The sequence below is a fragment of the Pseudoduganella ginsengisoli genome, from assembly GCF_009720865.1.
GTDB lineage: Bacteria > Pseudomonadota > Gammaproteobacteria > Burkholderiales > Burkholderiaceae_D > Rugamonas > Rugamonas ginsengisoli.
Window position 1 is genome coordinate 1 of the sequence record NZ_WNLA01000025.1, and the last position, 88,432, is coordinate 88,432.

General features: G+C 58.9%; 69 protein-coding genes, 4 tRNA genes and 1 pseudogene. 55 read left to right on the top strand and 19 right to left on the bottom strand.

The features are described from left to right. Positions 1-155: 155 nt before the first annotated feature. From GM668_RS25585 to tatC, 25 genes are all read left to right on the top strand, one after another. A complete protein-coding gene (locus GM668_RS25585; RefSeq protein WP_211923454.1) occupies positions 156-9,179 on the top strand; it encodes a SwmB domain-containing protein in 9,024 nt (3,007 codons plus the stop codon). Between the two features lie 328 nt (positions 9,180-9,507). Next, positions 9,508-10,311 (top strand): ABC transporter ATP-binding protein, encoded by an 804-nt coding sequence (locus tag GM668_RS25590; protein ID WP_170305832.1) that lies wholly within the window; start codon positions 9,508-9,510, stop codon positions 10,309-10,311. After that, positions 10,308-11,096 carry a lipid asymmetry maintenance ABC transporter permease subunit MlaE gene (gene mlaE, locus GM668_RS25595; protein ID WP_371868777.1) on the top strand — a complete coding sequence of 263 codons (789 nt, stop codon included), beginning with the start codon at positions 10,308-10,310 and terminating at the stop codon, positions 11,094-11,096. The genes GM668_RS25590 and mlaE overlap by 4 nt, the downstream gene beginning before the upstream one ends. Before the next feature lie 103 nt (positions 11,097-11,199). Further along, the gene (mlaD, locus tag GM668_RS25600; RefSeq protein ID WP_155441814.1) at positions 11,200-11,670 is read left to right on the top strand and encodes an outer membrane lipid asymmetry maintenance protein MlaD; all 471 of its coding nucleotides are present in this window, start codon (positions 11,200-11,202) and stop codon (positions 11,668-11,670) included. Then, positions 11,670-12,500, top strand: coding sequence for an MlaA family lipoprotein (locus tag GM668_RS25605; RefSeq protein WP_155441815.1), 831 nt, complete (start codon positions 11,670-11,672; stop codon positions 12,498-12,500). Before mlaD ends, GM668_RS25605 begins: the two co-directional genes overlap by 1 nt. Positions 12,501-12,532: 32 nt before the next feature. After that, entirely contained in the window at positions 12,533-13,192 is a 660-nt protein-coding gene (locus GM668_RS25610; RefSeq protein WP_155441816.1) for an MlaC/ttg2D family ABC transporter substrate-binding protein, read from the top strand. Positions 13,193-13,197: 5 nt separating this feature from the next. Beyond that, entirely contained in the window at positions 13,198-13,557 is a 360-nt protein-coding gene (locus GM668_RS25615) for an STAS domain-containing protein (protein ID WP_155441817.1), read from the top strand. Positions 13,558-13,737: 180 nt separating this feature from the next. Beyond that, positions 13,738-14,649 carry an ABC transporter ATP-binding protein gene (locus tag GM668_RS25620; protein WP_155441818.1) on the top strand — a complete coding sequence of 304 codons (912 nt, stop codon included), beginning with the start codon at positions 13,738-13,740 and terminating at the stop codon, positions 14,647-14,649. After that, a complete protein-coding gene (locus tag GM668_RS25625; protein ID WP_155441819.1) occupies positions 14,646-15,407 on the top strand; it encodes an ABC transporter permease in 762 nt (253 codons plus the stop codon). The genes GM668_RS25620 and GM668_RS25625 overlap by 4 nt, the downstream gene beginning before the upstream one ends. Before the next feature lie 66 nt (positions 15,408-15,473). Continuing rightward, positions 15,474-15,713, top strand: a complete 240-nt coding sequence (locus tag GM668_RS25630) for a BolA family protein (protein WP_155441820.1) — start codon at positions 15,474-15,476, stop codon at positions 15,711-15,713. Positions 15,714-15,725: 12 nt separating this feature from the next. After that, positions 15,726-16,976: a UDP-N-acetylglucosamine 1-carboxyvinyltransferase gene (gene murA / locus GM668_RS25635; RefSeq protein ID WP_170305833.1), complete on the top strand. Its 1,251-nt coding sequence runs from the start codon at positions 15,726-15,728 to the stop codon at positions 16,974-16,976. A 13-nt stretch (positions 16,977-16,989) separates the two neighbouring features. Continuing rightward, positions 16,990-17,673, top strand: a complete 684-nt coding sequence (hisG, locus tag GM668_RS25640) for an ATP phosphoribosyltransferase (RefSeq protein WP_155441821.1) — start codon at positions 16,990-16,992, stop codon at positions 17,671-17,673. A 2-nt stretch (positions 17,674-17,675) separates the two neighbouring features. Beyond that, positions 17,676-18,992 (top strand): histidinol dehydrogenase, encoded by a 1,317-nt coding sequence (gene hisD, locus GM668_RS25645; protein WP_155441822.1) that lies wholly within the window; start codon positions 17,676-17,678, stop codon positions 18,990-18,992. A 161-nt stretch (positions 18,993-19,153) separates the two neighbouring features. Continuing rightward, positions 19,154-20,107, top strand: a complete 954-nt coding sequence (locus tag GM668_RS25650; protein WP_155441872.1) for a DNA-methyltransferase — start codon at positions 19,154-19,156, stop codon at positions 20,105-20,107. Between the two features lie 12 nt (positions 20,108-20,119). Continuing rightward, positions 20,120-21,211 (top strand): histidinol-phosphate transaminase, encoded by a 1,092-nt coding sequence (gene hisC / locus GM668_RS25655; protein WP_155441823.1) that lies wholly within the window; start codon positions 20,120-20,122, stop codon positions 21,209-21,211. A gap of 18 nt (positions 21,212-21,229) precedes the next feature. After that, positions 21,230-21,820, top strand: a complete 591-nt coding sequence (hisB, locus tag GM668_RS25660) for an imidazoleglycerol-phosphate dehydratase HisB (RefSeq protein ID WP_155441824.1) — start codon at positions 21,230-21,232, stop codon at positions 21,818-21,820. Positions 21,821-21,878: 58 nt separating this feature from the next. Beyond that, complete coding sequence (gene hisH, locus GM668_RS25665) at positions 21,879-22,517, top strand: imidazole glycerol phosphate synthase subunit HisH (RefSeq protein ID WP_155441825.1); 639 nt, start codon at positions 21,879-21,881, stop codon at positions 22,515-22,517. A 22-nt stretch (positions 22,518-22,539) separates the two neighbouring features. Continuing rightward, on the top strand, positions 22,540-23,322 hold the full coding sequence (gene hisA / locus GM668_RS25670; RefSeq protein ID WP_155441826.1) for a 1-(5-phosphoribosyl)-5-[(5-phosphoribosylamino)methylideneamino]imidazole-4-carboxamide isomerase: 783 nt from the start codon (positions 22,540-22,542) through the stop codon (positions 23,320-23,322). Positions 23,323-23,325: 3 nt separating this feature from the next. Next, entirely contained in the window at positions 23,326-24,087 is a 762-nt protein-coding gene (hisF, locus tag GM668_RS25675; protein ID WP_155441827.1) for an imidazole glycerol phosphate synthase subunit HisF, read from the top strand. Between the two features lie 26 nt (positions 24,088-24,113). Beyond that, positions 24,114-24,548: a phosphoribosyl-AMP cyclohydrolase gene (gene hisI, locus GM668_RS25680; protein ID WP_155441873.1), complete on the top strand. Its 435-nt coding sequence runs from the start codon at positions 24,114-24,116 to the stop codon at positions 24,546-24,548. Beyond that, positions 24,548-24,886 (top strand): phosphoribosyl-ATP diphosphatase, encoded by a 339-nt coding sequence (locus GM668_RS25685; RefSeq protein ID WP_155441828.1) that lies wholly within the window; start codon positions 24,548-24,550, stop codon positions 24,884-24,886. Before hisI ends, GM668_RS25685 begins: the two co-directional genes overlap by 1 nt. A gap of 23 nt (positions 24,887-24,909) precedes the next feature. Beyond that, positions 24,910-25,293 carry a histidine triad nucleotide-binding protein gene (locus GM668_RS25690; protein WP_170305834.1) on the top strand — a complete coding sequence of 128 codons (384 nt, stop codon included), beginning with the start codon at positions 24,910-24,912 and terminating at the stop codon, positions 25,291-25,293. Positions 25,294-25,426: 133 nt separating this feature from the next. Then, a complete protein-coding gene (gene tatA / locus GM668_RS25695; protein WP_155441875.1) occupies positions 25,427-25,648 on the top strand; it encodes a Sec-independent protein translocase subunit TatA in 222 nt (73 codons plus the stop codon). Positions 25,649-25,666: 18 nt separating this feature from the next. After that, entirely contained in the window at positions 25,667-26,185 is a 519-nt protein-coding gene (gene tatB / locus GM668_RS25700; RefSeq protein WP_155441829.1) for a Sec-independent protein translocase protein TatB, read from the top strand. After that, on the top strand, positions 26,186-26,941 hold the full coding sequence (tatC, locus tag GM668_RS25705) for a twin-arginine translocase subunit TatC (RefSeq protein WP_155441830.1): 756 nt from the start codon (positions 26,186-26,188) through the stop codon (positions 26,939-26,941). Positions 26,942-27,062: 121 nt separating this feature from the next. On the opposite strand, the gene GM668_RS25710 is transcribed toward tatC, so the two are convergent. From GM668_RS25710 to GM668_RS25720, 3 genes are all read right to left on the bottom strand, one after another. Continuing rightward, positions 27,063-28,991, bottom strand: coding sequence for a DUF885 domain-containing protein (locus GM668_RS25710; protein ID WP_155441831.1), 1,929 nt, complete (start codon positions 28,989-28,991; stop codon positions 27,063-27,065). Between the two features lie 110 nt (positions 28,992-29,101). Continuing rightward, a complete protein-coding gene (locus tag GM668_RS25715; RefSeq protein WP_155441832.1) occupies positions 29,102-29,587 on the bottom strand; it encodes a hypothetical protein in 486 nt (161 codons plus the stop codon). Positions 29,588-29,693: 106 nt separating this feature from the next. Further along, positions 29,694-33,851, bottom strand: a complete 4,158-nt coding sequence (locus tag GM668_RS25720) for a DEAD/DEAH box helicase (RefSeq protein ID WP_155441833.1) — start codon at positions 33,849-33,851, stop codon at positions 29,694-29,696. A gap of 122 nt (positions 33,852-33,973) precedes the next feature. Between GM668_RS25720 and GM668_RS25725 the strand changes: the two genes are divergently transcribed. Beyond that, entirely contained in the window at positions 33,974-35,035 is a 1,062-nt protein-coding gene (locus GM668_RS25725; RefSeq protein ID WP_155441834.1) for an RNA-guided endonuclease InsQ/TnpB family protein, read from the top strand. A 23-nt stretch (positions 35,036-35,058) separates the two neighbouring features. On the opposite strand, the gene GM668_RS25730 is transcribed toward GM668_RS25725, so the two are convergent. Then, positions 35,059-36,999 carry a S9 family peptidase gene (locus GM668_RS25730; RefSeq protein WP_371868781.1) on the bottom strand — a complete coding sequence of 647 codons (1,941 nt, stop codon included), beginning with the start codon at positions 36,997-36,999 and terminating at the stop codon, positions 35,059-35,061. A gap of 119 nt (positions 37,000-37,118) precedes the next feature. Between GM668_RS25730 and hemE the strand changes: the two genes are divergently transcribed. Together hemE and GM668_RS25740 are read left to right on the top strand one after the other, a co-directional pair. Beyond that, positions 37,119-38,195, top strand: coding sequence for a uroporphyrinogen decarboxylase (gene hemE / locus GM668_RS25735; RefSeq protein WP_155441836.1), 1,077 nt, complete (start codon positions 37,119-37,121; stop codon positions 38,193-38,195). Between the two features lie 742 nt (positions 38,196-38,937). Then, a complete protein-coding gene (locus GM668_RS25740; protein WP_155441837.1) occupies positions 38,938-40,959 on the top strand; it encodes a primosomal protein N' in 2,022 nt (673 codons plus the stop codon). On the opposite strand, the gene GM668_RS25745 is transcribed toward GM668_RS25740, so the two are convergent. Continuing rightward, positions 40,960-41,856 (bottom strand): ArgP/LysG family DNA-binding transcriptional regulator, encoded by an 897-nt coding sequence (locus GM668_RS25745; protein WP_155441838.1) that lies wholly within the window; start codon positions 41,854-41,856, stop codon positions 40,960-40,962. A gap of 197 nt (positions 41,857-42,053) precedes the next feature. On the opposite strand from GM668_RS25745, the gene GM668_RS25750 reads away from it, so the two are divergent. Beyond that, positions 42,054-43,175 (top strand): HD-GYP domain-containing protein, encoded by a 1,122-nt coding sequence (locus GM668_RS25750; protein WP_371868779.1) that lies wholly within the window; start codon positions 42,054-42,056, stop codon positions 43,173-43,175. Here GM668_RS25750 and GM668_RS25755 read toward each other — a convergent pair. Then, positions 43,172-43,654: an SRPBCC family protein gene (locus GM668_RS25755; RefSeq protein WP_155441839.1), complete on the bottom strand. Its 483-nt coding sequence runs from the start codon at positions 43,652-43,654 to the stop codon at positions 43,172-43,174. The two genes, GM668_RS25750 and GM668_RS25755, sit on opposite strands and share 4 nt — an antisense overlap. 176 nt (positions 43,655-43,830) lie before the next feature. Between GM668_RS25755 and GM668_RS25760 the strand changes: the two genes are divergently transcribed. The 7 genes from GM668_RS25760 (at position 43,831) to GM668_RS25790 (ending at position 55,669) form a co-directional block, all read left to right on the top strand. Continuing rightward, complete coding sequence (locus GM668_RS25760; protein ID WP_155441840.1) at positions 43,831-45,903, top strand: UvrD-helicase domain-containing protein; 2,073 nt, start codon at positions 43,831-43,833, stop codon at positions 45,901-45,903. 64 nt (positions 45,904-45,967) lie between these two features. Continuing rightward, complete coding sequence (locus GM668_RS25765; RefSeq protein WP_170305835.1) at positions 45,968-47,779, top strand: adenylate/guanylate cyclase domain-containing protein; 1,812 nt, start codon at positions 45,968-45,970, stop codon at positions 47,777-47,779. Next, a complete protein-coding gene (locus GM668_RS25770) occupies positions 47,776-49,128 on the top strand; it encodes a 7TMR-DISM family protein (protein WP_155441842.1) in 1,353 nt (450 codons plus the stop codon). Before GM668_RS25765 ends, GM668_RS25770 begins: the two co-directional genes overlap by 4 nt. Positions 49,129-49,259: 131 nt before the next feature. Continuing rightward, on the top strand, positions 49,260-51,131 hold the full coding sequence (locus GM668_RS25775; RefSeq protein ID WP_170305836.1) for an adenylate/guanylate cyclase domain-containing protein: 1,872 nt from the start codon (positions 49,260-49,262) through the stop codon (positions 51,129-51,131). Then, positions 51,128-53,068 (top strand): adenylate/guanylate cyclase domain-containing protein, encoded by a 1,941-nt coding sequence (locus GM668_RS25780; RefSeq protein WP_155441844.1) that lies wholly within the window; start codon positions 51,128-51,130, stop codon positions 53,066-53,068. Before GM668_RS25775 ends, GM668_RS25780 begins: the two co-directional genes overlap by 4 nt. 4 nt (positions 53,069-53,072) lie before the next feature. Further along, positions 53,073-55,034: an adenylate/guanylate cyclase domain-containing protein gene (locus GM668_RS25785; protein WP_170305837.1), complete on the top strand. Its 1,962-nt coding sequence runs from the start codon at positions 53,073-53,075 to the stop codon at positions 55,032-55,034. Beyond that, a complete protein-coding gene (locus GM668_RS25790; protein ID WP_155441846.1) occupies positions 55,031-55,669 on the top strand; it encodes a transglutaminase-like domain-containing protein in 639 nt (212 codons plus the stop codon). Before GM668_RS25785 ends, GM668_RS25790 begins: the two co-directional genes overlap by 4 nt. On the opposite strand, the gene GM668_RS25795 is transcribed toward GM668_RS25790, so the two are convergent. After that, a complete protein-coding gene (locus GM668_RS25795) occupies positions 55,654-56,580 on the bottom strand; it encodes a LysR family transcriptional regulator (RefSeq protein ID WP_155441847.1) in 927 nt (308 codons plus the stop codon). The two genes, GM668_RS25790 and GM668_RS25795, sit on opposite strands and share 16 nt — an antisense overlap. A 70-nt stretch (positions 56,581-56,650) precedes the next feature. Between GM668_RS25795 and GM668_RS25800 the strand changes: the two genes are divergently transcribed. Both GM668_RS25800 and GM668_RS25805 read left to right on the top strand, forming a co-directional pair. Beyond that, positions 56,651-57,616: an MBL fold metallo-hydrolase gene (locus tag GM668_RS25800; RefSeq protein WP_155441848.1), complete on the top strand. Its 966-nt coding sequence runs from the start codon at positions 56,651-56,653 to the stop codon at positions 57,614-57,616. Positions 57,617-57,669: 53 nt separating this feature from the next. Then, positions 57,670-57,873, top strand: a complete 204-nt coding sequence (locus tag GM668_RS25805) for a SlyX family protein (protein ID WP_155441849.1) — start codon at positions 57,670-57,672, stop codon at positions 57,871-57,873. A 113-nt stretch (positions 57,874-57,986) separates the two neighbouring features. Here the strand turns inward: GM668_RS25805 and GM668_RS25810 are convergent, their stop codons facing one another. Beyond that, positions 57,987-59,285 (bottom strand): GMC family oxidoreductase N-terminal domain-containing protein, encoded by a 1,299-nt coding sequence (locus GM668_RS25810; RefSeq protein ID WP_155441850.1) that lies wholly within the window; start codon positions 59,283-59,285, stop codon positions 57,987-57,989. Between the two features lie 111 nt (positions 59,286-59,396). On the opposite strand from GM668_RS25810, the gene GM668_RS25815 reads away from it, so the two are divergent. Both GM668_RS25815 and GM668_RS25820 read left to right on the top strand, forming a co-directional pair. Continuing rightward, on the top strand, positions 59,397-59,975 hold the full coding sequence (locus GM668_RS25815; RefSeq protein WP_155441851.1) for an NnrU family protein: 579 nt from the start codon (positions 59,397-59,399) through the stop codon (positions 59,973-59,975). A gap of 9 nt (positions 59,976-59,984) precedes the next feature. Beyond that, positions 59,985-60,134: a hypothetical protein gene (locus tag GM668_RS25820; protein ID WP_155441852.1), complete on the top strand. Its 150-nt coding sequence runs from the start codon at positions 59,985-59,987 to the stop codon at positions 60,132-60,134. A 55-nt stretch (positions 60,135-60,189) separates the two neighbouring features. On the opposite strand, the gene GM668_RS25825 is transcribed toward GM668_RS25820, so the two are convergent. Beyond that, positions 60,190-60,981, bottom strand: coding sequence for a M48 family metalloprotease (locus GM668_RS25825; RefSeq protein WP_155441877.1), 792 nt, complete (start codon positions 60,979-60,981; stop codon positions 60,190-60,192). A gap of 152 nt (positions 60,982-61,133) precedes the next feature. Here GM668_RS25825 and GM668_RS25830 point away from each other — a divergent pair, with 152 nt between their 5' ends. After that, positions 61,134-61,709: a TMEM175 family protein gene (locus GM668_RS25830; RefSeq protein ID WP_170305838.1), complete on the top strand. Its 576-nt coding sequence runs from the start codon at positions 61,134-61,136 to the stop codon at positions 61,707-61,709. Between the two features lie 47 nt (positions 61,710-61,756). On the opposite strand, the gene GM668_RS25835 is transcribed toward GM668_RS25830, so the two are convergent. Further along, positions 61,757-63,274 carry a class I adenylate-forming enzyme family protein gene (locus GM668_RS25835; RefSeq protein ID WP_155441853.1) on the bottom strand — a complete coding sequence of 506 codons (1,518 nt, stop codon included), beginning with the start codon at positions 63,272-63,274 and terminating at the stop codon, positions 61,757-61,759. Between the two features lie 255 nt (positions 63,275-63,529). On the opposite strand from GM668_RS25835, the gene GM668_RS25840 reads away from it, so the two are divergent. The 5 genes from GM668_RS25840 to GM668_RS25860 all read left to right on the top strand — a co-directional run bounded on the left by GM668_RS25840 (position 63,530) and on the right by GM668_RS25860 (position 70,274). Next, positions 63,530-65,701, top strand: coding sequence for a M3 family metallopeptidase (locus GM668_RS25840; RefSeq protein ID WP_155441854.1), 2,172 nt, complete (start codon positions 63,530-63,532; stop codon positions 65,699-65,701). Positions 65,702-65,740: 39 nt separating this feature from the next. Beyond that, entirely contained in the window at positions 65,741-67,855 is a 2,115-nt protein-coding gene (locus GM668_RS25845; RefSeq protein ID WP_155441879.1) for a M3 family metallopeptidase, read from the top strand. A gap of 106 nt (positions 67,856-67,961) precedes the next feature. Then, positions 67,962-68,510, top strand: coding sequence for a hypothetical protein (locus tag GM668_RS25850; RefSeq protein ID WP_155441855.1), 549 nt, complete (start codon positions 67,962-67,964; stop codon positions 68,508-68,510). 30 nt (positions 68,511-68,540) lie between these two features. Next, on the top strand, positions 68,541-69,935 hold the full coding sequence (locus tag GM668_RS25855) for an MFS transporter (RefSeq protein ID WP_155441856.1): 1,395 nt from the start codon (positions 68,541-68,543) through the stop codon (positions 69,933-69,935). A gap of 66 nt (positions 69,936-70,001) precedes the next feature. After that, on the top strand, positions 70,002-70,274 hold the full coding sequence (locus GM668_RS25860) for a DUF4404 family protein (protein ID WP_155441857.1): 273 nt from the start codon (positions 70,002-70,004) through the stop codon (positions 70,272-70,274). A 70-nt stretch (positions 70,275-70,344) separates the two neighbouring features. Here GM668_RS25860 and GM668_RS25865 read toward each other — a convergent pair whose 3' ends face one another. After that, positions 70,345-70,857 (bottom strand): DUF1269 domain-containing protein, encoded by a 513-nt coding sequence (locus GM668_RS25865; protein ID WP_229499925.1) that lies wholly within the window; start codon positions 70,855-70,857, stop codon positions 70,345-70,347. A gap of 179 nt (positions 70,858-71,036) precedes the next feature. Between GM668_RS25865 and GM668_RS25870 the strand changes: the two genes are divergently transcribed. From GM668_RS25870 to ahpF, 5 genes are all read left to right on the top strand, one after another. Beyond that, on the top strand, positions 71,037-73,373 hold the full coding sequence (locus GM668_RS25870) for a YgiQ family radical SAM protein (RefSeq protein WP_155441858.1): 2,337 nt from the start codon (positions 71,037-71,039) through the stop codon (positions 73,371-73,373). Positions 73,374-73,567: 194 nt separating this feature from the next. Continuing rightward, positions 73,568-75,010, top strand: coding sequence for an RCC1 domain-containing protein (locus GM668_RS25875; protein ID WP_155441859.1), 1,443 nt, complete (start codon positions 73,568-73,570; stop codon positions 75,008-75,010). 36 nt (positions 75,011-75,046) lie between these two features. Then, positions 75,047-77,782: an EAL domain-containing protein gene (locus GM668_RS25880; RefSeq protein ID WP_155441860.1), complete on the top strand. Its 2,736-nt coding sequence runs from the start codon at positions 75,047-75,049 to the stop codon at positions 77,780-77,782. 163 nt (positions 77,783-77,945) lie between these two features. Continuing rightward, positions 77,946-78,509: an alkyl hydroperoxide reductase subunit C gene (gene ahpC, locus GM668_RS25885; protein WP_155441861.1), complete on the top strand. Its 564-nt coding sequence runs from the start codon at positions 77,946-77,948 to the stop codon at positions 78,507-78,509. A gap of 71 nt (positions 78,510-78,580) precedes the next feature. Next, positions 78,581-80,167 (top strand): alkyl hydroperoxide reductase subunit F, encoded by a 1,587-nt coding sequence (gene ahpF, locus GM668_RS25890; protein ID WP_155441862.1) that lies wholly within the window; start codon positions 78,581-78,583, stop codon positions 80,165-80,167. A gap of 1 nt (position 80,168) precedes the next feature. Here the strand turns inward: ahpF and GM668_RS25895 are convergent, their stop codons facing one another. The 8 genes from GM668_RS25895 to GM668_RS25930 all read right to left on the bottom strand — a co-directional run bounded on the left by GM668_RS25895 (position 80,169) and on the right by GM668_RS25930 (position 84,072). After that, the gene (locus GM668_RS25895) at positions 80,169-81,341 is read right to left on the bottom strand and encodes an AI-2E family transporter (protein ID WP_155441863.1); all 1,173 of its coding nucleotides are present in this window, start codon (positions 81,339-81,341) and stop codon (positions 80,169-80,171) included. After that, a complete protein-coding gene (locus GM668_RS25900) occupies positions 81,338-81,817 on the bottom strand; it encodes a cyclic nucleotide-binding domain-containing protein (RefSeq protein WP_155441864.1) in 480 nt (159 codons plus the stop codon). Before GM668_RS25900 ends, GM668_RS25895 begins: the two co-directional genes overlap by 4 nt. 90 nt (positions 81,818-81,907) lie before the next feature. Then, on the bottom strand, positions 81,908-82,531 hold the full coding sequence (locus GM668_RS25905; RefSeq protein WP_155441865.1) for an ABC transporter ATP-binding protein: 624 nt from the start codon (positions 82,529-82,531) through the stop codon (positions 81,908-81,910). After that, entirely contained in the window at positions 82,525-83,604 is a 1,080-nt protein-coding gene (locus tag GM668_RS25910) for a hypothetical protein (protein WP_155441866.1), read from the bottom strand. Before GM668_RS25910 ends, GM668_RS25905 begins: the two co-directional genes overlap by 7 nt. 61 nt (positions 83,605-83,665) lie before the next feature. Then, positions 83,666-83,742, bottom strand: a tRNA-Asp gene (locus GM668_RS25915). 36 nt (positions 83,743-83,778) lie between these two features. Continuing rightward, a tRNA-Val gene (locus GM668_RS25920) sits at positions 83,779-83,854 on the bottom strand. A 25-nt stretch (positions 83,855-83,879) separates the two neighbouring features. Continuing rightward, positions 83,880-83,956: transfer RNA gene (locus GM668_RS25925), tRNA-Asp, on the bottom strand. A 40-nt stretch (positions 83,957-83,996) separates the two neighbouring features. Continuing rightward, positions 83,997-84,072: transfer RNA gene (locus GM668_RS25930), tRNA-Val, on the bottom strand. 378 nt (positions 84,073-84,450) lie between these two features. Here GM668_RS25930 and GM668_RS31820 point away from each other — a divergent pair. From GM668_RS31820 to GM668_RS25945, 4 genes and pseudogenes are all read left to right on the top strand, one after another. Next, positions 84,451-84,675 (top strand): annotated as a pseudogene (locus GM668_RS31820) (phage tail protein); the annotation flags it as partial. A gap of 39 nt (positions 84,676-84,714) precedes the next feature. Beyond that, positions 84,715-85,248, top strand: a complete 534-nt coding sequence (locus GM668_RS31355) for a hypothetical protein (RefSeq protein ID WP_229499927.1) — start codon at positions 84,715-84,717, stop codon at positions 85,246-85,248. Between the two features lie 58 nt (positions 85,249-85,306). Then, positions 85,307-86,131, top strand: coding sequence for a phage tail protein (locus GM668_RS25940; RefSeq protein WP_155441868.1), 825 nt, complete (start codon positions 85,307-85,309; stop codon positions 86,129-86,131). A 344-nt stretch (positions 86,132-86,475) separates the two neighbouring features. Further along, on the top strand, positions 86,476-88,432 hold a 1,957-nt coding region (locus GM668_RS25945), incomplete at its 3' end, for a DUF4347 domain-containing protein (protein WP_155441869.1).

Genomic DNA, 88,432 nt, shown 5'->3' on the forward strand with positions numbered 1-88,432 from the left:
GCAGCGATGGCGGCGCCAATGCGGCGACCAATGCGCTGGCAAACCTGATTACCAAGGCGGAAGACAAGGTTGACCTGGGCTCGTCCGACACGGCGAAACAGATCGTCAAGGGCGCGGCGGAAACGGCGGGCGCCGATCAAACCAAGCTGGCGCAGGTGGACAAGCTGGCCACGGATGCCGGCAAGGCCATTGCCAACCTGAACCAGGCAATCAATGCGGCCAGCAGCAAAGACGGCGCCGATGCCAAGTCGCTGCTGACGGAAATCGCCAAGGTGCAGGTGGTGGCGGAAACGGTGGAAAAGCAGCTGGAGACGGGGGCCAAGGGGGGCGACGTGTCGGCCACGGTGGGCACGACCACGGGCTCCACGCTGAACCAGGCGATTAATGATGCGGCCGGGCAGGTGGGGAATATTATTCCGACCGCAGCACCGACGGTAGCGCCGACGGATGCACCGACCACCGCACCGACCGATGCGCCAACGGCTGCGCCGACGGTGGCCCCAACCGTCGCTCCAACTGTTGCACCCACCGTGGCGCCAACTGTTGCGCCTACGGTTGCTCCAACCATTGCCCCAACGGTGGCGCCTACGGCAGCGCCAACTGTCGCGCCGACGGTAGCCCCGACGGCCGCACCAACTGTTGCGCCGACCCAGGCGCCGACTGAAGCGCCGACGCAGGCACCAACGCAGGCACCAACGCTGGCGCCAACCGAAGCACCGACCCTGGCTCCAACTGTAGCGCCAACACAGGCCCCGACGGTAGCACCGACCGTCGCGCCAACGGAAGCACCGAAAACCCTGATCGTGTCGGTGGACGCCAATAAAGTGCTGACCTTCAGCGGCACGGCTACCGGCGAGATTGGAATAACACTACTAGGTGGAAATGTAGCCAGTTTTACGCGTGGCGGGATAACGGCAGCATTGAAGCCGGATTTGCAAAGTGTTGCAAAAATTTCTGTTGGTACAGGCCAAGTATTGACGGGTGATCGGAGTTTGTTGCTTGGAAAAATAGTTGATGGTCCCGGCACCACTGTAGTAACTGGCACCGACATTTACAGTAATTTTTCGCGTATTAAGACGGCCAGTGTAGTAGCTGTCGTTGATCGGGAATTTGATATCAGGTACGTCGCACGGGAAGCATTCAGTGCTGTCACAGAATTCAGGGTGCAGGCCAACGGCTCGTTGTTTCTGACAGCTGCCCAAGCGACCCATGCAAAGGTCACAGGAACAGGCAATTTGTATATTTCGGGAAATGACGAATCCAATATCATAGATGCGGCATTTGCAGGCAAGACCACTATCGTACCGGGGGCAGGAGCCGATCGGATCGTGCTAGGCGACGGCGCCGAGACTATCGCGCTGTCTTTTGGACGGCCAACTGAACTCTATTCTTACGACAATGCCTTTAGCTCCTTATGCCTTATGTCAGACAAGGCATTGTCGGCTGGCGACACGATTACGTTCTGGTATCAGGACCATGCCTATACCGCAACTGTGACGGGGGGGCTGAATAAGTTGCAAGATGATATAGATGCAGCCGTTTCCGGCAAGACTGTATTGGGCAAGGGAAAAATTGTTGTCGCAGGCGAAATGGATGGCATCAGGCTGATGACGACCAATCCCGGCGACCGCTTGGGATCTGCCACGTTCGCAGATAATGATGAAGATGGTGCAATACAGGCTTCTGATTCCAGCGCGCTGCAATACGATACGGTCCGGGGATTCCAGGCTGGCAAGGATAAGATATTGCTGTCATCACTTGGTGGGGCGGCGATCGCACCCACGTCGCTGACACGTTTTGCCGACGTGAGCGGTAGTGACGTACAAACACCGCAGCAATTGACAGACCGTGTGCTGCATTCTGCCAGTTTCCAGGCGTTGGCACCTAATCAGGCGGGCCTGATCACCGTGACGGATGGCGCTTATGCTGGTGTGTACTTATATATCCATCGTCCTGGCACTGGCAACTTCGATGCGTCCCGCGACTTATTCATCAAACTGGAAGCCTCCTCTCATGTTGGCGAGACCGGAGTCCTCAACGTGGCGGACTATTTTGACGTTCGTCCGGATACCAGCGCTCCACAGATCTATTGGCGCAGTGTGGGAATACAAGAGGATCAACATACGTTGAGTATTGCCGGATTCGGACTGTCTAGCGTACTTAATGCTGATGAAGATCCGCAGCAAGACATCAAGCATTTGATCGACTGGGCCAAGCTTGCCTTAAACTTCAGAAGTAATAACGGTTCTGTTACGAAGGTCCAGTTTACCTCTGCCGATGTCGAAAGTGCACACATTGTTTCGGGAGGCTCTTCGCCTGCGGATAGGTTATTGGTCGTGCTGACGCCTGCAAAAATTGTATCGCTGAAGGCAACACCGGGTTACGGCCAGCATGGAACGGCTGCGGATACTGTTTCGATCGATACCGGATTTATTCGAGACTCAGCAGGCAATGCGAGTCTGGATAGTGCGTACGAAACTATTTTTATCAATGCTGGTGCGTCAGCCTACATTGGTGACAACACTTTGCTGGCACCCAAGACGCAGGCTGATTCCTTGCTTGTGTTGGGCAGTAACATGACTGCGGCGAATGTGACCATCGATTGCGTTGATGTTGGCAGTGATATGGTGCTCAGTCGTATTCCGAAGGGGCACACCGTCACGTTATCCAATGCCGATCACATTGCGACGTTGGTTATGTCCGAGAGCGAAGGCAATATTGCCGTTGAAAGCGCAAGTATTGAAACCTTTTACGCCGGCGAGGGGAATGACCGGCTGACCTCCACATCGTCTGGCCCGGTGCGATTCTATCCGGGGGGCGGTGCAGATGTCCTCACTGGTGGGACAGGGATGAATCGCTACATTTTCAAGAGCGATGATTTCACGGCCAACGACGCTGAAAGTTTGTTGGCCATGAGCGATACCATTACCAATTGGAGTAAGGGTAAAAGCAATATCGAGTTTACCCGCGGTAACTTGTCGGTGACAGCTCATAACATGGTTGCTGTCCCAGGTAAGGCATCAGTTTCGGCACAGGGACTGGCGGGGTTCGATATCTCGGACAACACTCTGGTAAGGAAACTGCTGGCAGTCGCGGCTGCGGTAGACATGGATCGGACTGGAACGGCTGTTATATTCAACCATGGTGGTCATGCATATATTTATGTCGTGAATGGAATCCGGGCCGGGGTCGAGTCTGGTGATGGACTGGTGCGGTTGGAGAATCTTTCGGCTGCGGGGTTGCAAATCACGGCGGGTAATATCACGGGTGTGATTCCAGCGGAGCGCCCTGCGCCGGAAGTGACTATTTCGGCGCTTTCTTATGACGAGACCGGGCGTGAACTGATTGTGCGTGGCAGTGGGTTCGATACTATCCTGGGGCCAAAGGAAGCAGCTTCGACCGACATCAAGGCATATCTGGACTGGAATAAGCTGGTTTGGGATATCAATGGTGATGGCAAGCTCTCGCCCGACGTCCAGTTTGCGGTAAGCGACATCGAAAGCGTTCGAGTAGTTAGCGGAGCGCTTAGTATCATCCTGACACCAGCCAAGCATGCCGAACTGCTAGGCACTGCTGGCTATGGCAGTGCTGGTGGCGCGAGCGACCATGCCAGCCTATCTGCTGGCTTCATCCGGAACAGCGAAGGAAAAGCTGCCACGACAGATGTCTTGGCGGCCAGCATCTTGTTAACTACGGGAATGCTGAAAGCGGTTGAGGGACAGTCTGTTAAGTCTACTTCCAATGCGGACTTCGTAATGGTAAAGGGGATGGTTGGGCAAGGAGCACAGGCCACAGTTGACTTTACGGGCGTCACAAGTGAAGCGATGGCACTGGCGACGGAGGGAACTGGCACAGTCAAACTCGCTAACATTCATTACAGCATTAATCTAAGAACGCTGTCGGCAGCCAACAGTTTTATTGTCAGCAGTGATAGTTTGAGGTTTATTCAAACCGGCGATGGCAGTGATCAACTGATCAGTACTGGAGATGGTGCTGTTTTCGATGCAGGTGGTGGCCCTGACCTCCTCACTGGCGGGAGTAAACAAAACACCTTCCAGTTTGCGTCGGCAAACTTCAAGGCGGACAGTGCGCAGGCGTTATTAAAAGCCGCAGATACCATTACCAATTGGGAAAACGGCGCAGATAACAAAATCAATTTCGGAGTGAAATTAAGCATTACTTCGCATAGTGAAAATGTCCGCCCAGGTTCAGCATCGATTTCCCCGCAGGGATTGGCGACGTTCGATGTGGCTGACAGCTCGTTGGAGTCCAAACTGAATGCGGTCGTTTCGGCTGTTGGTGCGGATGCAGTTGGCACTGCGGTGGCGTTTAATCATGGGGCCGATGCGTTCTTGTTCATTGTCGGGAACGCGAATGCAGGCGTGCAGAACGGCGATGGGCTTATCCGATTAAACGGTGTAACCGCCAAGGAAGTAGTGATCAAGAATGGAGTCATTACCGACTTCAACCGGATCTCAGACATGACCGCGCCAATATCGACGATCAAATTCCTTAGCTTCCACGAGGAATCATCGTCCTTCTACCTGGGCGGAACGGGGTTTGACTCTATCTTGAGCAAAGGCGATGATGATACGACAGACATTAAATCCTACTTCGACTGGAGCAAAATCCGCTGGGATATCAATGGCGATGGCAGTGCCACTGCCGACATCGGATTTACGCAGAGTGACATCCAATCCGTACAGGTGGCGGCCGCCGACTCTCTTCGCGTGGTGCTGACGCCGGCGAAAGCCGCAGAGATTGTTGCTGCATCTGGCTATGGAAAGTTTCAGTCGCCGAATGATAAGTTGGAAGTCTCCACTGGGTTTATCCGCGATGAGGCGGGCAACCCCGCCGTCACCGATGGCGTAGCCGGCGGTAGTGTGTATGCCGATCTGCAATTGCAATTGAAGCCCGGCGCCCAACTGGCCCCGGTGACCAGGGCCGACAGTTTGTCGCTGACAGGCTATCAGGTGAATCCCGATGGCGTGGTAATTGATTGCGCTGATGTGCGCAGCAGTTTTATCAATGTCAGCAATCTGTGTACTGGCAGCACGGTCACAATAACGAACGCAGATTATTCTGCCACGTTGTACGCGGATTCATCGGATGTACAAGGCAATCTGATCGTAACCAGCGCCGGCCTGACGGATTTCCGAACGGGGGCTGGCAATGACCAACTGGTGTCCACTGCCAAGGGCAAGACAGTAACATTCAATGGTGGCGCAGGTGCGGATGTGCTGACTGGTGGTACTGGAACGAATCTTTATCTGTTTGCGGCCGGCGGCGCTGATTTCAACGCAGGTAATGCTGCGGACCTGCTGAAGGCAGCCGATACTATCACCAACTGGAAAGCGGCTGCTTCCAACGAAATACGCTTTGCTGGCATGAGCTTAGCCACTGCTGCGGCGCGCTATGACAATCCTGTTGCGGGTAAAGCGGCTATAACCGCAGGCGGACTCGCGGTCTTCCATTCTGCTGACAATACTCCGGCCCTGAAACTGGCGGCGGCTGTTGCTGCCATGGGTACTTGCCCGATCGGCACTGCCGTGGTGTTCAATGATGGTGGCAACGCGTATATCTACATTGCGGGGAATGCGATATCGGGTGTTCAGGCCGGCGATGGATTGATCAAGCTGGCTGGAGTCAGTGCCGGTGGCCTGCTGACAACTAATGGAAAAATTACTGGAATTGCGCCTTATGAAGCGGTAGAAACCCGAGTGACCATCGGCATGAGCGTTTTCCGGGAAGACTCGAAAACGCTGATGATCAGTGGTGAAGGCTTTGAAAAAATGCTGAACCGGTTTGAAGACATCAGCAAAGATTTCAAGCAATTGGTAGATTGGTCCAAATTTGTCTGGGACCTTGATCGGTTTGTCCAATCCCAAGAAATCGGTTTCGCACAAGCCGATATTGTCAGTGCGCGCCTCATCGATGGCAAGTTACAGATTGTATTGACGGATGAGAAGGTAGCGCAGCTTGTCAAGACTCCTGGTTATGGCGGTATGTTCTCTCGTTCAAATGGGGTTCGTATAGACGATGGTTTTATCAAGGTAGCTGCATCGGGTAATGTTGATTTCTTTACGCCACATGGATTCGTACAAACTCAGCACTTCGCTGACTTGGCGAATGGTGTACAGTCGGCACCTGCCTCTATGGCAGATACTTTGTTGCTTTCTGCCGCAAAGGTTGGTTCCAGCGGTGCAGACGTTGATTTCGCTGGCGCACGGTGCCTCAGGATTGAGTTGACTGAGCTTGCCGCAGGTACGACGCTAACCCTCAGCAATATTGACCGGGCATCAACGGTCTATGCCCCTACGGTCCTCGGCAATCTGAATATCAGCAGCGCGACTGCGCACACTATGGTCACTGGTGCGGGGAGTGACCATCTCGTATGGAAAGGCAGCAGTTCAGTTTGGTTTACACCTGGCGCCGGCGCCGACGTATTGACTGGTGGTAACGGTTATAACAACTATATCTTTTCTTTCGATGACTATCGCGCTAATGACGTTGCCAGTTTATTAGCTGGTGCGGACACAATTACCAACTGGAATGAAAAAGGGGCAGGCAACGCTCTAGCCATAAATTATAAGGATCTGACGATCACGGCCCATGATGGAATTCAGGTAGGAAAAGCTTCCGTTTCAAAACAAGGCTTGGCGAGCTTTGCTGATGCTGACAATACCTTAATCCTGAAACTGCAAGCAGTGGTTGTGGCTACCGATGGTGATCCGGTTGGCAGTGCTGTGATATTTAATGATGGCACTGATGCATATCTGTATGTGGTGGGCAACGAAGGGGCTGGAGTGCGGAAAGGTGATGTGCTGGTTCGCTTCAATAATGTGACGGCTACACAGTTAAGGCTTGAGAATGGTTACGTTACTGAATTGAACGCAAACTATCCTGGGCCGGTGTTGGACACTGCGACGATCGCTGGCGATACTCTGGTGCTGAAGTACAAAGCGAATTTAAGCGCCGAATATTTGCCTGGCATTGGTCAGTTTGAAATCAAAGTAGATGGCGTAACGCTTGCCGCCAATGGTTCAGCCTATACCGTCGCAGGTGTTAAAGAGAATACTGGTGCAAACAGTCTGGTACTTAAGCTTGCCACGCCTGTCAAGTTGGGACAGACCGTTACTGTCGCATATACGGATTTGACCGCCAGGGATGACCTCTATGGAATCCAGGATCCATATGGGAACGATGCAGCCAGTGCGGCTATACCGGTTACCAATATAACGTCAGCATATGTCATCGCTGGAGATACGGCGACTGCGATTGCCGGGGGCGTTTTGAATTTGAGCGACGCTTCCAATCTTGCGGGTGTCCATTCATTGGTGCTGAGTGCGGAAGGAAACCAGGTGGCGATGTCTGCGCGGCAGCATGCGGTCTTGAGTACAGTGACGGCTCCTGCTACAAAGGATACTTTCATCATCAGGGACGCTTTTGCAGGCACTGGACAGGCAGCAGTTGAGTCATATGAGCTGCGCGATGTCGCTACATTCAAGTTGGGTAGCGCCCGACAAAATGTCGCAATGGCCAGTGGCCCCAATCTACTGGATGTAGGGGCATATCAAGTTACTGGAACGCTTGCTGCCGCAGGTAATGGCAGTACCATGGTTGTCCACGATGGCGCGGACATATCGGCCGCAACGATCAGCGGTTTCAGCAAGCTGGTATTTGACCCGGCGGGCAGCGATGGTGCGATCCAGGTGACGATGACCGGCAATCAGCATAATCAGCTTATTGGTGGCGTGTCTGCGAATGCAGCGAACGTGAAGACGATCACGTTAGCCTCGTATTTTAATGGCACTGGCTTTGCACAAATTGAAAATTACAAGCTGGGCGACGGACGGAATTTCTTTGCATTGGGCGCGGCATCGCAAAATGTCACGGGTGGGCCAGGAGAAGACCACGTCTCAGTTAATGACTACACTGTAACCGGGACGCTGGATGGTGGAGACGGGATTGATTGGTTTTTTGCATATGGCGATATTTCTAAGGCAACAATTAAGAATTTCGAACACGCTACCGTGCAGGGCACGGTTCGGATGAGCATTGCCCAGAACGACGGTTTTGGGCGCCTGTGGATGGACTCTGGCGCCGAAGTCGTGTTTACTGATGCCGGTGCAGTGAAACTTAGCCTCTTGAATGATGGTGGCCAATTCCAGTTGGCGGATGGCAAGAATGAAATGATGCTTCCGAACCTGAAGGTCACAGTCATTGGGGGGAGTGGTGACGATAGTTTTGTAGGCAAAGGTGGCGCTATACGTGGAAAATATGATGGCGGTGCTGGTATGAATACACTGTCGTTATCCGGAGAAACGGACATCTCGGCCGCACAGTTCAGCAATATCAGCAAATTGGAGTTGTCCCCTGCTACCAAAGTGACTATGACGGCTTTACAGAATAATCAGCTTGTAACCGTATGGCAAACGGATGGAGCACAGAAAATTGAACTAACCGGCACAGGAGGAATTGGCCGCGCTGGCATTGAAGAATATGATTTAAAAGCGGACTTTTTTAGTAGTAACCCAATTACTTTTACTGCGGCAAACAGTGGGCAGATCGTCAGGGGTAGCGACAACGATGACACAATTACGGGCGGAATGGGCGCAGACGTCTTATATGGTGGCCGTGGCAACAACATCCTGAATGGCGGGGCTGGCGACGACACGCTGGTAACTTCCAGGCGAGGAGCAGATCAGCTAACAGGCGGTGCCGGCAGTGATACTTTTAACGTGAAAGCAAATACGTACCCCGCGAGCGTCGTTACTATCTCGGACTTCCACAGAGGGAATACGGTTGGCGTCGCTGACAAATTTGGCGATATCAAGGCTTCGCAAATCATCGCTGCCGTCGACCAGAGCAGCACAGACAGCATTACTTACGCAGAAAATGCAGTACTGCAAGTGGTTGATCATAGTGGCAACCTCGATGCTGCGGGCGTGATAAAACTGTTTGGCGCGGATCGGCCATTTGCAGCCAATTTCGCTCCCAATGCATATTTCCGCAACGTTACGCTGATTAGTGCGAACGAAACTGGTAATGCACAGGTTTGGGCTGTTAAGGTAAGTAATTACCTCTTCGCGGGTGATGTAGAGTTAATTGCAACATTGACTGGTGTGAATGACTTAGCGAAGACATCCTTTGATATGTTCAATTTCACAGCGGTCTAAATAAGCTTGTTCGGACATTGATGCCACGCCCGCCTTGGCAAGCTTAACCGGCAGAGTATCAGGTATATTCCAGCAGGCAATTGCTTGCTTTTTAGGTAACTCGAGTGCAGTGTCGCCGTTGCCCTGCGGCACTGCACTGCGCATTTCTGCAAAAAGATCGCATCTCCCGCACCGCAGCAATTCCACAAGTCTTTCAAATTGTAAATTGCTGACCCAACAGTTATCAGTGTTGTATCATCCCCTGCTTCCCTCTCCCGTACGGGGGCGCCGCCTGCAGGACTTGGCGTTTCTGCACTACAATACGGGATTCTGCAAAGTGAGCTAACACGTGCCTAACCTCGTCGAAATCCGCGATTTACACTTCTCATATGGAAAGCGTGCCATTTTGAATGGCCTCCATATGGATTTCCCGCGTGGGAAAGTGGTCGCGGTGATGGGTGGTTCGGGCAGCGGGAAAACCACGGTATTGCGCCTGATCGGCGGGCAGGTTCGCCCACAGAAAGGCAGCGTGAACGTCGACGGCCAGACCGTGCACAAGCTGAAGACCGATGACTTGTACTTGTTGCGCCGCAAAATGGGCATGCTGTTCCAGCATGGCGCCTTGTTCACGGATTTGACCGTGTATGAAAACGTGGCGTTCCCCTTGCGCGAACACACGGATTTGCCGGAAGAATTGATCCGCGACCTGGTGCTGATGAAATTGCATGCAGTGGGCCTGCGCAATGCTGCGAAATTAAAACCGGGCGAAATTTCCGGCGGTATGGCGCGCCGCGTTGCGCTGGCGCGCTCGATTGCGCTGGATCCGCAACTGATTATGTATGACGAGCCGTTTGCCGGTCTCGACCCGATCTCGATGGGCGTCACGGCCAACTTGATCCGCAACCTCAATGATGCGCTGGGCTCGACGACGATCCTCGTGTCGCACGATGTGAAGGAATCGTTCCTGATTGCTGATTACGTGTATTTCCTGTCGCAAGGCAAAATCGTGGCGCACGGTACGCCGGACGACATGATGGCGTCGTCGGACCCGTACGTAAAACAGTTCGTGCATGCGGAAAGCGATGGTCCCGTACCGTTCCACTATCCCGGCAAATCGCTGGCGGCGGACCTGGGCCTGGAGGAGCGCGCATGAAGCTGGCCGTGAATTTGCTGGAGCGCCTGGGCGCCTGGGTGCGCGATCATGTGGAAGGCGTTGGCTACAGCGCGCGGACGTTCTTTTATATGCTGGGCGTATCGCCAGGCTTGCTGCGCCGTCCCCGTTTGCTGACGGAACAGTTGCATTTCATCGGCAACTATTCGCTGTTGATCATTACGCTGTCCGGCCTGTTCGTCGGCATGGTGCTGGGCTTGCAGGGGTATTACACGCTGAATAAATATGGTGCGGAACAGTCGCTGGGCCTGCTGGTGGCGCTGGGGCTGACCCGCGAACTGGGCCCCGTGATTACCGCGCTGCTGTTTGCCGGCCGCGCCGGCACGTCGCTGACGGCGGAAATCGGCTTGATGAAGGCGGGGGAACAATTGTCGGCCATGGAAATGATGGCCGTGAACCCTGTGCAGCGCGTGCTGGCGCCCCGTTTCTGGGCGGGCGTGATTGCCGTGCCGTGCCTGGCGTCGATTTTCTCCGCGGTCGGCATCTTTGGCGGCTACCTGATCGGCGTCAAGCTGATTGGCGTCGATGAAGGCGCGTTCTGGTCGCAAATGCAAGGCGGCGTCGATATTTATAAAGACGTCTTCAACGGATTCGTAAAAAGCGTCGTGTTTGGTGTGGCCATCACGTTCATTGCACTGTACCAGGGTTATGAAGCCCGCCCGACACCGGAAGATGTGGCCGGCGCCACCACCCGTACTGTCGTGATCTCGTCGCTGATGATCTGGTGGCTGGACTTCATGCTGACGGCGTTGATGTTCAGCAAGTAAAAATTGAGCAACATGGGTGCCGGGCCTTCAGGCCGGGCATCGACAAGGCAGAAAGAGGGGTGCCGGGCCTTCAGACCGGGCATCCACATCATAGGAAACTGTTATGCAACGTAAATCTGTGGATGTGTGGGTAGGTTTGTTTGTGGTACTGGGCGTGGCAGCGTTGATGTTTTTGGCGCTGAAGGCGGGTAACATGAGCTCGCTGTCCTTTGCCAAGACTTATGAAATCACGGCGAAATTCGACAATATCGGCAGCTTGCGCACCCAAGCGCCAGTGAAAGCATCCGGTGTGGTGGTGGGCCGTGTGGCCGCTATCCGTTTTGACGACAAGAGTTACAAGGCGCTGGTGACCATGAACATGGAAACCGGCTATCAATTCCCTAAAGACAGTTCGGCCAAAATCCTCACGGCCGGCTTGCTGGGTGAGCAATACATTGGCATCGAAGCTGGCGGCGACACGGCAAACCTGGCCGCCGGCGACAAAATCGCCCGCACGCAGTCGGCTGCCGTGCTGGAAGATTTGATTAATCAATTTATTTACAGCAAAGCGGCCGAAGGAAAGGATGGCAAGTAATGAACATCTCGACTTTCTCTGTACGTAAGCTGGTGCTGGCCACGGCAGTGGCTGCTTCCCTGGCAGGCTGCGCCGGTCCTAATCCGCGCGACCCGTATGAAGGCTATAACCGCGCCATGTTCAACTTCAACGACAAGGTCGATGAAGTGGCGCTGAAGCCGGCCGCCACGGTGTATAAATCCGTGCTGCCAAACTTCGTGCAGACCGGCATCAACAACTTCTTCGGCAACCTGGCGGACGTGTGGACTGCCGCCAACAACTTCATGCAGGGCAAAGGTGAAAACGGCATGTCGGACGTGATGCGCGTGGCGCTGAACTCCACGTTCGGCTTGCTGGGCGTGGTGGATGTGGCGTCCGGCGCAGGTTTGCAAAAGCATAAGGAAGATTTCGGCCAGACGCTGGGCACGTGGGGCGTGAGTTCCGGCCCGTACCTGGTGTTGCCGCTGCTGGGCCCATCGACTGTGCGCGACACGCTGGCGCTGCCGCTGGATATCAAAGCTGATCCATGGCAATACAACGAGCGTGTCAACGTACGTAACGTCGGCACCGTTGTTCGTGTCATCGATCAGCGCGCCGGCCTGCTCGATGCGACCAACTTGCTGGAAGAAGCCGCCCTGGACCGTTATGAATTCGTCCGCGACGGCTTCCTGCAGCAGCGCGAGAGCAAAGTATTTGACGGCGAAGAGAATCCGCGCGCGAAAAAGAAAAAAAGCGCCTATGCGGATGATGAAAAACCAGCAACTGCTGAGTCTGAGAAGGTTGAAAAGGGTAAAGACCAGCCTCAGGCTATAATGTCGGAACCGGCTGCTGAAAAGAACGCCAGCCTGTGACCCGAAGCAAAACAACATAAGGTAAATCGCAGATGAAATTGATTAAGCAACTGATGGCCTGCGCGACGATGGCTTTTGCCTCTGTCTCGTTTGCTGCAACCGCTCCTTCCGCTCCTGCTTCCAATGAAGCGCCAGATGCATTGGTCAAACGTATCAGCACGGAAGTGCTGGAAACTGCCAAGACCGATAAGGAAATTCAGGCAGGCAACACCAAGCGCGTCATGGATCTGGTAGAAACCAAAATCCTGCCGTACGTGGACTTCCAGCGCATGACGTCGCTGGCAGCCGGCCGTTTCTGGCGCGAAGCCAGCCCGGAGCAGCAAAAGCAGCTGTCGACGGAATTCCGTACGCTGCTGATCTACACGTATTCCGGCGCGCTGTCGCAAGTGAAAAATGAAACCATCGAGTTCAAGCCGCTGCGCGCTGACCCGACGGACTCGGAAGTGGAAGTGCGTTCGCAAGTAAACATGACCCGTGGCGAACCGGTGCCGCTGAACTACCGCGTTGCAAAGACGCCGGCCGGCTGGAAGATTTACGACATCAACGTGCTGGGCGCTTGGCTGGTGGAAACCTACAAGAGCACCTTCGCGTCGGAAATCAGCAAAGGCGGCATCGACGGCTTGATCAAGACCTTGTCTGAAAAGAACAAGAAGCTGGCCTCCAAACCTATCAAAGCCGCTTCGGCCAAATAAGACTTATGCCGGACTCCATCGACAGTTTGTTGCCTTTGTCATCGCTGACCGTGGATAACGCCACGGCTGCGCTGGCACAGGGTGTGGCTGCGCTGCAAGCGGGCCAGACTGTGTTCGACTTGCGCAACGTGCAGTCGGTGGACTCCTCCGCCGTGTCGGTATTGCTGGCATGGCAGCGTGCTGCCCGCGCTGCGGGCGTCACGCTGGAATTGCGCAATTTGCCGCCCATGCTGCGCAGCTTGACCAAGCTGTATGGCGTGTGCGCGCTGGTTTCTTCCTCGGCTGACTGCGCCGACGTTTCTTCCCATCCTGCGGCCGACACGGCCGGTGCGGCTTCCACGCATCACCATCACCACCATCATTGACCCTGCTTGCAGCTTGTTCAGTAAGCAACAGTCGTCGCAGTAATACCCCGGATATACCCCGGATTCCCCGGCCCGGCGCAAGCCGAAATCAAAATTCCAATATAATTGACCGTTGCAGTTGCCGTAGTGCCACTGCGCCAGCATTCCACCACGGTCACAGCGCCGCACAATATTTCGTTTATGACAGCAATTCAAATCAGTAACGTCCAAAAGCGCTACAAATCGCTGCAGGCGCTGGGCGGCGTGTCCCTCACGATTGAAGAGGGCGAATTTTTTGGTTTATTGGGCCCGAACGGCGCGGGCAAAACCACGTTGATTTCCACCATCGCGGGCCTGATCCGGCCGGATGCGGGTTCCGTCACGATCCACGGCCACGACGTGGTCACGGACTTCCGTGAAGCGCGCAAGAAACTGGGCGTGGTGCCGCAAGAACTGGTATTCGACCCGTTCTTCACGGTGCGTGAAACCCTGCGCCTGCAATCGGGCTATTTTGGCTTGAAAAACAATGACAAGTGGATCGACGAGGTGATGGAAAACCTCGATTTGACCAACAAGGCCGACACCAACATGCGCGCGCTGTCCGGCGGCATGAAGCGCCGCGTGCTGGTGGCGCAGGCGCTGGTGCACAAGCCGCCTGTCATTGTGCTCGACGAACCAACGGCCGGCGTGGACGTGGAATTGCGGCAGACCCTGTGGAAGTTTATTTCGCGCCTGAACCGCGAGGGCCACACGGTGGTCTTGACCACGCACTACCTGGAAGAAGCGCAGGCCATGTGCAAGCGCGTCGCCATGCTGAAAACCGGTAAAGTCGTCGCGCTGGACACCATGTCGCAACTGATCCGCCGCATTTCCGGTTCCAGCCTCGTGCTGCACCTGAAGCAGGGCGCCTTGCCCGATGATTTGCGCCACCTGGTCACGCACCCGGAAGACGCTGCGCGCGGCAAATACAGCCTGCGCATCAATGAATACAGCGAAGTGGAAAAGATCCTCGCGCGCATCCGTGAATCGGGCGCCGTCATCGATGAAATGCAACTGCAGCAAGCCGACCTGGAAGATATCTTCCTGCAGATCATGGAAGGAAAACCAGTATGATGTCCACCGGCTTCCGTACCCTGGTGTACAAGGAAACCTTGCGTTTCTATAAAGTCGCCACGCAAACCATTGCCGCGCCGATTTTGACGGCCATGCTGTACCTGCTGATCTTTGGCCACGTGCTGGAAGGGCGCGTGCAAGTGTATCCGGGCGTGTCGTACACGGCGTTCCTGATTCCCGGCCTGGTCATGATGAGCGTGCTGCAAAACGCATTTGCTAACTCGTCGTCGTCGCTGATCCAGTCAAAAATCACGGGCAACCTCGTGTTCGTGCTGTTGACGCCGTTGTCGCACTGGGAAATGTTTTCCGCCTACGTGATTGCCGCCATGGTGCGCGGTATTGCCGTGGGCCTGGGCGTGTTCATCGTGACGGCGTGGTTCGCCCACCTGTCGTTCGTGGCGCCGCTGTGGATCGCCATCTTCGCCTTGCTGGGCGCCGCGATCCTCGGCACCATGGGCTTGATTGCCGGTATCTGGGCCGAGAAATTCGACCAGCTGGCCGCGTTCCAGAATTTCCTCATCATGCCGCTGACGTTCCTGTCCGGCGTGTTTTACTCGATTCACTCGCTGCCGCCGTTCTGGCTGACCGTGTCGCATTTGAACCCGTTCTTTTACATGATTGACGGTTTCCGCTACGGATTCTTTGGCCAGTCCGACGTCAATCCTTTGATCAGCGTGGGCATTGTCGGCGGGTTCCTGGCCGCGCTGTCCCTGCTGGCCATCCGCATGCTGTCCAGCGGATACCGGATGCGCCACTAAGGCGCCGACGGCAGGCACGCCATGGCAGAAACCTACACCAAGCACCACTTTATTGGGAACAAAACAATGACCACCACACCTGAAGCGATCCACAGCTATATTTCGGCCGGCCTCGAATGCACCCACCTGGAAGTGGAGGGCGATGGCCAACACTTCCAGGCGGTGATTGTGTCGTCCGCATTTGCCGGCAAGCGCCCGATCCAGCGCCACCAGATCGTGTACGCCGTGCTGGGTGACCGCATGCGCGAAGAAATCCACGCGCTGTCGATGAAGACGCTGACGCCAGAAGAATACGCAGCCAACTAAAAGGACCAGGACGTGGACAAACTCCTCATCAAAGGCGGCAACCGCCTGCAGGGCGACGTGACGATTTCCGGCGCCAAGAACGCTGCTTTGCCGATCCTGTGCGCGGGCTTGCTGACGTCAGGCGACGTGCAGCTGTCGAACGTGCCGCACCTGCAAGACGTGCGCACGATGCTGCGCCTGCTGGCGCAGACTGGCCTGAAAGTCGAGCAGAATGGCGACAAGGTCACGTTGAATGGTGCGAACATCACGAGCCTGGAAGCGCCGTATGAACTGGTGAAAACCATGCGTGCGTCGATCCTCGTACTGGGTCCGCTGCTGGCCCGCTTCGGCGAAGCGAAAGTTTCGCTGCCGGGCGGCTGCGCCATTGGTTCACGTCCCGTTGACCAGCACATCAAAGGCTTGCAGGCACTGGGCGCCGACATCACGATCGAAGCCGGCTACATCCACGCCAAGTGCAAAAAGCTTAAAGGCACGCGCATTGTCACCGACATGATCACGGTGACCGGTACGGAAAACCTGATGATGGCTGCCGTGCTGGCCGAAGGTGAAACCGTGCTGGAAAACGCGGCGCGCGAGCCGGAAGTGACGGACCTGGCGCACCTGCTGGTGGCGATGGGCGCGAAGATCGACGGCATCGGCACCGACCGCCTGGTGATCCAGGGCGTAGAGCAATTGCATGGCGCATCGCACGCAGTGATTTCCGACCGCATCGAAGCGGCGACCTTCCTGTGCGCTGTGGCGGCCACCGGCGGCGACATCACGATCCGCAATACCCGCACCGACATCATGGACGCGGCGCTCGACAAGCTGCGTGAAATCGGCGTGCGCCTGACCGTGGGCGACGACTGGATCCGCGCGCAAATGGATGGCCGCCCGCAGCCCGTCACGTTCCGTACTACCGAATACCCTGGTTTCCCGACCGATATGCAGGCCCAGTTCATGGCGGTGAACACCATCGCCAACGGCGCCAGCCGCGTGACCGAAACCATCTTCGAAAACCGCTTCATGCACGTCCAGGAGATGAACCGCCTGGGCGCGGCAATTGAAACCGATGGCAACACGGCCTTTATCAAAGGCGTGGAGCAGCTCGTGGGCGCCCCTGTGATGGCGACCGATTTGCGCGCTTCGGCTTCGCTGGTAATCGCAGGGCTGGCCGCCAGGGGCGAAACGCTGGTTGACCGCATCTATCACCTCGACCGCGGCTATGACCGTATGGAAGTGAAGTTGCAGGCAATCGGCGCCAACATTAGCCGTATCAAATAAAACCGAGATAATCATGAGTGGATTTAACAGCGACGCCAACAACCAGTTGATCCTCGCGCTGTCGAAAGGCCGCATTTTCGAAGACACCCTGCCGCTGCTGGAAGCGGCCGGCATTACCGTCACTGAAAATCCGGACACGTCGCGCAAGCTGATCCTGGCCACCAACGACCCCAACGTGCGCGTACTGATCGTGCGCGCCACCGACGTGCCGACCTATGTGCAGCATGGCGCGGCGGACTTCGGCGTGGCCGGCAAGGATGTGCTGATCGAGCATGGCGGTGAAGGCTTGTACCAGCCGGTGGACTTGAACATTGCGCAATGCCGCATGTCCGTCGCTGTGAAATCCGGCTTTGATTACGAAGCGGCTGTGCGCCAGGGCGCGCGACTGCGCGTGGCCACCAAGTTCACGACCACGGCGCGCGAACACTTCGCGTCCAAAGGCGTGCACGTGGATTTGATCAAGCTGTATGGTTCCATGGAACTGGCGCCGCTGGTCGGCTTGTCGGACGCCATCGTCGACCTGGTATCGACCGGCAGCACGTTGCGCGCCAATAACCTGGTTGAAGTCGAAGAAATCATGCAGATTTCGTCGCGCCTGGTGGTGAACCAGGCCGCACTGAAGTTGAAACGCGCGCGCCTGCAGCCAATCATCGAAGCGTTCGAGCGTGCCTCGAAAGCCCGTGCGAAGAAAGGCTGATCATGACCATCAACGTACGCAAACTGGATTCGGCGTCGGCGGACTTCAAGCAGACGCTCGATGCGCTGCTGGCCTTTGAAGCGGAAACCGATGACGCGATTGAATCGGCCGTCTCGAAAATCCTCGCTGACGTGAAAAAGCGCGGCAATGCCGCCGTGCTGGAATACACCAACCGTTTCGACCGCCTGCCCAATGGCGGCGCGCAATCGGTCGATACGCTGGACTTGCCGGTATCGGAATTGCAGGCCGCGCTGGACAGCCTGCCAGACACGCAGCGCGCTGCATTGCAAGTGGCCGCCGACCGCATCCGCGCGTTCCACGAGCGCCAGAAAGAAGAATTAAAAGGCTTTACCTATACCGAGGCCGATGGCACGGTTTTAGGCCAGCGCATTACGCCGCTGGACCGCGTGGGCATTTACGTCCCGGGCGGCAAGGCAGCTTATCCATCGTCCGTGCTGATGAATGCGATTCCCGCACAAGTGGCGGGAGTCGGTGAAATCGTCATGGTGGTGCCAACGCCCGATGGCGTGAAAAACCAGATGGTGCTGGCCGCGGCTGCACTGGCTGGTGTGACCCGCGTGATTACTATCGGCGGTGCGCAGGCCGTTGGCGCCCTGGCCTATGGCACGGAGACCATTGCACCGGTCGACAAGATCGTCGGCCCTGGCAATGCGTATGTCGCGGCCGCCAAGCGCCGCGTGTTCGGCACGGTGGGCATCGACATGATTGCCGGTCCGTCCGAAATTCTCGTTGTATGCGATGGCACCACGGACCCGGACTGGGTCGCAATGGACTTGTTCTCGCAAGCGGAACACGATGAACTGGCGCAAGCCATCATGCTGTGCCCGGACGCGGACTATATCGCCAAAGTCGAAGCATCGATCAACAAGCTGCTGCCAACCATGCCGCGCCAGGACGTGATCCGCACGTCGCTGACGGACCGTGGCGCGCTGGTGAAAGTGCGCGACATGGATGAAGCGTGCGCGATTGCCAACAGCATTGCGGCGGAACACCTGGAAATCTCGGCTGCAGAACCGCTGCAGTGGGCCGATAAAATCCGCCACGCAGGCGCCATGTTCCTGGGCCGCTTCTCGTCCGAATCGCTGGGCGACTATTGCTGTGGCCCGAACCACGTGCTGCCAACGTCGCGCACGGCGCGCTTCTCGTCGCCGCTGGGCGTGTATGACTTCCAGAAGCGTTCGTCCGTGATTTACGTGTCCGAAGCAGGCGCGCAGACCCTGGGCAAGGTGGCCGCTGAACTGGCGTATGGCGAAGGCTTGCAGGCGCACGCCCGCAGCGCGGAGCTGCGCCTGAAATGACGAAGCGAAAAGATCCGGTTGCCGGCGAACTGCCGCCTCAACTCACCGTCATCCCCGCGCAGGCGGGAATCCATACTGAGTCGGATTCGGATGCTCAGCATGGGTCCTCGCCTGCGCGACGGTCCGCCGATGCGGGACGACAGGAGAGCTGCGGCGATTGGCTGAACCGGGTCTTTTGCGAGGATGCGTTGGCCGGCCTGGCGCGCATTCCCGACGGTTCCGTTGACTTGATCCTCACCGATCCACCCTACAACCTGGGCAAGGATTATGGCAACGCCTCCGACCAGCAAACGGTGGAGGAATACCTGTGCTGGACCGAGCGGTGGATCGATGCCGCGCTGCCGAAGCTGAAACCCAATGGCAGCCTGTATATCTTCCTCACGTGGCGCTATTCGCCGGAAATCTTCGTCATGCTGAAAAAGCGCATGACGATGATGAATGAAATTATTTGGGACCGCCGCGTGCCGTCGATGGGCGGCAGCGTGCGCAGTTATTCTTCCGTGCACGACACGGTGGGCTTCTTCGTGGCCCGCAAGGATTACTACTTCGATCTCGATGCCGTGCGTATCCCGTACGACGCCGAGACGAAGAAGGCCCGTTCGCGTTCGATCTTCATTGGCGCGAAATGGCTGGAAGTGGGTTACAACCCGAAAGACGTGTGGAGCGTGTCCCGGCTGCACCGTGAACATTCAGAGCGGGTCGATCATCCGACCCAGAAGCCGCTGGAAATCATTGAACGCATGGTCAAGGCATCGTGCCCGCCGGGAGGCGTGGTGCTGGACTTGTTCATGGGCAGTGGCACGACGGCGCTGGCGGCACGCCGCTGCGGCAGGCACTTTGTCGGGTTTGAATTGAACCCTGATTACTGCGCCATCATCGATGCACGGCTGGCGGCGGAAGACGCGGCAGCTGTATTGGCTGCGGCTGCCGTTGCCGAAGATGACGCCGCGCCTGCAGTGAAGCCTGCGCGTGCCAAAGCTACCAAAGCTGCGAAGACCACGAAGAGCGCTACGGCTAAAGCGACCAAGGCCGCCAAGGCGACGCAGGCTGCCAAAAAGCCCGCAGCGCCCAAACGATCCCGGGTTCCCAAACCCCCCGAAGAAATATCTATCTAGGAGTGCAGCAAGATGTCCATCGACAGTCTCATCCGCAATACCATCCGTTCCGACGTTCTGGCTATTCCTGGCTACCACGTCGCCGATGCGAGCGGTTTTATCAAACTGGATGCGATGGAAAATCCTTACCCGCTGCCGGACCATCTGGCCACCGACCTGGCCCAGCGCCTGGCCAATGTGGCGCTGAACCGCTACCCCGTGGCTTCTTATGCAACGTTGAAACAGCGCATTTGCCGGCAATTGGGCGTCCCTGCCGGCTATGACGTGTTGCTGGGCAACGGTTCGGATGAACTGATCTCCATGCTGGAAATGGCGTGCGCACACCAGGACCGCCGCGCTGTCGTCGTGGCGCCCGTGCCGACCTTCGTCATGTATGCCCGTTCCGCGCAATTTGCCGGCATGGATTTCGTCGGCGTGCCCTTGAAGGCGGACTTGACGCTGGACAAGGACGCGATGCTGGCCGCCATCGAACAGCACAAACCTGCGCTGGTGTTCCTGTCGTACCCGAACAATCCGACCGGCAACTTGTTTGATGAAAACCACATGGTGGAGATCATCCGCGCGCTGGGCGACACCGGCATTGCGGTCGTGGACGAAGCGTATGAGCCGTTTGCGCAACAAAGCTTTATGCCGCGTTTACCGGAATTTGACAATCTGGTGGTGATGCGCACCGTGTCGAAACTGGGCCTGGCGGGCATCCGTCTGGGCTATATGTCCGGCGCGCCAAAATTGCTCGAACAACTGGACAAGGTCCGTCCGCCGTACAATATCAATGTTTTGACCCAGGTAGCCGCTGAATTCGCCCTCGACAACATCGAAGTGCTGAATAGCCAGGCTGCCCTGTTGCGCAACGAGCGTGCAGCGCTGTCTACCGCATTGACAGCAATTCCAGGTGTTCAAGTGTTCCCTTCCGCCGCCAATTTCATCCTGGTGCGCGTGCCGGACGCGGACGCTGCTAATGCCTATCTCCTATCCCATAAGGTATTAGTGAAAAATGTGGGTAAAATGCATGGTGTACTGGCCAATTGTCTGCGTATCACGGTCAGCACACCGGAAGAGAACGCCGCTTTCCTGGCTGCCTTCAAGGCAGCGATGGCGGCTTGACCATCGTAGAGTTTTCCAATGAACCGCACCGCAGAAATCACCCGCAACACCAGCGAGACGCAAGTCCGCGTGGCCATTAACCTCGATGGCACCGGCCAGCAAAAGCTGAACACGGGCGTACCTTTCCTGGACCACATGCTGGACCAGATCGCCCGCCATGGTTTGATCGACCTCGATATCGAAGCCACCGGCGACATCCACATCGACAATCACCACACGGTGGAAGACGTCGGCATCACGCTGGGCATGGCGTTCGCCAAGGCAGTCGGCGACAAGAAAGGCATCCGCCGCTATGGCCACGCCTATGTGCCGCTGGACGAAGCGCTGTCGCGCGTGGTGATCGACTTTTCCGGCCGTCCTGGCATCGAGTATCACATCCCCTTCACGCGCGCGATGATCGGCACGTATGACGTCGACCTGACCTTGGAATTTTTCCGCGGCTTCGTCAATCACGCCCAAGTCACCTTGCATATTGATAACCTGCGTGGCACCAATGCCCACCACCAGTGCGAAACCGTGTTCAAGGCGTTCGGCCGCGCATTGCGCATGGCCACGGAACTCGATCCGCGCGCCGCAGGCACGATTCCGTCAACCAAAGGTAGCTTGTGATCAAACTTGTTGCGCTTGACGCTTGCGCAAGCGCAGTGGTCTCTGCTTGAATGGCATTATGAAGAAAATAGTTGTAGTTGATTATGGCGTGGGCAACCTGCGCTCCGTGGCGCAAGCGTTGCGCGCCGTGGCGCCGGAGGCCGACGTGCGCATTTCCGGCGAAGTCGCAGACATCGCCGATGCCGAACGCATCGTGTTGCCGGGCCAGGGCGCCATGGCTGATTGCATGCGCGGCTTGCGCGAATCCGGCGTGCTCGACGCCGTGCTGCGCGCGGCGGAAGTCAAACCGCTGCTGGGCGTGTGCATTGGCGAGCAAATGCTGTTTGAATCGTCCGAGGAAGGCAATGCCCAAGGCTTGGGTTTGCTGCCCGGCAAAGTCGTGCGTTTCCAGCTCGACGGCTTGCTGCAGGAAGATGGTTCCCGTTACAAAGTCCCGCAAATGGGCTGGAACCAGGTACGCCAGACCAGTGCGCACGCGCTGTGGGAAGGCATATCGGACAACGCATATTTCTATTTCGTGCATAGTTACTATGTGCAGCCTGCCAATCCGGCGCATCAGGTTGGCGAGACCGTGTACGGTCAGCCTTTCTGCTGCGCGGTGGCGCGCGACAACATCTTTGCAACGCAATTCCACCCGGAAAAGAGTGCCGCAGCCGGCCTCCAGCTGTACAAGAATTTCGTTTACTGGCAACCATAACCTCCTACTTTTCAATCCCATTATGCTGCTCATTCCTGCCATCGACCTGAAAGACGGTCACTGCGTTCGCCTGAAACAAGGCGATATGGAACTTGCCACGGTATTTTCTGAAGATCCGGCCGAAATGGCCCGCCACTGGCTGATGCAAGGCGCCCGCCGCCTGCACCTGGTGGACTTGAACGGCGCGTTTGCCGGTAAGCCAAAAAATGAAGGCGCGGTGAAATCCATCCTCAAGGTGGTGCAAGAGTTCGCGCTGGAAAACGACATCGATGAAATTCCCGTCCAGCTGGGCGGCGGTATCCGCGACCTCGACACCATCGAGCGCTACCTCGACGACGGCATCAGCTACATCATCATCGGCACCGCTGCCGTGAAAAGCCCGGGCTTCCTGCACGATGCGTGCGGCGCCTTCCCAGGCCACATCATCGTGGGCCTGGACGCGAAAGACGGCAAAGTGGCGACCGATGGCTGGAGCAAAATGTCCGGCCACGAAGTGATCGACCTGGCGCAGAAATTCGAAGCGTATGGCGTGGAATCCATCATTTACACGGACATCGGCCGCGACGGCATGATGGGCGGCGTCAATATCGAAGCCACCGTGCGCCTGGCGCAAGCCGTGCGTATCCCGATTATTGCTTCGGGCGGCCTGCACAACATCTCCGACGTGGAAAAACTGTGCGAAGTGCAGGATGAAGGCATCGAAGGCGTGATTTGCGGCCGTTCCATCTATGAAGGCACGCTGGACTTGAATTCGGCCCAGTTGCGTGCTGACGAACTGACGGAAGGCAGCCTCGAGGCTGAATAACCCATGCTGGCAAAACGCATCATCCCCTGCCTGGACGTGACCGATGGCCGCGTCGTCAAAGGCGTCAACTTCACCGAGCTGCGCGACGCGGGCGACCCGGTGGAAATCGCGCGCCGCTATGACGAGCAGGGCGCCGATGAACTGACTTTTTTAGATATCACTGCGTCCAGCGATAACCGTGGCCTGATCCTCGACATCATTGAAGCCGTGGCGTCGCAAGTGTTCATTCCGCTGACGGTGGGCGGCGGTGTACGCCAGGTGGAGGACGTGCGCCGCCTGTTGAACGCGGGCGCCGACAAGGTCAGCATGAACACGTCGGCAGTCACCAATCCGCAACTGGTGTACGATGCTTCCCAGAAGCACGGTTCGCAGTGCATCGTGGTGGCGATCGACGCCAAGCAGGTCTCGCCGGGCAAGTGGGAAGTGTTTACCCACGGCGGCCGCAAGGCGACCGGCCTCGATGCCGTCGAGTGGGCGCAAAAGATGGCGCAGCTGGGCGCGGGCGAATTGCTGCTGACGTCGATGGACCGCGACGGCACCAAGTCCGGCTTCGACCTGGGCTTGACGCGCGCCGTGTCCGATGCGGTCAATATTCCCGTGATTGCCTCGGGTGGCGTGGGCGGCCTGCAAGACTTGGCCGACGGCGTCAAACTGGGCCATGCGGACGCCGTGCTGGCGGCCAGTATTTTCCATTATGGCCAGCACACGGTACAGGAAGCCAAGCGCTTCATGGCGGATCAGGGCATCCCGATGCGCCTGATCTGATGCAAATTGAAGGAAAACCTATCATGATGCCGACTCAGACTCCCAGCGTGGCGAAAGCCAAGTGGCTGAACAAGATCAAGTGGGATGAACATGGCCTGGTGCCGGTGATCGCGCAGGAAGCGGGCACCAACAACGTGCTGATGTTCGCCTGGATGAACCGTGACGCCTTGTACAAAACGGTGGAGCTGGGTGAGGCCGTGTACTGGAGCCGTTCGCGCAAGAAGCTGTGGCACAAGGGCGAAGAGTCCGGCCACACGCAAAAAGTGCTGGAAATCCGCCTCGATTGCGATGAAGACGTTGTGCTGTTGAAGATCGAGCAGGCGGGCGGCATTGCCTGCCATACGGGCCGCCATTCGTGCTTCTTCAATAAATTCGACGGCGACGCGAAAGAAGGCGACTGGCAGGCGACGGAACCGGTGTTGAAGGATCCGGAAACGATTTATGCGGAAGTGAAGAAATAATGAGCAACATCCTGGACCGGCTGGCCGAGACCATTGAATCGCGCAAGCCTGCCAACGGTGGCGACCCTGCCACGTCGTACGTCGCCAAACTGTTTTCCAAGGGCGACGATGCGATTCTCAAGAAAGTCGGCGAAGAAGCTGTGGAAACCGTGATGGCGGCGAAAGATGCGCGTCACGGTGGCGACAGCAGCAAAGTACTGTACGAATGCGCTGATCTGTGGTTCCATTCGATAGTGATGCTGGCGCAGTTCGGCCTGACCCCGCAGCAAGTGCTGGATGAACTGGCACGGCGCGAAGGCTTGTCCGGGCTGGAAGAAAAAGCCGCGCGCAAAGAATAACTGCTAATCGTCTCGGAGCTGTAGTGGATAATTGCCTGTTTTGCAAAATCGCTGAAAAGAAAATTCCCTCTTCCATCGTCTACGAAGATGAAGAGCTGATGGTCTTCAAGGACATCCGTCCCGCAGCACCGGTGCACTTGCTGGTGATCCCGAAAACCCACATCACGACCCTGTCCGACTGCACGGCAGGCCATGCGCCGCTGCTGGGCCGCATGCTGGCGCTGGCGCCGCGTTTGGCTGAAGAACATGGCTGCGCCGTGACCTTCAATGCGGATGGTGAACCATCTGGCGGCTACAAAACGCTGATCAACAGCGGTCCGGACGGCGGCCAGGAAATCTATCACCTGCATTTGCACGTGATTGGCGGCCCGCATCCTTGGCGGGTGGAAGCGCCTCGTCACGGCTGATTCCGGGCAGGCACGGGGGCCATGCGGTCCCCTTATATCTTCATGACAATATTACAAGCACATGACATGCGCGGTTCGCGTATACTGTGCTGATTAACAGTTTTGGACGCTTGCGTCCTGCAAGGAGAACATGATGGGTGGCACTAGCTGGATTCACTGGGTGATCGTTTTGGTTGTGGTCATCCTGATCTTCGGCACCAAGAAGCTGGGCAATATCGGCTCGGACCTGGGCAAAGCTGTGAAAGGTTTTAAGGATGGCGTCAAAGGTGCAGAAGACGACAAGCCTGCAGCACCGGCGCAGGTAGCGGACAAGACCACTATCGACGTGGACGCCAAAGAGAAGAACAAGCAGTAAGGCAAGCTTGCCTCGCCTATGATCGATCTCGGTCTTACCAAATTAGCCATTATTGGCGCGGTTGCGCTGGTAGTCATTGGTCCTGAAAAGCTGCCCAAAGTGGCGCGCATGGCCGGGACTTTGTACGGCCGCGCGCAGCGCTACCTGTCCGAGGTGAAGTCCGAAGTCAGCCGCGAAATCGAGATGGAAGAATTGCGCAATTTGCGCAAGGACATGCAAGAGGCGGCTGATTCCGTGAAACAGGATGTGCAAGAAGTGGAAAACTCGATTGCACAAAACTTGCGGGAAGCGGAAAGCGCCTGGCATGCCGACGATGGCGCGCCGCACGACAGTTACAGCACGTATGACCGGGCGCAAGCCAGTGCGGAACAGCATGCGCGCAAGGCCAAGGAATTCCGCCGCAAGCGCCTGGTGCGCACGTCCAACATGCCGGCCTGGTACAAGCAGCATAACGGCATCAAATCCCACGTCACTTCCGGCGCCGCGCGGGTAGCCCGCCACCGTCCCCGCAGCAAACCTCCCGCATCGTTTTTCTAAATGAGTGAACAACCACAGGTTGAAGAAACCTTCATTTCCCATTTGATCGAGCTGCGCGAACGCCTGGTCAAGGCGGCGCTGGGTCTGGTGGTGGTCGGCATCTTGCTGCTGATCTGGCCGGGACCTGCCGCCATCTATGATTTCCTCGCGCAGCCGATGCTCAATGCGCTGCCCAAGGGCTCGAAAATGATCGCGACCGGCGTCACGGCGCCGTTCCTGGTGCCGATGAAAGTCACGTTGATGGTGGCGCTGATCGTGGCGCTGCCATGGGTGCTGTACCAGGCGTGGGCCTTCATTGCCCCCGGCTTGTATGCGCATGAAAAACGCCTGATTGCACCGCTGGTGATTTCGTCGTCCGGTTTGTTTGCGGCGGGCGTGGCGTTTTGCTACTTCTTTGTGTTTGGCCGCGTGTTCAAATTCATCGCGGAATTTTCGCCCACGTCGATTGCCGTCACGCCGGATATCGAGAATTACCTCGACTTCGTGATGTCCATGTGCCTGGCCTTTGGCGCCACGTTTGAAGTGCCGATCGTTGTCGTAGTGCTGGTAAGGATGGGCATCGTATCCGTTGCCAAGCTGCGTGAAATCCGTCCGTATGTCGTGACCGGCATCTTCGTGATTTCCGCCGTCGTGACGCCACCGGATGCGGTCAGCATGTTCTCGCTGGCGATTCCCATGTGGATTTTGTTTGAAATCGGCTTGCTGGTGTCGCCAGCCTTTGTGCGGCTGACGCAGGCGCCGGAAGAAACCACCTGAAAGGCAATTAGCTATCGCCCCCTCACCGAACGATAGTACAAAAGGGGCCAGGCCCCAATTTAGTACAAAAGGGGCCAGGCCCCAATTGAAAAGTCCCTGGCACCTTTTTGCGTGAGGCAAGTTATTGCGTCATGAGTTCGCGCACCACCTTCACCGGCGCACTGCCATAGCTCAAGAACTGCTCGTTGAACTCTTTCAGCGAGAACTTGTTGCCCAGCGCCTGCTTGCGCTCTTCACGTAATTCCATGATTTCGCTATAGCCGCTGAAGTAGCTGGCCAGCTGCACGGACGTCAACGTGGCGCGGCGCCATTTTTCCGCGGCTTCGCGCTGCGTCTGGAACGCCTGGCGCGTCAGCAAATCCATGGCCTGTTCCTGCGTCATGCCCAGCACGTGTACGCTGTAATCCAGGATGGTGTTCGTCACGCTGCGCAAATTCCACTTCGAATACATCAGCCACATTTCCGGCGCATTGTCGCCATAGCCGGATTCCAGCATCATCCGCTCGCCATACACGGCCCAGCCTTCGATCATCGCGCCATTGCCAAAGATGGATTTCACGATCGACGGCGATTTGTTGGCGTACACCAGCTGCGCATAATGGCCGGGAATCGCTTCGTGGATGTTCAGGATTTGCAGGATCCAGTGGTTGTATTCACGCAGCGTGCTTTCCGCCTGTTCCGGCGTCGCATCGTCCAGCGGCGTCACGTTGTAATACGTGCGGTCCTGCGGACGGTAGGGGCCCGGCGCTTCAATGCTGGCGCCAGCCACGCCGCGCTGGTATTCAGGCGTCTCACGCACTTCCAGCGGCTTGTTCGGGTCCAGCGTCAGCAAGTTGTTCTTGATGACCCAGTCCTGCAGCACGGGAATCTGGCGGCGGATCTCCGGGAAGAAGTCGGCGCGCGCCACGTGGTTGTCGGACAGCTTGTTGATCATCATGCCGATCTTGGCAAAGCGGTCGGATGGCTTGTCGACACCGGCCAGGTATTTCGGCCACAGGTCGTCGCTGATGCGGTCCATGTTGGCAAGCAGTTGCTCACGCGCGGCCAGCGCCTTTTGATACGTCTGTTCGCCCGTGCTGCCGGCCTGGATATCGAAGCCGAACTTCGCTTCATACAGTTCTTTGCCGATGCGGAACGAGCGCCCGCCGCTGGCGGCCATGCCTTTATCCAGTTCGCCCAGCCACGACGCATAGCCTTCCACGGCAGTCTTGGCTTGCGCAATGCGCTGCTTGAACAATTCCTTTTCCATCGGCGTCAGGATCGATGCCTGCGCTTCCTTGTCCAGCGATGCCAGTACCTGCAGCACGCCCGGCGCCTGGGCGATGGCCAGTTGCGTGTGTTCGCGCGTCGGGTTATTGATGGTGGCGCGCGCTGCGTCGTAATACGCTGGGACAGCGGCAATGCGCTTCAGCAGCGTGCGCAGGCGCTGCGGCTTGGCCGCATATTCCGTGTTCAGGATGAAGTCGATCGGACTGGCGATGTTGTACAGCGCCGGGTTCCATTCATATTCCTTGAACGTGGTGATGTACCAGCGGTCCGACTTCAGCTTGTTGATCAGCAGCGCCAGGTCGGTGCGCTGTTTCGGCGACAGCTGCTTGGCGTCGATTTTTTCAAAGCGGCCCAGCCAGTCATCGATGAAGGCCAGTTGCGCGGTGCGCGACGCCGCATCGGGAATGGTCAGGTTGGCGGCCGTTTCGTATTTACCGACCGAGATTGCGGTTTCCGGGTCAACTTTCCACAGCGCGCCGAGGAATTGCGTGGATTGCGCATCCATGTTGCGGTCCTGGCGGCGTTCTGACGGGACTTGCTTGATCATTGGCGTGGCGGCAGCTGCTGCAACGGCAGCGCCTTTGGCAGCCTTACCCTTGGCGGTGGATTTGCCGCCCGATTTGCTGCTGGATTTAGCGCCAGCCTTGCCGCCGGAAGATTTGCCGCCGCTGGCGGATTTGCTGGTCTTGGCTTTGCCGGATTTGGCTGGTTCCTTCGCGTGCACCGGGGACAGCGCCAGGCCGGCCATCATTGCAGCCAGCGCGATTTTAGTTTTGATCATTGGATGTATACCTTCATCAGGAAGGCGCCGCTTGCCTCGTGGGTAGCGGCGCCACAGGTTGCAGCGTGCGAGAGTATCACTATTCCACGCCGCTGCGGACGTCCGTTACATTACGAAATCACGTTGTTACGAATCAGTTCCTGGTGGTGCGCGTTGAGTTTTTCCACGGCCGCTTTGCCGTTGCCCATGCGGGTCAGCAGGATTTCACTGGATTTCGTGAAGCGGTGGCCGATGCGGATCGAATAGGAGCGGAACAGCCAGCTCCAGAACGATTGCACGAAGGTCGCTTCATCCATGTCGCGCCATTTGACGCCTTGCACGCCTTTGGCCCATGGCAGGATGCCGGAAGACAGCCACACGCCGACGTCGTCGTAGTACAGCTGCACACTGCGGATCAGTAGGATGCGGTAACCGACCAGCAGTACGGATACCAGCATGACGATGCCGGCCGCCAGTTCGGAATAGCGGAAGGCGAGCGGCAACGCAACGCCGAACAGCAGTATGGCCAGCAGCAGCGTGTTGATGTAGGCGGTCCAGGATTTCACGGCGAGCAGGGTGCCGTGGCCGGCCGGGCGGGATGCGTTGTCTTGTTCCATAGTTGTTCTCGGTTTGTTGGCTGTACTGGTGAGTTGGCGTTGCTGGTGTGGTGCCAGGCTTGCTGCGCAAACCTGGCACCGGCGCAGATTGCCGGTACGCGTACGATCAGTAACTCATTCCTTCCTGCAGCATCGCCAGCATATCGGCCGCCGACATGCGCGCCGACGTGTCGCTGCCATCGAGCAAGCTGTCGGCCAGGTCGCGCTTGTGCTGGTGCAGATCGACGATGCCTTCTTCTATCGTATGGCGCGCCACTAGGCGGTAGATCGTCACGGGGCGCAATTGTCCCATGCGGTGCGCGCGGTCGGAAGCCTGGTCTTCGACGGCAGGGTTCCACCACGGATCCATGTGGATCACATAGTCCGCCGCCGTCAGGTTGATGCCGACGCCGCCGGCCTTCAGCGAAATCAGGAATACGTCGCCTTCACCGGCCTGGAACGCATCGACGCGCTGCTTGCGCACCGCCATCGGTGTGGAACCATCGAGGTACTGGTACGACACGCCCTGCGCTTCCAGATGGTCGCGGATCAGGCCCAGATGGTCGACGAACTGGCTGAACACCAGCACCTTGTGGCGGTTTTCCAGCAAGCCCGATAACAGGCGCGCAAACGCGGCCAGTTTGCTGCTGGCCAGCTTCAGGCCCGGCGCCACCAGATTCGGGTTGCAGCACGCGCGGCGCAGCTTCATGATCTCCGCCAGGATCTGGATGGATTTCTTCTCGGCCGGTCCTTCCACTTGCGCCAGGTTGTCCAGGGCTTCGCGCCGCAACGATTCGTACAGCGCTGCTTCTTCCTTCGACAAATCCACTTCCAGCGTAATTTCCGTACGCGACGGCAGTTCCGTCAGTACCTGGGTCTTGGTGCGGCGCAGGATGAAGGGCCCGATCAGGCGGCGCAAGCGGTTGCGCGCACCCACTTCCGCGCGGTGGTCTTGCTGCTTTTCTATTGGCCCGGCAAAGCGCAAATTGAATTGCTCAATGCTGCCCAGCAGGCCCGGATTGATAAAGCGGAACAGATTCCACAATTCGCCCAAATGGTTTTCCAGCGGCGTACCGGTCGCCACCATGCGGAAGTCGCCCCGCAGCGCCATCACGGCTTGCGAACGTTTCGTGGCGCCATTCTTGATGGCTTGCGCTTCATCGAGCACGATCGTGTGCCAGTGCACATTGGCGAAACGCTCCGCTTCCAGCTGCAGCAAGCCATAGCTGGCCACGACCAGGTCAAACGCGCCGGCGCTGGCCAGCGTTTCCGCGCGGTCCCCGGCGCCAAACAGTTTGACATTGAGTGTTGGTGCAAACCGCGCCGCTTCCGACACCCAGTTCAGGCACACGGAAGTCGGCGCGATCACCAGGGTCGGCCCTTTCGGTGCGCGCGACAAGATCAAAGCCAGCGCCTGCAAGGTCTTACCTAAGCCCATGTCATCGGCTAGGCACGCGCCAACGCCCCAGTGGGCCAGACGCGCCAGCCAGTCATAGCCTTCACGCTGGTAATCGCGCAATTCCGCCTGCAAGGTGCTCGGCACTTGCGGCACGAATTCCATGCTGGCCTGCATGCGCAGCAAATGTTCGCGCCATGCGGGATCGGCTTCCACGGCGCCCGCTTCATGCGCCAATTCTTCCAGCGCAAAAGACGCCAGCGGGTGAATGCGCACGCCGTCTCCGCTGATGGAACCGATGAGCTGCACTTCACGCAGGCGGCGGTGCAATTCTTCCGTCAGCGCGAGGAACTGGTTATCGCCCAGCGCAATAAAACGGTCTTCGCCGGCCGCCATCATTTCCAGCACGGAGCGCAAATCCAGCACCGTGTTTTCATCCACTTGCAGCTGGCCGCTGGCGGCAAACCAGTCTTTTTCACGGCGGATTTGCAAACGGAATTGCTTGCCGCTGATGCGCTGGGTGACGCGGAATTTTTCGCCTTCCGGCCATGCCACCACGATGTTTTCCTGCTGCTGCAATTCCGCCAGCAATTGCAGGCACAGTGCGGGCTGGCCCAGCAGCCATTCGCCATGGTCCTGTTCCGCCTGGGCCAAAACGGGACATTGCGCCACCAGCATGCGTTCCGCATCGCGTTCATCGGCCAGGCGGCGCCGGGCTTGCACCTGCCGCCCCTCGTGTTCCGCAATCAGGCTTTCCGCACCGCTGCCTGGTGCGTAATACGCGCCATTGGCAAGCGGCCGCACCTGGATTTGCATTTTGAGGCCCTGCTGGTATGGCAGCAGCAACACGTGCAGGCGCGCATCCGCTTCAATTTGCTCGGCATTGCCATCGCCGCCGCCAATATCCGACTGCACCGTCACCAGCGACGAGACAGCGCTAATGGCGGATAGCACCTGTTCCTGCGCATGCTGCGGCACCGTCAAGCCATCGCCGACAATGGACGCAATGCGGCGGTGTTCATCGCCGATCGACACGACGCGCAAGCGCGTCGGCGTTTCCTTCACCACCACGACACTGGCATTCACGTCGTTGACGGGCGGCTGCAACGTCAATTGCAACTGGCCGCCGCTGGAACGGATCAGCAATTCCGGCGCACCGGCCAGCAATTCCACCCGCGTATCCGGCGCATCGAGCCAATAGACGTGGGGGTGGCTTACCAGCGCCAGCGCGGCCTGTTCATGGTCGATGTCATAGCGCAGCCCCGACGAATATGCCTGGCGCGATGGGGCAATGGTGCTGCTGATGCGGATGTCTTGCGCCGTCAGGTATTCCATCGTGGCGGCGTCTTCTCGCAAGCGCTTCAACGCCAGCGGGCGTCCCTTGCCCCAGCTGCCTTTCGCGTCGCGCTTTTGTTCGCGCGGTTCGATTTCCGTGATGCCGATGGCCGGATCGAAAGCCAGCATCCACACCAGCCGTGTTTCATTGGCGGCAGCGGCAGGCGCCGCCTGCTGCAAGTTGATCAGCGCGGACAGCTGGCGCTGCCATGCTTCCTGCCGCTCGAACCACGACGCCATGTCGGTAAAGCCGCCTTTTTCACGCAATGCGGCCGCATGCGTCATCATGTCGTGGTCGCCCAGGTGGCCCAGCACGGACGCCACTTGCGCGGCAATGAATTTATAACCTGCGGCCTCCGCCTGGTGCGCCAAGGTGTGCAATTGTTCGCGCTTGCCTTCCAATGGCAGCGACAGCCAGTAATACAGCAAGGCTTGGAACATTTGCGGCTGCATGGCGGATTCCCACGCCCGCGTCAGCACGATATCGGCTTGCATGGTACCGGCGCGGATCTGGCGCAGCATGCTCAATTGGTTGTAGACGGCGCTGTCCGGGTTCGGCTGCGCGTGCACCGCCAGTTCCAGGTAGCTTTCCGCTGCCTTTGCCATGCGCGAATCGAGGCTGCGCAGCATGGCCAGCACGTACAGGTGGCCCGCCATGCCCTGGAACAGTTGCTTGCGCTTGCCGGAATCGCGGCGCAACAGTTTCAACGCATTGTCGTAGCCGGCCAGTGCCTTATCCGTATCACCCTTCAGGAAAATCACGGTGGCCGTAAACAGTTGCGCCAGCGGGTTATCGAGCCCTTCCAGGTACGTCAATGCCTGCTTCAATTCGCCGCACAGGATGGCTTGTTCCGCCATGGCCAAGCGCAGCGCATCGCTGATATATTCATTTTTAGCGATCTTGCGCTGGATGTGGCGCTCGGCAAAGCCGCGGATGGTGGGCGCCAGCGCCGGTTCGCGCTGGCAGTGCTGGATCAGCAGCATCAGCACGTCGTCCATCAGCAGCGGATGCACGAGCACCAGCATGCCCGTCTCGAACGGGCGCGTAAAGATATCGACCACCGGATGCAATTGCGCCGCTTCATAGCACACCATGCACGCTTGCAGCAGCGGCATCACTTGCTGCGGTGTTTGTCCCCGCAACAGCGCCATGCGCAAGCGCGCCACGCCCTGGCGGTAGCTGCGCGGTTCCAGCGCGCCATTCCAGCCCTGGCGCATGGGGTTCAGCGCTTCATACGCGGCGCACAAGTCCGGCAAGATGTGCGCACCAATGGCGGCGCGGATCGCGGGCCAACGCAGCTTGGTGTTGCACATATAGCCGCGCGTGGCCATCACGCTGATAAAGGCCAGCCGCTCCAGCCGCTGCAGCACTTCGTCCAGCGAAGCGGCATTGAACATGAAGCCCTTGCCATCGCGCACACCGGCTTTGTTCAGCAAATCCAGCACGGCCTGGCGGCCCGTCGCTTCGCCAATCAGCGCCAGCAGCGCGAGGATGGCTTTGTCTTCCGCACCCAGTGCATCAAATTCAGCCAGCAAATGTTGTTCACTGCTCATTAGGTCTTGCTCCGAGAAACCCCGTCCTTCAGGGCGGGGAGTGAAAGGAGCCGGCGGCGCAGCCGCCGAATATTCTTTCGGTTAAATAGGGAACAAATTCCACCCCGCTTTGTCAAAGGGGGATGAACCTGGTCTTTCGATACCGCGTGAAATCCCTGACCGGCCTGCTGAATCAGCAGGCACGGAAGGTGAATCTCGTCTGGAATTTCTGCAATGACAGGCAGAAGGATGCGTTGCGCTTCAATCGCCGCTGGCACACTGGATTTGACTTGATCAACCTGACTACCGGATGCAGCAAGGAACTTGGACTGCACTCCGGCACGATTAACGACGTCTGCCAGCAATACGCCAAGTCGCGTAAGCAATCCAACAAGCCCTACCTGCGTTACCGTGGCCGCAAATCGCTGGGCTGGGTGCCCTTGAAAGGGCGTGAACTGAAGCGCGAAGGGAATGCGTTTCGCTTCGCCGGCAATACGTTCCGCGTGTTTTACTCGCGCCCTCTGCCGGAAGGAAAAATTGTCGACGGCACCAACTTTTCCCGCGACCGTCGAGGCAATTGGTTCCTGAACATTGTGCTTGAGTTGGCGGCGCCTCCGACCAGATTGCTCGTCAGGCAGGTTGGCATTGACCTGGGGTTGCATGACCTGGCCAAACTGACCACCGGGAAGCCGATAGCTGCCCCCAACTTTTACCGCGAAGCCGAACCGGCGCTGGCCATTGCCCAGCGGGCGAATAAGAAACGGCGCGTTCAAGCTATCCATGCCAGGACGGCCAACCGCCGGCATGATTTTTTGCACAAATTGTCCACCCGCCTGGTCCGCGAGTTCGACCACATCGTGGTCGGCAACGTCAACGCGGCGGGACTCGCCAAAACCAGCATGGCGAAATCGGTACTGGACGCGGGCTGGTCGACACTTCGTACTCAACTGGCGTACAAGGCTGTTAAGCATGGCGCCATCTTTGAAGAAGTGGACGAACGATTCACCACCCAGATCTGCTCGAACTGTGAAAACCCAATCCAGATCCGATCCCCAAGGGGGGAACCGAGAGGTATCGCAGACCTTGGAATAAGGGAATGGCAGTGTAGTGATTGCGGTGCCATACATGATCGTGATCTCAATGCTGCGATAAACATTCTCCGTCGCGGACGTGCGACGCTGGTTGCAGGAATCTCCGTCCTTTAGGGCGGAGAGGACGTCAAAAGCTCTTACAGGTTGTGGATCTCGACCGGCGCAGGCAAGTCCGCATCGTGCAGGCCGAACATGCGCTGGTAGAAATACAGTTCCGCTTCCAGGGTCCGGATAATCGTGTCCGCCTTGCGGAAACCATGGCCTTCGCCCTCCAGTTCCACATAGGCGACCGGAATGCCGCGCTGCTTGAGCGCCTGCACCATGGCCACCGATTGCGACGGTGGCACGACCATGTCATCGAGGCCCTGGAAGAAAATCATCGGACAAGCCAGTTTATCCGTGTGGTGAATCGGGGAGCGCTGACTATACACGGCGTCCGCCTCGGCAGCGGGGGCAATCAGGTATTCGTTGTAGTGCGATTCGAACTTGTGCGAATCCTGGTCCAGCCCTTTCAGGTCGGACACGCCGTAATAACTGGCGCCCAGCTTGAAGACATCGTGGAACGTCAGTGCGCTTAGTGTCGTGAGGCCGCCCGCGCTGCTGCCGCGGATAATCAGCCGGTCCGGGTCTGCCATGCCTTGCTGCGCCAGGTAACGGGCGCCGGCCACGCAATCTTCCACGTCAACGATGCCCCACTGGCCTTGCAATAAGTCGCGGTAAGCGCGGCCAAAGCCCGTACTGCCGCCATAGTTCACGTCCAGCACGCCGAAACCGCGGCTGGTCCAGTATTGCGTGGCGAGTTTCAATGTATTGACGGTCATGCCGGTCGGGCCGCCGTGGCCGATCACGATGGCGGGCGGTTTTGTACCGGGCGGCGCTTGCACATCCTTGTTAGCGGGCGGGTAATAAAACGCGTGCGCCGTGCGGCCGTTGGCGCTGGGGTAGCTGATGCTTTGCGGGACCGACAGGTAGCCCGCATCCGGCGCCGTGTCGATGGATTTCACCAGCACGTCGCGTGCCCCCGTGGCCACGTCGATGCGCGCCAGTTCGAGCGGCAGTACGGGACTGCCTGCCAGCACGGCAACAAAGCCGGGACCTGCCTTCAATTCGCGGATTTCGCCATACGGTGTATCCATCGCGGTCAACTGGCCGGTCAGCACGTCAATGCGCGCCAGTTTGCTGACGCCTTGCTCGATATAGGTGGCGGTGATTTCCGAGGCGGACGTGAAGCCATACATGGCATTGCCGAACACCCAGTGCGGCGCACCGAATTCAGCCGCCATCGGGCAGACGGCGTGCGGGCCGTTCTTCGTATGCCGGTACAGGTTCCACCAGCCGCTGCGGTCCGATACAAAGTACAGCGAGCCATCGGGCGCCCATTCTGGCTGGCAAATGGCTTCGTCCTCGCCGCCCGCGACTTTGACCGGCATATCCAGTGCGCCGTCATCGCGGATCGACGCCAGCCACAGTTCCGTGCCCTGCCATGGCATGCGCGGATGGTCCCACGACAGCCACGCCAGCTGGCGGCCATCGGGCGATAAGCGGGGCGATGAATAAAAGTCATTACCCAGTACCAGCACGGTTTCCGAGCCATCAAAGCCCACGGCGCACAGCGTATTGTCCGGATGCGCATGGGAGGCCGGGTCTTGTGGATGCTGTTCGCGCACGCACACTACGCGGTTGCGGGCCGTATCGATGGCGAAATCCGCGAAGCGCTGGCGGTTCACGTGGGTGAACGGTTCGGCCGGCGCGTCGCCCACCTTGCGGTACAGGCGCTTGTCGCCATCCTGGCAAAACACGAGCGTGTCCCCGCAAACGGCATACGCACCGCCGCCATATTCATGCACGCGGGAGCGCACATTTTGCGGCAATGGCGTTAATTCAACGGTTTCCATACCCCGGCGGCGCAGCAAGGTGGAACGGCCACCTTCGGCGGGGCGGCCGGCCAGCCAATAGATATCGCCGCCGGGACCCAGCGCCAGTTGCGACAGCGGCGTGGCGCCGGCCGCTACGGTCGCGGCACTGATCGGGGAGGGCCATACGCCCGATGGGACAACGGCTGGCGCCATATTCGGCATACTCATATTCAAGCTCCGTAAAATATCTGGCGAATGATACAGATACGCCCGCGCCATGCGTAAAAAAGCAGGCAGGGGATGCGATAATAGCTTCTTTATCTGCGCAGAGCTTGCCATTCATGCCACAATTCGCCCCCCTGAAGAACGATACCTTCCTGCGCGCATTGCTGCGCCAGCCGACTGATTACACGCCTGTGTGGCTGATGCGCCAGGCAGGGCGCTACCTGCCGGAATACCGCGCCACGCGCGCCAAGGCAGGTTCGTTCATGGGCCTGGCCACCAATCCAGACCTGGCCACGGAAGTCACCCTGCAGCCCATCGACCGCTACCCGCTGGATGCGGCCATCCTGTTCTCCGACATCTTGACGGTGCCCGATGCGATGGGCCTGGGTTTGCGCTTCGTGGAAGGCGAGGGCCCGAAATTCGACCGTCCTTTGAAAACTGAAGAAGACGTGCTGGCGCTGCGCGCACCGGATTTGGCGTCGCTGGACTATGTCTTCAAGGCCGTCACGCAAATCCGCACGGAATTGAATGGCCGCGTACCGCTGATCGGTTTTTCCGGCAGTCCATGGACGCTGGCGTGCTATATGGTGGAAGGCGAAGGTTCGCGCGAATTCCACACTATCAAGAAGATGCTGTACAGCCGCCCGGACTTGATGCATCGCATCCTGGAAATCAATGCGCAATCCGTGGCGGATTACCTGAACGCGCAAATCGACGCCGGTGCGCAGGCCGTGATGGTGTTTGATTCGTGGGGCGGCGCGCTGGCGGATGGCGCCTTCCAGGCATTCTCGCTGCAATACATGCAAAAAGTTGTATCGCTGCTCAAGCGTGAAAAAGATGGCGTGAAAATCCCCGCCATCGTATTCACCAAGGGCGGCGGCCATTGGGCGGAAGAAATCGCCGCCATCGGTTCCGACGCCATCGGCCTGGACTGGACCGCCAACCTGGGCAAGGTCCGCGCACTGGTGGGCCACAAGGTCGCATTGCAAGGCAACCTCGATCCGGCCATCCTGTTTGCCAACCCGGAACAGATCCGCGCGGAAGTCGTCAAAACGCTGGATGCATTCGGTCCACACAATACCGGCCACGTTTTCAACCTGGGCCACGGCATTTCCCAGTTCACGCCGCCGGAATCCGTGTCGGCCATGGTGGACGCTGTGCACAGCCATAGCCGTACGCTGCGTAAAGGCTGAATTTTGCCGTGAAAAGGGCGCGTTTCTCACGGAAACGCGCCCTTTTTCATTGCAGGCGAAACCGACTTATACACAATTTTCTCAGCAGTGGAGTGCTTTGCCTGTGTATTTCTCTGCCGTGCGAGCGTTGTTGTAACCAATTGATTTGTAAAGGTTTATTTCACCTCCCCCAGTAGTGTCGGGCGCCTGCAGTAAACCCCTGTGGACAACTAAAGTGGTCTTATCGGCTCATTCTCCACAAAGTTATCCACAAAAACTGTGGATAATGGATAAATTAGCTTGGTAAACCGCGACTTAGTCGGATTGTTAAAGTTACTTATCAAGTAATGTTGCGGTGCATGATATTTACTTGCACATTTCTTGAGCAAATGCCATTGCGTTTGCACAAACATAGGCTTTGACGAATGTGTAGAATGCTGGGCCCCAATGTTGTGCCGCAGCAGGGGAAAAAAGCAGGGGATAAGCCTTAAAAAGTGCTTGCATTCTGTCTGAAAACCGGATCCGCACGGCTCAGTTATGCACAGTACGTGAATAACTCGCTCAACTGGCGTGGTTGCAGGCAGTCATTTTGCAAGTACTTGATTTTGCTGTGAAAAAGCGATTTTTGCCGAAGGGGTTTTCAGAGATTTCCCAAGGCGACGAACGCTTTCTGAGGAATAAGAATCTGTTTGTTCACAAAGTTATCCACAATTTCTGTGGATAGCGTCAGGTACAAGGCCGGAGCGGCACAGGCAAGGACAAGATGGCGCATTGCATCCTGAAAATCGCGCTCGATACCCCGCTCAATGCGGTATTTGACTATCGCTGGACGTGCGAGGACATTGATCGGCCTCAAGTCGGCCAATTCGCGCTGGTGTCGTTTGCCCGCCGTGAAATGATGGGCTTGATTGTGGAGATCGCCGATCACAGCGACGTGCCTGCCGATAAGCTCAAGGATGCGCTGGCCGTGCGCACGCAGTTATCCCCCGTCTCCAAACAATGGCTGGCGCTGGCCGGCTTTGCCGCCGACTATTACCAGCGCCCGCTCGGCGAAGTGGCGCTGCCCGGCGTGCCGAAGAATGTGCGCGTACCGAAGTCCGTGCCGCTCGACAATGCGTTGAAAAAGCTGGCGAAGTTGCCGGACAGCCATGATCCGACGCCGCATAATATGCCGGTATTGAATGCGCAGCAGCAGGCCGCGGCGGATTTTATAGGCCAGGCGAACGGCTACCAGCCGGTTTTGCTGTATGGCGTCACGGGCAGCGGCAAGACGGAAGTGTATTTGCAGGCGTGTGCGGAAGTGCTGGCGCGGGAAGCTGACGGCCAAATCCTCATCATGGTGCCGGAAATTAACCTGACACCCCAGCTGGAAGGCAATATCCGCGCGCGCTTCCCCGGCGTCATGCTGGCGACCTTGCACAGCAGCCTGTCCGAAGGCGAGCGCATGCTGCACTGGCTGGCGGCGCATACGGGCCGCGCCCGCATCGTGCTGGGTACGCGGCTGGCGATCCTCGCATCGCTGCCGCATTTGAAGCTGATCGTCATCGATGAAGAACACGATCCGTCATACAAGCAGCAGGAAGGCTTGCGCTATTCGGCGCGCGACCTGGCCGTGTGGCGCGCGTGGCAATTGAAAATTCCCATTGTGCTGGGTTCCGCCACGCCATCGCTGGAAACGTGGCACCACGCGCAGGCGGGGCGCTATACGTTGCTGCCGCTGCGCGAGCGGGCTGTGAAGTCGGCCGTGCTGCCGCAAGTCAAACTGATCGACATGGAGCGCGATAAACCCCGCGACGGACTGACGTCGTCGCTGGTGGCCGCGCTGAAATTGCGCATGGAGCGGGGCGAGCAGTCGCTGCTGTTCTTGAACCGGCGCGGCTACTCGCCCGTGATTTGCTGTGAATCCTGCGGCTGGGTCAGCGATTGCAAGCGCTGCACGTCGTTCATGGTGCTGCACAAGGGCGAATACAAGCTGCGCTGCCACCACTGCAGCCTAGAAATGCGCATTCCCCGCCATTGCCCGACGTGCGGCAATATCGACTTGCAGCCGGTCGGGCGCGGCACGCAGCGCGTGGAAGAGGGCTTGCAAGCCATGTTCCCGGAAGCGCGTATCTTGCGCATTGACGCTGACAGTACGCGCCGCAAGGGCAGTGCGCAGGAAGCCTTCGACACCGTGCACCGGGGAGACGTGGATATTCTCATCGGCACGCAAATGGTGGCCAAGGGACATGATTTTAAAAAGCTGACGCTGGTCGGCATCATGAACCCGGATACGGCGCTGTTTTCACAGGATTACCGCGCCAGCGAGCGCTTGTTTGCGCAGTTGATGCAGGTGGCGGGCCGCGCCGGACGGGCCGGGCAGGCGGAAGGCGGCAGCGCGGCGGAAGTGCTGATCCAGACCCGTTATATGCAGCACCCCTTGTACAGCGCCGTGGTCAGCCATGACTATGACCGCTTTGCGTCATCGCTGCTGCAAGAGCGGCAGCAGGCGGCGTTGCCGCCGTATCTGTTCCAGGCGCTGCTGCGGGCGGAAGCGCCGGAATTGGCCAATGCGCTGGCCTTCCTGGCGCAAGCGCGTGATTGCGTGGAACACCCTGGCGTCACCATCAATGACCCGATCCCGATGAGTATGACCCGCGTGCACAACGTGGACCGCGCGCAATTGCTGGTGGAATCGCCATCGCGCCCCGCGTTGCAGGCGTTCCTGCGCGAGTGGATGCACGTGCTGCGCGACATGAAGACGCGCGTCAAATGGTCGCTGGAAGTCGACCCGCTCGATATTTGATCAAGGCTGCAGCAGATAGCGCTTTGCGCTGCTAATCACCTGCTCCGACAACGCCTTGGTAAACGGCGTATCCAGTTCCCACGCATGCCATTCCAGCGGCACGTCCAGGTAGCTGCCTGGCGCCAGGTCGACCAGGCGGCCATTGTCCAGCGCGCTGGCGATGTGCATTAGCGGCAGCAAGCCATACGCGAGGCTGCCATATATGCACTCGTACAGCGCCGGTGACAGCGGCAAGGTGTGATGCGGGAACGGACCATGCACATTGACCGTGTCAGCCAGGAAGCGCGCCATTGCTGCCCGCTCCCACACGACGGCCGGCGCCAACTGTGCCGCTTCCGCGCTGAACCCGTCGCCAAACCAGTGCCCGGCAAACACGGGCGTGGCCACGCACACGTAGCGCATGGCGCCCAGCGCCGTCGTGACGGGGCCGCTAGGTGCGTGACCGTCGTATTCGCTGCGCGCCGCCACGGCGCCTGAAACACTGCCTTCCTGCACCATATGCAGCGCCTGTGCCCGCTCAGCCAGCCGCACGTCCAACTGGCAGCGGGGCGGCGATAGCAGCGGGCCCAGCGCCAGCGGGAACCACGTGGCGAGGCTGGCCGCATCCACGGCAATGGAGATTTCCGGCATGCTGACCCGGTTGCCCAGGTCGATATCCAGCGCAGCTTCCATCAGCCGTACATTGCGGTGGTGGGAAATCAGCCGCTGGCCGAGGCCGGTCGGTACGCACGGCACGCCGCGCACGATCAATAAGCGGCCGCTGGCGTCCTCCAATGCCTTGATGCGCTGCGAGACCGCTGATTGTGTAATACCCAGCGCCCCGGCTGCTTTTTCAAAACTTCCATGGGTAGCGACCGCGTCCAGGACCGCCAATGCCTTGTAATCGATATTTGCCATAAGGAACGCTTATATTTATTTTCATGTATAAGCAATACTAATACCATTTTCAATCTTGCGCTGGACAATTTGGCGAGCGGGTAGCATGTCTGTTGCTAGTCAACTTGATTTCCCCAGGGAATCATCTATGCTGAACCTATTGTTTCCTTGTGGAAACTGAATACAATGCGCGCTGCCATGTAAAACCGGAGAAGGAAGTGAAAATCCGCAAGATCAGCCCGAGCGACCTGCACGTGGGTCAGCTATTGCCGTGGGATGTGTACGGGACGGGCGGCGGCTTGCTGGCGCGCAAAGGCCATTTGATTGCCAATCGAACGCAACTGGACATGCTGGCGGAGCGCGGCGTTTATGAAGACTTGACGGAAGCGCTGGCGGAAGGACGGGAGCAGCAATCCGTTTTGCGGCTGTTGAATGGCGCGCAACTGCAACTGGAAGCCGTGTTGCAGCGCATTGCCACGGGCAATCCTGGCGATGCCCGGCGCAAGCTGGAAGAAATTGCCGGGCTGGTCACGCAAGCCGTGGCCTTGAACCCGGATATTGCCGTCGCTGCTATCCTGCACAACCAGCAAGCAATGCCGTATGGCGTGCGGCACAGCGTGGATACGGCCGTGGTGGCGCAACTGGTGGCGCTGGGGCTGAAAGAGCCGGAAGACGATATCCGCATCATGACCTTGGCGGCGCTGACGATGAACGTCGGCATGCTGGGCGAACACGACGTCATGCAAAAGCAGGCCGTGCCGCTGAGCGAGCATCAGCGCCAGTTGATCCGCAACCATCCGCAAGCGGGCATGGTGCTGCTGCGCCAGGCCGGCATCAACCATGAAGGGTGGCTGTCCTGCGTGCTGTACCACCATGAAAATGAAGATGGCACTGGTTATCCTGGGGCGCGGCGCGGGCCGTATGTGCCGGAATCCGCCAAGCTGATTGCACTGGCGGACCGCTATTGCGCCCGCATTTCACTGCGCAAATACCGCCCACCCATGGCGCCCAACGCGGCTTTGCGCGATATCTTGCTGGAAGGGAAAAGCACGCTGGACAGCTTGCCGGCAGCCGTATTGATCCGCGAACTGGGCATTTACCCGGTCGGTACGCTGGTGAAATTGCAGAATGGGGAAGTGGGCGTCGTGTCGCGCAAAGGGTTAAATGCGACAGCGCCGTGGGTCACGTCCGTGGTGGGGCTGCGCGGCGCCCCGCTCGACCCCTTCCCCCAGCGTGACACCCGCAACGACAGCCATGCCATCCGCGAAGTCTTGCTGGCGCCGCAGCCGGACGTGGAATTCCGGCTGAGCCAGGTGTGGGGGGGCGGAGCGTTGCCTTAGTTCATCATTGAGTCCAGGCGTCCCTGCTCCGCCAACTCCCGCAACACGCGAATCGTATCAATATCGTTTTCCTGGTACGCCGACTTGCGGAATTCGTCATACATCTTGTTGGCTTCATCGGCTGCCGCGTCGTGGTCATCTTCATACAGGAAGCGTACGAACAGGCGGCCTGGCTGCGGCGCCTCAATGGTCATGGTCAGGCTGGAATTGCCGATTTCATCTTGCGCATCGACCAGGTAGCGCACGCGGTGCATGGGTTCCAGCACGACGCGGTCTACGACAAACAATTCGCCAAAGCGCAGGCGGCGGTCGAAGCCGTTTTCATCGCGGTTGGAAATATCGCAATCGTCCAGCTGTGGCATGAACAGTTTTGGCGCTTCCGCGCGCAGAACGAGGCCGCGCCACAATTGTTCGTGGCTGATTTCATCCATCAGCGGGTTCAGCAGGTCGTTGACTTCTATGAGGTGTTCGAATTTCATGATGTGATTCCGGAAAGGGCTAACGACACTATATTCCCCCGCGATACCGGATTTCAATGCTTGCGCTGATACAATCTACGGCTGCAAGTCACTCCGGTCGGAGTGACGCCCTTTAATTATCGCCCGAGGCGGATTAGCGGGCTAGCCCGCTAATTTGCCTCCGCAGTCCGTAAATAATGTCGAATGCACCACAGTTTGGCCTGAACGCCCCGCAAAGCGAAGCCGTGCTTTACCTGGATGGCCCTTGCCTCGTGCTGGCTGGCGCCGGTTCTGGCAAAACCCGCGTCATTACGCAAAAAATTACGCACTTGATCGAAGACCGGGGCTATGACCCCCGCACCATTGCCGCGCTGACATTCACCAACAAGGCCGCGCATGAAATGCAGGAGCGGGTCGGCACGATGCTGAAACAGCCGCGCCAGGCCAAGTTGCTGACGATTTCCACGTTCCACTCGCTGGGCGTGAAAATTTTGCGCCAGGAAGCCAATCACCTGGGCTTGAAAGACCGCTTTTCCATCATGGACAGCGACGATTGCTACTCGCTGGTGCAGGAACTGGCCATTACGACGGATAAGCAAATCATCCGCAATATCCAGAACGCCATTTCGCTATGGAAAAACGGCCTGGTGGAACCGGACGTGGCGCTGCGCAATGCGAAAGATGAAGATGAAGCGCAGGCCGCCCGCATCTACGCCAGCTACCGCGCCACGTTGCAGGCGTACCAGGCAGTCGACTTTGACGATTTGATCCGCTTGCCGGTCGAATTGTTCCGCGACAACGATTCCGTGCGCGACCGCTGGCAGCGCCGCTTGCGCTACTTGCTGGTGGATGAATACCAGGATACCAACACGTGCCAGTATGAACTGGTGAAGCTGATGGTGACGGGCCTCGGCAAATACCCGATGTTTACAGCCGTGGGCGATGATGACCAGGCAATTTACGCGTGGCGCGGCGCCACCATTGAAAATTTGAAAAATTTGCAGGTGGATTTTCCCAACCTGAAGTTGATCAAGCTGGAACAGAATTACCGCTCCACGACGCGCATCTTGCAAGCGGCCAATGCCGTGATTGCCAACAATCCGAAATTGTTTGAAAAAGCCCTGTGGTCGGAACACGGCCTTGGCGAACCCATCACCGTGCATGCGATGGCAAACGATGAACAGGAAGCGGACCAGGTGGCGGTCATGATTTCCGCCGACCACTTTGAACGCAAGAACAAGTGGACGGATTACGCGATCCTGTACCGGGGCAACCACCAGGCCCGCATTATCGAACAGGCGCTGCGCAACCACCGCATTCCGTACACGATTTCCGGCGGACAGAGTTTCTTCGACAAGGCGGAAATCAAGGACATCATTGCCTACCTGCGTTTGCTGGCGAACCAGGATGACGACCCGGCCTTTATCCGCGCCGTGACGACGCCGCGGCGGGGCATCGGCCAGTCGACCCTGGAAGCGCTGGGTTCGTTCTCTGGGCAGTGGCAGTGCTCGCTGTTTGAAGCCGTGTTCAAAGGCGGCATCGAAGCCAAGCTGAACGACCGCCAGTTATTGCCGTTGCGTGAATTCTGCAACTTCATCAATAACCTGGAGTCGCGCGCCAGCCGTCCTGGCCCGGGCGGCAGCGGCGACAATGCCGCGCAAGTGCTCGATGACTTGATGGAAGCCATCCACTACGAATCGTATTTGTACGACACGTATGAAGAACGGGCGGCGCAAAGCAAATACCAGAACGTGATGGAATTCATCAACTGGCTGAAGGACCGGGGCCGGGGCGGCAAGGACCGCGAAGGTGAAGAAAAAAATGTGCTGGAATTGACGCAAATGGTGGCGTTGATGTCCATGCTGGAAGGCAAGGACGAAGAACCGGATGCCATCCGCATGTCGACCTTGCATGCGTCGAAAGGACTGGAATATCCGCACGTGTTCCTGGTGGGCTGTGAGGAAGGCATCTTGCCGCACAAAGGCGATCCGGACACGCCGGTGGAAGTGCTGGCGCAGCGCATCGAAGAAGAACGCCGTTTGATGTACGTGGGCATTACCCGTGCCAAGCGCACGCTGCGCATTACGTGGTGCAAGAAGCGCAAAAGGGCTGGCGAACAAGTGCATTGCGATATGTCGCGCTTCATTCCCGAGATGCAGCTCGACGTGGGCGATGCGGCGCCGAAGGAAGAAGAAATCCTGTCGCCGCGCGAACGGCTGGCGCGCATGAAAGCGTTGCTGTCTACGCCCAAACCGCAAATTAATGGTTAAAAAATGCTAAGTGCCATTAAGAAATATACAATGAGGGGTTTCCCAATAAAATTATATGTTTCCGATGGTAAGGTTTTTCCAAGTCTTGCTGGCGATGTGCCTGTGGTGTGCGGCAGCGGTACCGCACGCCCATGCGCAGCAATTGCTGGACGCCATGCTGCTGGAAGATCCATCGGGAAGCATGACGTTTGCCCAGGTATTGCAAGCGGAGCAGGCCGGGCGCTTCAAGCCCGGATCACCTAATATCGGGCTTAGCACCTCCGCTTACTGGATGCGTTTCGTCGTGCGCGCTCCCACACGCGGTCCCGCGTACCCATCCGACCCGTCGCTGTGGTTTGACACCGGCAACCGTACACTGCAGGAAGTCACGCTGTACCAGCCGGACGGCGAAGGCGGATGGCGCCAGACCGCCACCGGGGCGAACCAGCCATTTGGCCTGCGTCCGCTGCCCACCGACCACTTTGTCTTTCCCATTGCGCTGCAGGACGGCGCCGATACCGCCGTGCTATTCCTGCGCGTACGCAGCACGGCATTCATGGGCATCGTCATCCAGCCCAAAGTGTGGCAACCGCAAGCGTACCTGGACCAGATGGAATGGGAGCGCACCGGCTGGCAAGTGTATCTGGGCATGGCGGCCGCGCTGGCCAGCCTGTACTTGCTGTTGTGGCTGTATTTGCGGGAGCTGGACCATTTACTGTACGTGCTGTCGCTGCTGTCGCTGGTGTGGGCCACGTGCAGCGCGGTGGGCGGCTACGGCGCCGCCTATGCGCTGGCGTGGCCCGATGCGCCCCGTTTTGAGCAGAGCGCGTGGGTGGCTTCGCTGCTGGTGACCGGCATCTTTCCTGTGCTGTTTGTCGCGCGCTTGATCAAACTGCGGCAGCGCTTGCCGCGGCTGCATGCGGCCGTGCTGTGCCTGTCCGGCTTGAATACGCTGGCCACGAGCGCCATGCTGCTGTTGTTCTGGCTGCGCCCGGGGACGTCGGCTGCGCTGCAGCAGCAATTGTTCATGGCTGGCCTGGCGGTGTGGCAAATGCTGTTCCCCTTGCTGCTGGGCGGCGTGGCCCACGCCGCATGGCGCGGCGACCGCATGGCGCGCTTTGTCCTTGCGGCCTATGTGCCGACGATGCTGGCATCGGTATGGACGTCCGTGGAAAACGTGCGCGGCTTGCCGCCTTCGCTGTCGCTGGTGATGTGGGCGGGGGCGTTTGAAATGATGGTGATGGCGCTGGCGCTGGCAGAACGCTTCCACTTCGAACGCGTCGATACGTATGCGGCCCGCCAGTCGTTGCTGCACAGCCTGCGCGTATCGGAGCAAGAGCTGGAGCGCAAGGTGTTGCAGCGCACGCTGGAATTGAATGCGGAAGACAAGCGCACCAAGGAGCTGGTGTACAGCATCTTGCCGATGGAATTGCCTGGCAAACGGGGCAGCAGCGGCAAGGGCCAGCCGGCCCGGCACGTTTCAGCAACGATTTTATTTACGGAATTCGAAGGCTTCGACGCGCTGGCTTCCACCATGCCGGCGCACCGCATGGCAGCGGAATTGCAGGAGATGTTTGCCGCGTTTGACGCCATTGCCGATGAATGCGGTATCCGGAAAGTCAAAACCATCAACGATGTGTACCTGGCGGTGTCCGGATTGCCCAAGCCGTGCGCGGACCATGCGCAGCGCTGCGTGCGGGCCGGCATGAAAATGATTGCCTACATCGAGCAGCGCAACCGCCATCACCCGTTCAAATGGTCGCTGGTGGTCGGTATCCACTCCGGCCCGCTGGCAACCGGCATGGTGGGCAAGCGCAAGTATGCATTTGATATCTGGGGCGACACCGTCACCATTGCATCGCACATGGAAAATTCCGGCGAAGGGGCGGGCGCATGACGTTCTTCTTCACTTGCGTTCGCACCTTGCTGCTGCTGTGGCTGCTGTGCATGCCCGGCGTGTCCCATGCTGTCCGGCAGCCGCCGCCGTCCGCCGTGGATTTGCTGTTGCTGGAAGATCCGCAAGGGACCATGGGTCTGGAAGACGCGATTGCCGCGGCGGCGCGCTTCCGGCCAGGGTCGCCCAACCTGGGCGGCACCACGTCCGCCTACTGGATGCGCTTCACTGTGCGCAATACGGCTAGCCAAGCCATGACGTGGTGGTTCGATACCGGCAACCGCACGTTGCAGGAAGTGGATTTCTACCAGCCCGATAATTTCGGCGGCTGGCAACACTTGTCCACCGGATCGCGCTTCCCCTTTGCACAGCGTCCGCTGCCCACCGATACATTTGTCTTCCCGCTGACCGTCGCTGCCGGCGCCAGTACCGACGTGTATTTGCGCGTGCGCAGTACCGGTTACCTGGGCGTGACACTGTTGCCGCGCCTGTGGACCAAAGCCGCCTTCCAGCAAGCGGCGCAGGAAGACCGGCGCGCGTGGCTGACTTACCTGGGCGTGACAGCCGCGCTGGGCGCGTTTTACTTGATGCTGTGGCTGTATTTGCGTGAACGTAATTACCTCGTGTATGTGCTGACCCTGGCATCGATCGTGTGGTCGATTTCCTGCACGGGCGGCGGCTTTGGGTCCGCCTTCCAGCTGTTCTGGCCGAATTCGCCCGGGTTCGAGCAATGCGCATGGATGCTGTCGCAAATTCCCGTCACGTGGATGCCCGTGCTGTTTGCCGCCCGGCTGGTGGATTTGAAGACCCGGGCGCCCCGTATCCGCCGCGTGCTGCTGCGGTTGATGAAATCCGTCACCGTGGCCATGGCCATCATGGTGTTGCTGGCCGCCGTACAGCGCGCGGAATTGGCGCCATTGCTGCAGGGAATTTATTTGATGGGCTGGTTCCTGTGGCTGCCCGTGTATCCACTGGTCGGGTTTGTCATGGGGCGCGAGGCATGGCGCGGCGACCGCATGGCGCGCTACTTCTGCATCGCGTACACGCCATCGATTATCGTGGCCGCGTTCGTGTCGACGCAGGCGTTACGGGGTATGCCGCCCGCACTGGCGCATATGCTGTGGGCTTCCGCATTTGAATTGCTGGTGACGGCGCTGGCGCTGGCCGATTACCTGAACCATGAACACAAGGAAAAACTCAGCACGCAGGAAGCGCTGTTGAACAGCACCCGCGATTCGGAACAGGAATTGGAGCGCAAAGTGCTCCAGCGCACGCTTGAGTTAAATGCGGAACGTAAACGTACCCGAGAGCAACTACATAAATTGTTGTCCGGTGAAGGGATGCAACAGTGACGCGTGCACCGGGCCGCTAAAAGTTTACTTCCGGTAGGAAATGTGTAAATGTAGATTTCCTGACAAGCGGCAAATAGGTGGACCCAATGGCATGGTTGTCCCGGACATTGCTTGCATTATGCATGTGGGCCGTGGCAGCCTGGGCTGGCGCACAGCACGTGTCAGGCGTGATGCTGCTGGAAGACCCGTCCGGCACTATGACCTTGCCGCAAGTGCTGGACGCGGAGCGGGCCGGACGCTTCCGTGCTGGCGATACCAATGTCGGCATGACGACATCCGCGTTCTGGATGCGCTTCACCATCCCGCCATATCCCCATGCGCCCGGCGCCGCGTTCTGGTTCGACACGGGCAACCGCACGTTGCAGGAAATTGCGCTGTACCAGCCGGATGGCCACGGCGGCTGGCGCCATGCCGCTACGGGCTCGACGCAACCCTTTGCACAGCGGCCGCTGCCAACCGACCAGTTTGTTTTTCCCATCACGTTGCAGCAGGGCGCGGACACCGTGCTGTATTTGCGCGTGCGCAGTACCGCGTATATGGGCATCATTGTCCAGCCCCGCATCTGGCAGCCGCAAGCGTACATGGAGCACATGGAGTGGGAGCGCACGGGCTGGCACATTTACCTCGGCATGGCGGCATCGCTGGCGGGCTTTTACCTGATGCTGTGGCTGTATCTGCGTGAAATCGACCATTTGCTGTACGTACTGTCGCTGGCATCGATTGTGTTTGCCACGTGCAGTGCATTGGGCGGCTATGGCGCGGCCTATGCGCTGTACTGGCCTGATGCGCCGCGCTTCGAACAAAGCGCGTGGGTGGGCGCGATCCTGGCGGCGGGACTGTTTCCCGTGCTGTTCATCACGCGGCTGGCGGATTTGTGGCGGCGCTTGCCGCGCCTGAACTTGACGCTGCGCTGGCTGGTCATCTTGAACACGGTGGTGGCGTCCGCCATCCTGCTGGTGTTTTGGCTGCACCCGGGGACGTCGGCCGCGTTGCAGCAGCAATTATTCATCGTGGGCTGGCTGGTGTGGCAACCGATTTTCCCGCTGGTGCTCAGCGGCGTCGTATATGTCGCGTGGCGCGGCGACCGCATGGCGCGCTTCATCCTGGTGGCGTATCTGCCCGCTGTCATGGCGTCGGCCTGGACGTCGGTGGAAAACTTGCGGGGCATGCCGCCCACGCTGTCGCTGCTGATGTGGGGCGCGGCGTTTGAATTGCTGGTGATGGCGCTGGCGCTGGCTGACCGCTTCCACTGCGAGCGGCTCGATACGTTCGCGGCGCGGCAAGCCATGTTGAACAACTTGCGCCAGTCGGAACAGGAGCTGGAGCGCAAAGTCATGCAGCGCACCCTGGAATTGAACGCGGAACAAAAGCGTACCAAGGAACTGCTGTACAACATCTTGCCAGTGGAACTGGCGGACGAATTATCCGCCACAGGCCGCGCGCAGCCGGCGCGCCATGAATCGGCCACCGTGCTGTTCACGGACTTCGCAGGCTTTACCGCGCTGGCGTCAACGATGCCGGCCGACCGCATGATCGCGGAACTCAACGACATTTTCGCCGCGTTTGATGATATCGCGGACGAATGCGGCATCGAGAAAATCAAAACCATCGGCGACGCCTACATGGCTGCCGCGGGCTTGCCGAAACCGTGCGCGGACCATGCGCAGCGCTGTGTGCGGGCCGGCATGAAGATGATTGCCTATGTCGAACAGCGTAATCACAGCCATGCGTTCAAATGGACGCTGCGGGTCGGTATCCACTCCGGCCCTGTGGTGGCAGGCGTGGTGGGCAAGCGCAAATATGCATTCGATATCTGGGGCGATACCGTGAACATCGCATCGCGCATGGAAAGCGCGGGCGCGGGCATGAAAGTCAATGTGTCCGCCTATACCAGCGACCTGGCGGGCGATGCATTCCAGTGTGAATACCGGGGCAAAGTGGCGGCCAAGGGCAAAGGGGACATCGACATGTATTTCGTCGTTGGGGAGCGTACGGGCACATGAAACTCTGGCGCATCGTGTGGCTGGTGTGGCTGCTGTGTACAGCGGCTTGCGCGTGCGCGCAAGAACAGGCCGCCACCTTGCCCATGCCGGACATCGCGCTGCTGGAAGACCCGCAAGGCACGCTGACGGTGGCGGACGCGGTGGCCGCCGCCAGCCGCTTCCAGCCCGGCTCGCCCAACGTGGGCATGACGGCGTCCGCACACTGGATGCGTTTTACCGTGCGCAACCCTGCCAGTGCAGCCGTCACGTGGTGGTTCGATACGGGCAACCGCACGCTGCAGGAAGTGGATTTTTACCAGCCGGACGGGCGCGGCGGCTGGCTGCACTGGGCGACGGGTTCGCGTTTTCCTTTCGCGCAGCGTCCGCTGCCGGCGGATACCTTTGTCTTTCCACTGACGGTGCCGGCGGGCGCCAGTGCCGACGTTTACCTGCGCGTACGCAGCACGGGTTTCCTCGGCGTGGCGCTGATGCCGCGCCTGTGGCGCCCCAGCGCTTACTTGGAAGCGGCACAGGCGGACCGGCGCGCGTGGCTGACGTACCTGGGCATGACGGCATCGCTGGGCGCCTTCAACCTGATGCTGTGGGTGTATCTGCGCGAGCGCAATTACCTGCTGTATGTGTTGACGCTGGCATCCATCGTGTGGGCCATCAGCGCCACGGCAGGCGGCTTTGGTTCCGCATACCAGCTGTTCTGGCCGAATGCGCCGCACTTTGAACAGTGTTCGTGGATGCTGTCGCAAATCCCCGTCACGTGGCTGCCCGTGATCCTGGCGTTCAACCTGGTGGATGTGCGTGCGCGGGCGCCTAGGCTGAGCCGTGTGCTGTGGGGCGTGATGACTGCGCTGACAGGTGCCATGGCGGCGATGGTGGTATTGACGGTGCTGGATAACCCGCGGTTGGCGCCCTTGCTGCAAGGGATCTACGTGATGGGCTGGTTCCTGTGGCTGCCCGTCTATCCGCTGGTGGCGTTTGCCGTGGCGCGCGAAGCGTGGCGGGGCGACCGCATGGCGCGCTATTACTGCATCGCCTACGTGCCGTCGATCATTGTGGCCGCCGCCATTTCCACGCAGGCGCTGCGGGGCTTGCCGCCCGAGCTGGCCAATATGCTGTGGGCTTCGGCTTTTGAATTGCTGGTGATGGCGCTGGCGCTGGCCGATTACCTGAACCACGCACACAATGAAAAGATCAGCGCGCAGGAAGCATTGTTGGACAGCACCCGCCGCAATGAACAAGACCTGGAGCGCAAGGTCTTGCAGCGCACGCTGGAATTGAATGCGGAACAAAAACGCACGAAAGAATTGTTGTACAACATCTTGCCGGTGGAACTGGCCGATGAATTGTCCGCCACGGGCTGCGCGCAGCCGGCGCGGCATGAATCGGCCACGGTATTGTTCACGGATTTCGCCGGATTTACTGCGGTGGCGTCGACCATGCCCGCTGACCGCATGGTGGCGGAATTGAATGACATTTTTGCTGCGTTTGACGACATCACGGATGAATGTGGCGTGGAAAAAATCAAGACCATCGGTGATGCGTACATGGCGGCGGCAGGCTTGCCGAAACCGTGTCGCGACCATGCGCAGCGTTGCGTGCGGGCAGGCTTGAAAATGATTGCATACATCGAACAGCGCAACCGCAGCCACCCGTTCAAATGGACGCTGCGCGTGGGCATCCATTCCGGGCCGGTGGTGGCGGGTGTCGTGGGCAAGCGCAAGTATGCGTTTGATATCTGGGGCGACACCGTTAATATTGCATCGCGTATGGAAAGTTCGGGCGAGGGCATGAAGGTCAATGTGTCGGCCTATACCAGCGACCTGGCCAGCGAAGAATTTGATTGCGAATACCGGGGCAAAGTAGCGGCCAAGGGTAAAGGAGAAATCGACATGTATTTCGTGCGCGGTGCACGCTGTACGGCCGGTGTCACAGTGGATGGGTAAAGCAATGCGTGCTTTTTGGCTGGCGAGGTGGCTGGTGTGCTGGCTGTTGCTGGCGGGACCAGCTGCAGCGCAAATCGCGCTGCCGGCCGGCAGTGAGCCGGTTGACTTGACGGCGGCCACCGTGCTGCTGGAAGACCCGGGTGGGCAAATGACGGTGCAGCAGGCGGCCGCGCAGGCGGAACGTTTTATGCCCGGCAAGGCATCGCCTGGTTTCAGCGCGTCTGCGTGGTGGCTGCGCTTCCGATTGCACAGTACGCAAGCCGGGACGTGGTGGTTCGACACGGGCAACCGCACGTTGCAGGAAGCGGACTTCTACGTGCCCGACGGCCATGGCGGCTATGTGCACCAGTCCGCGGGCGCAAACCGTCCGTTTGCCCAGCGCCCGTTGCCGACAGATTATTTTGTGTTCCCGTTCACAGTGGGCGCCGGGGACACCATTGACGTGTATTTGCGCGTGCGCAGCACCGGATTCCAGGGTGTGATGCTGCGGCCGATGGTGTGGCAGCCGCACGCGTATCAGGCGCGGCAACGCTGGGAACAGACGCAATGGGTGCTGTACCTCGGCATGGCGCTGACCCTGGCTGCATTCAACTTGATGCTGTGGCTGTATCAGCGCGAAGCCGATAACTTGATTTATGTGCTGTCGCTGTTTGCCATCGTGTGGACCACCAGCAGCGCGGCGGGCGGCTATGGTTCCGCGTTCCAGATGCTGTGGCCAGAGTCGCCGCTGTTCGAGCAAAGTTCGGCTGTCATGTCGGTGTTGTTCGTGTGCGTGCTGACGCCGCTGTTTATTTCGCGCATATTGCGGCTGTGGCGTGTGATCCCCCGCGTCAGCATGGTGCTATGGACATTTGTTGTCATCAATTGCCTGACCAGCATTGTGCTGGCAGCCATGACGATGATGAAAGTGCCGAACGCCGCCGCGCAAATGCAGACGATTTACATTATTGGCGGCTTGCTGTGGCAACCGATCTTTCCTTTGCTGGGGTATGGCATTGTGCTGTGCGCGCTGCGCGGCGACCGCTTTGCCCGCTTTGTCGTGGTGGCCTATCTGCCTGCCATCGCCGCTTCCACGTACACGTCGATGCAAAACGTGCGGGGCGAACCGCCCAGCCTCGTATTCATCATGTATGGCGCGGCCTTTGAATTGCTGGTGATGGCGCTGGCGCTGGCGGACCGGTTTAATCAAGAGCGGTTGCAAAAAATGGCGGCGCAGGAAGCACTGGTGCAAACCTTGCGGCGCTCGGAACAGGAACTGGAACAGAAGGTCACGCAGCGCACGTTGGAATTGAACCGCGAACAGAACAAGACCAAGGAATTGCTGTACAACATATTGCCGGTGGAATTGGCGGAAGAATTATCGAACACGGGGCAGGCCCAGCCTGCCCGGCATGAATCGGCCACGGTGCTGTTTACAGACTTTGCCGGATTCACGGCCATGGCAGGGACCATGCCGGCGGACCGCATGATCGCGGAACTGAACGAGATTTTTGCGGCGTTCGATGATATTGCCGACGAATGTGGCGTAGAGAAGATTAAAACCATCGGTGACGCCTACATGGCGGCGGCAGGTTTGCCCAAGCCATGTTCAGACCATGCGCAGCGGTGTGTGCGGGCGGGGTTGAAGATGATTGCCTACATCGAGGAGCGCAACCGGAGGAATCCGTTCAAATGGACTTTGCGTGTGGGTATACACTCGGGACCCGTGGTGGCGGGCGTGGTTGGCAAGCGCAAGTACGCGTTTGATATCTGGGGTGACACCGTTAATATCGCGTCGCGCATGGAGAGTTCGGGCGAAGGGATGCGGGTCAATGTGTCGGCTTATACCAGTGACCTGGCCAAGGAAGAATTTGAGTGCGAGTATCGGGGCAAGGTTGCCGCGAAAGGCAAGGGTGAAATTGATATGTATTTCATAAAAGCTAAGAATAATCAGGAACCGGCAGCCAGCGGTAGTATGGCCGGATGACACCTTATCTCGCACATACCCGATGGATCGACGGCGACCACCCCGATGTGGCCGCCAAAGCTGCCGCATTGGCGCAGGGCGCGGCGTCGCTGGAACAGGTGGCGCAGCGCTGTTTTGAGTTCGTCCGCGATGGCATCCGCCATAGCGTGGATTACCACAGCAATCCCGTCACGTGCCGCGCGTCCGATGTGTTGAAGCACGGGACGGGCTATTGCTACGCGAAGAGCCACTTGCTGGCGGCGCTGCTGCGCGCCAATGGCATTCCGGCCGGGCTGTGCTATCAGCGGCTGGCCGTAGGCACGGAAGGCCCGCCGTATTGTTTGCATGGCTTGAACGCCGTATGGCTGGAACCGTATGGCTGGTACCGCATTGATGCGCGGGGCAACAAGCCCGGCGTGGATGCCCGTTTTACGCCTCCGCGCGAACAGCTGGCGTTCCCGGTGTTGGCGCCAGATGAGCGGGATTTGCCGGAGATATGGGCAGAACCGCTGCAAGTCGTGGTCGATGCGCTGACCCGGTATCCGACTGTCCAGGCGGTGCTGGAGAATTTGCCGGATGTGAATTTGATGCCGTCTATAAAGCCTGGAGCGGGGCGTGCTGGCTGGATCGACGCCGGTTATCACGTGGCAGAGTGAGTGGGGACCTTGCCACCCACCAAATCTGCCACTTTTCCCAGCTCTTCCGCCAGTACCCGCATGACTGCCTGAATCCGCACGGTATCGCGCAAATCCGGGTGCGTCAGCAGCCATAATTCCGACGCCAGCGCCGGGTCCGGCTCCGTTACGCGCCGAAGTGAGCGCGTACTATCGCCAAGAAAGCACGGCAACAGCGCCAGCCCCAAGCCATCGATACACGCCTGGCGCAGCGTGCTGAAGGTGCTGGCCCGGAAGCCGACCGTATCGAGCGGCACGATTTTTTCCAGCCAGCGCAACGTACGGTGGCGGCCCAGCGTGTCATCCAGTGCGATCCATGCATGTTCAGCCAGCGGGCGCTGCGGCTGTGCGTCCAGATAGCCGGGGGCGCCGTAGACGGCCAACGCCAGCGGACCGATACGCTTGCCGATCAAATGATCCGGCGGCTGCATGGCGGGACGGATTGCAATATCGGCGTCGCGCCGCGACAGGTTGGCCATCACGTTATCGATACCCAGTTGCAAGGTAATGTCGGGATACTCGCGGCGGCACGCGGCAATCGCGGGATTGAGCAAGACTTGCGCCACGCTGTCCGTCGTGGTGAGCCGAACCGTGCCGCTGGGGCGCAAATCGCGGCCCGCCACTTTCAACAGTGCTTGCTGAGCGGTTTCTTCGATGGCAACGCCGGCCCGGGCAATCTCTTCGCCGGCAGTGGTGGGCACATAGCGCCCGCCACTGCGTTCAAACAGCCGCACGCCCAGCTTGTCTTCCATTTGCGCCAGGCGGCGGAACACCGTGGCATGGTTGACGTTCAAGCGGCGCGCGGCGCCAGACAGTGATCCGGTCTCGACTATGGCTGCCACGCAGCGCAAGTCATTCAAGTCGGTGTGCGTTTCTGCAAGGGCGGTTTGCATAAATTTGGAATTTTCTTGCGTGAGTGCACAGCATAAGCTGTGCACATCAACTCATCAACAGGAGCCTTCCATGAAAACCAAACTGATTGCCATCACTGCCGCTTTATTGGCCACCACGGTTGCGTATGCCGGCGAACCCATTTGGGACGGCAATAAAGTGCAAATGGTCAGTGAAAAACTGGACCAGGGTGTGTATGCATATTACGCGGCAGATGCCCGTGAATTGAATGCCAAGGGCGGGGCGGCGGCTACCAGCGGCGGGTTAATTGTCGGCAGCAAAGGCGCACTGCTGATTGATACCATGTTGAACCAGCGCTTGAATAAACAAGTGCAGGAATTGAGCCGCCAATTGGGCGGCAAACAAATCCTGTACGCGGTGAATACCAGTTCTCATGGCGACCATTCGTACGGCAATATGTATTTGCCTGCGACTGTAAAAATTGTGCAGCATGCGGTCACGCGCCAATACATTGCCGGCCATTTGGAAGACGATAAAGCTTTCATGGTGAAAAACTTTGGCAGCGGCCGTGGTATTGAACATATCAAAGCCCGTTCACCGGATATTGTGGTTGCGGCAGGCAGTACGGTATCGCTGGATTTGGGTGATAAAAAAGTCGATATTATTGATTTCGGCTTTGGCCAGACCGGTGGCGATTTATGGGTATGGGAACCGCAGTCTAAAGTATTGTGGACAGGTAATCCTGTCATTGCTTCCAAACCGGCATTGCCATGGCTATTGGATGGCCGTTTGGTGGAAACCCTGGAGACATTAAAAAAGGTCTATGCCTTCCTGCCAGCGGATGCGAAAATTATTCCTGGCCACGGGGTTGCCATGCAGCGTGAAGATTTGCAGTGGCATATACAATACCTGGAAACCATCCGTAATAAGGTCCAGGCTGCAGTCAATGAAGGGCTGACCCTGGAGCAAACGGTTCAGCGCACAGCCATGCCCGAATTCGGTGGCTACGCATTGTTTGGCTGGGTGCATCCGGGCTTGAATGTGCCGGCCGCGTACCGCGATCTGAGCAAGAAATAAGGCTTAATCCCGGCGGCAAGGTATAATGGCAGCCTCACTGCCGGGAGTTTTAAATGAGTACAGAAGAACGCTTTATTGATATTGAAATCAAACTGGCCCATGCGGAAGACATGGTGGATTCGCTGAATCAGCGTATTTATGAACAGCAAAAGCAAATCGATAAATTGGAAGTCATGTTGAATGCCTTGGCACAGCATATTCGCGATAATGCGCAAAGCCAGCAAACACCGCTCAATGAGCGGCCACCGCATTACTGATTGCCACGTTGCGGCTGCTCAGCCGCTTTTTTACGCCGATTTTATGCCTTAAATTGGCGCAATCGCGCTAATAATTGGCATGAAATGGCTGAAATGGGCCGCTGGCAGAAGTTTTAGTCGAATTGACTGGAGGCGATGGCTGTGCCCAGACGTTTACCCAGACTTAATAAAGTCAGCGTCGGGGGCAAGCCCCATGGTTCAGGAATGACGGAAGCATCACACGCATATAAGCCGGGTAAGGCAGTCCTTAAGTGCTTATCCACACCATGGCCTATGCGGACGCTGCCGCCGGGATGGGCGGCGAAATGCCAGCTTTTAAAGATGCGACGTGCTCCCGCTTCTTTTAATACTTGGCGGGCTAATCCAATGCCTTCGCGGAATTTGGCTTTATCGCTGGGCTGAAGGGATTTGTTGACCCAGCGTGGGCCAATGCTGCCGCCGATTTCATCACGAATCTTTACCATAATTGATAAAATTTTTTCATGCGAAAATAGTCGGTCTATGCGACCTACCTGCAATGCAAAGGCTTGATACATGGGTTTAGGCAGTGTTAAATCTGCCAGTGAAAAACCTTGTTCATGGAAATAAGCTCCGGCAGCCATCGGTACTTCGGCACCGCCATGTATATCGTCGCAAGTACCCATCACGGCAACAACGGGATCACTGAAAAATGGCGATGTGCGGGGTGTTAATGCGGAAGCATGCAATATCCGGGGTGTACCGATGCCGCCGCCGGACAGAATAATATGGGATGCATGAATGGTGAATGGCTGACCTTCGCGTACGCATTCAACACCGGTGGCGTGCCCTTTATCTTGCAATACCCGGATGACACAGGTTTGATCGAGTAAATGGGCGCCATGGCGCACCGCTTCCTCAATCAAATCACGCGCCGTCCATTTTGCGCCAAATGGACAGCCGTAAACGCAGCGCCAGCAGCCGGTACGGCAGATTTGTGGACGGATCATTTTATTTAACTTGCGCCAGCTTAACCCGGCGGCTTGGCCCGCCTGCAATAAACGCTGCGCCATGGGGCCGATTAATTCATCCGGCAATGGCGCCATTGGCAATTCAGCCTGTAGCGCTTGTGTTTCGCGGGACAGGTCGATGCCATAACGGGCAAATAACGCTGCCGGTGGCGGTGCGGCGGTAGCGAAATTTAATGTGGAACTGCCGCCGGCAGTAATACCTTGAACCAGCAGGGATGCGTCCTGGTGGAAATAAGCGCCGCGGCCGGGAATGGCTGCCATGGCGGACATTTGCAGGAGGGTCCCGTTTACGGGCACTGCACTGCCTTGTTCCAATATGGCAACCGATAATCCCCGGCACGCCAGTTCGCGGGCAACAGAGGCGCCGCCGGGGCCGCTGCCGGCCACGATGGCGTCATAAGAAGAACGGAATGGGGTGTGCATCAAGCGATGGTAGCACCGCTATTGGGTAGTGCTGGTGTTGCGGAAGAATAAGGTTGCCTGTTAATCCACGTTAAAGTATCGTCAAAAATCCTTACTTGCGGAGATGTTCCAATGGCAATGTTGATTCTCGGCTTACTGATTTTCCTGGGCGTGCATTCAGTGCGCATTGTTGCCGATCCGTGGCGTACGCAAATGCGGGCGCGGATGGGGGAGCAGGGATGGAAAGGCGTGTATTCGCTAATTTCCCTGGCGGGGTTCGTGCTGTTGGTGTGGGGATATGGGCTGGCACGGCAATCGCCCGTCGTGCTGTGGGTGCCGCCAGCCGCTACCCGCCATATTGCGGGACTGCTGACGTTGATTGCATTTGTGTTCCTTGCTGCATCCCACGTGCCGAACAATGGGATTAAAGCCAAAGTGCATCACCCAATGTTGATTGGAGTAAAGGTTTGGGCGTTTGCGCATTTGTTGGCCAACGGTAACTTGGCCGATGTGATTTTGTTTGGATCGTTCCTGCTGTGGGCCATCATTGACTTCAAATCCGCCCGCCAGCGGGACCGGGTAGCCGGTACGGTCTATCCGCCCGGCACCGGCAAGGGTACGGCGATGGCTGTGGTTGGTGGCGTGGTGGTGTGGGCCGTGTTTGCGTTCTGGCTGCATGGCGTGTTAATTGGGGTGCGGCCGTTTGGATGAGGTGCATAGATGCAAACGAAAAATTATCAGAAATACATTGAACGTTCGCGGGCAGCGCGTGCTACGGGTGATTACGTACCTGCGGAAAGAGTGATCAAGAGGCTGGAGCAGATGCTGGCAAAGGCCAAGGTGCGCTCCAAGAAGAATGGGGCTGTGTAATTAGCTTGTCGGGCGGGCTCTCCTGTGTAGCGAGCCCGCGTTCCGGTCAGTACAGTTAGCCGTCTTTATCAATACGCGACTGAATATGCTGCGCCCGGTCCGGCGAAGACGGATGCGAACTGAACATGCTATGGCCGGGCCCTTCCAGTTTCGCCAGCTTTTGGAACAGCGTCACCAGCCCCGTCCGCGACAGCTTTTCCTTGCGCAGCATGTCGTACGACTGGTCGTCCGCATCCGTTTCCTGGGCTTGGGAAAATTGCGCTGCGATGAATTTCTGGCCCAGGTTGCCCAGTTCGGATTGGCTCAGCGTTGCTGCGGTGCCGCTGACTGCAGTGGCGGCGCCGCGCGCAGCCTGTAATGAAAAGGCTGTCTGCATGGATTTTTTGGTGTGGCCGAGTAATACGTGGCCAATTTCGTGGCCCACGACTGCGCGGATTTCATCGTCGTTCAAGGCATCCATCAAGCCGGCAAAGACGCGAATACAGCCGTTGTCCATGGCGAACGCATTGACGTCGGTGACGAGGTAGACCTTCGCATCGAGCCGTTTGCCATTGAATTGGCTTAATTTCAATGGCTTGAGTGCTGCCGCGAGGCGTTTTGCGTACTTGCTGCCCGGCGCGGCAATTTTGTTGGATTGATCCAGGGCGGCGCAGGATTTGTCGGCCAGGTCAATGACTTCGGCGTCGCTCAGCGTAGCGGCTTTGATTGCCAGGCCCGCTGAATCGGCCAGCCCGCGTAAATCGGTGGCGCCGGTCAACGGGGCGGTGAGCGCTGACAGCGCCAACACGCTGCCAGCTAGCAGGGCTGGCACGGGATTAACGGACTTTTCCTGCAAGGGTGAACGCATGGATTTCATGAATGCTCCCAAGGTGTTTTTCATCAGGGATGCGGCGTATTTCCGCATAGAAATCGTAGCGATCTTCTGTTCAGGCAACTTTGCGAAAACGCATTTGGTTGTCGCTAAGCATGATTTGACACACATTTTTAACGGGAGGTTTTGTGGGTAAAGGCAGGCTGGAAGCCTTCAGCGACGGCGTGATCGCCATCATCATCACCATCATGGTGCTGGAACTTAAAGTGCCGCACGGCGCGGACTGGGACACGCTGGCGCCGCTGGCGCCCGTGTTCCTCAGCTATGTGCTGAGTTTCATTTACGTGGGGATTTACTGGAACAACCACCACCACACCATGCACGCCATCAATAAAGTCAACGGCAGCGTATTGTGGGCGAATTTGCATTTGCTGTTCTGGCTGTCGCTGATTCCGTTTGTCACCGGCTGGATGGGCGAGAACCATTTCGGCCAAGTGCCCGTGGTGATTTATGGCGGCGTGCTGACGATGTGCGCGTTGGCGTACATGCTGTTGGTGAGCATACTGATTCGGCTGCACGGCAAGGACTCAGCGCTGGGACAGGCCGTGGGGAGTGATAAAAAAACGTGGCTGTCGATTGGATTGTATGTGGCAGGGATGGCGCTGGCGTTTGTGCATCCATGGCTGGGCGCCAGCCTGTATGTCATCGTTGCGCTGATCTGGTTTATCCCAGACCGGCGTATTGAAAAGCATTTGAACCACTGACAGGCAGTAAGCGTGGCGCGCGCCAACACGCGCGCCACGCAAGCAAGTCAGTTATCCAGCGTCTTCAATTCACGCCGCATGATCTTGCCGCTGCTGGTCTTCGGCAAGTCCGCCACGAATTGCACGCTGCGCGGCACCTTGTACGCAGCCAGGTGTTCGCGGCAATACGCCAAAATGTCGTCCGCCGAGGCCGTCGCGCCCGGTTTCAGCACCACATAGGCTTTTGCCACTTCCCCTTTGAGGTCATCCTGTTTTGGCCCCACACCCACCATGGCGACTGCCGGATGGCCGGAGACGACGCGCTCCAGCTCGGCCGGATAGACGTTGAAGCCGCCCGTGATGATCAAGTCTTTCTTGCGGTCGACAATATAAATGTAGCCCGCCTCATCCATCTTGCCCAGGTCGCCCGTGTGCAGCCAGCCATCGGGTTCAATGGTGTCGCGCGTAGCCTTTTCATTGCCGTAATAGCCCTGCATGACCATCGAGCCGCGCGCCATCAATTCGCCCACTTCACCGGGCGGCAGGGTTTTCGAGGCATCTTCGGGATCGGCAATGCGGAACGTCATGCCGGGTTCGCCCAGGCCGATGGAACCGTGGCGGTTTTCGCCATAGAACGGGTTGGTGGTGGCCACGCCGCCCAGTTCCGTCATGCCCCACACTTCCAGCATCGGGCAGCCGAACGCTTCTTCCACGGCGCGCGCTTTTGCCACCGGCATGGTCTGGCCGCCCACGGCGCAGCGCTTCAGCGATGACACATCGTACTTGTGCAAATCCGGGTAAGCCAGCAGGTACATATACATCGTGGGCACGCCGTCGAGAATCGTGGCTTTGTGCGTCTGCACGGCGTTCAGCACTTCTTCTTCATTGAATTTCTGGATGATCACCAACGTCATGCCATACATGATGGCGCCATTCAACGTTACGTTGCCATACACGTGCGAGCAGGGCAGGGCGGTGACGCCCGTGTCGTGTTCGGTGCGCACGTGCATCAGCGCCATGCCGGCGGCCGACGACAGAATGGCGCGGTGGCTCAGCATCGCGCCTTTCGGGTGGCCTGTGGTGCCGGACGTATACGCAATGGTGGACAGCGCATCCGGATCGGCCGCAACGGGCTTGAAGGGCGCTGTGTTGTCCAGCAAGGTTTCAAAACGCTGCGTGCCCGGCAATCCGGCGCCGCCAAACAGCACAATATGTTCGATCGGGCATTTTTCACGCACGGACAGCAGTGCTTCCCCCTTGTCGAACGACGCCAGCACGATGCGCGAACCGGAATCGTTGGCCACATACGCCACTTCTTCCGCCGTCAGCATCACGTTGATGGGAATGGCGACCGCACCTACCTGGTGGATTGCGTAATACGACACCACCCATTCCCATCGGTTGACGGAATACAGCGTGACTTTGTCGCCGGGCCCCACGCCCAGCGCTTGCAAGCCGGCTGCCAGCCGGCTCACCAGTTGGTCCAGTTCCGCGAACGACAGCGAGCGGTCCTTGAAAACCAGCGCCGTCTTTGTACCAAAACGTTTCGCTGCCGCTGGCAAGATGCTACCGAGGGTCCATTCCATGCGTGTCTCCTGGTTATCAAAAAATCCAGTTTACAGCATAGAAATCGCATTTTTCTGTGTCAAATCAATAATTTATGGCTTTTATTGTGGTAGTTAGTAGCAGATTATTCCAACAGGAAATGGCTTGTAACGTTAAGTATCAAAGTGCGCCGCAGCATGGAATGCAAGTGACTGCCGAAAAGTGTCCTGATATCATCGGCGGCTCTTCACACCGCTCATACAGCCGTGTGCCCTTGTCTTTTACCGAAAGATAAAATGTCCCGTCCCAATCTGCTCATCCTGGCAGCCGCTGCCGGCTTTGCCCTGACTCCCGTTGCCTTTGCCGCCCAAACCACTGCCGCTGCCGCGTCTGTTCAAAGCGCGGCGTCGCCAGCCGCGAATTTGGCAAATAATCCGTTCGCGCAACCAAGTCCGCTGCCTTTCCACTATCCGCAGTTTGACTTGATCAAGGATGAGCACTTCGCTCCTGCTTACGCCGAAGGCATGGCGCAAAACCTGAAGGAAATCGACGCGATTGCCAATAACAAGAAGCCGGCCACGTTCGACAACACCATTGTTGCCATGGAGCGCTCCGGCCAGTTGCTGGCCCGCGTATCGACCACGTTCAGCAACCTGCAGGGCGCGAATACCAACGACAAGCTGGACGAGATCGACCGCGACATGTCGCCAAAGCTGGCGGCCCATAGTGATGCGATTTATTTGAACGGCAAACTGTATGCGCGCGTGAAGTCGCTGTACGACAAGCGCGACAAGCTGGGCCTGGACGCGGAAGCTAAGCATTTGCTGGAACGCTACCACATGGACTTCGTGCGCGCCGGCGCGCAACTGTCGGCGGCTGACAAGGAAAAGCTGAAAGCGTATAACAGTGAATTGGCCACCCTGCAGACGTCGTTCTCGCAAAGCGTGCTGAAGGAAATCAATGCGTCGGCCATGATCGTCGATACCCGCGAAGAGCTGGCCGGCATGTCCGACGCCGCCATCGATGCGGCGGCTGCCGCGGCGAAGGCGCGCGGTATGGAAGGCAAGTTTGCCGTGGCGCTGATTAACACGACGGGCCAGCCGCCGCTGGCCGTGCTGACCAACCCGGCCACCCGCAAACGCTTGATGGATTTGTCGCAAGCTCGCGGCAGCCATGGCGGCGCGTTTGATTCGCGCGATATCGTACTGAAGATCGCCAAGCTGCGCGCGGAAAAAGCTGCGCTGCTGGGCTACCCGAACTATGCCGCGTATTCGCTGGCAGACCAGACCGCCAAGTCCACGGACGCCGTCAACAAACTGCTGGCGGAACTGGCCAAGCCGGCGGTGGCCAATGCGCGCAAGGAGCAGGCGGATTTGCAGGCGGTTGCCGATGCGGAAAAAGCAGGGATTCAAGTCGGTGCGGCAGACTGGGCGTTCTACACGGACAAAGTGCGCGCGCAGCGCTACAGCTTCGACGGCGCGCAGTTGAAGCCATACTTTGAACTCAACAACGTGCTGGAAAAAGGCGTGTTCTTTGCTGCGAACAAGCTGTATGGCCTGTCGTTCAAAGAACGCAAGGATTTGCCTGTCTATCATCCGGACGTCAAGGTGTACGACGTGTTCGACAAGGATGGCAAACAGCTGGCGGTCTTCCTGGCCGACATGTATGCGCGTCCGACCAAGCAGGGCGGCGCCTGGATGAATGAATACGTGTCGCAATCGAAGCTGCTGGGGACGCAGCCGGTGGTGGCGAACCATCTGAATATTCCGAAACCGCCGGCAGGCGAGCCGACGCTGCTGACCGTGGATGAAGTCAAAACCGCGTTCCACGAATTCGGCCACGCATTGCACGGCATGTTCTCCAACGTGAAGTATCCGCGCTTCTCCGGTACCAGCGTGCCGCGCGACTTCGTGGAATATCCATCACAAGTCAATGAAATGTGGATGACGAATCCGGAAGTGCTGGCGAACTACGCCCGGCATTACAAGACCGGCGAAGCCATGCCGGCCGCATTGCTGGAAAAAGTCGCCGCAGCGAAGAAATTCAACCAGGGTTTCGCCACCACGGAAAACGTGGCGTCGTCGCTGCTGGACCAGCGCTGGCACCAGTTGCCCGTGTCGCAAATCCCGACCGACGTGCTGGCGTTTGAAGCGGCTGCCTTGAAGGATGTCGGCGTTGACTATGCGCCGGTGCCGCCGCGCTACCGCACCACGTACTTCTCGCACACGTTCTCGGGCGGCTACGCTGCCGGCTATTACTCGTACCTGTGGAGTGAAAAGCTCGACGCCGATACGGTGGAATGGTTCAAGGAAAACGGCGGCTTGCAGCGCAAGAATGGCGACTGGTTCCGCGACAAGCTGCTGTCGCGCGGCGGCACCGACGATGCGCTGCAACTGTTCCGCAACTTCCGCGGCCGCGATGCGCAAATCGAACCGCTGCTGATCCGCCGCGGCTTGCTGGCCAAGTAATCCATCCTGCCGACATCCTGGGAACCACTCATGAAAACTATGAAAATCGCTGCTGCCGCTGTTGCATTGGCCTTTGCTACTTTCGCCCACGCCGGCGCCGCAGCGTTTGACGCATCGAACCCGTTCGCCCAGCCCAGCACGCTGCCATTCCAGTATCCCGCCTTCGACAAGATCGGCAACGATGCCTACGCCCCGGCTTTTGCGGAAGGCATGCGCCAGAACCTGGCGGAAATCGACACTATCGCCAACAACAAGAAGCCGCCCACGTTTGAAAATACCATCGTGGCGATGGAACGCTCCGGCCAGTTGCTGAACCGCGTATCGACCGTGTTCTACAGCCTGAACGGCGCCAATACGAATGAAACCATCCAGGCGCTGGACAAGGAACTGGCGCCGAAGCTGGCGGCCCACAACGACGCCATCCGCCTCAATGGCAAGCTGTATGCGCGCGTCAAAGCGCTGTACGACAAGCGCGACAAACTGGGCCTGGACGCGGAATCGAAATACCTGCTGGAGCGCTACCACACGGACTTCGTGCGCGCCGGCGCCAAGCTGTCGGCTGCCGACAAGGAAAAGCTGAAAGCGTACAACGCGGAACTGGCTGCACTGCAAACCACGTTCAGCGCCAATGTGCTGAAGGAAGCCAATGCGTCGGCGCTGATTGTCGACACCCGCGAAGAATTGGCCGGCATGAGCGACAAGGCTATCGATGCGGCGGCCGCGGCTGCCAAGGCGCGCGGCCTGGAAGGCAAGTTCGCCATCCCCGTCACCAACACGACGGGCCAGGCATCGCTGTCCGTGCTGACCAACCGCGCCGTACGCCAACGCTTGCTGGACGCGTCGCTGGCGCGCGGCAGCCATGGCGGGGAATTCGATAACCGCGACGTCGTGCTGAAAATGGCCAAGCTGCGCGCTGAAAAGGCTGCGCTGCTGGGCTATGCGAGCCATGCCGCGTATAACCTGGAAGACCAGACTGCGCACAGCCCGGAAGCCGTGAACAAGCTGCTGGCGGAATTTGCCCGTCCGGCCGTGGCCAATGCGAAGAAAGAAGCGGCGGAAATCCAGAAAGTCATCGATGCGGACAAGGGCGGCTTCCAGCTCGGCGCTGCCGACTGGTCGTTCTACTCGGACAAAGTGCGTGCGCAGCGCTACGCCTTTGACCAGAGCCAGTTGAAGCCGTATTTTGAATTGAACAACGTGCTGGCCAACGGGCTGTTCTTCGCTGCCGGCAAGGTCTATGGCTTGTCGTTCAAGGAGCGCAAGGATTTGCCGGTGTATCACCCGGACGTGCGCGTGTTCGACGTGTTTGATGAAAACGGCAAGCAGCTGGCGATCTTCCTGGCGGACTTTTATGCGCGCCCGACCAAGCGTGGCGGCGCATGGATGAATGCATACGTCAGCCAGTCCAAGCTGATGGGCACGCAGCCCGTGATTGCCAATCACCTCAACATTCCGAAGCCGGCCGATGGCGAGCCGACGTTGCTGACGTACGATGAATTGCGCACCTTGTTCCATGAATTCGGCCATGCGCTGCACGGCATGTTCTCGGACGTGACGTACCCGCGCTTTGCCGGCACCCGCGTGCCGCGCGACTTCGTGGAATTCCCGTCGCAAGTCAATGAAATGTGGGCCGTGTATCCCGCCGTGCTGGCCAATTATGCGAAGCATTACCAGACTGGCGAGGCAATGCCGAAAGAGTTGCTGGACAAGGTGATCGCATCGCAGAAATTCAACGAAGGCTTCCGCACGACGGAATACCTGGCGGCATCCATCGTCGACCAGCGCTGGCACCAGTTGAATGCGTCGCAAATCCCGGCCGATGTGGTGGCGTTTGAAACGGCAGCCTTGAAAGACGCGGGCGTTGATTTCGCACCAGTACCGCCGCGCTACCGCACCACGTACTTCTCGCACATCTTCGCAGGCGGCTACTCGGCCGGTTACTACGGTTACCTGTGGAGCGAGAAGCTTGATGCCGATACCGTGAACTGGTTCCAGGAAAATGGCGGCATGCTGCGCAAGAACGGCGACTGGTTCCGCAAGATGCTGCTGTCGCGCGGCGGCACGATGGATGCGATGCAGATGTACCGCAACTTCCGCGGCCGCGATGCGCAGATTGAACCGCTGCTGGAGCGCCGTGGCTTGACGGAGAAATAATTGCAGTAAAGCAGAAAGGTGCCCGGGGCCTTTCTGCAGTTAGGAAACTATTTGACTTGTCTACTGTAGGCAGGTTTATCGTGGCGGCTCCCTTCAAGGAGCTGCCATGACTGACGACGAATTCCTCTGCCAGTTCACCGCCTGCACGCTGGCGCCTGAACATTTCAACCACGTGGGCCACGTACGCCTGGGCTGGATTTTGCTGCGCAAGTTTTCCCCAGATGACGCCGTACGGCAGGCTTGTGCTGGCATCCATCGCTATGCATCCCACCTGGGCGCTGCGGATAAGTTTCACTGGACGATCACCGAAGCCCTGCTGCGCCTGTTGCTGGCGGGAGGTGCGGCGAACCGTGGACAGGACTGGCCGGCATTCCTGGCGGCGAACGCGCCATTGCTGATTGACGCCCGCGCGCGGCTGGCGCTGCATTATTCGCCGGAGCGGCTGGCCGGGGCGGCGGCCCGCACTGCCTTTGTCCAGCCAGACCGGGCGCCGGCATCGATGACGCTGCCATGGGGCGGTGGCACGCGCTATTTGAAAAACAGGCGCCTGCAGCGCACGAGGCATTCTTACGGTCGCTGGGCCGGGATGCGGCAGAAATTGAAAATATTCGCTGCTGGGCAAGAAATGGCGGATCCGTGTAGTCTTACTTGCTAAATTAACCATTTCAGCAGGAATTCCGTACGCATGACCCAACGTAGTGCCAATAACGCCGCCCCGGCAGCCCCCGATGCATTGCCGGACGGCTTGCCACCCCGCCAGCGCCTGTTTGCTTTCGTTGCTGTTGCCATTGCCGTCACGATGGCCGTGCTCGACACCGCCATCGTGAACGTAGCGTTGCCATCGATGAGCCGTGACCTGGGCAGTACGCCAGCCCAGGCTGTGTGGATCGTCAATGCCTATCAGCTTGCCATTACCATCGCCTTGCTGCCGCTGGCTTCAGTCGGCGACAGCCTCGGCTATAAAAAAGTGTACTGGTGCGGGCTGGCGCTGTTTTCCACTGCGTCCTGTGCATGCGCGTATGCGCCGACCTTGCCGGTGCTGGCGTGTGCGCGCGCTGTGCAAGGGTTGGGCGCGGCCGGGATCATGAGTGTCAACATTGCACTGGTGCGCTACATTTTCCCCAAGGCGCAACTGGGCGTGGGCATGGGCTATTCGTCGCTGGTGGTCGCGGTGTCGTCGGCGGCTGGCCCATCGGTGGCGGCCGCTATCCTGTCGCTGGCCAACTGGCAGTGGCTGTTCCTCGTGAACGTGCCACTGGGCGCGCTGGCGCTGGTGGTGGCGGCCCGCGCCTTGCCCAAGACTCCGGCATCGCGCCATCCATTTGACGTGGCAGGAGCCGCATTGAATGCGCTGACCTTTGGTTTGCTGATTGGCGGCCTCAATACGCTGAGCGAAGTACAGGGTGGCCGCCAGGCGGCTGCCATGCTGGTGCTGGCGTTATTGTTTGGCGTGGTTTTCGTGCGCCGCGAATTGCGCAGGCCGGTGCCCATGCTGCCCGTGGATTTGCTGCGCATGCCGGTGTTTGCCTTGTCGCTGGTGACGTCGATCGGCTCGTTTGCCGCGCAAACCATGGCCGGCATTGCATTGCCATTTTATTTTGAACATACGCTGGGCCAGACGGCCGTTGCCACGGGTTTGCTGATGACGCCGTGGCCCGTCATGACAGCACTGGTGGCGCCGATGGCGGGGCGCTTGTCAGACCGTTTTCCGCCGGCGCGGCTGGCGTGCGTCGGCTTGCTGGTGATGGCGCTGGGCCTGGCCAGCTTGCCCATGCTGGGCGCAGCGCCGTCGTATGTCGACCTGGGCTGGCGCCTGGGGCTGTGCGGCGTGGGCTTTGGCTTGTTCCAGTCGCCCAATAACCGTGTCATCGTAGGCAGCGCACCGCGATCGCGCAGCGGCGGCGCCAGCGGCTTGCAATCGATGGGACGGTTGCTGGGACAGTCGCTGGGCGCCGTGGCGGTGGCCGTCATTTTTGCGCTGGGATTGGCGCAGCCTACCGCATGGATTGCGTGGGCCGCTGCCGCGCTGGCATTAATGGCGTGCGGCGCCAGCAGCTTGCGTCCCGCTGCGTTGAAATGAACACATCCGTAGCTCGATGCGTGGATTCGGTGTATAAATTGGCTATGGCAATTACAGGGGACAGCAATGGATAATGATCTGAAAGCCTCGTTGAAAGCTTTGCATGCCCGGCTGGGTCAGTCCGGTCCGGTTGACGAGGAATTGCAGGATTTGCTGCGCCAGCTGGACGGTGATATCCGCCAGCTGCTGGAACAGCGCGCCGCCGAGGGCGATGAAGTGTCGCCGTATGGGCTGGCTGAACGCACGCAGGAAATTTCCGCCCGCTTTGCCGCCAAACACCCGACCCTGGAGCCGGCGCTGCGCGAACTGGGGTCCATCCTGGCCAATATGGGTATATAAAAAGCCGAGGCTCATACGAACCTCGGCTTGGGTATGAGAACCCGGGACCGGAAGTCCCGGGCGGCCAGCGTTACGGAAACGCCAGCATCGGCGGTTCGATACCGCCAAAGGCAAAGTCTGGGTGACGCTTCTGGATCATCTCTTCAATTTCAAGCACCCGGCTGGGTGGCACGTCGACGATCAATAACACCTGCCCCTGCGCGATACGGGGCGCAAACTGTTCCAGTTTCGTATTGGGGATGGCTGCCGCATTCATGCCGGATGCCCATCCGCCAAACAGCGCGCCACCCAGCGCGACCAGCAAAATAGCGGCCGTGCGGATGGTCCAGCCGTCAGGCGGGAACATGGTCAGCAAGATAGCGGTACCCAGACCCACGATGCCGCCGATTACCATGCCCAGTTGGGCGCCATGCACGATATCCGTACGCTGCAGGAAACTGCAATCGGGCATGTCAGGAGGCAATGTTTTGTCTTTGGCAAGAAACTTGATGTGACTGATTTCGATACGCGCGAGCAGCAATTCATCGAGCATGGCGCGCGCGCTGGGGATGTCTGGAAGCATGTAGTAGAGACGACGGCGCATAGTAATCTCCGAGCGGGTTATATCTTTGTTATGGTAAAAAATGTAACAAAGGCAATAGTAGTGCCTTGTATTCTCTGGACATGTCCATCTTCACAAGTTATTGAAAAATATAAGATTTTCCAATTGAAAAAGACTATCGGATGCGCGCAACGAAAGCATTTCTAGTACAATGCGCGCCTATGACCCCCACCAATTTATTTGCGACCGTTCCTAAGCGGTCTGAGCGCGCTGCATCCGCGCCTTTCCTCCCTATGTCCCGCGCCGAGATGGAACAACTCGGCTGGGACCAGTGCGACGTCATTCTCGTAACGGGCGACGCCTATATCGACCATCCGAGTTTCGGCATGGCGCTGGTCGGCCGCTTGCTGGAAGCGCAAGGCTACCGCGTCGGCATCATCAGCCAGCCAGACTGGCATTCCGTCGATCCCTTCCGCGCGCTGGGCAAACCACGCCTGTATTTCGGCATCACGGCCGGCAATATGGATTCGATGGTCAACCGTTATACGGCAGACAAGAAGCCCCGTTCGGATGACGCGTACACACCCAATGGCGAACCGAACAAGCGCCCGGACCGCGCCGTGTCCGTGTATGCACAGCGCGCCCGTGAAGCGTATCCGGGCACGCCGATCATCATCGGTTCGATCGAAGCGTCGCTGCGCCGCATTGCGCACTACGATTACTGGTCGGACAAGGTGCGTAAATCCGTGCTGACGGAATCCAAGGCTGACTTGCTAATTTTCGGCAATGCCGAGCGCGCGCTGGTTGATATGACGAAGCGCCTGGATGCCGGCGAGAGCATCAAGGACATCAAAGATTTGCGCGGCACGGCGTTCATGGTGCCGCTGGGCTGGATGCCATCCGAAGAGTGGGGTGTGCACAATTCCACCCGCGTCGATATCCCCGGCCGCATCGATCCGCATCCGGATCCGTATGCGATGGCCAAGGAAGACAAGAAAGAATGCGCATCGGAAAACGCGGCGCCCGAGCCGGAAGTCAAGCCGATCCGCATCATGACGCGCGAAGAGCGCCAGGCGATGGCCAAGGAAAAGCACAACCGCACCGTGGTGCGCCTGCCATCGTATGACGTGGTCAAGGATGACCCGGTCATGTACGCGCACGCCTCGCGCGTGTTCCACCTGGAATCCAATCCCGGCAACGCGCGCGCGCTGGTGCAGCAGCATGGCGACCGCGACGTGTGGATGAATCCGCCGCCATTGCCGCTGGCCATGGATGAAATGGATAACGTCTACGACTTGAATTACGCGCGCGCCCCGCACCCGAGCTACGGCGATGCGAATATCCCGGCGTGGGAAATGATCCGCTTCTCGGTGAACATCATGCGCGGCTGCTTTGGCGGCTGCACGTTCTGCTCGATCACGGAACACGAAGGCCGCATCATCCAGAGCCGTTCCGAGCCGTCGATCCTGCGCGAGATCGAACACATCCGCGACAAGACCAAAGGTTTTACGGGCATTATTTCCGACCTGGGCGGTCCGACCGCCAACATGTACCGCCTGACGTGCAAGAGCAAGGAAATCGAAGAAACGTGCCGCCGCCTGTCGTGCGTGTACCCGTCGATTTGCGTGAACTTGAACACCAACCACAATCCGCTGACCAAGCTGTACCGCAAGGCGCGTGCGATCCCCGGCGTGAAGAAAATCCTGATCCAGTCGGGCCTGCGCTATGACCTGGCCGTACGTTCGCCGGAATATGTGAAGGAATTGGTGACGCACCACGTTGGCGGCTTGCTGAAGATTGCGCCGGAGCACACGGAAACCAACGTGCTGTCGAAGATGATGAAGCCGGGCATTGGCGCGTATGAAGAATTCCGCGCCATGTTCGAGAAATACTCGATCGAAGCGGGCAAGAAACAGTATTTGATTCCTTACTTCATCGCGGCCCACCCGGGCACGACGGATGAAGACATGCTGAACCTGGCGCTGTGGCTGAAGAAAAACAATTTCCGCCTGGACCAGGTGCAAACGTTCATGCCGACGCCGATGGCCATGGCCAGCGCCATGTACCACTCGCGCCGCAATCCGCTGCACAAGGTCACGGAAGATTCGGAAGTCGTGGAAACGCCGCGCAACCAGAAGCAGCGTACGGCCCATAAAGCGTTCCTGCGCTACTACGACCCGAAGAACTGGCCGATTCTGCGCGATGCGCTGCGCCGCATGGGCCGTGGCGACTTGATCGGCACGGGCGAACGCCACCTGATCCCGCCCTACGTGCAGGGCGAGGAAAACTTCAAGGTATCCCAGGGCAAGCGCGCGATGCCGATGCTGGCGCCCGGCGCCGGCAAGCGCGGTGGCCAAGGTTTGCCATTGCCCGGCCGCGGCGGCAAGCCGAATGCGCTGACGGGTTCGATGACGGCGCGCGCCACGGTGGAAACCAAGTCGCGCCCGTCGATTCTTGACACCATCAAGGTCAAGAAGGCGGCTCCGGCGCCGGCCAAGCAGGGTGGCCGGCCAGCCGCAGGCGCCAAAGCAGGTCCGGCGCCGCGCGGACGGAAATAATTCGCCAGGTAGGCTGTCCGGCACGGCGGGCGCTCCCTCACGGGACGCCCGCCGTGTTGTTTTCTACCCTCAAATTTCACAAATGCATGGATAATTCATCCCAGCTCACATGAACGAGCGGGGCGGGTTGCGGCTACACTGATTGTTCAGATCGGGGACGCCCAGACCGAGCCCCGAACCCATACTGGATGACTATGAAAATATCGCTGAAATTAACCGCACTGTTGCTGGCTCCCATGCTGGCGCTGCTGGCCGCCTGTGGCGGTGGTGGCAAAGACAGTTCCTCTTCCACCACCACGCCGACCCTGCTGTCAATTACCGTGTCGCCGCCCACGCCGACCACGCAAGTCGGGGTGACCTTGCAAATGACCGCCACTGGCCATTATTCGGATGGCAAGGACAGTGCATTGACCACCGGTGTCACGTGGTCCGTAAAAGGCCCGAATATTTCCGTGTTGCCCGCCACTGGCCTGGTGACCGGCGTGGGCATCGGTACCGATACCGTGACGGCCACGATGGGTTCGCTGTCCGGCTCCACCACGGTGACGGTCAAAGGTAAATGGGATGCGGTTTCCGCCAACGGTAACCATACGCTGGCGCTGCGCGGCGATGGCGCGCTGTATGCCTGGGGCTTTAACCGCCAAGGCCAGCTGGGTGACGGCACCAATCTCGACCATGCGAGCCCGACTTTGGTGACGCCGCCGGCCAAGGTCAAATTGCCATGGAAGCAGGTGGCGCAAGGTGAATTCCATACGCTGGCTGTCGATAGCGATGGCATCTTGTGGGGCTGGGGCTTTAACCAGAATGGCCAGTTGGGTGACGGCTCGCTGGTCGACAAGACCACGCCGGTGCAGATCGGCACGATTAAGTGGTCGCAGATCGCCGCAGGCAAATCGCACAGCATGGGCATCGACAAGGATGGCGCATTATATGCCTGGGGCCGCAATGCCAATGGCCAATTGGGTGATAACACCCGCAGCGACCGCCTGGTGCCGACCAAAATTACCGTGCTGGTCACCGGTAAGGCGCTGACCTGGAGCAGCATCGCGGCGGGTGGCTCGCACTCGATGGCGCGCGCGCTGGATGGTTCGCTGTACGTATGGGGCGGCAATGCCAAGAGCCAGTTGGGCAATGGCGCCACCACCGACTTGCTGGTGCCTTTCAAGCTGTCTACCGGTACGGCAAGCTGGGCCAGCGTCGCGGCAGGCGGCACCCACTCGCTGGCCGTGCAAACCAATGGCACCTTGTGGGCCTGGGGCGACAATTCGTCTGGCCAGCTGGGTGTGGCCACCACCAATACCGCAGTGACGGCCACTGCGCCGACGCAAGTAGGCACGGCCACCACCTGGTCGAAGATCGCTGCCGGTTTGGCCCACTCGCTGGCCGTACGCACCGATGGCACGCTGTGGGGCTGGGGTGCGAACAGCAATGGCCAGGTGGGCAATGGCAGCACCGTCAATGTCGGCGCACCAGTGCAGATCGGTACGGACATCAACTGGGTGACGGTGGAAGCAGGCAATGCACATAGCGCAGCACTCCAGAAAGACAATTCCGTCTGGCTGTGGGGCCGCAACACGGAAGGCCAGCTGGGTAACGGCACGCAAGCGGACGTGACCGCGCCAGCTGTCCTGAAGTAACGGAGTGCGGCGATCTTGTTGCGCTGGCTGATCCGGATGTGTATGCTGCTGGCGGCGCTGTGCGCGCTGCCGGCGCACGCGCAGGAACAGGTCACGCTGCAATTGAAACACACGCACCAGTTCCAGTTTGCCGGGTATTACGCGGCCGTGGAAAAAGGCTATTACCGCGAAGCGGGGCTGGACGTGCAAATCCTGGAAGGCGCCGATGGCAACGAGCCGGAGCGCGCCGTCCTGGCTGGCAAAGCGCAATATGGCGTCGGCAGCAGCAGCCTGCTGCTGGCGCGCATGTCGGGCAAACCCGTCGTGGTGCTGGGCGTCGTGTTCCAGCATTCACCGTATGTGCTGATCATGGCGCAGACTGGCGCCACGCCGGACATTCACGCGATTATCGGCAAGCGCGCCATGATCGGGTCCTTGACGGATGAATTGACGCAAGCCGATGAAATCATGGCGTACCTGAAGAAGGAAGGCATCTCTGCGGCCAACCTGATCCGGGTCGAGCATACGTACAATCCGGATGATCTGGTCAAAGGCCGGGTCGATGCGATGTCCGTGTACGTGACCAATGAACCGGACTACCTGGACCGCATCGGCTTCCCCTACGATATCTACAGCCCGCGCAATGCGGGCATTGATTTTTATGGCGACAACCTGTTCACCAGCGAGCAGGAAATCAAGCAGCACCCTGAGCGCGTCAAAGCATTCCGCGCCGCCAGCATGCGCGGCTGGCAATATGCGATGAGCCATCAGGAAGAAATCGCCGACCTGATTTTGAATAAATATTCGCGCCGCAATGACCGCCAGCATTTGCTGTTTGAAGCACGCGCCATGGTGCCGCTGGTGCAGCCCGTGCTGGTGGAAATCGGCTACATGAACCCGGAACGCTGGCAGCACATTGCCGACATCTATGCGGAACTGGGCATGCTGCAAAAAGGCGTGAACTTCGACGGCTTCCTCTACAACGTCGAGAGCGGTCCCAGCCTCGTGTGGCTGTACCGCGTGCTGGGCGCCGCCAGCGTGCTGCTGATCCTGGGCGCCGCCGTGCACTTTTCCCTGCTGACGCGTGAGCGCAACCGCGCGCAGGAAGCCATCCGCAAGGGCGAAGAGCGGTTCCGCACCATGTTTGAAGCGGCGCCGCTGGGGATTGCACTGATCGATACCAACACGGGGCAGTTCATCGACATGAATCCCCGCTACCTGCAAATCGCGGGACGCACGCTCGATGAAATGAAAGCCAGCACATGGCGTAATTTAAGCCATCCGGAAGACGTGGCGGCCGAGCAGCAGCAAATTGACGCGATGGCGGCGCGCCGCCAGACGGGTTTTAAACTGGCCAAGCGCATGCTGCGGCCCGATGGTTCCATCGTGTGGGTCGATGCCTCGATCACGGCGCTGCCGGCTGCCGGCGCGCAGCAGGCGCTGCACCTGTGCATGATCGAAGACATCACGGAAAAGAAACAGACAGAAGCGCTGATCTGGCAGCAAGCCAACTTCGACACGCTGACGCAATTGCCGAACCGGCGCATGTTTCATAACCGGCTGGAGCAGGCAATTATCAAAAGCCGCCGCGATGGCAACCGCATTGCCATCCTGTTCATCGACCTCGACCACTTCAAGGAAGTCAATGATACGCTGGGCCACCACCAGGGCGACATTTTGCTGATCGATGCGGCGCGGCGCATTGGCGCCTGCGTGCGCGAATCGGATACCGTGTCGCGGCTGGGCGGCGATGAATTCACGGTTATCCTCGGCGAGCTGACGGATATCGGCCGCGTGGAAACCATTGCGCAAAACATTATCGACAGCCTGCGGGCGCCATTCCAGCTGGGGCAGGAGCAAGCTTTCATCTCCGCTTCCGTCGGTATCACGCTGTATCCGGATGACGCCAGTTCCATCGATGATTTGCTCAAGCACGCGGACCAGGCCATGTATGCGGCCAAGGATGCCGGCCGCAACCGCTTCAGCTATTTCACGCCGGCGCTGCAAGTGGCGGCGCTGAACCGCATGCGCCTGACGAATGATTTGCGTGGCGCCGTCAAGGCAGGGCAGATGGAATTGTATTTCCAGCCGATTGTGCACTTGCGCACGGGCCGCATCCACAAGGCCGAAGCGCTGGTGCGGTGGCGCCATCCGCTGCGCGGCATGGTCAGCCCGCTGGAATTCATCCCGCTGGCGGAATCGTCCGGTTTGATCCACGAAATCGGCGAATGGGTGTTCCAGGAATCGGCGCGCTGGATCCAGCGCTGGCGTACTGACATCCACCCGGAATTCCAGGTCAGCGTGAACCAGTCGCCGCTGGAATTCCAGCGCGAAGGCGGTTATGAAGGGTGGATGCGGCTGTTGACGGACCTGGGCTTGCCGGGCCAGTCCATCGTGATTGAAATCACGGAAGGTTTGCTGCTTGATGCGTCGAATGCCGTCACGAAGAAGCTGCTGCAATTGCGCGACGTCGGCATCCAGGTGGCGCTCGATGATTTCGGCACCGGTTATTCGTCGCTGTCTTACCTGAAGAAATTCGACATCGATTATCTGAAAATCGACCGCAGCTTTACCCGCAACCTGGCGCCCAATTCTTCCGACATGGCGCTGTCCGACGCCATCATCGTCATGGCCCACAAGCTGGGCCTGCGTGTGATTGCCGAAGGTGTGGAAACGCCGGAACAGTGCGATCTGCTGGCGCAAGCCGGCTGCGACTATGGCCAGGGCTACCTGTTTGCCAAACCCATGCCCGCCGCGGAATTCGACGCCCACCTGCGCGGCCAGCCATCTTGACGAACTAATCACGCATCCCCGCCGGAACGGGGATAATAGCGTCTTGGCTATGTTGATTGATAGTCAAAGTCAATTGAAATCATTGGAACAATCAATTTTTCAAATGACTTAGAAACCCGTAGACTGACGTCTCATTGATAACAAACCTCACGAGGAAACCACAATGTCGCTGATTAACACCCAGATCAAACCATTCAAGGCAACCGCTTACCACAACGGCAAATTCGTTGACCTGACCGAAGCGTCCCTGAAAGGCAAATGGTCGGTATTCGTGTTCTACCCGGCCGACTTCACTTTCGTTTGCCCAACCGAACTGGAAGACCTGGCAAACAACCACGCTGAATTCCAAAAACTGGGCGTGGACGTGTACGGTATCTCGACCGACACCCACTTCGCTCACAAGGCATGGCACGACACGTCGGACGCCATCAAGAAAGTGCAATACCCACTGATCGGCGACCCAACCGGCGCCCTGTCGCGTAACTTCGAAGTCATGATCGAAGAAGAGGGTCTGGCACTGCGCGGCACCTTCGTCATCAACCCAGAAGGCTTCATCAAAGTGATGGAAGTGCACGACAACGGCATCGGCCGCGACGCAACCGAACTGCTGCGCAAAGTCAAAGCCGCTAAATACGTTGCCGAGCACCCAGGCCAGGTTTGCCCAGCCAAGTGGACCGAAGGCGCCGCTACGCTGACCCCATCGCTGGACCTGGTTGGCAAGATCTAAGCATCAGTCAATAAACGCTGTACCACGGCGCAGGATTGATCCTGCGCCGTTTCAAGAAAAAGGAAAAAGTCATGTTGGATGCCAATCTCAAAACCCAGTTGAAAGCCTATTTGGAAAAGGTCGTGCAGCCGATTGAGATCGTTGCATCGCTCGACGATTCCGACAAAGCCCGCGAAATGCAGGCGCTGCTCAACGACATCGTTGTGTTGAGCGACAAGATCACCCTGGTTGAACACAAGGGCAGCGCCGCCGTGCGCACGCCATCGTTCGCCATTACCCGCCCCGGGACCGATATTGCCGTGACCTTTGCCGGCGTCCCGATGGGCCATGAATTCACGTCGCTGGTGCTGGCGCTGCTGCAAGTGGGCGGCCATACCATCAAGTTCGACGAAGCCGTGATCGAACAGATCCGCAACCTCGATGGCGACTATACGTTTGAGACGTTTATCTCGCTGTCGTGCCACAACTGCCCGGAAGTGGTGCAGGCATTGAACGCGATGGCGGTCATCAACCCGCGCATCAAGGTCGTCACCATTGACGGCGCGGTCTTCCCGAAAGAAGTGGAAGAACGCCAGATCATGGCCGTGCCGATGATGTTCCTGAATGGCCAGCACTTTGGCCAGGGCCGTACCAGCGTGGAAGAAATCCTCGCGAAACTCGATACCAATGCCGGCGCCCGCGCTGCTGAGGAACTGAACAAGAAAGACGTGTTCGACGTGCTGATCGTCGGCGGCGGCCCTGCCGGCGCGGCAGCGGCGATTTACGCAGCCCGCAAAGGCATCAAGACCGGCGTGCTGGCGGAACGCTTCGGCGGCCAGGTGCTCGATACCTTGGCGATTGAAAACTTCATCTCCGTGACGGAAACCGATGGTCCGAAATTCGCCGTCGCGCTGGAACAGCACGTCAAAGCGTATGAAGTCGACATCATGAATACGCAGCGCGCCAGTGCACTGAAGCCGGGCAAGCTGATTGAAGTCACCACGGCGACCGGCGCCACGTTGAAGAGCAAATCCGTGATCCTGGCGACGGGCGCGCGGTGGCGTGAAATCAACGTGCCGGGCGAGAAGGAATACCGCAACCACGGCGTGGCCTACTGCCCGCACTGCGACGGCCCGCTGTTCAAGGGCAAGCGCGTGGCCGTGATCGGCGGCGGCAATTCCGGCGTGGAAGCGGCGATCGACCTGGCCGGTATCGTGCAGCACGTGACGTTGATTGAATTCGGCGCGGAACTGCGTGCGGATGCCGTGTTGCAGCGCAAGCTGCGCAGCCTGCCGAACGTGAAAGTCATCGTGTCGGCGCAGACCACGGAAATCCTCGGCGATGGCAAGAAAGTCGTCGGCTTGACGTACACGGACCGCACCACCAATGAGCCGCATAAGGTGGACCTGGAAGGCGTGTTCGTGCAAATCGGCCTGGTGCCGAATACCGAATGGCTGAAAGGGACGGTTGCCCTGTCGCGCCACGGTGAAATCGAAGTCGATGCGCGCGGCCAGACTTCCGTGCCGGGCGTGTTTGCTGCCGGTGACGTGACGACGGTGCCGTACAAGCAAATCATCATCGCCACCGGCGAAGGGGCGAAGGCAGCGTTGTCGGCCTTCGATCACTTGATCCGTTCGGGTGATGAGGTGGAAGAAGCGGCTGTCGCAGTTGCCGCCTGACTTAAACCACTAAATCCGCACTGGCCTGTTTTTCCCTGAGCGCCCGCGCATTCCGATGCCGGGCGCGCAGGCGCGGATTGGTCAGCAACCGCCCGATGGTTTCTCCCACCACCATCACCACCCCCAACAACGGCAGCACCAGCATCAGCCCCGCCACACCGGCCACCGCGCCGCCGATAAAGATCATCAGCACCGTGATCAATGGATGCATGTGCAGGCTGCGGCCCAGCGTCAGCGGCATGAACACGAAATCATCCAATAAGCGCACGAGGATGAAGACGCCGATGGCGCTGTAAGCCACCACCGGATCGCCCGCGCCATCCGTGAACGCCACCATCACCACCATGATGCAGCCGACAATGGACCCGACATAAGGAACCCACGCCAGCAGCGCGGAAATCAAGCCCAGCACCACGGGCGACGATACGCCGATGGCCCACAAGCCCAACGCCAGTACGGCTGTATCAAGCACCGTCAGCCACGCCAGGCCCTGGAAGTAGCGGTGCGCCGTCTGGTCCACTTCATGCAGCAGGCACAAGGTGCGTTCAAAGAAGGCATTCGGTACGGCCCGCGCGAGGAATTTCTTGAACAGGTGGCCGTCGCGCAGGAAAAAGAAAGTCAAGAACGGCGCCAGCAGCAGGGCAGGGAACCAGCCGGCCACCGACACGACAAAGCCCGTCAAATGGCTTTGCACAAAGTCTTCCGTGTACGCCGTGAACTGGCTGTTGATGACCTGGCTTAAGTGAATGTCGTGCAGGATGGGGAATTGCTGTTCCAGTCCCAGCAGCAAGGTGCGCACGAAGGACAGGCCCCCTTGCAGGTAGCGGCCCAGCATGGTTTGCCATGAATCGGCGGGCGCCGAAGTCCAGCTGATACTGGCCAGCACGGCCAGCGCCACGGCCAGCAAAAAGCTGCCGCCCACCACCAGCGCCGCCATGTTGCGCCCCATGCCCATGCGCAGCAGGCGCTGCATCGGCGGCAACAGCAGGTAATACAGGATGATCGCCAGCAGGAACGGAATGGCCAGCCACAGCATGTGCTGCGTCACCAGCAACAGCACGCACGTGCTGGCGATAATGCCCGTCCACACTAACGGGCCGGCGGCTTCTTCATGGTTCACGGGCGGCAGTCTCCGCTGTGCACCGCCGGGCAGGCGGATATGGTCGATTTTCATAGCGCCTCGAATTGAGGCTTGCCAGCCATCCATTCGCGCAAGCGGTGGCCGATGTGGCGGGCCAGCGCCAACGCGATCTTGTAGCCGATTTTCGCATCGGTTTCCATCAAGCCCATGAAGTCGGCGCGGAAGAACACGGCCAGTTCGCAGTGATCGAGGGCGCGCGCCTGGGCATTGCGGGGGCCATTGTCCAGCAAGGCCAGGTCGCCAAAGAACGAACCTGGCGCGATTTCCGCGACGATTTCCACGCCATCGCTGTGCGCGCGGCTGATGATCACGCGGCCTGACATCACCAGGTACAGCGCCTGTCCTTCTTCCCCTTCATCGAAAATGATTTCATCGGCCACGTAGCGGCGCTCATGCATCAAGTCATCGACGATGTTCAATTCCACCGGCGTCAGCGAAGCAAACAGCGTGGATTCTTTCAGCCGGTGCAGGCGTGGCGACAGTTTGTGGGATTTGAACAGGCCAAACATCGGAAACGGCTCCATTGCGCAGGAAGCCCGGAAAAGTCCGGGTACGCATTCGATTGTGACCGATTATTGTCAAGTTGCAAGTGTCGGCCGTCACAGTTGTATCGTTTGTGCCAGCGGCAAGTCCGGTTCCAGATGGCTGGTCAGCACCGTGCATTGCCGCGCGCGGCGGGCGGGATCGGCCAGTTGCGTGCGCAGGTAGGCAACGGCCGCCACATCGAGGCCATTGAACGGTTCATCGATCAGCAAGACCGCCACGGGCAGCGCCAGCGCCAGCGACAGCTGCATTTTCTTGTGCTGGCCCAGCGACAAGGTCGTGACCGGCTGCTCCAGCACGCCGTGCAGGCGGAACGCGTCCAGCTGCGCATTCAATGCGGCGCCGTCGGCGCCCGGGTACAGCGCCACGTGCAAATCAAACATTTCACGCACCGTCAGCCATGGCAGCGCAGGGGTATCGCCGCCGCAATAGTGAATGTGGCGGCGGTATTCCAGCGGCTGCTGCTGGCTGTCGATGCCGGCCACGGTGATCGTACCGGTATGCGGCAACAGCGCGCCGGCAATGAGTTTCATCAGCGTGGTTTTACCAGCGCCGTTTTCACCGCGCAGCCACGTAATGCCCGCTTCCAGTTGCAAGCCGAATTGGCGGAACAACGGGCGCCCGGCGTAGGGGTGCCCGGCATACTCAAAGTTCAGGTGGTCAATGGCCAGCATCAGCATTCACTTCCTATCGCAGTCAGAATCACTATGGACAACACCACCAGCACCACACGGCCCCGTGGCGCCAGCGGCAGCGCAACGATGGCGCCGCACGCCGCCAGTGCCGCGGCTTGCCATACATGCACGGCCGTCGTGCGGCCCGCCAGCACGATATGCAGCGCCAGGACCGCCAGTGCGGGCAGCAGGCTGAATAAGCGCGCGCACATCGTCAAAGGCGCGCTGCGCAGCGGCCACGCTGCCAGCATTTCCGCCAGCAGCGCCGCCTGTTCGCGCACGGCTTTATCGCCCCGGTCCGTCAACAGCACCAGCGCCGCGCTGGCCAGGCCGCCCAGCGCAGCGGCAGGGATAGCGGGAATGGCGTGCAGCAGCCACGTTGCCGTGGCGGCCAATGCAGCGGCCAGCAGCAGGCATTGCTGGAGGCCGGCCTTGTTTTCGCCGCGCCAGAACGGCAGCCAGAATAATTTGCGCCACAGCGCCACGTACAGGGGCCGCAGTGGCGTTGGCGTGTACGAAGTGGCAACGGGGCCGGATGCGGCGCGTGGCGGCGCCGGGCGGGGCTGGCGGCGGCGTGCGGCCAGCATGGCGGCGGCCACCAGCCAGCCCAGCACCAATGTTGCGATGGTCGCGGCGATGGCTTGCGGCAGCACGGGCTTCAGTACGGCGGGCTGTTGCCAGCACCAGATGCTGCAGGAAATCGCATACATCAGCGCGACGGGACCGGCCAGCATGCCTGCCACCAGCACGTCGCCGCGCCACGCCAGTGCGGGCGGCACCGGCAGCGGCCAGCTCCATACCATGGCCGCGTGCGGATGCAGGCGCTGGCGCAGCAGCCAGGCCGGGGTGGCAATCAACAGGGTTTGTCCGGCGAGGATGGCCAGCATGGCAGGCCATGCCATCGTGACAGCCAGCATGCCGGGAAAAGCAATCACGGCGCACAGTCCCAATAGCACATTGGAAAACACTAGCACCAGCACTTCCATGGAATTTTTTAAACTGGCGAGGAATGCCAGCAAGCCGTGATGCGCCATGCGCACGCGGTAGCGGAGGTAGGGATGCCGGGGCAGCAGTGTCATGTAGCGCGGTACGGATCCGGAAAAAGAAAAAGGCCCGACGAATCGGGCCTTTCTCAGGAATTGGCGGAGTGGACGGGGCTCGAACCCGCGACCCCCGGCGTGACAGGCCGGTATTCTAACCAACTGAACTACCACTCCATTTGCGAAGTATCGCAACGTACAACATGTTTTAACTGGTGGGCGGTGAGAGGGTCGAACTCCCGACCTAATGCTTGTAAGGCATCCGCTCTACCAACTGAGCTAACCGCCCCAGGTCAAAACATTTACTACTAATCTGGCGGAGTGGACGGGGCTCGAACCCGCGACCCCCGGCGTGACAGGCCGGTATTCTAACCAACTGAACTACCACTCCATGCTTGCGCATCTTGTCTTCATTGTTCCGTGTCAGGCGGTGGTGGGCGGTGAGAGGGTCGAACTCCCGACCTAATGCTTGTAAGGCATCCGCTCTACCAACTGAGCTAACCGCCCCGCTTCTAACACTTCAACGTTTGTCATCACGTCTGAAGGAGGCCGAATTATAGACGGCGGTTTTGGAACGTGCAAGGGGTTTTTTTGACGACGTGCAAAAAGAGGCATCCGGCTGCTGTGCAAGCCGGGCGCGCCACGTGCATGGCGCCCGCCGGCTGCCCCGGCACGGTGGAATGGATAGTCCATGCGTTATTGAAGTTTAATTGCATTTTAAAACCTGAAACGGTTTTTAAAATACTGAATAAAAATGCCCGTTGAGTAATTCAATTCTGGTAGGCTGGCGAAAAATAGATATGTTTTTTAGAGGGCATCACTGAACAGCTGTATTTAATTGCAAAGGGATAGTTTATGTGGAAAGAGGTTCATACACACCGTTTGATGGCTGGTTTGATTGCTGCACTTGGCGCATCATTTTCCGCGAGCGCCTGCAATCAAGAGCCGTATATTGGTTCGATTTGCACATATTCATTTGACTGGTGTCCGCGTGGTTATGTGGTTGCTGATGGCCGGACCTTGGCTGTTAATAGTTACCAGGCCCTGTTTGCTTTGATTGGCTATCGATATGGCGGTAATAACGCAGACTTATTTGCTATTCCCGATTTGCGTGGGCGCAGCGCCGTTGGCACCGGTACCGGCGCCGGCATGAACCCCATAGCGATTGCCCAGAAAGTTGGTCAGCAGTCGGTGACGTTGTCTGTGACGCAGACGCCGCTGTACCCGCATACCCACGCTGCCATCTTCACGGGGACTGGCGGCGGTGGCGGCAGTACACAAGTCACCGTACCCGCCGTCCCCAGCACACTGGGTGTGACGGCCGTGCTGCCAGTGAGCCCGTCCGTGGGAGCGGCTGGCACCACCGTGGGTCTCGCTTCGGGCCAGACCGGTTATTTGACCGCCATGTCGGGCAAGTCTGGCGCCACGTCGATCAACTTCAGCGGCCCCTACACCACGACCTTGCCCAACCCGGCGGCAAGTTTGCCTGCCACAGTGCAAATCACCGGCAGCGCCGGATCGCCGCAAATCCAGTTCAACGTGCCTAACGGAATCACTGGCGGTACCGTCACGGTAGCCCAGGCGGGGCCGATCGGCGCGGCGGCGCCCGTGTCGACCCAGTCGCCGGGGCTGGGACAAACTGCATGTATCGCTGTCCTGGGCTTGTATCCGGACCGTCCATAAACGCATCGTCTTGCATGCAGTCATTGCGTATTGACCTGAGATATCTGGGGAGTCACGAATGAAGAAAATGATCCATGCTTGCCGCTTGCTGGCGGGCGTCGCTGCAACGCTCGGCATGCCGCTGGCGGCCAGCGCATGTAACACGGAACCTACTATTGGAACGATCTGCACGTTTGCTTTTGACTGGTGTCCAAGAGGTTACCTGCCGGCCAATGGCGCGACATTGGCCGTCAGGGAATACCAAGCCCTGTTTGCTCTGATTGGCTTTCGGTATGGCGGTAATAATGTAGACCAGTTTGCTCTCCCCGATTTGCGGGGGCGTAGCACGGTTGGGACCGGTACCGGCCCCAATCTGGTGGCTGTGAATATTGCCCAGCAAGTGGGGCAGCAGGCAGTGACGCTGAGTTTGACGCAGACGCCACTGGTACCGCATACCCATAACGCGACGTTCGTGGGAACCGGCGGTGGCAGCGGCACCCAAGTCACCGTACCCGCCGTCCCCAGCACCCTGGGTGTGACGGCCGTGCTGCCAGTGAGCCCGTCCGTGGGAGCGGCTGGCACCACCGTGGGTCTCGCTTCGGGCCAGACCGGTTATTTGACCGCCATGTCGGGCAAGTCTGGCGCCACGTCAGTCAACTTCAGCGGCCCCTACACCACGACCTTGCCCAACCCGGCGGCAAGTTTGCCTGCCACGGTGCAAATCACCGGCAGCGCCGGATCGCCGCAAATCCAGTTCAACGTGCCTAACGGAATCACTGGCGGTAGCGTCACGGTAGCCCAGGCGGGGCCGGCCGGCGCGGCGGCGCCCGTGTCGACCCAGTCGCCGGGGCTGGGCCTGACTGCATGCATTGCCGCTAATGGCTTATATCCGGACCGCCCGTGAACCGTTGACTGGCTATCTAACTATTTTTTCAATTTCGTTTTGAAAGTTTTGAAAGTGTGAGTATTGGTGATATTTAACCGCAGGTGGCAAGGCATAATCTCTATGTGTCGCTGAGATTAACTTGCCGCTTAGCGGTATTTTATTTTCTATATCGTCATTTATTTTATGGCATTTTAAACAATTTTCACCGGTTCTGCCTCAGTTCCGCCCAATCTGCCGTGATTGACATTCCCCGGTTGACCGTTGCCTTTAAATCGCATGGATACACGCACGGCCTCCTGGCCGTGGCAGTCCGCATTCCCCCGACGTGTTTTTTAAGCATTGCCTTGCAAGGATATATCTGAATGAGCAGCTTGCCTTTAACTTCTTCCACTCCTGTTCCCGTGGCGCGCACTGAAATGGTGTTTGTCATGGATGACGTGCCTGACCTGGCCGGATTGTTGCGGCAGATTTCTCCTGATAAAGAAGTGCATGTGTTGTCCAGGGCAGGCGACGGGCTGGCGCAGATGGCGGACGTGCTCGACGGACGCGACGGTATTACAGCCGTCCACCTGGTGTCGCATGGCGCGCAGGGAGAATTAAAGCTGGGCAGTACGCATTTGTCGGCGGCCAGTATCGACGCACATGCAACCGAGCTCGCACGTGTCGGCGCAGCGCTGGCGCCCGGTGCGGACTTGCTGCTGTATGGCTGCGATGCGGGCGCCGGCCAGGCTGGGGCAGACTTGGTGGCCGCGCTGGCGCACGCGACTGGTGCGGACGTGGCTGCTTCTACCGACGCTACTGGTGCTGTTGCGCTGGGTGGCGACTGGGTGTTGGAGCGGCAGGCTGGCGACATCAGCACGGCATCGCTGCTGGCGCCGCAAGGGGCTGCGCAGTGGCAAGGATTGTTATCATCCACCTTCGATTTTTCCAGCGGAACGTTGCGGGACAATAGCAATACCGATGGTAACGTCGAGCAAACGCTGAGCGGCGTGAAACTCACTGTGAACGCCGGCACTTCCCATGACGCGTACATTTGGGACGTCGCCGCCTATGGCTCCCTGACGTTAAGCAGCGGTGCAAATTATCTCAGCCTGAACAGCGGTAAGCTGCTGCTGATCGACCAGTTGGGGGCGACAGACACCGTCACGTTCACCTTTGACACACCGATGGACCTCACCAGCCTGGACCTGGGCGACGGCACTGACTCCACCGGGATGTCGCTGGTGATAGCCTCCACCAATACCTCCAGCACGACGACTGTTTCAGTGCCTGCGCAGTCGGATACGCGGGTCACCTTGAATTGGACGGGGATTACCGGGTTTACCATTACAAAGTCTGGCGGTGGCGCCATTCCACAGCTCTTGCTGGACAACATAATCGGCACGGCGTCCGTCAGCGCGCCAGCTACGACGGTGACGGCGGCGTCGCTGTCCGCTGATACTGGCACGTCGTCTTCCGATTTCATCACGAAAACCGCGGCACAAACCATTTCCGGCACACTGAGCGCCAACCTGGCCAGTGGCGAGTATGTGGAAGTGTCGTACAACGGCGGCAGTACGTGGAGCAACGCCGGCAGCTATACGACAGGGTCGTCCTCCTGGTCCACCACCACGACACTGGCCGGCACCGGCACGTTCAAGGCGCGGGTCAGCAACAGTGGCGGCAGCAGTACCGCGTACAGCCACAGCTATACATTGGATACGACGGCGCCCACCAATACCATCGCCACGGCGGCGTTGTCTGCCGACACCGGCACGTCGTCGGCGGACTTCATCACGAAGACCGCCGCGCAAACGATTTCCGGCACGCTGGCGTCGAACCTGGCTAGCGGCGAATACGTGGAAGTGTCGATCGACAATGGCAGCACGTGGAGCACGGCCACTACCAGCACGGGACAAAATACGTGGTCGCTGTCATCGGTGACACTGGCGTCCAGCAATACTCTGAAAGTGCGCGTGTCCGATACGGCGGGCAATACCGGCACGGTGTATTCGCAAGCCTATACGCTCGACACGACGGCGCCGACCGCGACCGTCTCCCACAGCGCCTCGTCGTTGAAGGCGGGCGAAACGTCCACGGTCACCATCACGTTCAGCGAAGCGGTGACAGGATTGACCACGGCCGACCTGACGGTAGCCAACGGTTCCATAGCCTCGCTCAGTTCATCCGATGGCGGCACCACGTGGACCGGTACGTACACGCCGACGTCCGGCATCGAAGACACGACCAACGTCATCACGCTGGACAATACCGGCGTGGCCGATACGGCAGGTAACGCCGGCAGCGGCACGGCCAGTTCGTCGAACTACACCATCGACA

What these genes read in the sequence shown, in the direction of transcription:
- mlaE (WP_371868777.1), top strand. Translation starts at nt 10,308, where the DNA reads ATGAAGCTGGCCGTGAATTTGCTGGAGCGCCTGGGCGCCTGGGTGCGC.
- mlaD (WP_155441814.1), top strand. Translation starts at nt 11,200, where the DNA reads ATGCAACGTAAATCTGTGGATGTGTGGGTAGGTTTGTTTGTGGTACTG.
- GM668_RS25605 (WP_155441815.1), top strand. Translation starts at nt 11,670, where the DNA reads ATGAACATCTCGACTTTCTCTGTACGTAAGCTGGTGCTGGCCACGGCA.
- GM668_RS25610 (WP_155441816.1), top strand. Translation starts at nt 12,533, where the DNA reads ATGAAATTGATTAAGCAACTGATGGCCTGCGCGACGATGGCTTTTGCC.
- GM668_RS25615 (WP_155441817.1), top strand. Translation starts at nt 13,198, where the DNA reads ATGCCGGACTCCATCGACAGTTTGTTGCCTTTGTCATCGCTGACCGTG.
- GM668_RS25620 (WP_155441818.1), top strand. Translation starts at nt 13,738, where the DNA reads ATGACAGCAATTCAAATCAGTAACGTCCAAAAGCGCTACAAATCGCTG.
- GM668_RS25625 (WP_155441819.1), top strand. Translation starts at nt 14,646, where the DNA reads ATGATGTCCACCGGCTTCCGTACCCTGGTGTACAAGGAAACCTTGCGT.
- GM668_RS25630 (WP_155441820.1), top strand. Translation starts at nt 15,474, where the DNA reads ATGACCACCACACCTGAAGCGATCCACAGCTATATTTCGGCCGGCCTC.
- hisG (WP_155441821.1), top strand. Translation starts at nt 16,990, where the DNA reads ATGAGTGGATTTAACAGCGACGCCAACAACCAGTTGATCCTCGCGCTG.
- hisD (WP_155441822.1), top strand. Translation starts at nt 17,676, where the DNA reads ATGACCATCAACGTACGCAAACTGGATTCGGCGTCGGCGGACTTCAAG.
- hisC (WP_155441823.1), top strand. Translation starts at nt 20,120, where the DNA reads ATGTCCATCGACAGTCTCATCCGCAATACCATCCGTTCCGACGTTCTG.
- hisB (WP_155441824.1), top strand. Translation starts at nt 21,230, where the DNA reads ATGAACCGCACCGCAGAAATCACCCGCAACACCAGCGAGACGCAAGTC.
- hisH (WP_155441825.1), top strand. Translation starts at nt 21,879, where the DNA reads ATGAAGAAAATAGTTGTAGTTGATTATGGCGTGGGCAACCTGCGCTCC.
- hisA (WP_155441826.1), top strand. Translation starts at nt 22,540, where the DNA reads ATGCTGCTCATTCCTGCCATCGACCTGAAAGACGGTCACTGCGTTCGC.
- hisF (WP_155441827.1), top strand. Translation starts at nt 23,326, where the DNA reads ATGCTGGCAAAACGCATCATCCCCTGCCTGGACGTGACCGATGGCCGC.
- hisI (WP_155441873.1), top strand. Translation starts at nt 24,114, where the DNA reads ATGCCGACTCAGACTCCCAGCGTGGCGAAAGCCAAGTGGCTGAACAAG.
- GM668_RS25685 (WP_155441828.1), top strand. Translation starts at nt 24,548, where the DNA reads ATGAGCAACATCCTGGACCGGCTGGCCGAGACCATTGAATCGCGCAAG.
- tatA (WP_155441875.1), top strand. Translation starts at nt 25,427, where the DNA reads ATGGGTGGCACTAGCTGGATTCACTGGGTGATCGTTTTGGTTGTGGTC.
- tatB (WP_155441829.1), top strand. Translation starts at nt 25,667, where the DNA reads ATGATCGATCTCGGTCTTACCAAATTAGCCATTATTGGCGCGGTTGCG.
- tatC (WP_155441830.1), top strand. Translation starts at nt 26,186, where the DNA reads ATGAGTGAACAACCACAGGTTGAAGAAACCTTCATTTCCCATTTGATC.
- GM668_RS25710 (WP_155441831.1), bottom strand. Translation starts at nt 28,991, where the DNA reads ATGATCAAAACTAAAATCGCGCTGGCTGCAATGATGGCCGGCCTGGCG.
- GM668_RS25715 (WP_155441832.1), bottom strand. Translation starts at nt 29,587, where the DNA reads ATGGAACAAGACAACGCATCCCGCCCGGCCGGCCACGGCACCCTGCTC.
- GM668_RS25720 (WP_155441833.1), bottom strand. Translation starts at nt 33,851, where the DNA reads ATGAGCAGTGAACAACATTTGCTGGCTGAATTTGATGCACTGGGTGCG.
- GM668_RS25725 (WP_155441834.1), top strand. Translation starts at nt 33,974, where the DNA reads ATGAACCTGGTCTTTCGATACCGCGTGAAATCCCTGACCGGCCTGCTG.
- GM668_RS25730 (WP_371868781.1), bottom strand. Translation starts at nt 36,999, where the DNA reads ATGCCGAATATGGCGCCAGCCGTTGTCCCATCGGGCGTATGGCCCTCC.
- hemE (WP_155441836.1), top strand. Translation starts at nt 37,119, where the DNA reads ATGCCACAATTCGCCCCCCTGAAGAACGATACCTTCCTGCGCGCATTG.
- GM668_RS25740 (WP_155441837.1), top strand. Translation starts at nt 38,938, where the DNA reads ATGGCGCATTGCATCCTGAAAATCGCGCTCGATACCCCGCTCAATGCG.
- GM668_RS25745 (WP_155441838.1), bottom strand. Translation starts at nt 41,856, where the DNA reads ATGGCAAATATCGATTACAAGGCATTGGCGGTCCTGGACGCGGTCGCT.
- GM668_RS25755 (WP_155441839.1), bottom strand. Translation starts at nt 43,654, where the DNA reads ATGAAATTCGAACACCTCATAGAAGTCAACGACCTGCTGAACCCGCTG.
- GM668_RS25760 (WP_155441840.1), top strand. Translation starts at nt 43,831, where the DNA reads ATGTCGAATGCACCACAGTTTGGCCTGAACGCCCCGCAAAGCGAAGCC.
- GM668_RS25765 (WP_170305835.1), top strand. Translation starts at nt 45,968, where the DNA reads ATGGTAAGGTTTTTCCAAGTCTTGCTGGCGATGTGCCTGTGGTGTGCG.
- GM668_RS25770 (WP_155441842.1), top strand. Translation starts at nt 47,776, where the DNA reads ATGACGTTCTTCTTCACTTGCGTTCGCACCTTGCTGCTGCTGTGGCTG.
- GM668_RS25780 (WP_155441844.1), top strand. Translation starts at nt 51,128, where the DNA reads ATGAAACTCTGGCGCATCGTGTGGCTGGTGTGGCTGCTGTGTACAGCG.
- GM668_RS25785 (WP_170305837.1), top strand. Translation starts at nt 53,073, where the DNA reads ATGCGTGCTTTTTGGCTGGCGAGGTGGCTGGTGTGCTGGCTGTTGCTG.
- GM668_RS25790 (WP_155441846.1), top strand. Translation starts at nt 55,031, where the DNA reads ATGACACCTTATCTCGCACATACCCGATGGATCGACGGCGACCACCCC.
- GM668_RS25795 (WP_155441847.1), bottom strand. Translation starts at nt 56,580, where the DNA reads ATGCAAACCGCCCTTGCAGAAACGCACACCGACTTGAATGACTTGCGC.
- GM668_RS25800 (WP_155441848.1), top strand. Translation starts at nt 56,651, where the DNA reads ATGAAAACCAAACTGATTGCCATCACTGCCGCTTTATTGGCCACCACG.
- GM668_RS25805 (WP_155441849.1), top strand. Translation starts at nt 57,670, where the DNA reads ATGAGTACAGAAGAACGCTTTATTGATATTGAAATCAAACTGGCCCAT.
- GM668_RS25810 (WP_155441850.1), bottom strand. Translation starts at nt 59,285, where the DNA reads ATGCACACCCCATTCCGTTCTTCTTATGACGCCATCGTGGCCGGCAGC.
- GM668_RS25815 (WP_155441851.1), top strand. Translation starts at nt 59,397, where the DNA reads ATGGCAATGTTGATTCTCGGCTTACTGATTTTCCTGGGCGTGCATTCA.
- GM668_RS25820 (WP_155441852.1), top strand. Translation starts at nt 59,985, where the DNA reads ATGCAAACGAAAAATTATCAGAAATACATTGAACGTTCGCGGGCAGCG.
- GM668_RS25825 (WP_155441877.1), bottom strand. Translation starts at nt 60,981, where the DNA reads ATGCGTTCACCCTTGCAGGAAAAGTCCGTTAATCCCGTGCCAGCCCTG.
- GM668_RS25835 (WP_155441853.1), bottom strand. Translation starts at nt 63,274, where the DNA reads ATGGAATGGACCCTCGGTAGCATCTTGCCAGCGGCAGCGAAACGTTTT.
- GM668_RS25840 (WP_155441854.1), top strand. Translation starts at nt 63,530, where the DNA reads ATGTCCCGTCCCAATCTGCTCATCCTGGCAGCCGCTGCCGGCTTTGCC.
- GM668_RS25845 (WP_155441879.1), top strand. Translation starts at nt 65,741, where the DNA reads ATGAAAATCGCTGCTGCCGCTGTTGCATTGGCCTTTGCTACTTTCGCC.
- GM668_RS25850 (WP_155441855.1), top strand. Translation starts at nt 67,962, where the DNA reads ATGACTGACGACGAATTCCTCTGCCAGTTCACCGCCTGCACGCTGGCG.
- GM668_RS25855 (WP_155441856.1), top strand. Translation starts at nt 68,541, where the DNA reads ATGACCCAACGTAGTGCCAATAACGCCGCCCCGGCAGCCCCCGATGCA.
- GM668_RS25860 (WP_155441857.1), top strand. Translation starts at nt 70,002, where the DNA reads ATGGATAATGATCTGAAAGCCTCGTTGAAAGCTTTGCATGCCCGGCTG.
- GM668_RS25865 (WP_229499925.1), bottom strand. Translation starts at nt 70,857, where the DNA reads ATGCGCCGTCGTCTCTACTACATGCTTCCAGACATCCCCAGCGCGCGC.
- GM668_RS25870 (WP_155441858.1), top strand. Translation starts at nt 71,037, where the DNA reads ATGACCCCCACCAATTTATTTGCGACCGTTCCTAAGCGGTCTGAGCGC.
- GM668_RS25875 (WP_155441859.1), top strand. Translation starts at nt 73,568, where the DNA reads ATGAAAATATCGCTGAAATTAACCGCACTGTTGCTGGCTCCCATGCTG.
- GM668_RS25880 (WP_155441860.1), top strand. Translation starts at nt 75,047, where the DNA reads ATGTGTATGCTGCTGGCGGCGCTGTGCGCGCTGCCGGCGCACGCGCAG.
- ahpC (WP_155441861.1), top strand. Translation starts at nt 77,946, where the DNA reads ATGTCGCTGATTAACACCCAGATCAAACCATTCAAGGCAACCGCTTAC.
- ahpF (WP_155441862.1), top strand. Translation starts at nt 78,581, where the DNA reads ATGTTGGATGCCAATCTCAAAACCCAGTTGAAAGCCTATTTGGAAAAG.
- GM668_RS25895 (WP_155441863.1), bottom strand. Translation starts at nt 81,341, where the DNA reads ATGAAAATCGACCATATCCGCCTGCCCGGCGGTGCACAGCGGAGACTG.
- GM668_RS25900 (WP_155441864.1), bottom strand. Translation starts at nt 81,817, where the DNA reads ATGTTTGGCCTGTTCAAATCCCACAAACTGTCGCCACGCCTGCACCGG.
- GM668_RS25905 (WP_155441865.1), bottom strand. Translation starts at nt 82,531, where the DNA reads ATGCTGATGCTGGCCATTGACCACCTGAACTTTGAGTATGCCGGGCAC.
- GM668_RS25910 (WP_155441866.1), bottom strand. Translation starts at nt 83,604, where the DNA reads ATGACACTGCTGCCCCGGCATCCCTACCTCCGCTACCGCGTGCGCATG.
- GM668_RS31355 (WP_229499927.1), top strand. Translation starts at nt 84,715, where the DNA reads ATGAACCCCATAGCGATTGCCCAGAAAGTTGGTCAGCAGTCGGTGACG.
- GM668_RS25940 (WP_155441868.1), top strand. Translation starts at nt 85,307, where the DNA reads ATGAAGAAAATGATCCATGCTTGCCGCTTGCTGGCGGGCGTCGCTGCA.